Here is a 112436-nt window from a genome sequence, read left to right on the forward strand (position 1 = left end):
TCAACCGAGGCGCGCATTCTACAGCAGCCTCATTTGCTGTCAAGTGATTATTTTCAGAAGCTTTCGAAGATTTCTTCAACAACTTCAACCACTTGCGCTTCCGATCTCTCGTCAGCGGGAGGCGAATAATACAGCATTGAATTACATGGTCAACCCCCGCTCTGAAAAATCTTTTCCTTAGCAAAGAGCCCACACCGCGACGCAACGACGCCCTCCTTTAAAAGAAGCGCGTCGTTGCGTCTATATAGATAGAAGGTGTACTTGGCCAATAGGGGATGCGACTGCCAAGGATGACTCCGGTGTCCCCGTGAAGTCAGGCGACTCTTTAATACCGCAGGAGAGCCCGGTACGCATCGGGTCTTTGTTTTCACGCCCAGAACAGGGATCATCGCCCTCCCCCAACCCCAGAGGAACCGACACCATGGAATTGACGCTGGAAGCTGTTGCGCTCTTTGCACTCAAGCTCGTGCATGAGGAGGACGGCGGCAGCCCGGTGTTGAGGGACGACCTGGTGATGGATCGGTATGAGCGGGAGGTGTTCGGATTGCTGGTGCGACAGGGGGATCTGCCTGGAGTTCTGCTGAAGATAGACGAGTGTATGGCGCAGGCGCTGGTCGCTTTGGGTGGGGCCGATACGGTATTGGGACGTGAGCTGCAGCGGTTGTCTACCGACGTACAGCAAGCCTCCACGCTGGAGGAACTCAAGCCACTGCTCGCGACACTGAAGGACTACCTTAAAGCCATTCAATAACGGACTCACCACAAGGACCTTCACATGATCGACTTCAATAACAAAGGCTTCTTCAAACTCAAGCAAAACAACGAATACGCCGAACGCGTCGCGGCCCTGCTGCTGGACGGCGAAGAAGTCATCGACGCCTACAAAGCCATGCGCGACGGCGTGGTCTTCACCACCAAACGCATCATCGCAGTGAACGTACAAGGCATAACAGGCAGCAAGAAGGACTTCACCTCGCTGCCGTACAAAAACATCGTCGCGTACTCGGTGGAAACGTCCGGGACGTTTGACCTGGATTCGGAACTGGAGATTTACTTTTCGTCGTTGGGGAAAGTGAAATTTGAATTCACCGGCAAGACCTCGATTGTTGAAATCTCGCGCTTGATCTCCAAGCACTTGCTGAGCTGATCAGCAGGCATGCTTCAGAACATCACCGATGACGCCTATTGATCGTCACCCACGCTGTTGAACCGAGCCCGATCACCTAAAAGTAAACCGAGGCTGACGACACGCAACCTCATCAAATAAGTGGAGCCCCCAGTCAACAGCTGACGCTACCCACATTCACCAAGCCAGAACTCAGAAGCATGAGGCTACCGCCCCCCAATCTGCATTTCCTACACCGTCGCCCCTTATTTCACTAGCCCACGTTCACAAACCCTGTCGTTATTCCGTCCTGCTTGCTCCGGCCAGTACCCCACACGCTTTGCAAAAAAAGCCTGTCGGGCCTGGCGCCGCAGTTGATCAGGGAATGATTATGGCGAGTGACAGGGATGCGAAGCCGCACGGTGTCGAGCACGGCTGTGCGCCGAATGAAATTTGGCTGTTCTTGATCCATCACGACGCAATCATTCGTCAGCGCTGTCGACGGTTGCTGCGCCGCCCCCAGGATGCAGAGGACGCCTTGAGCGAGGTGCGCCTGCATTTGTTCAACCTGTTGAGCAAGGCCCCCGAACGCTTGAATAGCGTGGAGAATGTGCCCGCCTGGCTCAAGCGGGTGGCGCACAACTTTTGTATCGACCGCCTGCGCAAAACGCCGGTCACCTGCAGCCTTGAATGGCTTGATCACGATCTGTATGAAAGCGTCACCTGGCAACCTCCGCATGATGACCCGGAACGCAATGCGTGCGGACAAGAAGCCTTGCAGGCCCTTAACCTGGCCATCGGCCGGTTGCCGGCGACACTTTCGCAGGCGTTGGCGCTGCGTTGCATCGATGGCCTGGAATACGAAGGTATGGCAGGCACGTTGCTGATCAGTGAGTCCAACGCCCGAAAGCGTGTGCAACTGGCACGGCAGCAATTACGGGGTTTACTCGGTCCGATTTGCGGCACTTGATTCATTGGCAAGCCCCGCAAGAACAAGCCTGCCCCAAATCATTGGGGCAGGCTTTTCCATACTCAGAAAGCCGCGATCGGGAAGGCTGAACTCACCCACCAAACCAAGGCAGCACCAGGCGCAGGGGGAATACCGTTGAGATAGCCGCCAACCGTAAATGCCAGCCCTTGCTCATCAACACAATAAGGATTGGGAACGACAGCGATCACCGTCGGCGCGGAAGGCCCGAAGAAAATCTGGCTGTTTCCCCCACCCATCACCAGGCCAGAGCTCAAGTGCATGAAGGCATAGCGAATCGACGCGACAACCTGCTGTTGCGTGCAACTGTCGGGGAAGAACGTGGAAGGCCCTGCCTTGGCCACCCACGTCCCCGTCGCCACGTTAAACACTTCTACGTTGGCGTTTGCATAGCGGTAATCGTTAGGTTGATTAAGCCCGTAAGGCACCATGTATGTACGAGGACCGATGGTACGCGCGGCAACCGGGTCAAGCGCCAGCGGCCCCACCAGCGGATCATGGTTACCGGGCCGAGAGTGAAACCCCACCGCATTGCCAGCGGCGTTGATCTCGCCACAGAAGATATGCCGTTGGTTTATCTGCGGGTTGCTCCGGCTGTTAGGGATAGCCACGTTGCTGACCTGCACCGGTAGCGGGATCACCGCGGCTGAAGCCGCAGCGCAGTCCATCTGCGCAGCAGCCGACAGGCTCAGTAGTGCGCTGGCCACACCCATGGCAACGACGGTAAGTGCGTGCATGACAAGACTCCTTTCTGACAATCGGGACGGAATGCCCCTTCGTCAGGACGCAACGCGACTACCAGTTGTGAAGCGTACATGACCGCGTCTGCACGGCTTTCTTGCACAGCGAGGAAGAAGTTGAAACAGATCTTCACAAGCGGTGACGCGGTACGTCAGGAGGGATAAGCCAAGGCATGTTGCTCCGGCTTGAACAGGGAACAAGGAGAAGGACAATGACCACATTCAATGTGAACTTCGCTGTCGATGATATGGAAGGCAAGACCGTTCTGGTATTTCTCAAACCCCAACAGCCTCAGCGCGATTATCGGATTCACGCCTGGCAGATCCTGACCGGCTCTGCCGGTGCCACTGAGTCGTTCGACTACGAGGCCATCATCGAAACCGATGTCACCACCCTTGGTGAAAAAGACAGCAATACCATCATCTCGGGCCGTCGCACGCTTAACCCTGGCACCTTGCTTCAGGCGGTCAGCCCTAACGGATTGTCACCGTACCTTGAGCCGGCGGCGCTTTCACTGGCCAAGGAGAAACTCACACCGCAGCAGTGCGGCATCATCAACAAAACCAACCCGTACCTGCAGTTCGACAGCAACTGGTACGTCAACGGTCGGCCTGTAGTGACCATGCCGAAAGTGGACTCGAGCATGACCGTAAGCTTTGAATACGAGCCCAATTTTTACTTCATGGTGGCAACGCCTCCGATGGTCGGGCAAACCTATATCGTGCAGAACTTCTCGGACATGACCCAGTTCATCGCGCCCATCACCGCCACTGAGGTGAACGTGACGGTAAGCCGTGCCAGCGGCCTGTGGTCGTTCGATTTCGCGCCGATGTAACGTTGAAACACGCGGCGAGCAGATCGCCGCGTGCCTTACCTGCCCCCCCGTCCCCCTCGTAGCCTCACTCCCTAGCACAAGGAAGTGAGCCATCCATGTCAGAACGCTTTTATCCCCCCACCGAAGAAGAGTTACTCAAACAGCGAATCCTGACCCCACAGCCGTCGCGGGCGCCGTATTCGCCATCTGTTGATTTTTACGAGCCATCCCCGCGTTCGCAGATGCGCTTGCATATCGAGCAACGCGAGGACGGCACGCTCAAGGGGTATGGGTTTACACCGGCAATAATCCTGATTGGCAAATGATTGATGTGGTGCAGTTCCAAAGCCGTGGCGATCAGTTTGTGGCGGATTTGGGTGAGGGTGTCGAGCTGATCTGGACACCCGCCGTTGATCCAAGTGGCACGCTGGGTATTCCGACCCTGGAGGCTGCGCCACAAGCACCGGTGATCTGGATTTACCCGCCGACGGATAAAGCGGCGCAGATTCTGGTGAACCCGATTTATCCGCCGTCGTATCGGGATTTTATTCTGGTGTTCCCGGTGGAGTCGGGGATTCGACCGCTGTATGTGGTGGTTAGTGTCAAGGCGGGGGATCACAAGTACCACAAGGCTCCAAATACTGAACAAATAACTGGCTTTGGAAACCTGATAAAAGCAAAACCCATGGCTCCCAGACAGGGCGGTGCCGGGCTGAGAGAGCGTTGGATTGAGGAAAAAGGCAGGAAAGTTTATGAATGGGATTCCCAACATGGAGAGTTGGAAGTTTATCTTGCAAGTGATGGGTCGATAGACGAGGACGTCAATAACGGTATGTTTGAACTGCGGCGTGAATGGCTATCACTGATACAGACACACTTCTCTCATGAAATTGCTCTCTCAGAAAGCGACTACTTCATCGCGTTTGATTACGAAGGTGCAAACGAATAACACAGACTTAGAGAATTCATCTTCATGCGCAGACTGTCGTTCAGGCAGGCCTCCACGAAGTTGGCTTTCACTTCATCCACGAGGACGAAAAAGGAAACGTTTTCGAATCAGAGCATTGGTACTTCGGCGAAGTCAGCACAACCGATGAAGACCCTGGCGGAGAGCGCTGGAAGTATCAAACCTTCAGGTCCTTCCAAGCGCATCATCCGCATTTGTTCGGCCGTCCACCTAACCCTCTTTCGCCTCACTCCCCTCCCCCCCAATCAGAACCCGTTTCCCCGGATCCGTAATATCAAACACCTGCTGCGCACACGCCGAAGGTTTGAACTGGAACTCCACCAGATACACCTTGCCCTTTTCAGGCTGGAAGCTACTTAACAGAGGCCCGCAAATGGCGTAGATGCCAGGGCGTGAGTCGGTGGACGAACTGGCAACGATCAGCTTCTTGCCAGGTTCTGCCTGGATCTCCAACTGCGGGAAGCGCTTGAACCCAGCGCTGGCCACCGTCTGGTTGAGCTTTGCAATCCAGTTGAAGACGCGGCCTTCACCTGTATCCATCACCGTGCCCAGGGTTTCCATGCGTTCATCGGGGTCGCCTTCGCGGCGTATCGAGAACTCGACGGGAGCGGTGCCGCCGTAGGCTTTCATGATGACTTTGGCATGCTCAGCATCGACGGCCACGGCTTTCTGGCGCAGCTGGATGCCGTCCTTGAACAGGCTGGGCGATGAGTCGCGTTGGTTGGATTGGCAGGCACATAGCGCCAGGGCCAGGGAGAGCAGTGCGATTCGCTTCACGGGAGGATGTCCTTATCTTATCAAGGTGAACGATGATGACTGGACCTGCGATTAAACAGAATGTTCCGCCATGATCGCCTCAGGTCTCGTTAAACACCAACCGCGCACACAACCCGCCCTGCTCCCGGTTATGCAACGCCAACCGGCTGCCGATCTTGCCCACGATCATCTCCACAATCGCCAGCCCCAGCCCAGCGCCATTGGCATTGCCACGGCTGTAGAACCGCTCGAACAAACGCCCCATTTCCGCCTCATCAATGCCCGGCCCCTGGTCCTCCACGCTCAGGCAATGGGCGCCAATCACCACTTTCACTTCGCTGCCCGGCGGGGAGAAGTTGAGGGCGTTGGTCACCAGGTTTTGCAGGGCGATGGCCAGTGCCACCGGTTCGGTTTCGATCCAGCAGTCTTCATCCCCTTCCAGCACCAACTCCACGCCTTTCTCCATGGCCAGCGGTGTCAGTTCGGCGAGTTCTTCGCGCACCAGCTCGGTGAGTTGTACGCGGCTGCGCTTGGGATTGTTCAACTGCGGTTCGATACGCGCCATGGTCAGCAGTTGGCTGCCAATACGGGTGGCGCGATCGACGCCGTTGACCAGGAAGTCCAACGCTTCTCGCCGCTGGGCCTCGGTGCCGGCGCTTTGGGCGTTTTGCGCATGGATGCGCAGGATCGCCAGGGGTGTGCGCAGTTCGTGGGCGGCGTCGGCGATAAAACGGCGTTCGCGTTCCAATAGATCATCCACCTGGACCAACAGCCGGTTGAGCGCGGTTTGCATCGGCTCCAGGTCGGTAGGCAGCGGCTTGAGGTGCAGCGGTTGCAGGGTCTCGGCGGTTCGCCCGCGAATCTTGCGGGCCATGGCGCGCAAGGGCTTGAGGCCCCAGCCGATCACCAGCCAGATCAACACCGTGAGCAGCGGCACGCCGATCAAGGTGGGCCAGAGGGTGTGGCGCATGATGCGCTGGATCACGTCCTGACGAATGTCGTCGCGCTCGCCCACCCAGATCAGCAGGCCCTGTTGCGGATCGGCGAGGAGAAAGGCGCACCAGTCGTTGCCGTTGTCCATGATGTCGTGGGACCCGAGGGTAGCCGGCGGTGCGACCAACACCGGCGCTTCGGCGGAGCGTACGAGTAATTGGCCGTCGCTGCGCCACACCTGGAAGGTCAACCGGGTTTCATAAGGGTGAGCGACGCCGTCTTCGCCGACACGGCTCATGGCCTGGTCGAAGGCCTGGTACAGGCGGTCCCAATCAGCCTCGCCGGGGTCGCGTTGGCGTAGCACGCCTTGCAACAGGCGCGCGCTTTGGGCGAGTTGGGCGTCGTAGACTTCTTCGATTTCGTGGTGGCTGTCGCGCAGCACCAGCCAGCTGATCAGGGCGTCGCCCAACAGGATCAGCACCAGGACAGGGATGAGGATACGAGCACGCACGGAGGTCATGGTTTGAGCGCCAGTACATAGCCAACGCCGCGCACGGTGCGGATCAGCTCGGTGGATAACTTTTTACGCAGGTTGTGGATCAACACTTCCAAGGTGTTGCTCTCGACCCGGTCCTGCCAGCCATACAACGCGCGGGACAGGCGCTCGCGGGTCACCACTTTGCCGGGGCGCACCATCAGTTGGTGCAGCAGTTGGTACTCCATCGGCGTCACGATGATGTCCGCGTCCAGGTACCGCACCTGCTGGGTGGCCGGGTCGAGGCTGACGCCGGCATGTTCCAGCATCGGTTGCGCGCGCCCCTGGCTGCGGCGCAGCAGGGCACGCACGCGGGCCTTGAGTTCTTCCACATCGAACGGCTTGACCAGGTAATCATCGGCACCGGCATCCAGACCGGCGATGCGCTCGGCGGTGCCGTCGCGGGCGGTGAGGATCAGCACCGGCAGGTCGTGCTGCTCGGCACGCAGTTGCTGCAGCAGGTCCAGGCCATCAAGGCGCGGTAGACCTAAGTCGAGCAGCAACAGATCGAAGCTTTCCGTGCGCAGGGCATGCAGGGCCGCAACGCCATCCTGCAACCAATCCAGGGTGTAGCCCTCAACGCCCAATGCCACGCGAATCCCTTGGCCAAGGGCACGATCATCTTCGACAAGGAGTAGGCGCATAGCAAAGTCTCTGTAGGAATCGGCGGCATCATGCCGGGTTCTGGGCGGGGCTATTCCGGCAAAGATGTTACGGCGCGTTGCCAACTAAGGTTGCCCTAAGGTTGGTTTTGCACTGTTAAATCTCCCACATCTGCTGAGAGCTTTTCCATGCGCAAAATTCTCCTGCTGTCCCTGATTATCGCCAGCCCCCTGGCCGTTGCCGGTCCGCAATGCACCACCGCCGAACGCTCGCAATGGCAAGACGAAAAAGCCTTCCAGGACAAGCTCAAGGCCGAAGGCTACGAGATCAGCAAGTTCAAGGTCACCGATGGCAACTGCTACGAGATCTACGGCTTCGACAAGGACAAGCGCAAGGTGGAGATCTACCACGACCCGGTCACCGGCAAGGCCGTGAAGACTGAGATCAAAGGCTGATGCCAGGCGAATCCCTGCGCCTGTGGGACCCACTGGTGAGGCTGTTTCATCTGTCGATCGCCGGGGTATTCGTCGCCAATTACTTCTTTAACGAAGCGGGCGACGACTGGCATGTCTGGCTGGGCTACTACGCCATGGCCTGGCTGCTGGTACGAACGGTGTGGGGGTTCATCGGGCCGCGCAGTGCACGCTGGGCGGACTTCTGGCCGACCCCGAAACGCTTGAACACCCATCTGCGCTCGCTGCTCAACCGCCGCCCGCAACACCGCCTGGGCCATTCGCCCATCGGTGCGCTGGTGATGCTGTTGATGTTGCTCGCGTTGCTGGTCGTCGGCATCAGCGGCTTTTTGATGCAGGAAGTGGATGCCCTGTGGGGCGCCGATTGGCCCCTGCAAATCCATGAGACCGCCGCCAATGTGCTGTTGGGCCTGGTGTGCATCCATGTGCTGGCCGCGGTGTTTGAAAGTATCCAGGTGCGGGACAACCTGCCGTTATCCATGCTCACCGGTCGCAGGAAGCGCCTGCCGGATGAGCGTGCGCAGTAATCCTTTTCTCGACAGGTCCTCTATGCGCTCCGCCTTACTGATCTGCAGCCTGCTCGCCGTCTTCGTGGCCGCGTGGCTAAGCCATCCGCCCCATGTGCTGGCCCCCTTTGCCCAAGTGACGCCAAACACCTCGAAGGTGGCGGCGCCGCCGCAATACACCAGCCGTTTTGTGTCCTCGCAGCTCACTGACTTTGTCCACGCGTCCTCGGTCACCGCCCTGCCCGGTGGCGACTTGATAGCCGTGTGGTTTGCCGGTTCCCGTGAAGGCGCCGCCGATGTACAGGTGCGCACCGCACGCTTCGATGCGCGCAGCGGCGAATGGGGTGCCGAGCAGGTGCTGGCCACGCGGGAAAGCACCCGCGCCGGCACCCAGCGTTATATCCGCAAGCTCGGCAACCCGGTCATCGCCCTGGGGCCGGATAAACGCCTGTGGATGTTTTATGTGTCGGTGTCGGTCGGCGGCTGGGCCACCAGTGCGATCAACATGATGGTGTCCGACGACCTCGGCGCCAACTGGTCCGCGCCCCGACAGTTGGTGACCTCACCGTTTTTCAACATCAGTACCCTGGTACGCGCCGCGCCGGTGTTCCACGCCGACGGCTCCATCGGCCTGCCGGTGTACCACGAGTTCATGGGCAAGTTTGCCGAGTACCTGTACTTGAGTGCCGACGGCGCGGTGATCGACAAATTCCGCATCAGCCGCGGCAAGAATTCCCTGCAGCCCACTATCGTGCCGCTGGATGGCAAGCGTGCCGTGGCGATGTTGCGCTACGCCGGCGACACCCACCACCGCGTCCTGGCCAGCCGCACCGAAGATGCGGGGCAAACCTGGAGCGAGCCGTACCCACTGGAACCGGCAAATCCCAATTCATCGTTGGCGGCGGTGGGTACCGAGGATGACGGGCTGCTCGTGGCCCTCAACGACCTGCAGGACGGCCGCTTCAAGCTCAGTCTCTACGGCACCGACGCCCAGCTCAGCCAATGGCGCACCGTGGTGCAACTGGATGAGTCACCCGACCCGCTCGGCCAACCGTTCTCCCCCGAGGCCTATAAAGCAATCATCGGCGAAGGCTTCCGCGCCTCCAGCGGCGCCAAACGCCTGCCGCTGGAACAGCGCTTTCTCAGCAACCTCGACTACCGCGTGTGCAAACCCCAAGGCTGCGATTTCGAATACGAGTACCCGTACTTCAGCCGCAGCCCGGACGGCATGTACCACGTGGTGTACTCGTGGAATAACACCTTTATCAAACATGTCAGCTTCAACGAAGCCTGGCTGGCGGAGCGTCTGTGATGGTTTCTGTGTGGCAGGCCCATTTGAGTTTTGTGCTGCTGGGGTTTGTGCTGTTGAGCGCGCTCAGGTTTACCGCTCCCTGGCGGCCATGGCTGCTGCCGGTGCTGGTGGCGGTCAGTTTTATCCCGGTCAACGCGCTGCCGCTGGCGGCGTATGTGCGCAGTTTTACCGATGACCTGGCGATCAGCACATTGGTGCTGTTGGCGTGGGTCGTGCTCAGCCGCCTGGGCTTAGTGCAACCGCTCGCTCGTCGGCATCAAGTGCAGACGTTGCTGCTGTTTGGCCTGCTGAGCCTGGTGCTGTACCCGGCCACGTTGGGCCTGACCTACTTCGACCCGTACCGCTGGGGCTTCAACCCGCGGCCGATGATCGTCCTGGTGGCGGCAGCCGCACTGTTGATGCTGTGGCTGCGTAATACGCTGGCGGCGTGGATGCTGGCGGTGGGCACGTTGGCCTTTGCGCTACGGCTCAAGGCGTCGGAAAACTATTGGGATTATCTGGTCGATCCGTTGCTGACCGGTTACTGCCTGATCGCCGGCGCGGGGCTGCTGATCAGCGCCGCCTGGCGCCCTCTTTTGAAATGGCACCGGGGTCAATGATGAGTGCGTTGCAATCACGCCGCCTGCGCTACGGCCTGGGCGCGATCGGGTTGGTATTTGTGTTGCTGGCTGCGTTGCGGCTGGTGTTTGTGCTGGGTTTTTCCGGCCTGGACTTGAACACCCCGGCGCTGCTGGAAACCCTGGGAATCGGCCTGCGTTTCGACCTGCGCCTGGCGGTGTTGATCCTGCTGCCGCTGGCCGTGCTGGCGTGGCTGCCGCGCTGGAACCTCACCACCCTGCCGGCCCTGCGCTGGCTGGCGCGCGCTTACCTGGTCATCGCACTGGCCGTGGTGGGGCTGGTGTACATCATCGACTTCGGCCACTACGCCTACCTCGGCGTGCGTATCAATGCGACGGTGCTGCGCTACCTGCAGGATGCGCAGATTTCCCAGCAGATGGTGTGGGAAACCTACCCGGTACTGTGGATAACCGCCTGCTGGCTCGCGGCGGTGGCGCTTTGGGTCTGGGCGTTGGTCTGCCTGGAGCGGTTGACCCTGGATCGAGCGCCCGCCCTTATCGGCAAACCGGCACTGGCAGTGGTGAGTGTGATGGGCGTCGTCGCGGTGCTGCTGGCCCTGCTCGGCCGTGTCGCCCATCTCAACCTGGAAAACCCGGTGCCCCTGCGCTGGAGCGATGCCTTCTTCGCCGGCAACAGCCAACTGGCCGCCGTGGGCCTGAACCCGGTGCTGTTTTTGTATGACACGCTCAAGGTCGGCCAATCGCAGTTCGATGAGGCCCAGGTCCGCCAGTATTACCCGCAAGTTGCCCAATACCTGGGCGTGACCCAGCCCGATGCCCAGTCCCTGGACTTCATCCGCGAACAAGGCGTGCAGCCCTATCGACTGGCCGGCGAGCGCCCGCCCAACGTGATTTTCGTGATGCTCGAATCCCTCGGCACCAGCGCCGTGGGCGCCTATGGCAACCCGCTCAACCCCACGCCGAACCTGGACAAACTGGCGACGCAAAGCTGGTTCTTCAAACACTTCTACGTGCCTGTGACCGGCACCGCGAAAACCGTGTGGGCCAGCATCACCGGCGTGCCCGACGTCACCCGCCAGGAGACCGCCACGCGCAACCCGCTGATCACCCGGCAACACACATTGATCAATGCATTCGAGGGCTACCAGAAGTTCTACATGATCGGCGGCAACGCCGGCTGGGCGAATATCAATGCACTGATCCGCCAGAGCATCGATGATGTGCAACTGTTCGAGGAGAGCGACTGGCAGTCGCCACGGGTAGACGTGTGGGGGATTTCCGACCTGGACCTGTTCAAGGAAGCTGACGATCTGCTGAGCACGCTTCCCAAGGACCAACCGTTCTTTGCCTACCTGCAAACCTCCGGCAACCATCGCCCCTTCACCATCCCCAAACACAACGATGGCTTCCAGCTCAGCCACGTGACGCTGGAACAGGCCCAGGCCGCGGGGTCCCGCAGTGTCGAGCAGTACAACGCCGTGCGTCTGCTGGACTACAACATCGGCCGGCTGATGGACATCGCCAAGGCCGGTGGCTACTACGACAACAGCATCTTTGTGTTCTTCGGCGACCACAACACCCGCATCAGCCAGATCCCGCACATGGCGCCGGCCTTCGAGCAGCTGGGCCTGGAAAGTAACAACGTGCCGCTGCTGATCCACGCTCCCGGCCTTGCACCGCGTGTGATCGAAGAAGCGGTGGGGCTGGCCGACCTGCTGCCCACCGTGGCCGGCATGGCAGGCGTACCGTTCCGCAACGGTGCGATGGGCCGGGACATCCAGCAACCGGCGCCCGAGGGCGAGCGCGTGGTGCCGCTGGTATTGCGCGAAGGCACCTTCCCGATCATCGGCGGCGTGACCCGGCACTTTTTGCTGCAGATGCAGCACGACGGCAGCTCACCCACCTTGCATGACCTGGCATCACTCACCCCGCGTGACGATGTGGCCGCGCAGCACCCCGAGGAATTCCAGCGCCTGCAGGCACTGACCCGTGGGCTGCACGAAAGTGCGCGGTTGATGCTGTTCAGGAATGTGCGTGAGTGATTACTTGGGCTGGAACGTCTCAAGGTACGCCAGGATATTGTCGATTTTTTCCGGGTCGCTGATGCCCCAGAAAATCATGCGCGTACCACTCACCACCTTTTTGGGCGCTTCGATGTAGGCCGCGAGCTTGTCGCGGGTCCAGACCACACCGGAGTTTTTCATCGCGTCCGAATATTGATAGTCGGTGGTGGTACCGGCAGGTCGGCCGATGATGCCGTTGAGCTCCGGGCCAAAGCCACCGCGAGCGCCTTCGCCGACGCTGTGGCAGCCGCCGCAGGTCTTGGTGAAGAGTTTGCCGCCGGCCTCGGCATCGCCGGCGGCATTGGCGGCGCCGGTGTTGAGGATCAGCGCGAGGGTCAGCAGGACGTACTTCATGGGTGACTCCACATCGGTGTTGGCGGCGATTATGCCTGTTTGTCAGGAGCGCATGCCCATCCAGATCACCGCTTCGGTCCACGCCGTAACCACCGGCGTCAGCGCACGAAACCAGGGATCCTGCACATCGATCTGCGCAGCCGAGTGGTCGTGGTGGTGTTGCTCTTCTTCAACGATGGAAGCAATGGCCGCCACGGCCAGTGGGTCGATTTCGCGTAACGCATGAAGCTGATGAGCCAGGTGCTTGAGCACCACGCTTTCCACCGCGACGGTGGTGGCAACAATAGCCTTGCGCCCGCACACCCCGGTGAGCAGGCCCAGCACCAGCCCGCCAAGGCCGCACAGCCAGTAGCTGCGGCAGCGTCGGTAACCCCGTCGTTGCAACTCGGCCTGGAACACCGCGCGATGGCGACGTTCGTGGGACAGGAATTCCTCGAGTTCACCCACCATGCCGGGTACAAACAATCGCGCCATAAACAGCTGGCCGCTGTAGATACAGATCGCGCCATGCTCGCCGGCGTGATCGACTTTGATCATGCGATTGCCCAGGTCCGGGTCGATCAAGGGGGCTGCGGAAGCGTTCACGGTTGACGACCTTGTACGAGGGCCCACGGGATTCGGGCCGATCCTGATTGCAGAGCGCCGGTATCCTGCCGTACCTCCGCGCAAATGCGCAACCTAGACCCTCGAAACTGACCACCCATCGCCCCATACGCATCCAATCGAACCTAACCGGCCCCGTTCCACTCCACCTTACTGAACCCTGATGGTGGAGTAAGGATCATGGCTCAGCCATCGATTTTGGTATTGGAAGACGACGAGATCATTCGGTCGTTGATGGTGGATGTACTGGAGGATTTCGGCGCGGTTGTGACGTCTTTTCCTTCAGCCGATGAAGGAATGATTTACCTGGAACGCGGCGATGATCCGGTGGACTTGATTGTCAGCGATGTGCAGATGCCGGGGTTGCTCAACGGCTATGACTTGAGCCGGGTAGTGGCTCATCGCTGGCCGTCGGTGCCGGTACTGCTCACCTCCGGCAATGCCAAACTTGCACAGCAATTGGGCGGCTCCGTGCGGTTTCTGCCCAAGCCGTGGAGCACCGAACATTTGCTTGAGTGTGTGCAAACGGCGCTGACTCAGCAGGGCTCATCCATGCATTGATAGCTTCGCGATATCACTTTTGCCGAACTTCACAGCCTGCCTTGTGGTCACTTGCATCAGCAGGGAGCGACTTTTCTGATCCGCTGGTCAGCCTTTTCGTCTTGTGCATTCAGCTGATGCTCACCTGTTGTGTAGAATTGTCGCCTTTTACAACGCGTCATTCATGGCCGGAAGGCCCACAGTTCGAGCTCATTGCATGCATTCACAGGCCCATGATGGTGGTGCGCCCTCATTGCTGGACGCGTTGCGCGCAGGCACCGGCCTATTGCACCTAGCCTTGGAAGAACGCCTGCCGTTTTTTTCCGAGGAGCTGGATGCCGACTGGTATCGGCGCCTGATCCAGGCGTATTACGGGTTTTACCGGCCGATTGAAGCAGCGCTGTACAGCTGTGAGTTTATCCCTGAAGGCTTCGACCCTGCGTTGCGTATGAAAACGCCGACGCTGATCGACGATCTTCACGCCCTTGGCCTGGACGCCTGCGCGATCAACGCCTTGCCGCACTGTGGGCAATTGCCCGCTTTCGACACCCCCGCCGCCTGCCTCGGCGCCTTGTATGTGCTTGAAGGCGCAACCCTGGGCGGCCAGGTACTGCGTCGGGAAATGGCTCGACGCCTGGCGCTGGACGCCGACAACGGAGGGGCGTTCCTCGATGTGTACGGTGCCGAAACCGGTCGGCTCTGGAAAGATTTTCTCGACTACCTGGGCCGCCTGCCGCTGGACACGCCAGCCAAACAGCGCGCGGTGCACGCGGCCCGCTCGACATTCAGCTGCTTTGAGCAATGGCTCGACAGCCAGGAGGTACTGCTATGAAACCCGAAGACTTTGAAGAGCTGCTTGCCAACTGTGCCGACGAGCCCATCCGCTTTCCAGGGGCGATCCAACCCCACGGTGTGCTGCTGACGTTGTCGGAGCCCGACCTGAACATCATTCAAGTCAGCACTAACGTCGCCAGCCTGTTCAACCGCGCCCCCGAGTCGTTGCTGGGCCAGCCACTGCACACGCTGCTCGGTGCCGAGCACGCCCAGGCCGTGCAGGCCATGGCCGAACACAACAGCTTCCTTGATGCGCCGCCTTTGCACGTCACCCTCAACGGCGCCGAGTTCGAAGGCCTGTTGCACCGCCATCAGGACGTGCTGGTGCTGGAATTCGAACCGCGGCTCAAGGACTTCCGGCCGCGGGCCCTGAAAGGCCGCAGCAGTGACTTGGGCAAGATGCTGCAACGTTTGCAATCAGCGAAAACCCTGCAAGCGCTGTACGAAATCAGCGTGACTGAAATCCAGGCCATGACCGGTTACGACCGGGTGTTGATCTACCGCTTCGAAGAAGAAGGCCATGGCCAGGTGATCGCGGAAGCGTCGGCACCGTCCATGGAGCTGTTCAACGGGCTGTTCTTCCCCGCGTCCGATATCCCGGAACAGGCCCGCGAGCTGTATCGCACCAACTGGTTGCGCATCATCCCGAATGCGGCCTACGAGCCGGTGCCATTGCTGCCCAAGCTGCGCCCGGATACCGGCGAACCGCTGGATTTGAGCTTTGCCACCCTGCGCAGCGTGTCGCCGATTCACTGCCAGTACATGCAAAACATGGGCGTGCTGTCGTCCATGAGCATTTCGCTGATGAAGGGCGACAAGCTCTGGGGCCTGATCAGTTGCGGCAACCGCGAGCCGCTGCTGGTACCCAATGATTTGCGCATCACCTGCCAGACCATCGGCCAGGTGCTGTCATTGCAGATCAGCGCCATGGAAGCCCTGGACCTGAGCCGTCAGCGGGAAGAAAAAGTCGAGGCCCTGGCGTTGCTGGATAAAGCCATGAAGGCCTCCGAAGAAAACGTGTTCGACGGCCTGGCCCAGCGCGGCCAGGTGCTGATGGACCTGACCTTGTCCGGCGGCGTGGCGATCATCGAAGACAAGCAATTGCACCGCTACGGCAACTGCCCGGAACCGGCGCAGATCCGGGCCTTGCACAAGTGGCTGCAGGACAGCGGCGAGCCGGTGTTCTCCAGCCATAACCTGGTGTCGATCTACCCGCCAGGCGCCGAGTTCCAACAGGTGGCCAGCGGTGTCCTGGCCATGAGCCTGCCAAAGCCTGTGGATAACGGCGTGCTGTGGTTCCGCCCGGAAGTGAAAGAAAACATTAACTGGAGTGGTGACCCGAAAAAGCCGCTCGACCTGGAAAACTCCGACGCCGGCCTGCGCCTTCGCCCGCGTACCTCGTTTGAAATCTGGAAGGTGGAGATGGCCGGTATTTCCACCAAGTGGAGCCATGGCGACCTGTTCGCCGCCAACGACCTGCGCCGCTCGGCCCTGGAAAACGACCTGGCTCGCCAGGTGCTGCGCGAGCAACAGGCCGTGCGCGCCCGCGATGACCTGGTGGCGGTGGTGTCCCACGACCTGCGCAACCCGATGACGGTGATCTCCATGCTCTGCGGCATGATGCAAAAGGCCTTCAGCTCCGACGGCCCGCATACCTCGCGACGCATTTCCTCGGCCATCGACACCATGCAACAGGCCGCCGGACGCATGAACGTCTTGCTGGAAGACTTGCTCGACACCTCGAAAATCGAGGCCGGGCGCTACGTGGTCAAACCCGTGGCCCTGGACGTCAGCCAAATGTTCGAAGAGGCCTACTCCCTGCTCGCGCCGTTGGCGATGGAAAAAGGCATCGACCTGTCGTTCAACGCAGAGCCTGGCCTGCAGATCAACGGCGACCCGGAGCGGCTGTTCCAGGTGCTGTCGAACCTGATCGGCAATGCCATCAAGTTCACTCCGCGCCAGGGCAATATCGGCATCAGTGCGATGACCAATGGTGAAGAGATCGTGTTTTCGGTGCGTGACTCAGGCGAAGGGATTGCGCCTGATCAACTGCCCCACGTGTTTGATCGCTACTGGACCCAGTCGGAAAACAATCCCACCGGCACCGGCCTGGGGCTGTATATCACCCAGGGGATTGTCCAGGCCCATGGCGGCAAGATCATGGCTGAAAGTGAAGTGGGCCGTGGCAGTGAGTTCCGGTTTACGGTGCCGAAGGTGATTGAGGACTCCCATACCTGACCGCCCCTATGGCGAGCGCCGGTTACACCGGCAACACCACCACCGCCTCCAACCCACCACCCTGGCGCTCCGACAGGGTGAGTGTGCCACCGTGTTCCAGCACAATCGCACGGGCGGTAGACAGCCCAAGTCCGACGCCGCCAGTGCTTTTGTTGCGTGAATTTTCGAGGCGGTAGAACGGCAGGAACACCTGTTCGCGATACTGCGCCGCGATCCCCGGGCCGCGATCCAGCACGCGGATCACCACTTCGGCCGGCCCTTGTTGCAGTTCGATTTCCGGCGCCCGACCGTAGTGAATGGCATTGTCCATCAGGTTGGTCATCACCCGCTTGAGGCCCAAGGGCCGGCCAAAGTACACCAGGCGCGGCGGTCCGCTGAAAGCCAGTTCAATCGCCTGGTCACGGTAGTCGTCGATCAGGGTTTGCAGCAGTTCCGCCAGATCCAGCTGGGTGGCCTGCTCCAGGCGTGCGTCGTCGCGGAAGAACGCCAGGGCCGTGTTGATCATGGCCTGCATTTCATCGACATCATTGAACAGCCGGCGTTGCTGGTCGGCATCTTCGATGAATTCACCGCGCAGGCGCAGGCGGGTCAGGGGCGCACGCAGGTCGTGGGAAATGGCCGCGAGCATTTGCGTGCGGTCCTGGATAAAGTGCCGCAACTGCGCCTGCATGCCGTTGAACGCGAGGATCGCCTGGCGGATTTCGTGGGGCCCGACCGGTTCGATGGGCGGCGCGCGGAAGTCAGCGCCAAAGCGCCGCGCGCCCTGGGCGAAGTGTTGCAGGGGGCGAGCCAGGCGACGGGTCGCGACCAGGGTGACCAGCGCAGTCGAGATCAGCACCAGCAGCACTACGATCACGCTGCGCACGCCCTCGTCCAGCCCCCAACTGCGGGCACGGGCGCTGAACATCAGCCAGGACTGATCGGCCAGTTGCATCAGGAGCACATACTGCCCGTTGCCACCTGGCCAGTCGGACGGTTCGTAGGCTTCCATGGGCCGGGTCGGTCCCTGAAGCAGGTGCTTGAACGCTTGCTCCCCCGAATCAAAGTCCGGGTCGTTCAGCACGGGCAAATCAAAGGCCGCGCGCTGCGCTACCCACGTCACGCTGAAGGACTCATCGCCCATCACCTGAGCCAGGTGTGCTCGCTGGGCAGGCTGCGACGCCTCGACCGCGCGCACCACCACGGCGATCTTTTCCAGCAAGCCGATTTCGGTCAACGGTGGTCGTGCCCACACGCCCGCCAATTGTACGAACAGGGCGTTAAGCGCCAGCGCGGTAAACATCGCAACCAGGATGGTCAGGGCAATCCAGCGCGCTACGGTGTCACGTGGACGGCGGCTCATGAACGGCTCACACTGGCGGTGAACTGGTAACCGCCGTTGCGCACGGTGCGGATCATGGCCGGACGCTTGGTATCGAACTCCAGCTTGCGGCGCAGGCGGCTGACCTGCACGTCGATGCTGCGGTCGAACGCGTCATGGCTATGGCCCCGCGCCAGGTTCAGCAGTTGTTCGCGGGTCAGCACGCGCTGGGGGTGTTCGACGAAGACCAGCAGCAGGTCGAATTCGCCGGATGACAGCGGGATCATCACCTCGTCGGGGGAGCGCAGTTCACGGCGCGTAACGTCCAGTTGCCAGCCCGCAAAGCGAATCAAGGGACGGGCAGACCCGCCCAACACTGGCCGCCCCTCGCCTGCCCGACGCAATACCGCACGCACCCGCGCCAGCAGTTCACGGGCGTCGAAGGGTTTGCTCAGGTAATCGTCGGCGCCCATTTCCAGGCCTACCACGCGGTCGCTGAGTTCGCCCATGGCGGTGAGCATGATCACCGGTGTTGCGTACTGCTGGCGCAGGCGCTGGCACAGCAACAGGCCGTTCTCCCCCGGCAGCATCAGGTCAAGAATGATCAGGTCGGCAGGATGACGCTTCATGGCGGCCCACAGCTCGGTGCCACCGGCGACGGTCTCGACCGCATAGCCATGTTGCATAAAAAATTTCTTCAGCAGCGCGAGGACTTCAAGGTCATCGTCCACGATCAAAAGGTTGCTCACAGGCGGGCATCACTGGGTGTTGTCGATGCGCCATCTAAAACCATTCGACGCAGCCCGTCATATATTTCAATCGTGCAATAAAGCGTCAGCGCCGCAATAAACCAGACATCTTTGCGCAAGGGACGGCTGCCAGCATCGGCCTCCCTTTTGCGGAGACCGTGCTTATGCGCTCGCTGACCTATCCCCGGCACCTGGCTCACCAGGTCGTGCTGTTGTTGACCGTGTCTTACCTCACGGGCTGCGCCAGCCCGGCCCCCTCGGGCACCACCACCCGCTGCGCACAGGTGAATTACCCGGTGTACGACCCGGCCGAACCGCTCAATCGCGGGGTGTTTGCCTTCAACCGGACGGTGGATAACTACGCCCTGGCGCCGGTAGCACGTGGCTACCGCTACCTGCCGGATTTTTTCCAGCAGGGTGTGCATAACTTTGCGAGCAACTTCAGCGAGCCGAAGGTGTTTATCAATGACCTGTTGCAAGGCAACCCAAGGCGCTCGGTCAATACCCTTGGCCGTTTTGCGCTGAATACCACAGTGGGCGTGGTGGGGCTGATCGATGTATCAGACCGCGTGGGCATCCCGCGCCATAGCGCCGACTTCGGCCAGACATTCGGCGTGTGGGGCATCGGCAACGGGCCGATTGTCGAACTGCCACTGCTGGGCACCGGCAACAGCCGCGATGCGGCAGGCAAGGTCTTGAGTTTCCTGGTCTCGCCGTTGGGAGACAGTGACACCGTGCAGACCCTGGGCACCCTCAGCCTGGTAGGTGGCACCGTGGATACCCGGGCATCACTGTTGCCGCTCACCGACAGCCTGCAAAAATTGCCGGACTATTACAGCGCAATACGTAATGTCGTGGCACAAAACCGTGCGGCCTTTGTGCTGGATGGCAAGGACGGCGCGACCACTCCCGCGACCGGGGGTTGCGCGGACGGCGCCGCTGATGACTTCTGAGCCGAGTAGCCAAAGGTCGTCATATCTTGCAGCAGGACGTTTATAGCTCGCCAGCGCCCTGCTCTATAAGTTTGGCGGCACTTCGCTCCAAGGGGTGAAGTAACACTCGACTAATAGATAAAAGGACACTGCCATGCTCAGCTCTATCAACGCCACACCGCTCCCCCCTCCTCCCCCCACTACGCCGCAGGACGACACAGCCCTGCAACGCAAGAAACGCAGCATTGAAGACCCTCAGCCGCAACTGGAGCCTCAGGAGGCTGACGGTTCATCGCGCAACCGCCCCAGAAGTGGCGGCCTGGATAGCCTGGGCAAGGGGAACTTGCTCTGAACCGCAGGAAGAAGGGCAGCGTATTGCCCTTCTTCTTTTTTACAGACCGCCCCGCTTTAACAAAACACTGACATCCGTTGCGCTAACCTTGCCGGTTCAACCCTGGCCGGAGCCTGTTACCGCATGCCACATCCCGACACCTTGCCCGCCGTACTCGCCGGCCCTCTGCTGCGGCGCCTGGAACCCCGGCGCCTGGTGCTGTGGCTGGTGGGGAGCCGGGCATTGCCCCTGAGCCTGAAACTGCACTGTGCCGACCAGTGCCTGGACATGCCGCTGGGCCAGGACCGGTGCCAGGTCGTGCCGGTGGGGCGCCAGGCGTACATCCATCTGATTGATGTACGGTTGGACGAGGCGCTGCCCCAGGACATAGTCATCCACTATGACCTGCTGGTCGACGACGCCGGCATTGCCGAATGGGCACCGCACCTGCTGTACGCCGACACACACTGCCCAAGTTTCGTACTGCACAGCCACATCCATCAACTGGTACACGGCTCCTGCCGCAAACCTCACCACAGCGCCGACGAAGGCCTGCTCTGCGTCGATCGGCTGCTGGCGGATGCGCCTACCCCGGCCGACCGCCCAGCCTTGCTGATGATGAGTGGCGACCAGGTGTACGCCGACGATGTGGCCGGGCCGATGTTGCGGGCGATCCATGGGCTGATTGCGCGCCTGGGCCTGTTCGATGAGTACCTGGAAGGCGCGGTGGTAGACGACAGCGCCAGCCTCTACGGGCATCACGCCAGCTACTACCACCGCGCTGACCTGCTACCCGCGCTGGACAGCAATGAGACCCTGCGCGAACGTTTCTTTGGCGGCGTGAAAAAGCCGATTTTCACCAGCAGCACCGCCGACAATCACCTGGTGACGTTCGCCGAAGTCATGGCGATGTACCTGCTGGTGTGGTCGCCCACCCCCTGGTCCCTGATCACCGTACAGCCACCGCAACTGAACGCCGATGAAGCTGCGCGCTATGCCCGCGAACAGGTGCAGGTGGATAAATTTCGCGACGGCTTGCCGGGCGTGGCGCGGGTATTCGCCCATCTGCCCACCTTGATGATCTTTGACGATCACGACATCACCGACGACTGGAACCTCAGCGCGCAATGGGAAGAAACCGCCTACGGCCATCCGTTCTCCAGACGCATCATCGGTAACGCCCTGCTGGCGTACCTGCTGTGCCAGGGCTGGGGCAATAACCCGGACGCCTTTGATGAGCTGGTGGGCCACACCCAGGCACTGGCCACCCAGGCGCAGGACAATCACTTGGACGCCCAGGCACAGGATGCTTTGCTCGCGGCGCTGCTGAAGTTCCAGCAGTGGCACTACGTACTGCCCACCACCCCGGCCCTGGTGGTGCTCGACACCCGCACCCGGCGCTGGCGCAGCGAATTCACCCTCAAGCAACCGTCCGGCCTGCTGGACTGGGAAGCCTTGAGCGAACTGCAACAGGAACTGCTCGACCATCCCTCGGCCATCATCGTCTCCCCCGCGCCGATCTTCGGCGTCAAGCTGATCGAGACCGTGCAGAAAATCTTCAGTTGGTGCGGCCACCCGTTGCTGGTGGACGCAGAAAACTGGATGGCCCATCGCGGTGCGGCCCAGGTGATCCTCAACATCTTTCGCCACTCGCGCACACCGGGTAACTACGTGATCCTCTCGGGGGATGTGCACTACTCGTTCGTCTATGAAGTGCTGATCCGCCATCGCAACGCCGGCCCCAGAATCTGGCAGATCACCAGCAGCGGCATCAAGAACGAATTCCCGCCGCGCTTGCTGGAATGGTTCGACCGCCTCAACCGCTGGCTGTACTCGCCACGTTCCCCCCTCAACTGGTTCACTCGCCGCCGCACCATGCAGGTGGTGCCGCACATCCCGGAGCATGCCGAGGCCGGTGAACGGTTATGGAATTCGGCAGGCATCGGCCAAGTGTTTTTCAACGAGCGGGGGCAACCTGACACGATCTACCAGCACAACGCCGATGGGAAGGCGCGTACGAGGATGATCGCGCCGAAGCAATAGCCCATGGCCACCCTCCTGTAGCCGTCCATCCGCCCTATTCAAAGCGCACAAGCTCCGTTGTACAGTAGCTCCAGCCACGGAGTATCGGCATCAATATGACTGGCCTTGGACGCCAGCCCATGCAAGGAGCGCACAGATGGACGATACCTCCGACAACGGTAATTTCTCCCACCTCAATGCCGACATGCTGCATACCGTGCTGGAGCTGGTCAGCGACGGGATCTGGGACTGGAACGCCAATACCGGGTTCGTCTACCGCAACCCAGGCTGGTACGAAATGCTGGGCTACCCCCGCCACTCCCTGGAAAACAGCGTGTTCACCTGGGAGACCGTCATCCACCCGGAAGACTACCCCCACGTGATGACGCTGTTCGATGACTACATCCACCGTCGCGCTCCCCATTATCAAATCGAATACCGTTGCCGCAAAAAAGATGGCAGCTACCTGTGGATCGAAGACCGGGGCTACGTGATTGCCCGTAACCCCGATGGCTCGGTGGCGCGGATGGTCGGCGCCCATCGCGATATTCATATACGCAAGTGCTCCGTCGAACAGCTGGAGCGGCGCAACCAATCCCTTGAGGCGCTGGTGGCCGAGCGCACGCGCGAATTGTCACGGGTCAACCAGCAGTTGCAATTGCAGCTGGACGAAAACCGCTCCCTGGCCGAACGGGATGCCCTGACCCTCGTCGCCAACCGCTATCGCCTGGAAAAAGTCCTGCTGGAAGAGTGCGACCGCGCCCAGCGTTTTCGCCTGCCGCTGGCATTGATCGCGATGGATATCGATGATTTCAAGCCGATCAATGACCAGCATGGTCACGGCGTGGGCGACCAAACCCTTTTGCAGGTAGTGGAATGCCTGGAAAGCTGCCTGCGCCCAGGCGACCTGCTCGCGCGCTGGGGTGGCGATGAGTTCATCGCGGTCCTGCCCAAAAGCGCACTGGAAACCGCCAGGGAGCTGGCCGAGAAAATCTGCCAAAAGATGCGCAAGATCCCGATGCGCGGCGGCCTCCACGTTACCCTGAGCGTGGGCGTGGCCGAGCGCCGTATGGATGAATCCCCCAGCGCGCTTATGGCGCGTGCCGATCAGGCGCTGTATCGCGCCAAGGCGGCGGGCAAGGATGGGGTGTCGGCGTAGCATCGACGGGGCTACGGCGTTGCCAAAAACGAGCTTTTGGCAACAGCTCTTCCGATTTGGAATGACCCGGCGACTTTATTTCGTTTGCGGCAGGGCCTGGCCCACGGCTTAGATAAAAGCACGCCCGCCACTGCCGAGTCCGAGATTCATGAGCCGCGAAACCATCAGCCAGTCGATTTCCATCGTTCATCCCATCAGCCTCAGCCATGGCAGCAACGCCGAGGTCTGGGACACCACGGGCAAACGCTATATCGATTTTGTCGGCGGGATCGGCGTGCTCAACCTTGGCCATTGCCACCCGGGCGTGGTGGCGGCGATTCGGGAACAGGCGACGAAGTTGACCCACTATGCGTTCAACGCGGCACCGCACACGCCCTACATCGAACTGATGGATCGCCTGACCGGGTTTATCCCGGTGGACTACCCCGTCAGCGGCATGCTCACCAACAGCGGTGCGGAAGCGGCAGAAAACGCCTTGAAGATCGTGCGCGGCGCCACCGGCCGCACGGCGGTGATCGCCTTTGACGGTGCTTTCCACGGCCGCACCCTGGCCACCCTCAACCTCAATGGCAAGGTGGCGCCCTACAAACAAAAGGTCGGCGTCCTGCCCGGCCCGGTGTATCACCTGCCCTACCCCAGCGCCGATAACGGCGTGAGCTGCGCTGAAGCGCTGAAAGCCATGGACCGCTTGTTCAGCGTGGAAATCGACGTCGCTGACGTCGCCTGTTTCATCATCGAGCCGGTGCAGGGCGAAGGCGGTTTCCTGGCGCTGGATATCGAGTTTGCCCACGCCCTGCGGCGCTTTTGCGATGAACACAATATCCTGTTGATTGCCGATGAGATCCAATCGGGCTTCGGGCGCACCGGCCGGCGTTTCGCCTTCTCACGCCTGGGCATCGAACCGGATCTGATCCTGCTGGGCAAAAGCATCGCCGGCGGCGTGCCGCTGGGTGCGGTGGTCGGGCGCAAGGCCTTGATGGATAACCTGCCCAAAGGCGGCCTCGGTGGTACTTACTCGGGTAACCCCATCGCTTGCGCGGCAGCATTGGCTACCCTCGATGCGATGACGGACGAACACTTGCAGGCCTGGGGCTCGCAACAGGAAGCAGCGATCGTCGGCCGCTATGCCGCCTGGCGTTCGCAGCACCTGTCGCCGTACCTGGGCCGCCTGACCGGCGTCGGTGCCATGCGCGGCATCGAACTGGCCAACGCCGACGGCACGCCCGCGCCCCGGCAACTGACCCAATTGCTGAGCCTGGCGCGAGACGCCGGGCTGTTGTTGATGCCCAGCGGCAAGTCGCGGCACATCGTGCGCTTGCTGGCACCGCTGACCATCGAGCCTGCGGTGCTGGAAGAAGGACTGGATATTCTCCAGGCGTGCCTGAAGCAGTTGGTTTGACGCCCTGCATTCGCCGGTCGGCAGCCTTGACCTGATCCCCCTCCCCGCTGAAAATGCGCGACGCTTTTTTGTCTTCCGTTTACTGAAGTAGTGAAATTTCAATGTCCGATTCTTACACCGAACACTCCGCCGAAGAATCCGTAGTCGCCTTGCACGCCAAGGCTGAATACGAAAACGCCATCAATCTTTCACAGCATGTGCCAGCCGCCAAGATCATCAGCGAGATGGTGCTGGACGCCTTTCACACCTCCAAGGAAAGCGACCAGATCCGCGAACTGCGCGTGGCCATCCGCCAGGCCCACGACGCCTTCGACGACGACAAGGCCTACGACCTGATGGGCCAGCTCAAGCAGCTCAAGGACGCCGAAGCCGCTGACAACCTCGCCCTTGAAGACCTGAGCGGCAAGTTCTCCATCAGCCGCATCCTGTCGAGCTTCAAGGATGATCCTGAGTTTCAGGAGCTGGTCTACGGGCTGGCCCTCAAAGTGCTGAACCAGTCTCACCAGGCCATCAGCAACCCAAGCGCCGGCAAAGGCAAGGCCGCCCGCCCCAAGAAAGAAGCCGAAGTGTTTGTGATCAGCAAGGACGGCACCAGCGTCACCCTGCCGCTGCGCACGCCACGCTCGCGGTTGAACGTCGACCGTGAGGCGTTTGAGTTCCTGGGCTTCAGCTTTGTAGGCGAAGGCGACGAAGCCGAGCTGGAGGTTGAAAGCTTTGTGGATAACGCCGGCGTCGAGCAGCCCCTGAGCCGCAAGAGCGTGATTACTGCGCTGCAACAGCAGACGGCGTTTGAGGGCTACAGCATCGCGCAGCAGTGACACCTAATGTGGGAGGGAGAAAGCCCCCTCCCACATCGGCGCTAGACCGTCGCCGCAAACACCTCGCGAAACCGCTCCATCTCCCGCTTGTTCCCCACCGTCACGCGCACCCACTGCGGCCAGTTTTTCCACACCCGCCCGATGAACACGCCCTGTGCGGCAAGCTTGTCGATGACCTGCTCGGCCGGTTGCTTCACGTCGATCATGAAGCAGTTGGCCTGGGAGGCCGTGCAGGTGAAGCCACGGCCCTTGAGCCAGGTGATTGTTTCATCGCGCAGCTGGGCATTGAGTGCCTTGCGTTGTGGCAGCAACTTTACGTCTTCCAGGCTGGCGATGCCGCCGAGCAGGGAAGAACCCGCCGGGACATTGTCACCGCCGAATACCGCCAGCCGTTCCAGCAGCGCCGGGTGGCCGATCGCCAGGCCCAGGCGGGCGCCGGCCATGCCATAGATTTTCGAGAAGGTGCGCAACACCAACAGGTCGTCATGGTCCTTGACCCAGCTCACCACGCTTGGGGTGTCGGCGAAGTCGATGTAGGCCTCGTCCACCACCAATACGCTGCCTTTGGGCTTGTTCGCCAGCGCCTGGCGAATAGCCTCGGTAGAGGTGAGGGTGCCCGTCGGATTATTGGGATTGCAGACATAGAGCATCCCCGCCTGGGGATCGGCGGCGAGCATGGCGGGAACGTCGTGGGCGTGGTCGGCGTCAAGGTCCACTTCGCGCACCGGCGCCTTACGGGACTCGGCGGCCTGGCGCGGTACTTCGTAGGAAGGCGTGGCCATCACCAGGCCGCGGGTTTCGCTGGTGAACGCCAGCACCGCGTAGCGCAGCGCGGCCATGGAGCCGGCGAACACCGCCACCTGCTCTTCGGCAATCCCGTGCTGCTGGGCAAACAGGCCGGCCAAGGCGTACATATGTTTGTACGGATACCGGCCGGCTGTCGCGATGCCGCGCTGCATCGCTTCGCGGGCCGCCGTCGAAGGCCCGTAGGGGCTTTCGTTGTAGTTGAGCAGTACCTTGTCAGTCTTGGTCGGCGCGGGTGCGGCGAGCGCCCAATCCAGGCGTCCGAGCAAAGGCAGGGCGGCGCCAAGAGCGAGAAGGGATCGACGACTAACGCTGACCATGGTGACTACTCCTTGTAGACGGGTGAGGAATTCGCACAGCTCGTATAGAAGGGTATGACGAGACAAGGAACGAAGGATTTAACCGAGCCACCATGAAAAAGCCCCGTACAACGTGCGAAGACGGGGCTTTTTTCGAGCAGGGCGCTTCAGCGTTCCCAGTAGCCGGCGATGGGATATTTCGCACACAAGGCTTCGAGTTCTGTACGCAGTTGTTGCTGCAGAATCGGTTCGAGGCGGTACGCGTGCTCCCCCAGCGGGGTGACATTGTCCAATACCCGGCACACCAGATCGATGATGTGTCGACAGCCCTCGGCATCAACACCGCGTTGCGCCATGGAGCCCGTGCCGATACACAAGCCACTGGCAACGGCAGACGAACGCGTCTCACCCGGTATGCGGTTTTTATCCACCACGACACCGCAGCTTTCCAGCGCCGACTCGGCGATAGCGCCGGTAACGCCGCCGCGCAAGCGAATCAGCACGGTATGGTTTTCACTGCGCCCGCCGACCACTTCATAGTCATGGGCCTGAAACGCGCTGGCCACTTCATCGGCCAGGGCACGAATCCGCCCCATGCACGCGTCGAACTCCGGTGTCATCGCGTAGCCCAGCGCAGCGGCTTTGGCGGCGATCATATTGACCGCAGGCGCGCCCTGCATGCGTGGGAACACGGCTTGATCAAGTACACGGCTGAAGGTCGCCCTCAAGCCGGGCACCTTGGTATGGGCATCGCGGCCGGACAGGATCAAGCCTCCGCGCGGCCCACCCAGCTGCTTGTGGGTACAGGTGGTGGTGACATGCGCGGCGTTGATCGGACTCGGGTGCCGCCCCGTCACGACCAGCCCGGCAATATGAGAAATGTCGGCGAGCAGGATCGCACCCGCTTCATCGGCTATGGCGCGAAACCGCTCGAAATCCACAACCCGCGAATAAGCCGATGCACCGCAGATGATGATGCGAGGGCGATGGGCAAGCGCCAGACTACGCACCTGCGCGTAATCGATCAGTCCGTCGGCGGTGGTGCCGTAGCGAATGGCCTTGTAGTAGGCACCGGTAAATACGGCGGGGCTGCCATGGGTAAGGTGCCCACCGTGATCGTGGGCCATGCCCAGCAGGGTATCCCCCGGTTCAAGCAGGGCGGACAGCACTTGGGCGTTGGCGTTGGAAGCCGAGTGCGACTGCACGCCGGCGTAGTGGGCATCGAACAATTCACGCGCCCTGCGGATAGCCAGGGACTCGACCAGATCGACATTCTCGCAGCCCGCCCGATGGCGTCGGCCAGGCGCGCCCTCGGCGGTGATGTTCACCAATGCAGACGCGGAGGCCACCAGGGTGCGGGGTTCGACCGCACAGGAGGACGCGACCAGTGACAGTGTGCGGTGCTGGCGCGCCACTTCCGCGTCCAGCAGCATCGCCAACTCCATGTCCTCGGCGTGCAGATCCGCCATGCCTCGGCGCAACAGGTCAGCCTGATCCTGCAGGTGTACGGTATTGACTGCCATGGGGAGTGTCCCTTCCTTGGTTGCTGCGTAGCGGTTCGTCCTGAACCGTGGCGCCCAATTAAACAGGAAATTAAACATTTTCCAAATTAAATGTTCGCTTTTGTCCCCCTTTGCCGAGTAACTGGCCATTTGCCTTTCCGCCTGACAGGGTCGAGCATCTTGGGCTTTATTGTTAAGCCACGCGCGTGCAACACTTGCGCCCGCCGCAAAGCCTGAACGCCCTGGATGGGTACTTCAGTGCTGAAACAGCCTGCGTGGCGTCTTCAAGGATCAACGGTTTTTACTAAAGGGAAGTGGTGAGCACGTGATGCACAGACGAGAAAAAACCGAGCACTTGAAGAGCAACATCAAGTACTTGATCAAGAGCCGCGGCGAGACCCAACTGTCGTTGTGCAGCGCGGCCGGCCTGACCCGCACCACGATCTACAACATCCTCGAAGGCAAGGTCGTCAACGTTCAACAGTCGACCCTGCGCAAGATTTCCGATTTTTTCGGCGTGTCTTACGAAGAAATCGAGACCATCGATTTTGAAGCCAAGGAAATCATCGAGAGCAGTGTGTCGCCCCAGGGCAATATGAACCCGGCAGCCGTGCCTGTGCTCAAGCAAAGCCAGGTCATGCAACACCTGGACAAGCGCATTGGCGAACTGGCCACCCTCTTCCCGCTCACGTACTACTTCGGCGCGTCCCATAACCTGATCGGTGTACAGCTGGAGCATCCCATCGCGGGTGTGAACGAGCCAGGTGACCTGCTGATCATCCAGAAGGGCTCATCGAGCGATGCCAAGGAAAAGCTGGTGTTCGACAAGGTCACTCAGGCGCTGTTGATCAGCCGTGAGGCCTGCGCCAACTCAGAACGCCTGTGTGTACTGGGCGATATCATTGAGGAGCGCTTCAATGACCACGCATGAAAGCGAGATAGAAAACAGCAAGTACAAACTGCTTGGCTTCGAAAATGACAAGAGCCTGGCCGTGATCATGATCATCGCCACGGGCAAGATCATCCGGGTCAAGTTGAGCGAAGTCATCAACAGCGAAATCATGGACAACTTAAATAAAATGGAAGTTAAAAACCTGTACAAGAAGTTCTATTCCCAAGGCGGCTCGGTGACCGCGTACGACCTCAATGACCGTAATGAAAACTCATGGATGATCTACATCATCCTGAACCTGCTGCTCTTCACTTTTTATATTTTCACCAGCATCGCCGCGACCAAACCGATCTACATCGAGTCACTCGACATCATCGTCACACCCGGCACTTTCCTGTATCCGTTGACCTTTTTGATCGTGGACCTGCTCAACGAAAACTTCGGCCTGAGACTCGCCAGAAAGGCCATTCTGTTTGCCTTTGCCAGCAACGCGATGATCATCATCCTGCTCTACGGCTCGACCTTCCTGCCCGGCCTGCCAGGTTGGAAGCTCGACGGTCCTTACAACGACGTGATCGTCCAGGTATCGTCGGTATTGATCGCCTCTTCGGTGTCGTTCCTGGTGTCGGAAAATATCAACTCGTATTTACTGTGCAAGATCAAAGAACTGACCAATTCCAAATACCTGTACCTGCGCATTTTCCTCAGTACGTTCTTTGCGGTGATTATCGACAGCTTCCTGTTCTGCTTCATCGCGTTCTACGGCGCCATGCAGACCAGCGACATCCTGAGCATGATCTACGTACAGATCGCGATCAAAGTCGGCTTTGCGTTCTTCAATATCCTGCCGGCCTACGGTGCGCGCTCGTTGTTCAAGCGCTACCTGACCGCCGCCACTGCCTGATGCGTAGCAGCTGTCGAGCCTTGTCGAGGCTCGACAGCTGCGTGTTGGAGGTCAGTTCAGCTGCAATTTCTGCTTAAGGCTCTGCATGACCGCTGCCTTGTTCTGCAGGTAGTCATTCAAGCCACGTGCACGCAGGTTGCACGCATCGCACTCGCCGCAGCCGGTGCCGATAATGCCGTTGTAGCAGGTCAGGGTCTGCTCGCGGACCAGGTCCAGTTGCTGGTGGTAATCCGCCAATGCCCAGGTCTCGGCCTTGTTCAGCCACATCAACGGGGTTTCCAGGCGTACGTCGTACTCCATGCCCAGCTTGAGCGCCTGGTTCAAGGCTTTGACGAACTCATCGCGGCAATCGGGGTAGCCGGAGAAGTCGGTTTCACACACGCCGGTGATGACCGTCTCGGCCTTGACCTGATACGCGTAGATGGCCGCCAGGGTTAAAAACAGAATATTGCGGCCCGGCACAAAGGTGCTCGGCAGGCTTTCGCCGGAGCTGTTCACGGTAGGCACCGGGATGTTGTCGCGGGTCAGGCTGCTGATCGCCAGTTCGTTGAGCAGCGACACGTCCATCACTTTGTGAACGGTGGCCCCCAGTTGCTTGGCCAACTGCCGGGCGACTTCGATTTCCGCCACATGGCGCTGACCGTAATCGAAGGTGATGCAGTGCACTTCGTCATACAGCGGCAGCGCCTGGATCAGGCAGGTGGTCGAATCCTGACCGCCACTGAACACCATAACGGCTTTTTTACTCATCACTTTGCTTCCTGCAGGGGTAGGGTTTGGTCGTAGTTTAAAGGTCACTCAATAAAAAACCCCGCGCTTCTTTCGAAGGCGGGGCCTTTTTATTACTCAGACACTCAGTGGGCGTAGGTCAGCAACAGCTCTTTCGGCACTTGGAAATCCAGGGACATCATCACGCTGAGCGCGGTGATGGTGAAAATCGAGAACACGAACAGCTTGCGCGCCCAGACGGTGTCGTCCACCGCCTTGTAGCCGGTCCAGGCCATGTACAACCAGTACATGCCCATGGCGGCGGCGACGGCAAGGTAGCTCATGCCGGCGTAGCCACTGAAGGTCAACATCAAGGTCGCCACGAGGAAGGCCAGGATGTAGAGCAGGATGTGCTTCTTGGCGACCTGGATGCCACGCTTGACCGGCAGGACCGGAATCGAAGCAGCCAGGTAGTCGTTGAAGCGGAAGATCGCGATGGCGTAGGAATGCGGCATCTGCCACAGGCTGAACATCACCAGCAGCACCAGCGCAGCCATGTCGAAGCTATTGGTCACAGCCACATAACCAATCACCGGCGGCATCGCCCCCGACAGACTGCCCACCAGCGTGCCGTGCACCGACTTGCGCTTGAGGTACAGGCTGTAGAGACCGACGTAGATGACAAAACCGATCACGGCAAACAACGCCGCCAGCGGGTTGGCCACCTGGTACAACAGGGCCACACCGGCAACACCCAGGACGGTCGCGAAGATCAGCGCCAGTTTCAGGGAAATCAGGCCCTGGACCAGCACGCGATTCTTGGTGCGCTCCATCTTGATGTCGATGTCACGGTCGATGCAGTTGTTGAACACACAGCCGGAAGCCACCACCAGGGACGTACCGATCATCGCAGCCAGGAAGATGGCCAGATCGACATGTCCCTTGGAGGCCAGGAAGAAACCGCCCGCCACAGAAAGCACGTTACCGAAAATGATCCCCGGTTTGGTGATTTGGATAAAGTGCTTAAGCGACATCGGGTCTTACCTCACTTCGCCATCATGAACGTATGGATGCTGAACATGATCCATATCGACAGGCCAACCAGCAGCAGGATTACTAAGCCTGCGAACACGAACGCAATCACGTTATCGCGCTGCTCTTTAGAGCGATCCAGGTGCAGGAAGTACACCAGGTGAACCAGAACCTGAATCACCGCGAACGCCAGTACGATCATCAAAGTGATCGACTTCGGCAGGGTCGGGTACATCACCAGACCGAACGGGATGAGCGTCAGGATTACCGACAGGATGAAGCCGATGGCGTACGACTTAACGCTGCCGTGGCTCGCATCATGGCTGTCATGGTCATGGGAGTGTGCATTAGCCATTACAGAGTCCCCATCAGGTAAACAACGGTGAAGACGCAGATCCAGACCACGTCCAGGAAGTGCCAGAACAGGCTCAGGCAGCTCAGGCGAGTCTTGTTGGTGTTGGTCAGGCCGTGTTTATTGACCTGATACATCATCACCGCCATCCACAGCAGGCCGGCCGTCACGTGCAGACCGTGGGTACCAACCAGCGTGAAGAACGCCGACAGGAAGCCGGAACGGTGCGGGCCGTAGCCTTCGGAGATCAGCAGGTGGAACTCGTTGATCTCCATGCCGATGAAGCCCAGGCCGAACAGGAAGGTCAGTGCCAACCAGCTCAGGACGCCTTTCTTGTTGCCCTTGTAGAAGGCCAACATGGCGAAGCCGTAGGTGATCGAACTGAACAACAGCAAGGCGGTTTCGCCGAGCACGTAAGGCAGTTCGAAGATGTCGTGGCCCGACGGGCCACCCGCAACGTTGTTTACCAGTACCGCGTACACCGCGAAGATCGACGCAAACAAGATGCAGTCGGTCATCAGGTAGAGCCAGAAACCGAAAACGGTCATCGGCCCCGAGTCGTGGTGATGGTCATCGTGCCCATGGTCATCGACATGGGCGTGTCCAGCATTGGTCACTAAGTTCGACATGGTTTAAGCCTGTTCCAACGAGGTTTCTACACGGTTGGCCGGGATTTTCTTCTCGGCGACCAGGCGAGCGTGCTGCTCGGCTTCGATGCGCTCGATCGTTTCGACCGGCACCATGTAGCCTTGATCATCACGTGCTGCGTGGACAATGAAGTAGCCGATGGTGCCCACCAGGCTCACGATTGCCAGCCACCAGATGTGCCAGATCATCGCGAAACCGAACACGGTCAACAGCGCACCCATCACCACGCCAGTAGCGGTGTTGCTTGGCATGTGGATCGGTTCGTAGTGCTTAGGTTGCTGGTACGCAGTACCGTCTTCCTTGGCTTCGGTGAACGCATCGATGGTGTTCGCAGTCGGGATCACGGCGAAGTTGTAGAACGGAGGTGGCGACGAGGTCGACCATTCCAGGGTGTGGCCATTCCATGGGTCGCCGGATTCGCAAGCGTTCTGCTTACGGTCACGGATGCTCACGTACAGTTGGATCAACTGGCAGGCGATACCCACAGCGATCATGAGTGCACCAAACATGGCGACGTACAGGTACGGCACCCACTCAGGGTTGGTAGTGGCGTTCAGACGACGGGTCATGCCCATGAAGCCCAGTGCATAGAGCGGCATGAACGCAACGAAGAAGCCCGAGATCCAGAACCAGAACGCAGCCTTGCCCCAGCCTTCGTGCAGCTTGAAGCCGAACGCTTTCGGGAAGTAGAAGCTGAAACCAGCGATGTAGCCGAATACCGCACCACCGATGATCACGTTGTGGAAGTGCGCGATCACGAACAGGCTGTTGTGCAGCACGAAGTCAGCACCCGGGATGGCCAGCAGTACGCCGGTCATGCCGCCGATGGCGAAGGTCACCATGAAGCCCAGGGTCCACAGGACCTGGCTGGTGATGCGCAGACGGCCGTGGTAGATGGTGAACAGCCAGTTGAATAGCTTCACCCCCGTCGGGATGGAAATCAGCATCGTCGCCAGGCCGAAGAAGGCGTTGACGCTGGCCCCCGAACCCATGGTGAAGAAGTGGTGCAGCCACACCATGAAGCCCAGTACGGAGATTGCGCCCGATGCGTAGACCATCGAGTGGTGACCGAACAGGCGCTTGCCGGTAAAGGTCGAGATCACTTCGGAGAAGATACCGAACGCTGGCAGGATCAGGATGTACACCTCAGGGTGACCCCATGCCCAGAACAGGTTCACGTACATCATTGGATTGCCACCAAGTTCATTGGTGAAAATGTGGAAATCCAGGTAACGGTCAAGCGACAGCAGCGCCATGGTAGCGGCCAGGATCGGGAACGACGCCACGATCAGGACGTTGGCCCAGGTGCAGGTCCAGGTGAAGATCGGCATGTCCATCAGTTTCATGCCAGGGGCGCGCATTTTCAGGACGGTGGCCAGGAAGTTGACCCCCGTCAGCGTCGTCCCGAGTCCTGATAACTGTAGCGCCCAGATGTAGTAGTCCACACCCACGCCAGGGCTGTACTGGATGCCCGACAATGGCGGATACGCAACCCAACCGGTCTTGGCGAATTCGCCGACACCCAGGGACACGTTGATCAGCACCACGCCGGAAACCAGCAGCCAGAAGCTCAGGGAGTTCAGGAACGGGTAGGCAACGTCACGCGCACCGATCTGCAGCGGCACTGCAAGGTTCATCAGGCCGGTGAAGAAAGGCATCGCCATGAAGATGATCATGATCACACCGTGGGCGGTGAAGATCTGGTCATAGTGTTCAGGCGGCAGGTAGCCAGGCGAACCTTCGGTGGCCATGGCCAACTGGGTACGCATCATGATGGCGTCGGCAAAACCACGCAGCAGCATGACCATGGCAACGATGATGTACATCACGCCGATTTTCTTGTGGTCGACCGACGTCAGCCACTCGGTCCACAGGTAGGTCCACTTCTTGAAATAAGTGATTGCTGCAAACAGTGCCAGACCACCCAGCGCGATCATGGCGATGGTAATCATCACAATCGGCTCGTGGAACGGGACCGCATCCCAACTTAATTTACCAAACATCGTTTACTCCTCTGCCCCAGCAGTTGAATGCGAGCCCGTGTCAGAACCTTCAACCGCGGCCACTTCTTTCTTCTCGTGCTTGACCGGCTTGCCTGGCTTCATACCTTCGTACTTGTCGACGATTTTCTGAAACAGGTTCGGCTCATACGCGGAGTACAGGGCGACAGGGTTGTTCTGGCTTGGTTTGGTCAGGGCGTCGTATTCAGCTTGATCAAGCTGTTTAGGTGCGGCCTTGACTTCGGCTACCCAGGCGTTGAAATCTTCCTGGCTCGTCGAGATCGCTTTGAATTTCATGCCGGTGAAGCCAGCGCCGCTGTAGTTCGCGGAGATGCCTTCCATTTCAGCTTTTTCGTTGGCGATCAGGTGCAGTCGGGTCTGCATGCCTGCCATCGCGTAGATCTGACCGCCCAGGGCAGGGATGAAGAACGAGTTCATCACGGCGTCGGAGGTGATCCGGAAGTTAAGCGGGGTGTTCTCAGGGAAGCGAATCTGGTTAACCGTGGCGATACCCAGGTCCGGGTAGATGAACAGCCACTTCCAGTCCAGCGCGACCACTTCGATGTTGATCGGCTTGACGTCGGACTCCAGCGGACGGTACGGGTCCAGCTCGTGGGTCGACTTATAGGTGATGTAACCCAGGGCGATGATGATGAGGATCGGGACCAGCCACACCGCGATTTCGATCTTGGTGGAGTGCGACCACTTAGGCGCGTAGGTCGCGCTGGTGTTCGACGCGCGGTATTTCCAGGCGAAGGCAAAGGTCATGATGATCACAGGCACCACGACCAACAGCATCAGCAGGGTGGCAGTGATGATCAGGTTTCGTTGATCCAGACCGATCTGTCCTTTTGGGTCCATCAAGGTCCACTTGCAGCCTCCCAGCATTAACATCATGCCAAGCAGCGGCAAAAAGCCTAGTAATCGGGGGTACCTGTTTTTACTCATCTCACGACCTCTAAAGCAGCTTGCGCAATGCAGTTGGGTTTTGATCGCCAACACTTCACCCTGCCAAGGGTTGGCATTTCTCTTCGATTGAATAAGAGCCTGCCCGGCACGCCATATAACGGAGCGTTTCACGGACCTGCGGTGAGTTCTTATTCGATTTCGTGGTTAAAGGCCTTGTTACAGACCAATTCCCTTTGGTGCGGATAGTTGAAAGGCTGCCGGAACCTTGGGGTCGCACAGAGCCGTCCATCTGCCCCTCGACCGCTCCAGTGCTCAAAGATTGAGCAGCACCGGACATTCAGTGCGGGCGATTGTAGTTAGCTAGCGATGTATAAACCATGTCTTATAAAGAAATAATTTTTATCGATTACAGCAATAATCCTTCACCAATATTGCAATGGTTCGCGATCTTATCGCGTTCAATTCTCAACAAAAACCACAAAAATTGCCGTGTTATAGGGCAAACGGTCACAGCCCTTACCCCCCGTAAGGGCCTACGAAACCTATGCAACCCCCCATAAAACAAGGCATTCGGACATCACTCAAAGCCTTGTACGACGTGAGGTACGTGGCGGCGTCCAAACCACGAACTGACAGCACATCCTGGAGGCTTTTTGCAAATTTAAGCGCTGGTTTGGCGGGTCAGAAACGTCCTACGGCGGCTTCCGTGTGACAACATGTCGCACACTGCGCGCAGCCAAAATTGTCCGGCGTCACGCTCTGTTCACAAAAGCCTACATGCAAAAACGCCCCGGCCTTCCTTGAAGAAAGACCGGGGCGTTTCACTGATGGGTTCAGCCTTTGTGGCGGCGATTGCGATAGATGCCCAGGGGCACCAGGATGACCGTCAGCACGAACGCCACCAGCGCCCATTGCGCCAGGGACAGGCCCAGCACCGGCGGGTATGGGGTGCTGCAGAAGCCGTCGACCTGGAAGCCCAGCGGGAAGACCTTGGCCAGGGGCAGGTCGTCGACGATAGGTTGCAGTACATCGACGCCGCAGCTCACCTGCGGAAAGAACTGGGTGTACACATGGTGACCGGCCGCGGCCACCCCGCCGAGAGCGCTGAGTACCACCAGGCCTTCGAACAGCGTGAGGGCGCCCTTGGTGCGCATGGCGGCACCGATGAACGCGAAGATCGCAATCAACAGCAAGGCATAGCGTTGCAGGATGCACAACGGGCACGGCGCCTCGCCCAACACCACCTGCATGTACAACGCCCCACCGATCAGCGCCAGGCAGATGATGCCCAGCAACACCAGAAAGCGCCGCTCCCTGCCTAAACGCAATTCGTCACTCATCCCCGTATCCCTTTGTTTGGTTGTGCCAATGGCCGCAAGTTTACACACAGAGAGTGGTTTAAACAGAGAGGGGTTAACAGGGGATTAATCGAGAGGAACAGAGATCCAAATGTGGGAGAGGCGAGCCCCCGCCCACATTATTTTGAACAGTGTGAACCTTCAGGTCCTATTCCAAGGCAGCCGCCGGGCCGAAGAATTCGTAGCGGCTTTGTTTCTCGGGTACGCCCAGGGCCTTGAGGTGGCGCTTGATCGCCGCCATGAAGCCTTTAGGTCCCAGGAAGTACGCGTCCAGGTCACGCTGCTCCGGCAACCATGCGGCCAGTTGCTCCTGGCTCAACAGACCGACTTTATCCGCCGCCGGGCTCACGCCATCGTCCTCGGCATAGCAATAAAAGCGCTTGAGCTGCGGGTGCTTGGCTGCCAGGCCGTCGACCCAGTCACGGAACGCATGCACCCCGCCATTGCGCGCGCAGTGGATAAAGTGCACCGGACGCTGGGTGGCCAGTGCGGCCTCCAGCATCGGCAAGGTTGGGGTGATCCCTACCCCGCCGCTGATCAGCACCAGCGGCTTATCGCTGGCCGCCAGGGTGAACTCGCCCGACGGCGGAAACAGGTCAATCGTCGCACCGACCTGCAACTGGTCATGCAGGTGATTGGAAACCCGCCCGCCGGCCTCGCGCTTGACGCTGATGCGGTATTCACCCCCATCACTCAACGCCGACAGTGAGTAGTTGCGGCGCACTTCCTCACCGTCGAGCACCAGCCTCATGCCGATGTATTGGCCCGGCGCGGCCGCGAGGATCGCCCCGTTGTCCGCCGGCGCGAAATAGAAGGAAGTGATCTCGGCGCTCTCCTCTACGCGCTTGACCACAGTGAACGCCCGCGCACCGCGCCAGCCGCCGGGGGCCTGGGCTTTCTCTGCGTAAATAGCGGCTTCGGCACCGATCAGGATGTCCGCCAGTTGGCCGTACGCGGCGCCCCAGGCATTCATCACCTCAGGGGTGGCGATCTCACTGCCCAGCACCTCGGAAATCGCCCGCAGCAAGCAAGCGCCCACGATCGGGTAATGCTCCGGCAGGATCTGCAAGGCGACGTGCTTGTTGATGATCTTCGCCACCAGGTCGCCCAGTTGGTCGAGCTGGTCGATATGCCGCGCGTACATCAATACGCCATTGGCCAGGGCCCGGGGCTGGTCACCGCTGGCCTGGTGAGCCTGGTTGAACAGCGGGCGAACCTCAGGGTACTCGGAGAGCATCATGCGGTAGAAATGGGTGATCAGCGCTTCGCCGCCGCTTTCCAGCAGGGGCACGGTGGATTTGACGATGGCACGGTCTTGGGCACTAAGCATGGGAGCCTCCTGGGCTTCTTTACTGATTGCCCTTAGCTACTCAGTATTCATGCCAACTTATAAATCCTTTAATTTCAATAAGTTGAACATTATGTAGTCAGTATGACCTCCTACACCTTATAGTCTTATGGACTACAAGGAGTCATTATGACTGCACACTCGCTGCTCACCACCCTGCTGCCGCTGGTCGCCGACCTGTCGCGGGAACTGCCCGAAGGCGAACGCTATCGACGCCTGCTGCAAGCCATGCGCGCCCTGTTGCCGTGTGATGCGGCCGCCCTGCTGCGCCTGGACGGCGAGTCGCTGGTGCCGCTGGCGGTGGATGGCTTGAGCGCGGACACCCTGGGCCGCCGCTTCAAGGTCAGCGAACATCCGCGCTTCGCCGTGTTGCTCAGCAGCCCTGGGCCCACACGCTTTGACAGTGACAGCGAATTGCCCGATCCCTACGACGGCCTGGTCGATGGCGTGCACGGCCACCTGGAAGTCCACGACTGCATGGGCTGCCCGCTGTTTGTCGACGATCTGCCCTGGGGCCTGTTGACCCTGGACGCGCTGGACACCGAACGCTTCGAACGGGTGGAACTGGACGCCCTGCAAGCCTTCGCCAGCCTCGCCGCCGCCACGGTCAACGTGGCCGAACGTATCGAACGCCTGGCGTTGCGCGCCGAAGACGAACACCAGCGCGCCGAAATCTACCGCCAGGCCAGCGGCCAGCAGCACAAGGAAATGATCGGCCAGAGCAAAACCCACAAGCGCCTGGTGGAGGAAATCAAGCTGGTGGGTGGCAGCGACCTCACGGTGCTGATCACCGGCGAAACCGGGGTGGGCAAGGAACTGGTGGCCCAGGCCATTCACGCGGCGTCGTCCCGGGCGGACAAACCGCTGATCAGCCTCAACTGCGCGGCCCTGCCGGAAACCCTGGTGGAAAGCGAGTTGTTCGGCCATGTGCGTGGCGCCTTTACGGGCGCGCTGAATGAACGGCGCGGCAAGTTCGAGCTGGCCAATGGCGGCACGCTGTTTCTGGACGAAGTGGGCGAACTGTCCCTGAGCGTGCAGGCCAAGCTGCTTCGGGTGCTGCAAAGCGGCCAGTTGCAGCGCCTGGGCTCGGACAAGGAACACCAGGTGGACGTGCGCCTGATCGCCGCCACCAACCGCGACCTCGCCGATGAAGTGCGCAACGGCCGCTACCGCGCCGACTTCTACCATCGCCTGAGCGTGTACCCGCTGCAAGTGCCGGCCCTGCGCGAGCGCGGGCGTGATGTGTTGCTGCTGGCCGGCTTCTTCCTCGAGCAGAACCGCTCACGCATGGGCCTGGGCAGCCTGCGCCTGACCAGCGATGCCCAGGCGGCGCTGCTGGCCTATAACTGGCCGGGCAATGTGCGGGAGCTGGAACATTTGATCGGCCGCAGCGCGCTGAAAGCCCTGGGTAACTGTCGCGAACGCCCGAAGATTCTGAGCCTGAGTGCCCAGGACCTGGATTTGCCCGACGTCAGCACGCCAATGATCGAAGCACCGGCAGAAGCAGCCCTGGCCGTCACCGGTGACCTGCGCCAGGCCACCGAGGACTACCAGCGCCAAGTCATCAACGCCTGCTTGGAACGCCACCAGCACAACTGGGCCAGCGCCGCCCGCGAACTGGGCCTGGACCGCGCCAACCTCGGCCGGATGGCCAAGCGTTTAGGGCTCAAATAAACCAGACAACTCGGTCAAATGTGAGAAATGCAGGAAATGTGGGAGGGAGCTTGCCCCCTCCCACACTAGACCTGCTTTGCCTGAAGGATCGGATTCACCGGCTGAGCCACCTTGGGCTTACGAAACACCAACACATTCCCCAGCATCACCAGTACCAACCCCGCCAACGCCGGCGCGGTCCACTGGTAGCCTTCGGCAAACGCCGACACATTCAGCGCCACCACCGGGAACAGCACCGTGCAATACGCCGCACGCTCCGGCCCCATGCGCCCGACCAACGTCAGGTAAGCGGTAAAACCGATCACCGACCCCGGAATCACCAGGTACCACAACGCACCGATGTACCGTGCGCTCCAGTCCATCTCAAACGGAATACCGCGCACCACGCAGTAGGTCGCCAGCATCAACGAACCATACAACATGCCCCAGGCATTCGTGGTCAGCGGCCTCAGACCGGCCTTCTGCTGCAGGCTCGAGAGCATATTGCCCGCCGAGAAACACATCGTCCCCAGCAACGCCAACCCCAACCCCAGCAAGGTCTGCGGGCTGGCGGTATGCCCCACCAGTTCCGGCCAGAACAGCAGGCCCAAGCCGGCCAAGCCCAGGCTACCGCCCATCAACACATTGCGTGCCACCCGCTGGCCGAAAAACACCCGGGCGTTCAGCGCATTCCACAGCGTGGCCGTGGAAAACACCACCGCCACCAGGCCGCTGGGGATCCATTGGCTGGCCGTGAGAAAGCACATGAAGTTGACACAAAACAGGCACAACCCCTGGGCCAGGCAGATAAGGTGCCCGCGCCGGTTCATCACCTGCAACTTGCGACTGACCAGCAGCAACGCAAACAACATCAGGGCCGCCAGGCCGAAGCGGTAGACAATGGACACGGGAATCGCCACCACGCCAAGCTGCCATTTGAGGGCGATCCAGGTGGTGCCCCAGATCAGCACGGTAAGTAGATACAGGGAAAGGTTCATAGCGTGCTCCATCGATTGAGCCACAGTGTCGCCTTCAACCCGGGCGAGGCTCTTGCACAATCTTGCGCTTTTGTCGGGCGATGGGATCACAGCGCCAGCCTCGCGGAGTAGGATGCAAGGCGTCGGAGAACACACACCATGCCAGACCTGGAATCCCTGCAAGTCTTCCAAGCCCTTAACCGCTCGCCCAACGCACGCCTGGAAGCCTGCGCCGAGCTCGGTGACGGCTTGTCCGCGGCCTTGTGGAGCAACCATCACGATTCCCAGGACTACCAGGCGCCCAGCCATCACACCTTGTCCTGCTATGTCGGTGGCGGCACCGGCACGTTTCGGCGCGACCGGCCGGGCACCAAGGGCGGCCCCGACAAGCTGTGCATCCTGCCTGCCGAGCACCAATCGGCCTGGGTGATCAACGGTGAAATCCGCCTGGCCCACGTGTATTTCAGCCCGGAACAATTTGCCCTGGGCTGCGTTACCCTGCTTGATCGCGAACCGCGCGCGCTGGAACTGCGGGAAAGTACCTTCCTGGAAGACCAGCGCCTGGCCCGACGCTTCCACCAGTTGATCGCCCTCAACTGGGACGAACCCGCCGAACGCCTGCTCACCAGCAGCCTCGCCCATGAAATGCTCAGCCACACCCTGCTCAGCCAGGTGGGCGCCCGCGAAGGCCTGCGGTTGAAAGGCGGGCTGGCCGCCTACCAACGAAGGTTGCTGGTGGACTACATCGACCAGCACCTGGAAGACCCCATCAGCCTTGGGCAACTGGCTGGGTTGTGCGCGTTGTCGGAGTACCATTTCGCCCGGATGTTTCGCCAAAGCTTCGGCCTGCCGCCCCATCAGTACCTGCTGGCGCGCCGGCTGACCCGCGCGCAAAACCTGCTGCGTGGCGGCGCCCTGCCGTTGGGCGAGATTGCCTTGCTGTGCGGTTTTTCCAGCGCCAGCCACTTTACCCATCGCTTTCGCCAGGCCATGGGCGCGACGCCCGGCGAATACCGTCAGGCGTTCATCTAAACCATCAGGCCCAAGGTCTTGGCCTTGGCCACCGCCTGGGTGCGCCGCTCTACACCGAGCTTGCTGTGAATGCGCCGTGCGTGGGTCTTGACGGTGTGCAGGGAGATAAACAGGCGGTCGGCAATCTCCAGGTTGGAACTGCCGAGGGCGATCAGTTGCAGCACTTCCAGTTCGCGCTGGCTCAAGGGGTTTTCCACCGTGCCCGGGGTTGATGCCTGAGGTTCCAGGCCCAGCTCACTCAGCAGTCCCGGCGCGCGCAGACGCAATTCGCGAATCGCTTGCTGCACCTGGCAACGCGCCGCCAGCTCCAGGCCGGCTTGCAGCGAGCGGCGCGCCAGGGCCGGATCACCCAACTGCCAGGCGACTTCGCCCAGCACCAGGTGCAGTTCGATTTCCAGGCACAGCATGCCGCGCTGATGGGTGGCTTGCAGCAACGCGTGGAGCCGTTCCAGCGGTTGCTCGGCGCAGCCCAGCTTCACCTCCGCCAGCACCAACAGGTATTCAAGACGCGGGATCAGTTCCAGGGTGGCCGGCGGTGCTTGTTTGGCCTGGGGCCCACGGAAGTGACGCAGCACGCGGCGCACCGCTTCCACGGTCAATTCGGCGCGCCCCTGCTGCAACCAGAAGTGCCCGCTGACCAACAGCAGCACCGCGCGGTACACCGTGTCCGGCACCTGGCGTTGCTGCATCAGCCGCTCAGCCTCACGCAACTGGACAAAAGCCTGGGCGTAATCGCCGCGGTTGGCAGCCAACAGTGCCAGGCCGAGAAAGCCGTAGAGCACGCGCTTGTCCTGGCTGTGCAGGCACATCTTCAAGCCCGTGTCGAAACACTCGGCGGCCAGGCTGTCCTGGCCCTGGCGCAAGGCCAGGTGCCCGCGCCGCAAGGCGATACGCCCCACCAAGGGGCCGGCCTTGAGCCGCTGCTCAAGTAACATGGCCTGTACATTTTCCAGCAGGCTCTGGGCCCGGTACGGTGCCCCGCGCTGTTCCAGCAGTTGAGCGTGATCCAGTTCAAGCAGCGCCTCCAGCAGCAACGAACCCTGGGCGCGCGCCAGGCACAGCGCTTCGCGGTTCAGGCGTTGGGCCACGTCCAGTTCGCCGCGCAACAAGGCCTGCTGGGTCAGGCCCGACAGGCACATCAGCCGCGAGGTCCACGCGCTGTCGGGCAAGGCTTGCAGCGCCTCCAGAAAATGCAGGCGCGAGCCCTCGGCATCGCCGCTCAGATGCAGCAGCCAGCCCCATTGCGCCTGCCAGCGCGCCAACAAATACCGCTGCTGCGCCGCCGTCGGTTGCGGGGCAAACCGGGCCAGTTGATCGATGCACACCGCTGCCTGCTCGAAACGCCCGGCAAACAGCAACGCCGCCGTCACCAGCCCCACCAGTTGTGCCGAGCCGAGCATCAACTCATCGCCATGCTGCTCATGCAGGTGCAACAGCAAGACGGCGTTCTGCTGGCGGAACAGGTCCTCGAAACTGAAATGCTGCAACAGGCTCACTGCCATTTCATATTCTTCGGCCAGCAGCGCCTGTTCGAAGGCGGCCTGCCAGTCCTGTTCGGCGCAGAACCATTGGCAGGCGCGGCGATGCCAGGAGCGTTTGGCCGGCCAGGGCTCGTTTTGCATCAACTGCGCCAGGGGCGGAAAAACCTGCAGCCAGTCGGTGTCTTCCCACGGCTGGATAAAGGCGCCGAGCACCTGCAGATCCCTCAGGTACTGGTCACCGTCACCCGCGCCGAACAAGTGCTCGCACAGGCCGGCGTTGAAGCGCGGCAGATGGGCCAGCACGCGCCAGGCCTCCGCCAGCTCCGGCGGCAATGTGCTGAACAGTTCGTGTTGCAGGTAGTCGAGCAAGGTCTTGTCGGGGTGCCCATCCCCCAGCAGGGCGATGCGCACGCCCGCGCACCAACCGGCGCTGAACTGCTGCACGCTGTCGACCGAATGCCCGGGGGCATGGCTGAGCAGTTGCTGGATTTCCCCAGGGCTGAAGGCCAGTTCGGCGCCACATTCGAGCAACTCATCGTCGAGCAGCAGGCGCGGCCAGTTGCACGCCGGTCGCCGCCGTGCGCCCAGCCACCAGGTCAGGGCCGGGCTGCTGGCGGTGAGCAGGCGGTCGAGCAAGGCGTCGGTGTCGGGCGTGGGCAAGCGGCAAAAATCATCGAGGAACAGCCACGCCGAGGCCTGCCAGCGGCTGAGGTCGAGCAGCAAGGTGGTTTCATCGGTAAACGTCAGGCCCAGGTTTTGCGCCAGCCGCAGGCACAGATCGAGGGGGCTGAGCACCGCGCCATTGAGGGGCAACCAGTACACCTGGCAACCCGCAGGCGCCTGCAACGCACATTCGGCGAGCAGCGCGCTCTTGCCACTGCCGCCGGGGGCGCAGAGTAATTTGACCCTGGCCTGGTCCGTCAGCAACGGCTCGGCCAGGCGTGGGCGCAGCAAATGGTGAGCGGACAGCCGGGGCATGAATCCAGGACGGTCCAGGCAGCGTGTCATGGCAGTCATTGCTGCATCCTGCTTTTTTATTGTTATGCAACCTGATGCTTACCCTAGTCCTGTGGCGGGTGGTTGTTGAAGAAGTATTCAGCAGGGTGATTGAGGGCCATGCACAGAACCCCATGTGTACAAAGCCCCCTCCCACACTGGATTGCATTTCACATGGGGGATCAGCGCACGCCTTCAGCCCTCAACGCCGCCGGGGTGTAGTCCGCTGCCTTGGCCGCAAAGCCGAACACGAAGCTGCTCTTCTCCTCGTTCTTCATGCCCAGTGCGATGTAGCGTCCGGCAATGATGTCGTACAGAGTCTCGACGGTGTAGGCCGGCACCTGGTGGTCGTAGTAGAACTGCGCATGGCCTTCGGCGACGCGCCACAGTTGGCCACGACCGTCGTAGTGATCCACCAGCGCGACTTGCCAGCTGTCTTCGTCGATGTACATGTGGCGCTTGGCGTAGATGTGCCGCTCGCTCGGCTTGACCGTGCCGACCACTTCCCACACGCGGTGCAGTTCGTAACGGGTCAGGTCCTGGTTGATATGACCGGCCTTGATGATGTCGTCGTACTTGAGCGACGGCGAATCGAGCTTGTAGCTGTTGTAGGGGATGTACATCTCTTTCTTGCCCACCAGCTTCCAGTCATAGCGGTCGGGGGCGCCGGAGAACATGTCGAAGTTGTCGGTGGTGCGCAGGCCGTCGGACGCGGTGCCCGGGCCGTCATAGGACACTTGCGGCGCGCGGCGCACGCGGCGCTGGCCGGCGTTGTAGATCCAGGCCAGGCGTGGCTCCTTTACCTGGTCGAGGGTCTCGTGCACCAGCAGTACGTTGCCCGCCAGGCGTGCCGGGGCGGTCACCGACTGCTTGAAATAGCTCAGCACGTTGGCCGCCTTGGCCTGGTCGATATCGGGAATCGCCTGGGGCACCGCCACTTCCTCCTCGAAGCGGATCGGCGTGTAGCTGCCATTGGTCTGCGGGGTGGCCTGGGTGATGATGCGGCGCAGGTTGCCACCGTGGTAGCGGGTGATGTGGTTCCACAGCACTTCCACGCCATTCTTGGGAATCGGGAACGCGTAGTAACGGTTACCGGTGAAGTTTTCCAGGCCGTTGCCGTCGTTGATCGTCTTGACGTTCAGCGCGCTGCGCTTGATCGACTCGTAGATATCCGGTGGCAGGTTGACCGTACGGTGGCTCGGGTACACCGGGATCTTGTAGGTCTCGGGGTAGCGCTTGAACATCGCCACCTGGCCGTCGGAGAGTTTGTCCTTGTACTTGTCCACCGTGGCGGCGGTGATCACGAACAGCGGTTTTTCATTGGCGAACGGGTCGGCGAGGAAGCCTTTGCTGTCTACCGCGCCGGCGTTTTTCGGGATACCGCCGGTCCAAGCCGGGATCGAGCCATCGGCGTTGCCGGCTTTTTCGGCGCCGACCGGTGTCAGGGTGGTGCCCAGCTTGGCCGCCTCTTCCGGCGACACCGCCGCCATCACGTGGGAAGCCAACAGGCTGAGGGCCAATACTGCAATTGTCTTACGCATGGATTCTTGTCCTTCTTTTTTAAGCCAAATCAGAAGTTCACGCCGAAGCTGAGGGCGAGGAAGTCGCGGTCGGTCAGGGTGTTGTAGTCGCCGCCAAAGAAGTCGGTGTAGCTGAGGCTGGCGGTGTAGGTGCTGCGATAGTCCGCATCCACGCCGACGCTGATGGCCTTGGCGCCTTTATTGAAGATCCCGTTGGGCCCGTAGCCGGCCACGTCATGGGACCAGGACAGGTTGGGCTTGAGGTTCACCCCGGCAATCGCATTGTTGTAGTCGAGGATCGCCCGCGCGCGGTAGCCCCAGGAGGTGGAGGTGACGAAACCGTCGGTGTCACCCTGGAAACCATAGGCGCCGTACACCGAGTCGCGGCCGTAACGCAGCTTGGATTTATCCTCCAGGCCGGCCACATGCACCACGGCCGCTTCGCCCACCAGGGTCAAGCGTTCAGCGCCCAGCACCTGGTCGAAGAACTGAGTCATGGTGCTTTGGATCTGGGTGATTTCCTTGCGGCGGTAGCCCTTGTTGTCGGCACCGAAGGAGGAACGGATCGGCGATGCCGCATTGCCGGCAATCGGGTTGATCAGGGCCAGGGTCAAGTCAGTGGTGTTGAGCTGCACCGGTGCATTCGGGCGGTAGCTGATCTCGCCGGTCCACGCCGTGCCGGTGGGCAAGGTGGTGGAGAAACTGGCGCCGAACAGGCGGATGTCTTCCGGATAGTCGAGGTAGTACTGGCCACGGCCAAGCATGGTGCTCTGGGCCAGGGCCGAACCGAAGCCCGCCGGAGCGGCCGCCGCGATACCACCGATGGTCGCCAGATTGGTGTTGGCGGTAATCGTGCCCACAGTCGGCGTGCGGCTGTGGTAGTTCATGAAGTACAGGCCGTACTCCGTGTCATCGCCCAGCCAGCGCAAGGCTGCACCGAATTGGCCGGAGTCCCGTGCATCGCGATCACCGGCACGCTGCACCACCACACCTTCGCGGGTCACCACAAAGCCTTGGCCGCGAGCCGCTGCGATCGGTTGGAGCGGTGCAATCGCCGGACTACCCACCGTGTAGTTGCCGGTGCAGCCATCCGCCGCCACGTCATTGCCAAAGAAGGTGCCGCAGTTATCCAGCACCGTCTGGTCCCACTCCAGCTGGTAGAAGCCTTCCACGGTCAGTTGGTTGGTCAGGCTCTGGGACGCAAACAACATGTTGACCGGGATCAGCCCTTCCTTGATCTCGGCACCGGGCCGACGGAACGCCGACACGTCAATCGGGTTGATGCTGTTGATGGAGTTGCCGATGAAGGTACTTTCGCCCCAACTGACCACCTGCTTGCCGGCACGCACGGTGCCCGGCAGGTCGCCCAGGGAGTAGTTGTGGTAGACGAACGCATCGAGGATCTGCGCACCGCTGGACTTGGCGCCTTCCTTGCGGTTGTGGTCGCTGATCTGCTTGAACTCGCGGTCTTCGTCCTTGAGTTCGAAGTCGTACCAGTACTTGCCGCGCACGAACACACCGGTGTCGCCGTACTTCAGCTCCAGGTCATGCAGGCCTTTGAAGATCTTGGAGAAGGTCTCACCCTTCTTGAAGTTGAGACGCCCGTCATCCCCCGTGGAAGCCTGGCCCGTGCCACCATTGACGGTGCCCACGAGCTTTTTATCGGCATCGCGCATGCCCCAGCTCGAGCCGACCGACAGCGAGGAGTCGAATTGCCCTTCGATCTCGCCAATATTGAAGGAAACAGCCTGTGCCTGGGCACAGCAACCCAACGCAACCGCAGCGGCCAGCGCCTGTGGCGTGAAGATGGCGCGCATTGTTGTTTTTGTCATGCGTCTTCCCCGGTGAGTGACAGAAGGCCTCACCCTACTGCCGCGCATCAGGAGCGATAAGCGCACCAAGGAGGGATTCGCTCTATCGCTCGAAAGGATGACAAGCCGCTCTGGCCGGGGTGCGGGCAGCCCCATGGATTGGGTGGATGGCGGGCTATCAGGGGAATGGATGGCTTGCCCTGAAACTGTTGCGCTTTCAGTAACAGTCCTTGTCATGAATCGGGATTACTCATTTTGTAACAACCGACTATTCTTGCCTGGCTTTCAGGGCAAACAGCCCGCTTCCCCCTCGGGAAGAACAGCCAGACTTGAATGGATTGATGCCTGTTTTCAATCTGTTACCTGTGTTCACTGACGTTGATTTGTCGCTCCTTGATCCAACGTCTGACTTCAGCCGCTGCGTTTGCAGCGGCTTTTTTTTGCCTGAAATAAAACGGGGCGCCATCAGCGCCCCGTGGGATTCAAGCTTTTTCAAGCAACGATCACAGGCTGTACTTCTGCAAGTTCGCCATCATCTCCTTCAGCGCTTCGATGTTGTCGGTGGGGTGGGCTGCGCCTTCAAAGTCGCAGATCTGCGCCCAATGCGCCGCCACGTCATCGGGGGAGAACCCGGCTTCAGGGTCGAAGCCTACGCCCAGGCTGCGTTCCCAGCGGGTCTTGCCGATCCAGCCGCCACCCACCTCGAACAGCCCGGACGTTTCCTGGCACGCTTCGCTGCCCAGGTACACCACCAGCGGGCTGACCAGTTCCGGCTTGAGGCGCTCGAACACTTGCGGCGGGATCAGGCCTTCGGTCATGCGCGTACCGCCGGTAGGGGCGATCGCATTGACCAGGATGTTGTTCTTGCGCCCTTCCAGGGCCAGGGTGCGGGTCAGGCCGTACAGCCCGAGCTTGGCCATGCCGTAGTTGGACTGGCCGAAATTGCCGTAGATGCCCGAGGTGGACGCGGTGAAGATCACCCGGCCGTAGCCTTGCTCACGCAGGTGGGGCCAGGCGGCGCGGGTGACTTTGTAGGCGCCTTCGACATGCACGCGGTAAACCAGGTCCCAGTCGGCGTCGTCCATTTTGTGGAAGGTTTTGTCACGCAGGATGCCGGCGTTGTTGACCACTACGTCGACGCGACCGAAAACGTCGAGGGCGTTCTGGACGATTTTGTCACCGTCGGTGACAGAGTCATGGTTGGCCTCGGCGACACCGCCCGCAGCACGAATCTCGGCGACCACCCGATCGGCGGCGGAGGCATTGGCGCCCTCGCCCTGGGTAGAACCGCCGAGGTCGTTGACCAGGACCTTGGCCCCGTGCCTGGCGAACAGCAGCGCATGGGCCCGGCCCAATCCGCCGCCGGCACCGGTGACGATCACGACCTTATCCTGGAACTGCACTGACTCACTCATACCAAACTCCGCTGGCGACAATGGGAATGGTTCGAGTGTCCGGCAACGCGCCTGCGGTCACAATAAATACGGCGGAGGCTGAATGGTGCTCGATAAGGCTGGGGGATGATGACTCGTCTCTCTGTAGGAGCGAGCTTGCTCGCGAAAAATCCCAGAGCGCCGCGCGGTGTCAGGATTCCCACGTTATCGTTGACGATTTTCGCGAGCAAGCTCGCTCCTACAGAAAAGGATTCGGGATCAGGAATAGGCCACTTGCGAGGCCGGCTCCCCGAGCCGATCACGAAAGGCCTGGTAGTGCCTGAGCACCTGCACCGGCGCCTCGATCTGCGGGTAGTGGCCGATATTGGCCAGCAACACCGTGTCGGCGTCGGGCACCAGTTGCTGGTAACGCTCGACCATATGCGCGCCGGAGATCGGGTCCACTTCGCCGTCGATCACCCGCAACGGCACTTCGCCGCGCTGCATCGCGCCGACCCAGCGATCACGCAGGCGACGGCGCTGGGGGACGTAGGCGATCAGTTTGTGCAGGATGCGCGTGCCGCCGTTGGCATTGATCAGGCTCCAGAAATCATCCAGGGCACTTTCACTGGGGCGGGTGTCGGGGCCGAATATCTGGCCGAAGCTGTCAGACAGGGCACTTCGCCCGAAGGCGCGGCCGATCATCCAGCCCAGGGGGCTGAGCAAGAGTTTTTGCACCAGCGCCAGGCGATGGGTTTCGGGGAACAACCCGCCATTGAGGAACACACAGCTGGCCATCTCAAACCGGCCTTCGTAGTGCCGGGCCAGGAGTTCCTGGGCGACGCTATCACCGTAGTCGTGGGCCAACACATGCACCGGCTGCTCCACTCGCAAGTGTTCGAGCAGGGCCTGTTGCAAGTCCGCCTGCTCCAGCAGGCAATAATCGTGGTCCAGCGGCTTGGCCGAGTCACCGAAGCCGAGCATGTCGCAGGCGATCACCAGGTGCCGCTGGGCCAGGGGTTGCCATAGGTAATGCCAGTCCCAACTGGCCGTGGGGAAGCCATGGATCAGCAGCAGCGGTTCGCCCTGCCCGGCCACCCAATAGCGAAGGGTACGGCCGCGAAAGACGAAATCCTGGCCACGCTTGCGCCAGACTCTGAGCGGGATTTCGGCGAGTGGCATCAGCGGTTATACCCTGGGTCTTGCTGGTCCAATTTGCGCAGCAAGGCCGGCCAGGCCAACGCGCCGCCCATGCCTTGGGCGCTCTTTGTGACAGCCGCCACCATCGCCTTGGCACCGGCAAGAATCTGCGGCCCGATGGCGATCAATTCGGCGCCGCCGCTCTGCGCCAGCACCTGAATATCGCAGGCGCGCTGGAAGGTGAACATCATCAGAAAGGTGTCGGCAATGGTACTGCCGCAGGTCAGCAGGCCATGGTTGTGCAGCATCAGGAAATTGCTATCCCCGAGGTCGGCCTGCAGGCGGGCTTTTTCTTCGTGGTTCAAGGCCACGCCTTCGTAGGCGTGGTAGGCCAGGCTCGACAGCACGAAGAGCGATTGCTGGCTGATGGGCAACACGCCCTGCTTCTGCGCAGCGACGGCCACACCCGCGGCCGTGTGGGTGTGCAGCACGCACGTCACATCATGGCGAACTTCATGGATGGCACTGTGTATGGTGTAGCCCGCCGGATTGATGTCGTAGGGGCTGTCCATCAGTTTGTTGCCGGCCAGGTCGACCTTGACCAGGCTCGACGCGGTGATCTCGTGGAACATCAGCCCGTAGGGGTTGATCAGGAAATCATCGGTGCCCGGCACCTTGGCCGAGATATGGGTAAAGATCAGGTCATCCCAGCCATGCAGCGCCACCAGGCGATAGCAGGCCGCCAGGTCGACGCGGGTCTGCCATTCGGCAGCGCTGACCTGGTCTTTGACATTCTGCGGCGATAGAACGGGGGCTAGGCTCACGGCGATGACCTCCTTGGCGCACTGTCTTATTGTTGTTTTTTTGTGTGATGGGCCAGTCTAGTCAGACCTCATGGCCGCCGGAGTTGCCTTGGCAGCCAGCTTGATGACCGAGCGGGTCAGTTCAGAGAATAGTTGAAGTTTGTTTAAAGCGCGTCAGAGAAGCGCCGCCAGAAAAGGCACGGCAAACAGGTTGAGCAACCCCGTCAACACCATCACCAGGCCGGCGACCGAGCCCTCTTCGCCACCCACTTCATGGGCGCGGCTGACACCCGCACCGTGGGCGCCCACGCCAAACAATGCGCCACGTGCCAGGGGTGTCCGCAGCGGCAGCCATTTGAGCAAGACACCACCGAGCATGGCGCCGAACACACCGGTGAACATCACAAACACCGCCGTCAGCTCCGGCACGCCACCCAGGTCGGAAGACACCGGCATGGCGAACGGTGTGGTGATCGAGCGCGGCACCAGCGACATCGTCACGGCGCTGTCCAACGCCAGGGCTTTTGCCAGGCCGAACGAGGTCGCGATCGACGCCACGCTGCCCGCCATCATGCCCAGCAACAACGCTGGCCAGTGCCGCGCCAGCAAGCGGCGCTGCTGCCAGATCGGCACGGCAAACGCCACAGTCACCGGGCCCAGCACCAGCATCAGCCAGTGGGTGTCGGTGGCGTATTCGGCATAGGCGGTGTGCATCGGCAAGGCCACCGCCAGCAACAGTGCCGGCACCAGGATCAGCGGCGACAGCAGGTAGCGCCCGGTACGTCGGTAGAGCCAGCGGCTGAATACGTAGGCGCCCAGGGTCAAGGCGAGCCAGAACACCGGCATCAGCTCAAGCTTCATGGCGCAACCTCCAGCGGCACACCGCTTCTACCGTAAACGCCGTGACCAGCATCACCGCCAGCGTGCTCAAGCCGATCACCAACAGGATGCGCCAGCCATCGTTGCGCAGCAGGCCACCGTAATCGAGCAGGCTCATCAGGGCCGGGATGAAGAACAGCAGCATCTCGGCCATCAACACCCCGGCGCCCAATTGCAGTGCCGCCGGTTTGACCAGGCCGCTGGCGAACGTTGCCAGCAACAGTCCCAGGCCCACCACGCCACCGGGAATGGGCCAGGCCAGCCAGGTCGCCAACTGGGTGCCCAGCAGATAAATCGCGAGCAGCACGACCAGTTCAGTCAGCAAACGGCCAAGGTGTTTGATGGGAAAACGTTTCATGGGCTTTGGGTCCTCGCAGGCCCCCATTTTAGAGCGAGGCCTTTCATCCCCACAGCGAATTGTTAGACTGCAAGCCATTCCAAACTGGAATCAGGCCGATGGAATTCAAACAGCTGCGCAGCTTTGTCGAAGTGATCCACCGAGGGGGCTTTACCCAGGCAGGGAAAACCCTGCATATCAGCCAGTCCGCCGTCAGCAAACAGGTGGCGCAACTGGAGCAAAGCCTTGGCACGCCGCTGCTCGACCGCATCGGCTCGCAGATCCGCCTGACCGCCGCCGGCCAGGTCGTACTGCAACGCGCCGAAGCCATGTTGCGCCTGCAAGCCGAACTGCTGAGCGAGCTGGACGATATGCAGCAGCTCACCCGCGGCGAGTTGCGCCTGGGCCTGCCGCTGCTGGCGGGTGACACGCTGTTCGCCGGGTTGTTTGCCGAGTACCGCCGGCGCTACCCGAACGTCACCATCCAACTGCTGGAAGGCGGTAGCCGCAATATCGAACAGGCCATCCTGAGCGGTGAGCTGGAAGTGGGCGGCAGCTTGAAACCCAATGACCCGGCGTTTGCCTGGCAAGCCTTTTGCGATGAACCCCTGGACGCACTGCTGCCGATTGACCATCCCCTGGCGGACAACGCCCAGGTGCGCCTCGAGGAATTGGCGGACACACCGTTCCTGATGTACCAGCGCAGCTTTGTGCTTAACGACCGCCTGATGCAGGCGTGTCAGCAGTTGGGTTTTACCCCGAAGGAAATCGGCCGCAGCGGCCAGGCGGATTTCCTCGCCGCCTTGGTGGCCGCCGGCCAAGGCGTGGTGCTGCTGCCCAGCGTGGTCGCCCGTGGGCTGGTGCGACCTGGGGTGGTGCGCCTGACGTTGAAGGCGCCCGACTACCTGCGCTGGGACATTGCCTTTATCTGGCGTGAGGGCGCCTACCTGTCGAAAGCCGCCCAGGCCTGGCTGGCGTTGTTACGCGAGTTTCCGGTCAAGCGCGCAGTGCAGTGACCAGCTCGGCCAGCCATGGCTCGGCGTCGGCTTCCGGGGTGACGCTTTCGCTGGCGTCCAGGCGCAGCATCGGCAGCACTTCACGCACACCCAACTCGCCGAACAGCTCGCGCATTTGCTCGCCACCGCCACAGAAGGTATCGCCGTAGCTGGCATCGCCCAGGCCGATCACTGCGCCGGGCAGGCCGCGCCAAGCGGCGGGCAGTTGGTCGCGAATGGTTGAATACAGGGGTTGCAGGTTGTCGGGCAATTCGCCCATGCCGGTGGTGGAGGTCACCGCCAGAAAGGCTTGCGGACTGAAGGCTATTACATCCGCCAAGGTCGCACGGGGATTGTGCCAGGCCTCAAAGCCGGCCTTGTTGAGGAGGTCGGCGGCGTGGCGCGCGACTTCTTCAGCCGTGCCGTACACCGAGCCGGAAAGGATGGCGACTTTCATCAATCTGATCCTGTAGTTGAGCGAAAGCCTGGGATATTAGCAGCTGGCGCAAATATTTCGGCGCCCGCCGTGCAAGATTCAAGGCATGTCTTAAACTGCCCACTCCAACCACAAGCCATGGACCGCTCAATGATTAACGCCAAGCTGATGCAAATGGTGATCAACGCTTCCAACGACGGCATCGTCGTCGCTGAAAGAGAAGGCAAGGACAAGCCGCTGATCTACGTGAACCCTGCATTCGAACGGCTGACCGGCTACACCCTCGACGAAATCCTCTATCAGGATTGCCGCTTCCTGCAATCCGGCGACCGTGACCAGCCGGCCCTGATGGCCATCCGTGAAGCGCTGGAGAACGGCGGTGCCTGCCGGGAAACCCTGCGCAATTACCGCAAGGACGGCAGCCATTTCTGGAACGAACTGTCCCTTTCAACGGTTTACAACGCCGCGGACAAGCAGACGTATTTCGTCGGTGTACAAAAGGACGTCACGCTCCAGGTCAAGGCCCAGCAGCGTGTCGCGCAGCTGGAAAGTGAACTGGCCGAGGTCAAGGCCGAGCTGGCAGCGCTCAAAGCGACAAGCGGATTAAACAAAATTTAGAAACTGCGGCCATAACAGCGGATAATGGCACTTTAATACCTCTCCATTGAGCAAGCACGATGCAACGCAATGCGCTTCTGACCCAGGATGAGCTGGATTTCATTCAGAGCATGCAGCACAACCCGCAACTCAACCTGCGGGATGCTTCGTCGAGCCTGACCGTCAACGGCGGTGCACAGATTCGCGACTTGCTCACCCGCCTGGCCGCCCATGACCACCTCACCATCCAGGCGCAGTTCGACAACCAGCAACTGACCTTCCCCCTGCATCTGGTAGAGGATGAGTTCAATGCGGTGCATCTGCGTTTGGGCGTGCCGAGTATTTTCGAAGACGGGCCGATGATACGCCCGTGGCGCCTGGCGCTTGAAACGCCGGTGGCGCTGGAGAACATCCGCGGTGCTGCTGGCGCCCTGCGGGTGCATGAAGTGTCATTCAAGGGTGTGCTGGTGGAGATTCGCAGCCGGATCAAGCCGCCAAAAACCTTTTCCCTGTGGTTCAGCCCGTCGGGCTACGAACGCATCGCGCTGCGCGGCTCGTTCGAGCGGGAAACGGCGCGAGGTTTGTTTGCCTACCGCTTGAGCCAAAGCGACGTGGATGAAACCGAGCGCCTGCGTCAGTTCATCCTGCACCAGCACCGCCTGGTCCACCCGCACATGCATGCCTGAAATCAGGTATCCAGCGCGCCGCTGAGAAACTGTTGCAAGCGCCGCCGCATCAAGCGACCTTCATTGCCCAGGCAGCCGATGGACGTGCCGGCCAGGCCGTCCTCGGCAAGATCCGACGCCGCACCTGCAAGCAGCAGCGGGCAATCCAGGGTCAACGCCAAGCGGTTCAAACGCCCGGCAAGATCATGGTTATGCGAGTAATTGGAGAAGAGGATCAGCGCCTGTGGGTGAGTCTTCTCGCAGACCAGCGTCAACTCGTCAAACGGCTGTCCCATGCCCAGCACTTTCACGGCCAGGTCATCCCGGCTCATCAAGAGCGCCGCCACCAGCAACTCCAACTTACGGCACTCACCCGCCATGGCCGCCAGCAATACCCGCGGCACGGGTGAAGCACACGCCAGTTGCAGGCGCTCCAAGGCACGTACTCGCAGGAAGTTGTCGAAGAACAGCCACTCGCTGGCCTGGCCGAAACGCCCCTGATGACGCAACAGCTCATTCCACAGGGGCATCAGAATGTCCTGGAACACCACGTCAAGTGGGTAGGTAGCCAGGACCTGCCCATACACACGCTCCAGTTGACGGTCATCGAAGTCGCTGACGGCCTGCATCAGCCGCGCCTGCCACTGCGGCCATTCGCTTTCCTCGACCGCATTGCGCTGCGCACGAACGGCTTCGGCCTGCTGATCGTCGCGAGCGAGGATCTTGCCCACTTTGCTTACGGCGACGCCGCGTTCGATCCAATCGAGAATACGATGGACTGTCTGTATATCGGCCTTGGAATAGAGGCGATGCCCGCTTTCGGTGCGCGTGGGCTGTATCAGCCCATAACGGCGCTCCCAGGCACGCAGGGTGACCGGGTTGACGCCTGTCAATCTCGAGACTTCACGGATCGGAAACAGCTCATCGGAATCAGTGGAATCCAGATGCGAAACACTTTCAAGCGGAGCAGTAATCACGGGCATTTTTGACCAAAAAACCAACGTTAACTGGGCGCTCATTTAACGCCTTTACACCTGTCTTTTTCAAGTTTCCCGCTTTTCGGACCAATGTCGCTGGTGTATTCGGGTAAAACAGGAATAATCCTTGCCTGCTTTTTACGCGTCGCTGCAACACCCCGCAGCTTCGTCTGTGCGCCACCTACACGGTCCAGTGCACCCGTACATTTGGAGATACACAATGTCTACCTCTCCCGTCACCTTGATGGTTGCGCGCCGCGTGGCCAAAGGGCGCTATGAAGAACTGATGGCCTGGCTGCGCGAAGGCGAGCAATTGGCCACCGACTTCCCCGGTTACCTGGGCTCCGGCGTGCTGGCCCCACCGCCCAATGACGATGAATTCCAGATCATTTTCCGCTTCGCCGATGAGAAGACCCTGCACGCCTGGGAGTTTTCCGCTTCACGCAGTGCGTGGTTGAGCCGTGGCAGCGATTTGTTCGCCGACCCGTCCGAGCACCGTGTACGGGGCATCGATGGCTGGTTTGGCGCAGCGGGTGCCCGTCCGCCACGCTGGAAGCAGGCGGTGGCGATCTGGCTGGCGTTTTTCCCGGTGTCGCTGCTGTTCAACTTCGTCCTGGGGCCGCTGCTCAGTGAACTCGAGCTGGGGCCACGGGTGCTGGTCAGCACAATCGCACTCACGCCCTTGATGGTGTACTGGTTCATTCCGCTGTCGACCCACCTGCTGGCGAACTGGCTGCACCCAGCGCCAGCCCCGCGCAAGGCCTCCGAAGCGGCGGCGTGAGTACAGGGGCGGCCCGTCGCTGGTATGATTTGCGCCTGCCAGCGACGCGAGCCTCCCATGACTGCAACGAACGCCCCGATCCTGATCACCGGCGCCGGCCAGCGCGTCGGCCTGCATTGCGCCGAGCGCCTGCTGGACGAAGGCCAGCCGGTGATTTTCAGCTACCGCAGCGAACGCCCCGGCGTGCAGGCCCTGCGTGAGCGTGGCGCAGTCGGCGTGTTTGCCGACTTTTCCACCGAAGCCGGGATTCTCGCGTTTATCGCTGAACTGAACAGCCACACCCAAAGCCTGCGTGCGATCATCCACAACGCTTCGGCTTGGGTCGCGGAGGCGCCGGGCGACGAAAGCCGTGCCTTTACCGACATGTTCAGCGTGCACATGCTTGCGCCATACCTGATCAACCTGCATTGTTCACCCTTGCTGCAACGCTCGACACCTGCCGACATCGTGCATATCAGCGATGACGTGGTACGCAAGGGCAGCCGCCAGCACATCGCCTACTGCGCCACCAAGGCCGGGCTCGACAGCCTGACGCTGTCGTTCGCCGCGCAGTTTGCGCCGCTGATCAAGGTCAACGGCATCGCCCCGGCGATGGTGATGTTCAACGAAGGCGACGACGCGGCCTATCGCACCAAGGTGCTGGCCAAGTCGGCCCTGGGCATCGAGCCTGGCCCCGAGGTGATCTACCAGAGTGTGCGTTACCTGCTGGACAACCCCTATGTCACCGGTACCACCCTGACCGTCAACGGCGGGCGGCATATCAAGTAAGCCGTTTGTGAGGATGTTGTATGACCTTATCCCTGCCCCACCATTACCGCGAGATCCTCAAGGGCCTGGGCGAAGACCCGGAACGCGAAGGCTTGCTCGACACCCCCAAGCGCGCCGCCAAGGCCATGCAGTACCTGTGTCATGGCTATGAACAGAACCTCGAGGAAATCGTCAACGGCGCACTGTTCGCCTCCGACAACGACGAGATGGTGATCCTCAAGGACATCGAGCTGTATTCGCTGTGCGAGCATCACCTGCTGCCCTTTATCGGCAAGGCCCACGTGGCCTATATTCCGACCGGCAGGGTACTGGGCCTGTCGAAGCTGGCGCGCATCGTCGACATGTTCGCCCGGCGCCTGCAGATCCAGGAAAACCTCACCCGGCAAATCGCCGATGCCATCCAGGACGTGACCCAGGCCGCTGGCGTGGCCGTGGTGATCGAAGCCAAGCACATGTGCATGATGATGCGCGGCGTGGAAAAACAGAATTCAACCATGAACACCTCGGTGATGCTCGGCGCGTTCCGCGAGTCGAACACCACGCGCATGGAGTTCCTGCAACTGATTGGACGGAGCAAGTAGCAATGCCACAACTTCAACCAGGCATGGCGCGCATCCGGGTCAAGGACCTGTGCCTGCGCACCTTCATCGGTATCAATGAGGACGAAATCCTCAACAAGCAGGATGTGCTGATCAACCTGACCATCCTGTATGCCGCCCAGGAAGCCGTGCGCGACAACGACATCGACCACGCGCTGAACTACCGCACCATCACCAAGGCCATCATCGCCCACGTGGAAGGCAACCGCTTTGCCTTGCTGGAGCGCCTGACCCAGGAACTGCTGGACCTGGTGATGAGCAACGAATCGGTGCTGTACGCCGAAGTCGAAGTGGACAAGCCCCATGCGCTGCGCTTTGCCGAGTCGGTGTCGATTACCCTGGCGGCCAGCCGCTAACCCCTGAATTGTCAGTGAGCCCTATGAACGATCAACAACGCCTCGAACTCGAAGCCGCCGCCTTCCGCCGCCTGGTGGCGCACCTGGACAGCCGCAAGGATGTGCAGAACATCGACCTGATGAACCTCGCCGGTTTCTGCCGTAACTGCCTGTCCAAGTGGTACAAGGCCGAGGCCGACGAGCGCCAGATCGAGCTGAGCCTCGATGACGCCCGTGAAGTGGTGTACGGCATGCCGTACGCCGAGTGGAAAGCCCAATACCAGCAAGAAGCCAGCGCCGAACAACAGGCGGCGTTCGCCAAAGGAAAAACCCATGACTGATTTGAACACCCTGCGCGCCAGCCTCGACAGCGGCGCACACGTTTTTGCCGACACCCTGGCGTTTATCGCTGCCGGTTACGATTACCAGCCGCAGGCCTTCACCAACGGCGATGTGGAAAACGCTGCCGGGCAGAACGAAGGTTCGTGCAAGACCTTGGGCCTGGCGCTGCTGGAAGGCTTGAGCGACCAGGAAGCGCTGCTGGCGTTTGGCGAGCATTACCGCTCGGTGGTGGCCACGCCTGAGGGCAGTGACCATGGCAATATCCGCGCGTTGATTGCCCATGGGTTGGCAGGTGTGAAATTCGCCGCCCAGCCACTGACCCGCAAATCCTGAGTCAGATGCAGATCAAAATGTGGGAGAGGGCTTGTCCCTCCCAGATTTAAATTGCACCCATAAAAAAACCGGCCTCGTAGCCGGTTTTTTTATTTCAACAATTTAGAACGCAGCGTCCTTCAAACCGTCGAGGTAACGCTCGGCGTCCAGGGCCGCCATGCAACCGGCGCCGGCCGAGGTGATGGCCTGGCGGTAGACGTGGTCGGCCACGTCGCCGGCAGCGAAGATGCCTTCGATGTTGGTCGCGGTGGCGTTGCCTTCACGACCGCCTTGCACCACCAGGTAACCGTCTTTGGCTTCCAGCACGCCTTCGAACAACGACGTGTTCGGGGTGTGGCCGATGGCGATGAACACGCCGTCGACTTTCAGCTCGTCGAAGCTGCCGTCGTTGTTTTTCAGGCGAGCACCGGTCACACCCATGTTGTCGCCCAGGACTTCATCCAGAGTGGCGTTGAGCTTGAGGATGATCTTGCCTTCGGCGACACGGGCGTGCAGCTTGTCGATCAGGATCTTCTCGGCGCGGAACGTCTCGCGGCGGTGAACCAGGGTCACGGTGCTGGCGATGTTGGCCAGGTACAGCGCCTCTTCCACGGCCGTGTTGCCGCCACCGACCACGGCGACCGGCTTGTTGCGGTAGAAGAACCCGTCACAGGTGGCGCAAGCGGAAACACCCTTGCCCATGAACGCTTCTTCCGATGGCAGGCCCAGGTAGCGAGCGCTGGCACCGGTGGCGATGATCAGTGCATCGCAGGTGTAGACGCCGCTGTCGCCGGTCAGGCTGTAAGGCTTCTTGGAGAAGTCGACCTTGTTGATGTGATCAAACACGATCTCGGTTTCAAAGCGCTCGGCGTGCTCTTTCATACGCTCCATCAACACCGGGCCGGTCAGGCCGTGGACATCGCCCGGCCAGTTGTCGACTTCAGTGGTGGTGGTCAACTGACCGCCCGCCTGCATGCCGGTGATCAGCAGCGGCTTGAGGTTGGCCCGGGCAGCGTAGACGGCAGCGCTGTAACCGGCAGGGCCGGAACCGAGAATAATCACTCGCGAATGACGGGTATCAGACATGACTCACTCCTATCGACCGCCCGGACTACAAGACGGCTGGAATAAAAAAGGGACCACGAAGCACTTGGGGAAGGCTTTAACTCGCAGGCCCTGAAAAATAATGGGTGCAGCGTATCGAGGGGGGCAAGATTAAGGAAATACGGAATAACAATCCAGCTCATAGGCGGTCTCTATGCAGTCAGGCCGATTAATCGACGCCTTTGTTACCGTTGATGTCGTCACACCGACCACGCTTTCGCCTTGAAGGCAAAGCCGGTAAGGTCGGCGCGTTCGTCATCCTGCTCGGAGTTCTCCATGCCCGCCCCTGTTCTTTCCGGCCCGCAATACCTGCGTGAAGGCCTCAAACTGGTGCTGAGCCCCGGCCTGCGGCTGTTTGTGCTGCTGCCGCTGGCGATCAACCTGGTGCTGTTCGTCGGCTTGATCTACTTTGCCGGCCATCAGTTCAGCCTGTGGGTCGACCACTTGATGCCGACCCTGCCCGGCTGGCTGAGCTTTCTGAATTACCTGCTATGGCCGCTGTTTGTAGTGCTGGTGGTGCTGATGGTGTTTTTCACCTTCACCATGCTCGCCAATATCATCGCGGCACCGTTCAATGGCTTTCTTTCCGAGAAAGTCGAAGTGGTGGTACGGGGTACCGATGACTTCCCGGCCTTCAGCTGGGGCGAACTGATTGAAATGGTTCCGCGTACCCTGGCCCGGGAAATGCGCAAGCTGGGCTACTTCCTGCCACGGGCCATCGGCCTGTTTATCCTGTCTTTCATTCCGGTGGTCAACCTGATCGCCGCGCCACTGTGGCTGCTGTTCGGCGTGTGGATGATGGCGATCCAATACATCGACTACCCGGCCGATAACCACAAGCTGGGCTGGAACGAAATGCTCGCCTGGCTGCGCCAGAAGCGCTGGCAGAGCATGAGCTTCGGCGGCATCGTCTACCTGGTGCTGCTGGTGCCAGTGGTCAACCTGTTGATGATGCCGGCGGCAGTGGCCGGGGCGACGTTGTTCTGGGTGCGTGAACAGGGCGCCGAGGCCATGGCGACGCCGAAAGTGGCCAAGTCATAAATCCATCATCTGCATGACACAATGGCGACATGGCCCACGGCGACACTGTGGGTCATGACGACAGCTTCGCTCCACATCACTCTCATCACCGAAACCTTCCCGCCAGAGATCAACGGGGTGGCCAATACCCTTGGCCGCCTGTGCGAAGGTTTGCGCGCGCGCGGCCATCAAGTCGAACTGGTTCGCCCGCGCCAGGGCGCCGATGCAAGCCGGCCCAGCGATGATGGCTTGCTGCTCTGCCGTGGCTGGCCGCTGCCGGGTTACCCCGGCCTGCAATGGGGCCAGTCGTCGATGCACAAGTTGCTGCGCCGTTGGACACGCCAGCGCCCGGACGTGCTGTATATCGCCACTGAAGGGCCGCTGGGGCTGTCGGCGCTGCGGGCGGCACGGCGCCTGGGAATCAGTGTGGTCAGCGGTTTTCACACCAATTTCCAGCAGTACTCCAACCAGTACGGCCTGAGCCTGTTAAGCCGCATGGTCACGCACTACCTGCGCTGGTTTCATAACCGTTCGACCTTGACCCTGGTGCCCAGCGCCAGCCAACGCCTGGAACTGGAGCGTCGGCATTTCGAGCGCCTGGGGATGCTGGCGCGCGGGGTGGACAGCCAGTTATTCCACCCGGCCAAGCGTGACAACGCACTGCGGGAAAGCTGGGGCCTGGAAAACGACGATATTGCCGTGCTGCACGTGGGGCGCCTGGCCCAGGAGAAAAACCTCGGGCTGCTCAAGCGCTGCTTTGACGCGCTGCAGGCAACTTATCCACAGCGTCGGCTGAAGCTGATCATCGTCGGCGATGGCCCGCAACGCCCGATGCTCGAGCGCGACCTGCCCGACGCGGTGTTCTGTGGCACCCAGCGCGGCGAAGAACTGGCGCGGCATTACGCATCAGGGGATGTGTTCCTGTTCCCCAGCCTGACCGAAACCTTCGGCAATGTGGTGCTCGAGGCCATGGCCTCCGGCCTGGGTGTGGTGGCGTACGACCAGGCGGCGGCGACCCAGCATATCCGCCATGGTTACAACGGTGTGCTGGCCATGCCGGGTGATGAGGACGCGTTTTGCGATGCGGCCAGATGGTTGCTGGAAGACAGCGAACATTTGCGCAGGGCCCGCCTCAATGCACGCCAACATGCGAGCCGCCAGGGCTGGCCGGCGATTATCGAGCAGTTCGAGAACCAGTTACGCGATGTGTGCGCAGAACATTCGGCAGCTCCCACACTGCCTGACATTCGTTGAACGCTCTACGAATGACGTAGGCCAATTCCCCGCCCTGCCTGCCTACCCATTGAATACTGGTTTCAACGGTAGGAATCCCTCCCTGAGACTGCCTGAATCGGTACGCCACAACAGGATATTTCCGGAACGTCGAGCGAATTATCACCACTGATATGACACCTGCCGTAAGAGGGGGTGTGCCCCTGTGAAACACACTCGAACGAGGCAGGTCATTCATGCTGAAAAACTAATAGAGAGCACTATGTCGACACTGATAAATGGATCAATGGCGCTGAGATTCCAACCATTCAACCCCTCCGCATGGGCATCCCCATCAGGAAGCGGTCACAACCACCAGAACCACGCAAACACTGGCTGGAACCGCCCGCAACCTTCGCGCCCGCAAAACAACTGGCAAACGGCGCAGAATGACTGGCAACGCCCATCGCACACCCCTGACAACCGCCCGCAGTCCACACGCCCGCAAAACGCCTGGCGGCCGGCGCAGAACGACTGGCAACGCCCACCGCATAACCCTGACAACCGCCCGCAGTCCACACGCCCGCAAAACGCCTGGCGGCCGGCGCAGAACGACTGGCAACGCCCACTGCACAACCCTGACAACCGCCCACAGTCCACACGCCCGCAAAACGCCTGGCAGCCGGCGCAGAACGCCTGGCAACGCCCGCAGCCCACTGACGGCCTCCCACGACCTGGCGGTACGCGCCCAAACCAGGAGCAATGTTCCGTCAGGCCACCTCAATGGGCACGTTCCGACCAGACGGACAGCACTTCTAGCTTTAACCAATATGGACCAAGGACAAGGCAATAAGCATTGAGGCGAATGATGGTCTGAACACAAGCGGAAGGCCGGGTACTCAATACCCGGCCTTTCGCCTGAAACAGCTAAACCTTCACGCTCAGCCGTCGATAGTGACCGCAGGCCTGGGCTCCCCCCTACACCAGGGTCGTCAACGCCTCGCGACTGAACGGCAGAATGTCGCCTTCACGACCTTCACGCACCTTCACGGCCCAATCCGGATCTACCAGCAGCGCACGACCAACAGCGACCAGGTCGAACTCGTCGTTGTTCAAGCGCTCCAGCAGTTTTTCCAGACTGGCCGGTTGGGCGACCTTGTCGGTATTGACCATGAACTGCAGGAATTCGCCATCCAGGCCGACACTGCCCACGGTGATCGTCGGTTTACCCGTGAGTTGGCGGGTCCAGCCGGCGAGGTTGAGGTCGGAACCTTCGAACTCCGGCTCCCAGAAACGGCGGGTGGAGCAGTGGAAAATATCCACACCGGCATCAGACAACGGCTTGAGGAATTCACCCAACGCCTCGGGGGTTTGCACCAGGCGTGCGGTGTAGTCCTGCTGCTTCCATTGGGAGAAACGCAAGATGATCGGGAAGTCCGGGCCGACGGCGGCGCGGGTGGCCTGGATCAGTTCGATGGCAAAGCGCGACCGGTTGGCCAGGCTGCCGCCGTATTCGTCGGTGCGCTGGTTGCTGCCTTCCCAGAAGAACTGGTCGACCAGATAGCCATGGGCGCCATGGATTTCCACGCCGTCCATGCCGATGCGCTGGGCATCCTTGGCGGCCTGGGCAAACGCGGCAATCACCTCCTGGATGTCCTGGGCGGTCATGCCGTGGACGACCACGTTGCCATCCTTGAGTTTTTCCATCGGGCCGTAGGCCGGCACACTGGCGTCAGGCTCGGTACCGATGCGGCGCACACTGCCCACGTGCCAGAGTTGCGGGACAATCTTGCCACCTTCGGCGTGCACGGCATCGACGACCTTCTTCCAACCGGCCAGCGCCGCCTCGCCGTAGAAATGCGGGACATTCGGGTAGCCATTGGAGGCCGGGTGACCAACCACGGTGCCTTCGGTAATGATCAGGCCCACGCCGGCAGCGGCACGGCGGCGGTAGTACTCGATGACCTTGGAATCAGGCACGCCACCTGGGGAAAACGAACGGGTCATCGGCGCCATGACTACACGGGTCGACAGCTGCAGTGCACCGAGCTGGAACGGTTTGAACAGGGCTTGGACAGGCATGGGAGCACTCCGCGGAAAACGAGGTTTATGATGCGGATAATATGGGGAGTGCAGCGTGCCGAATAGCACTATTGATTTGGGTGATTAAGGGGTATGAAAGCAGCGGCTAGCTGCAGGTTTAAAGCTGCAAGAGCCGCGCATGTGCTTCTACTTGCAGCTTCAAGCTTACAACTTGAAGCTGCACCGGCAGGTGTTCAACTCAGGGCTTTTTCGATGGCCTGCACGACCGTCGGATCATCCGGTGCAGTGCGCGGCGAGAATCGCGCGAGGACCCGGCCATCCTTGCCCAGCAGGAATTTCTCGAAATTCCAGGTGATATCCCCTGGAAACTCTGCACCCTCGCCCGCCAGCAAACGGTACAGTTGGTGACGCTCAGGGCCGTTCACATCGAGTTTGCTGCCCAGGGGGAAGGTCACGCCGTAGTTCAGGCTGCAGAACTCGCGGATTTCTTCCTCGGTGCCCGGTTCCTGGCCAGCAAACTGGTTGCACGGCAGGCCAAGCACGGTAAAACCCTGGTCCTTGTACTGCTGATAGAGGTTTTCCAACGCAGCGTACTGCGGGGTCAAGCCACATTTGGAGGCTACGTTGACCACCAGCACAACGTGCCCCTTGAAGGGCGCCAGCGGCAGCTCTTGTCCGTCCAAAGCTTTGAGTTTCAGGTCGTGGAAAGCACTCATGACGAACTCCAGATTTCCCATGTTCTTAGCAAAGCAGCGCTTCGAGATTACAACCCGCAAGCCTGCAATCATAGACGCCGATTGCAAAACTCGCCTGCGGATTACTGAGCGGTCGGCCACGGCAGAATAGGAATCGCCGTCACCGCGTTCTGCGGGCTGCCTTCGATCAAGCGGTCACTGTAGACCAGGTACACCAGGGTATTGCGCTTCTTGTCGAGGAAACGCACCACCTGCATGGTCTTGAACACCAGCGAGGTGCGCTCCTTGAACACTTCGTCGCCGTCCTTGAGCTCGCCCTTGAAGCGAATCGGGCCGACCTGACGGCAGGCGATCGAGGCTTCGGCACGGTCTTCGGCCAGGCCCAGGCCGCCTTTCACGCCACCGGTCTTGGCGCGCGACAAATAGCAGGTCACGCCGTCGACCTTGGGGTCATCGAACGCTTCGACCACAATCCGGTCGTTGGGGCCGACGAACTTGAACACCGTCGACACCTGGCCAACTTCTTCGGCCGAAGCCAGCAGCGGCAGGGCCAGCAGCAGGCCGAGCAATCCCTTCATCACGCGCATCGTGTATTCCCTTTGTTTAGACCAGGATCAGGTTATCGCGGTGAACCAGTTCCGGCTCCGCCATGTAACCCAAGAGTCCGACAATCGCGTCAGACGATTGTCCGATGATTTTCTGCGCTTCCAGGGCGCTGTAGTTGGCCAGGCCCCGGGCGATCTCACGACCGTCGGGCGCCACGCACACCACCATCTCGCCACGGCGGAAGCTGCCCTGCACCAACTTGACGCCCACCGGCAGCAGGCTCTTGTTGCCCTGGGACAACGCCGACACCGCGCCATCGTCGAGCACCAGGGTGCCACGGGTTTGCAGGTGCCCGGCCAGCCATTGCTTGCGCGCCGCGAGCATGCCGCGTTCGGGCGACAGCAGCGTACCGATGCGCTCACCCGCCTTGAGGCGATCCAGCACACGCTCCAGGCGCCCACCGACGATGATGGTGTGGGCCCCGGAACGTGCTGCCAGGCGTGCTGCGCGCAACTTGGTCTGCATGCCGCCACGCCCCAGGGCGCCGCCGACGCTGCCGGCCACGGCGTCGAGCGCCGGATCATCGGCGCGCGCTTCGTAGATCAGTTGGGCATCGGGGTTATGGCGTGGGTCAGCGTCGAACATGCCGTCGCGGTCAGTGAGGATCACCAGCAGGTCGGCCTCCACCAGGTTGGCCACCAGCGCGGCCAGGGTGTCGTTGTCGCCGAAACGGATTTCGTCGGTGACCACGGTGTCATTCTCGTTGATCACCGGGATGACCTTGAGCTCCACCAGCGCACGCAAGGTGCTGCGGGCGTTGAGGTAGCGCTTGCGGTCGGACAGGTCGTCGTGGGTCAGCAGGATCTGCGCCGTGTGGCGGCCGTGCTCGGCAAAGCTGGATTCCCAGGCTTGCACCAGGCCCATCTGGCCGATGGCGGCGGCGGCTTGCAGCTCATGCATCGCGCTGGGTCGCGCGGTCCAGCCGAGGCGGCTCATCCCGGCGGCAACTGCCCCGGACGACACCAGCACCAACTCGACACCTGCTTCATGCAAGGCCACCATCTGCTCGACCCAGACGCTCATGGCTGCACGATCCAGGCCTTTGCCATCTGCCGTCAGCAGCGCACTTCCGATCTTTACGACCCAGCGCTGCGCACCTGTCACTTTGCTCCGCATCATCTTCAACCTTAGATTGAGGGCCGCGCGACCCAGCGCCGCCCATAACGTTATACCCGGATACCAAAACGCCGCTCCTGGGAGCGGCGTTCAAGTTTATCGCAACGGATCAGTCGCGCACGTAAATGATTTCCGGACCGTCTTCGTCATCCACGTCTTCTTCGTCCCAATCATCGTCGCCAATGTCATGGACCGACTTCACGCCGCTGCGGCGCAGGGCACGCTGGTCGTCCAGGGCTTGCAACTGGGCACGGGCCTCGTCTTCGATCTGCTGATCGAGTTCGGCGAGTTCGGCCTTGAATACCGGGTCGGCCGCCAGACGGTCGGCACGGTCTTCCAGGTAGCGCATGATGTCGCGGGTCAGGCGCTCGGTGCCTTCTTTGGCGATCGCCGAGATCACGTAGACCGGACCGGTCCATTCCAGGCGATCGACGATTTCCTTGACGCGCTCCTCGTGCTCTTCCTCGAGGATCTGGTCGCATTTGTTCAGCACCAACCAGCGATCACGCTCGGCCAGGGCCGGGCTGAACTTGGTCAGCTCGCTGACGATCACTTCGGCGGCGTCCGGTGCACTGGTGTCATCCAAGGGCGCCATGTCGACGAGGTGCAGCAGCAAACGGGTGCGGGACAAATGCTTGAGGAAGCGAATCCCCAGGCCTGCGCCGTCGGAAGCCCCTTCGATCAGGCCGGGAATGTCGGCGATCACAAAGCTTTTCCAGCGGTCGACGCTGACCACGCCCAGGTTTGGCACCAGGGTGGTGAACGGGTAGTCGGCGACTTTCGGCTTGGCGGCCGACACCGAGCGGATGAAGGTACTTTTGCCGGCGTTCGGCAGGCCCAGCAGGCCCACGTCAGCCAGTACTTTCATTTCCAGCTTCAGGTCACGCTGCTCGCCCGGCTTGCCCGGCGTGGTCTGGCGCGGTGCACGGTTGGTACTGGACTTGAATCGGGTGTTACCCAGACCGTGCCAACCGCCCTGTACAACCATCAGTTTCTGGCCGGCCTTGGTCAGGTCGCCAATCACTTCCTGGGTCGCGGAGTCGATGATCGTGGTGCCGACCGGTACGCGCAGTACCAGGTCTTCGCCTTTTTTACCGGTGCAGTCTGTGCTGCCGCCGTTGGAGCCACGCTCGGCATCGAAATGCCGGGTGTAACGGTAGTCCACCAGGGTGTTGAGGTTTTCGTCGGCCATCATGTAGATGGAACCGCCGTCACCGCCGTCACCGCCGTTGGGGCCACCGTTTTCGATGAATTTTTCGCGACGGAAACTCATGCAACCGTTACCGCCGTCGCCTGCTTTTACTCGGATGGAAACTTCATCAACGAACTTCATAACAAAACGCCTCTCGCCGCACGGACGAGCTTAAGAAACCAAGACATAAGACTCTTGCAAAAATGAGCGCAGCGACCTCAATCAACAGCCGCAAATCCAGCTGCTTGAGCCCATTACAAACAGCTTTGCAAGAGACTCACTCCACAAACGAAAAAGCCCCGTCGCAAGACAGGGCTTTTCCAGCGATCGCGCAATTAAGCGGCGACAACGCTCACGTAACGGCGGTTGAACGCGCCTTTTACTTCAAACTTGATCACGCCTTCGATTTTCGCGAAGAGGGTGTGATCTTTACCCATGCCAACACCGTAACCGGCGTGGAATTGGGTGCCGCGCTGACGCACGATGATGTTGCCCGGAATGATTTTCTGGCCGCCATACATCTTAACGCCAAGGCGTTTGGCTTCTGAGTCGCGACCGTTACGGGTACTACCACCAGCTTTTTTGTGTGCCATGAGTCAATTCTCCTAGTGAGGAATTAGGCTGAAATTAAGCCTGAATACCGGTGATTTTGATCTCGGTGTACCACTGGCGGTGGCCCATACGCTTCATGTGGTGCTTACGACGACGGAACTTGATGATGCGGACTTTATCGTGACGACCTTGGGAGATCACTTCAGCCACAACGGTAGCGCCAGCAACAACTGGAGCGCCGATGTTCACGTCATCGCCATTGGCGACCAACAGAACGCGATCAAAGGTAACGGATTCGCCGGTAGCGATTTCCAGTTTTTCGATCTTCAGGTATTCACCTGGGGCGACCTTGTATTGCTTGCCACCAGTAACAATTACTGCGTACGACATGGTATTTCTCCGATAATCCTGCTCACCCAGCGCTTTATAAGAAGAGGTATTGGCTGGCATGGCTGCATGGGATGGACGTCCCGAATGCAATTGCGTAAGGCAGGTGCTGCCCAGGAAGTTCAGGGTGCGCGATTGTACGCAAGGTAAATGGGTGTTGCAAGTGGCCGTCTATCGCGCCTTGACACCCGGGGGTCAGGGTCCTAGCATGCCGCGCAACCCTTCTGGAGCGACTGTCGCTGATGCAACCCCAAGCTTTCTACCGCGCGGTCGCGGACGATTTTAGCGCCGTCGACGGCATCATCAAGCAGCAGCTGACGTCTAAAGTGCCGCTGGTCTCCAAAATTGGCGACTACATTACGTCGGCGGGCGGTAAACGCCTGCGTCCTTTATTAGTGCTGCTGTGTGGCAAGGCCCTGGGCCGCGAAGGCGATGACCTGCGCCTGCTGGCCGCCACCATCGAATTCCTGCACACCGCGACCCTGCTGCATGACGACGTGGTCGACATGTCCGGCATGCGCCGTGGCCGCGAGACCGCCAATGCGATGTGGGGCAATGCCCCGAGCGTGCTGGTGGGCGACTTCCTGTACTCGCGCTCGTTCGAAATGATGGTCGAGCTGGGCTCGATGCCGGTGATGAAGATTCTTTCCCAGGCCACGCGCATCATCGCTGAAGGCGAAGTGCTGCAGCTGTCCAAGGTTCGCGACGCCAGCACCACCGAAGAAACCTATATGGAAGTGATTCGCGGCAAGACCGCGATGCTCTTCGAAGCCTCCACACACAGTGCCGCCGCGCTCTGTGGCGCGACCGCCGAGCAGGCCGAAGCCCTGCGGACCTTCGGTGATCACCTGGGCGTGGCATTCCAGCTGGTGGACGACCTGCTCGACTACCGTGGCGATGCAGAAACCCTGGGCAAGAACGTCGGCGACGACCTGGCCGAAGGCAAACCGACCTTGCCGCTGATCTACACCATGCGCGAAGGCACGCCGGAACAGGCGGCCCTGGTGCGCAAGGCGATCCAGAAAGGCGGGATCGAAGACCTGGAGGCCATCCGCGCTGCCGTGGAAGCGTCCGGTTCCCTGGAGTACACCGCGCAACTGGCGCGTGACTACGTGGCCCGTGCGATCCAGTGCCTGCAAGCCCTGCCGGCCAGCGAGTACCGGGATGCCCTGGTTGAGCTGAGTGAGTTTGCGGTCGCGCGTACTCACTAAAACATACCTGCAAGACCAATGTGTGAGGGGGCTTGCTCCCGATAGCGGTGGATCAGCCGGTCGATGTATCGACTGGAACACCGTCACCGGGGGCACGCCCCCTCCCACATTTGGATTTCATACAGCCTGCGACATCACAAAACCCTATATAATGTGCGACTTTTAGTCATCCCTGAATCTCAAGGAGCTTTAGTGAGCACGTTGCCACCCTGCCCGAAATGCAATTCCGAATACACCTATGAAGACGGCGCCCAGCTGATCTGCCCGGAATGCGCCCATGAGTGGTCCGCCAATGGCGAGGCCGAAGTGGCCGGCGATGAAACCGTGAAGAAAGACTCTGTGGGCAACGTCCTGCAGGACGGCGACACCATCACCGTGATCAAAGACCTCAAGGTCAAGGGTACGTCCCTGGTCGTGAAGGTCGGCACCAAGGTCAAGAACATCCGCCTGTGCGACGGCGACCACGATATCGATTGCAAGATCGACGGTATCGGCCCGATGAAACTCAAGTCCGAGTTCGTGCGCAAAGTCTGAACCTGCTGCATCCATCCCGCGCCCGCGCGGGATGGCGTTTTGCCCTCCCCGTTGACCCCTCGCAATATCCACACAGAAAAACCAGGAAACTGCCAATAGGCACTTGCTATTCTACGAATAAGAATTATTCTCATTGAAACCCATCAAGGAGATGTACCCATGACTTATTTGATAGATGCCTGGCTCGACCGCCCACACCCTTACCTGCGCATCCTTCATCGGGAAACCGGCGAAGTCTGTGCGGTGCTGGAAGAAGAAGCGCTGAATGAATTGCAGGATCAGGGTGACCTGGACGTCAACGGCCTGAGTTCGAGTGAACCAGGAGTGCTCAAGGAAGTGGTGCGTAATCTGTTTCTGTTCTGCTATGCCCGAGCGTTGCGCCCGGCGACGGAGCTCAATGGCAAGTTCCATCCATGAACACACCGGCAAAACACTGTGGGAACGAACGACCCCGTTCCCACAGGTAACCAGCAGGTCTTACAGAACGTCGAGCAGTTCGACGTCGAATACCAGCACGCTGTGCGGCGGAATGCTGCCAACGCCTTGAGCGCCGTAAGCCAACTCGCTCGGCACGTACAGGCGCCATTTGCTGCCGGCATTCATCAGTTGCAGGGCTTCGGTCCAGCCGGCGATCACGCCGCCTACCGGGAATTCTGCAGGCTGGCCACGCTCGTAGGAGCTGTCGAACACAGTGCCGTCGATCAAGGTGCCGTGGTAGTGAGTACGAACCTGGTCTTCACGGGTCGGCTTGGCGCCGTCACCAGCGGTCAGCACTTCAAATTGCAGGCCGGAAGCCAGGGTGGTGATGCCATCACGCTTGGCGTTTTCAGCCAGGAACGCCAGGCCAGCGCCGGCAGCGGCTTCAGCCTTGGCAGCGGCCTCGGCTTGCATGATTTCGCGGATGACCTTGAAGCTGGCGGCCATTTGCTCCTGGTCAACACGGCTTGGTTTGCCGGCGAATGCATCGGTCAGGCCAGCCAGGATCGCGTCCAGGCTCACACCCGGTGGTGGGTTGTCGCGCAGTTGGTCGCCCAACTGACGGCCGATACCGTAGCTGACGCGGGTTTCGTCGGTGGACAGATTAACTTCGGACATGAAGAGGCTCCGCTGTAGGGCAGCACTGGAAACAGTGATGTGCGCGCCGCCCTGAACTAAAAGGGCCAGCAGACTAGCACACAAGACCTGCCCGTGATGAGCCCTGCACGGTAGCGCGACACCGGGATCGCGACCCTTCGTCGCAGGCACGATAAAAGCGCTTCAGATTCAAACCCTTTCGCCGATACAGGCCTACACACCTTGGCTGGCTCAAACAACAACACCGTCCAGCAGACAAAAAATCACCTTCGCGGAGCATTCGATGAACAGCTGGTTCGGTAACATCAGCGTCAACCTCAAACTGGGCCTGGGCTTCGGCCTGGTACTGGTTCTCACCTCAATCCTGGCCTTCACCGGCTGGACCAGCCTGGGCAGCCTGATCGACCGTAGTAACTGGATGAGCGATATCACCCAGCTCAACGCGTCGCTGACCAAACTGCGCATCGTGCGCCTGCAATACATGTTGGCCAACGGTGATGAAGCCGTGGCGCAGAACGTGCAGACCAGCCTGGATGCCTTTGCTGCCCAGCAACAGAAACTCCTGGACAGCTTCAAGAGCCCGGAAAACGTCAAGCTGCTCAACGAGCAGAAAGCCATCATCACGGCTTATCAGCAATCCCTGAACAAAATGCGTGAGGCTTACCGTAACGGCAACGCTGCTCGCCAGGTCATGGGGGACAAGGCCGATATCGCCAACGCCCAGATCGATGCGCTGGACACCAGCGTGCAGCAGATACCCGACAGCCCGGAGCGCTTCACTCAGTTCCAGGCGGTGACCAACGCCAAGCAGGCGTTCCAGTTGGCCCGCTACGAAGTGCGTGGCTACACCAACAACGTCAACCCGGACACCGAAGCCCGCGCTGCGGCACAAATCGAGAAAGCCATCGGCGGCTTGAAAGGCCTCAGTGTCGCATTCGGCGCCAGCCAGCAAAGCGCGCTGAGCGCCCTGGAAACCGCCCTGGGCGCCTATCGCACAGCCGTTCAAAACTACAAGACGGCCAACGCCAATATCGTGGCTGCCCGTGCCGAAATGACCACCCAAGGCGCCGATATCGTCACCATCAGCGACAAGCTCTACGACATCCAGCTGGATCGTCGCGACGCCGAAAGTGCCCAGGCCCGTAGCCTGCAGTTGATCAGCACGCTGCTGGCACTGCTGGTCGGTATCATCGCGGCACTGGTGATCACCCGCCAGATCACCCGTCCACTGCAGGAAACCCTGGCTGTGGTTGAGCGCATCGCCTCCGGCGACCTGAGCCACAATATCCAGGTCACCCGTCGCGATGAACTGGGCGTACTGCAACAAGGCATCCAGCGCATGGGCACCACCTTGCGTGAACTGATCAGCGGGATTCGCGACGGCGTGACCCAGATCGCCAGTGCCGCCGAAGAGTTGTCGGCCGTCACCGAGCAGACCAGCGCCGGTGTGAACAGCCAGAAGATCGAGACCGATCAGGTCGCCACGGCAATGCACGAAATGACCGCCACCGTGCAGGAAGTCGCACGCAACGCCGAGCAAGCCTCTCTGGCTGCCGCAGACGCTGACGGCCAGGCCCGCGCAGGCGATAAAGTGGTAGCCGAGGCCATCGCCCAGATCGAACGCCTGGCCGCCGAAGTGGAACGTTCCACCGATGCCATGGCGCACCTGCAACAAGAGAGCAACAAGATCGGCAGCGTGATGGACGTGATCAAGGCAGTGGCCGAACAGACCAACTTGCTCGCCCTCAACGCAGCGATCGAAGCGGCGCGTGCCGGTGAAGCCGGTCGTGGCTTTGCCGTGGTCGCCGACGAAGTGCGTGGCCTGGCCCAGCGCACGCAGAAATCCACCGAGGAAATCGAAGGCCTGGTCGCCGGTTTGCAGAACGGCACCCAGCAAGTCGCCAACGTGATGAACAACAGCCGCAGCCTCACCGACAGCAGTGTCGAACTGACGCGCAAGGCCGGTGTGTCCCTGGAAAACATCACCCGCACGGTGTCGAACATCCAGTCCATGAACCAGCAGATCGCCGCTGCCGCCGAGGAACAAAGCGCCGTGGCCGAAGAGATCAGCCGCAGCATCGTGAATGTGCGTGATGTGTCCGAGCAGACCGCCACCGCGAGCAATGAAACGGCGAAATCGAGCGTGGAACTGGCGCGTTTGGGTAGCCAGTTGCAGCAGATGGTCAGTCACTTCCGGGTGTAAGAAATCAAAAAGCCGCCTCGGCATATACCGAGGCGGCTCCACCCCTCAGACGTTAGCAGTCATCGAAGCTGTCCCGCAGGAACTTCCATACGTGATAAGCACGTAGGCAGTTCACTAAGAGGTTCCATGTACGTCGTGCAAACCTAGACATACTCGGCCCTCCGTGAGTTGGGCCTTACCTCCAGCACACTTACCGGAACATGTGGGCCTTAGGATGCTGGTCATAGCTTCCGATGAGGCGGTCGGGCTTTGGTTCCTCCCGCATAAATCCGGCACGGATTACTAGCCCGTGGCGTTCGGTCCATAATTCCGCGCGCATACCCAGCCACCTACAAAACGACATACTTGGAACGGGGTGATACTAACCAACATCCTCATCGAAGGTGTGACGGGAGATGAGAAAACCCTCCGCGGAGGTCCGCTAATTTATTGCCAATTCTTGCCACCGTTTTTTATAACATTCAGTGAAATGCGTGAAAACCGTCGGCCTTGGCCAGTCCTTGCGGGGCGCGACAATCGGCAGTAGTATTCTTCTCGCTGGTCATAGCTTCCGCTGAATATGCAACCCCAGCTACTAACCGGGATTGCAATAAAAAACCGCCTACCAAGGCGGTTTTTTATTGCCTGCGATTTACCTCTCAGCCCTCACCTTCCTCAACAAACACCACCCGATTCCCAAACGGATCCTTGATGCTCATCTCCCGCGATCCCCAAGGCGTTTGCTCAACCCCAGGCTTGGCGTAACGGTAATCCTTGCCCGCCAACTGCTGCTGGTACGTGTCCACCCCTTGCGCCTGGATCCGCACCGCCGCGCCCGGCGAAGCATCGCCATGATGTTCGGACAGGTGCAGCACACAATCGCCCAGCGAAACCTGCAGATAGAGTGGATAGTTCGCCTCGAAACGATGCTGCCAATCGACCTTGAACCCCAGAAAGTCGACGTAGAACTCCAAGGCCTTGGCCTCATCGAAAATCCGCAGGATGGGGGTGACTTTTCCTAAGTGCATGACAATCGCTCAGTGTATGAAAGCGCCCACTATAGAGTCGAAAACCCACCACGCAAATCCCCACTGCGCGCCAGGAAGCGCCCCGGTCGCTGACCGTTCGCCTGGCCATCGCTGTAGCTCAATACGCCGTTGACCCACACGCCGTCAATGCCTTGCGCCGCCCGCTGTGGCTCATTGAAATCCGCCACATCCCGCACCCGCAACGGGTCGAACAACACCAGGTCGGCCCAGTGCCCTTCACGAATTTCACCACGCTCGGATAACCCAAAACGCGCTGCCGACAAGCCGGTCATCTTGTGCACGGCGGTGTGCAACGGGAACAACCCGACATCCCGGCTGAAATGTCCCAGCACCCGTGGAAACGCCCCCCACAAGCGTGGGTGTGGAAACGGATCTTCGGGCAACCCATCAGACCCCACCATCGACAATGGATGCGCAAGGATGCGTCGCACATCCGCTTCATCCATCCCGTAGTACACCGCCCCCGCAGGCTGTAGACGACGAGCGGCGTCCATCAACGAGACGTCCCATTCGCCGGCAATGTCCTGCAAGTCGCGCCCTCCCACTTCCGGGTGCGGCGTCGACCAGGTAATCGTGATGCGAAACGCGTCGGTCACCTGCTTGAGGTCCAGGGTCGAAGAACTGGCCGCGTAGGGATAACAATCACACCCCACCGGGTGGGTGTTCGCCGCTGATTCCAACGCTGCCAACAGCTGCGGACTACGCCCCCAGTTCCCCGCGCCCGCACATTTGAGGTGGGAAATAATCACCGGTACCTGTGCGTGCCGGCCGATCAGAAAAGCCTCGTCCATGGCCTCCAGCACCGGTTCGAATTCGCTGCGCAAATGGGTGGTGTAAACCGCACCGAAGGCCGTGAGTTCTTCACTCAGTTGCAGCACCTCATCGGTCTCGGCATTGAACGCGCTGGCGTAGGCCAGGCCGGTGGATAAACCGAGGGCGCCGGCCTCGAGACTCTCGTGCAACTGCACACGCATGGCGGCGATTTCATCCGGTGTGGCGGTGCGATGCAGGTCGTCCATGTGGTTACTGCGCAGCGCCGTGTGACCGATCAATGCCGCGACGTTGACCGCTGGATGAGCGCTTTCAACGGCGCTGCGATAGTCGCTGAACCGGGGATAAACAAACGCCGCAGCGCTGCCCAACAAGTTCATCGGGTCCGGCGGATCGCTGCGCAAACTCACCGGTGAGGCGCTGATGCCACAGTTGCCGACAATCACAGTGGTCACACCCTGGCTGAGCTTGGGCAGCATCTGCGGCTGGCGGATGACCACCGTGTCGTCGTGGGTGTGGACATCGATAAAGCCTGGCGCCAGTACACGGCCAGTCCCATCGATTTCATGCAAGGCCACCGCCGTCGACAAGTCACCGATCGTCTCGATGCGCCCGTCACGCAGCCCCACATCGGCGACAAACCCTTCGGTGTTGCTGCCATCGATGATCAGCGCCTGGCGAATCAGCGTGTCGTACGTCATGTCAATCTCCAAGCGGCAGGCGGTCAGGGCCGCCGCGATAATCGTCGAGGGCCAGCTTGATCCGGCGCAAGCGTTCCTGGTTGTCGTCGGGCAGGGCCAGCGCCAGTTCGGTGGCGAGCAGGTCGATGGCCAGCAGCATGCCGTAGCGCGCCGCCGTGGGTTTGTAGATAAAACTGGTTTCGGCCGGTTGCAGCGGCAGCAGCACATCCGCCAACTGCGCCAGGGGTGAGTCGGCCAGGGTGATGGCGACGATGCGCGCGTCGTAGTTGCGTGCCAGCGCCACCACATCGAGCAACTCAGGGGTGAGGCCCGTGAGCGAGCAGACAATCAGCGCGTGTTCCGGCCCCAGGGTTGCCGCCGTGACACGCATCATCACCGGGTCGTGGCTGGCGGCAATCGGGTAGCCCAGGCGAACCAGGCGCACCTGCAATTCATCGCTGCACAAACTCGACGGCCCGCCCATGCCGAACGCGTGGATCATCCGCGCCTTGCCCAGCAGGTTGACCGCATCGACAAAGCTGGCCTGGTTGAAACCCGACAAGTGCTGGCGCAACGTCGCTTCGATATCGCCGAGAATCTGCCGATGAAATGCCGACTGTTCAGGCAGCCCCGCCGGGTCCAGGAAGCGGCTGCCGACGCCGCTGGCCTGGGCCAGTTGCAGGCGCAGGTCGCGCAAATCCCGGCAACCGACACTGCGGGCAAACCGCGACAACGTCGCGGTACTGACCTCGGCCCGTTGGGACAGCTCTTCCAGGCTGGCCGAGGCGGCAAAGCCCACATCCTCCAGCATCAGCCTGGCGATACGCCCTTCGCCGGCGCTGAAGGAATCCTGACGGGCGCGGATCTGGTAGAGGATGTCCATGAAGGCTCCGGGTTACAAAATACAGGACAGACCGTAAGTCAGACCGAAGGCAACCACAGAGATCAGCGTCTCCAATACGGTCCAGGTCTTGAAGGTCTGGATCACCGTCATATTGAAGTATTCCTTGATCAGCCAGAAGCCGCCGTCGTTAACGTGGGAAAAGATCACCGAACCCGCGCCAGTCGCCAACACCAGCAATTCCGGGTGTGGATAACCCAGGCCCAGGGCGACCGGCGCAACCACGCCGGATGCGGTAGTCATGGCCACCGTGGCCGAACCTGTGGCGATGCGCATCAGGGCCGCAAACAGCCACCCCATCACCAGCGGCGACAACTGAAACGCGTGGGCCAGGCCGAGGATCTCATGAGTGACGCCTGCATCCACGAGGATCCGGTTCAGGCCACCGCCCGCGCCCACCAGCAAGGTGATGCTCGCGGTCGGCGCCAGGCATTCATTGGTGAACCTGAGGATCGACTCACGGTTGAAGCCCTGCGCCAGGCCCAGGGTCCAGAAACTCACCAGGGTTGCCACCAGCAGCGCAATCACCGAGTTGCCGATAAACAGCAGAAACTGATTGAAGCCGCTGCCCGGGGTGGAGATCACGTTGGCCCAACCGCCGATCATCATCAGCACCACCGGCAACAGGATGGTGCCCATGGTCAGCGTAAAGCTCGGCAAACGCTCACGAGGTTCACGCTCGATAAACTGGCGTTCCAGCGGGTTTTCCGCCGGCAGGTGAATACGCGGCACGATGAATTTGGCGTACACCGGGCCGGCGATGATCGCCGTGGGTATACCGATGAGGATCGCATAGAGCACGGTCTGCCCCACCGACGCGTTATACGCCAGCACGGCCATCATCGCCGCCGGGTGCGGCGGCACCAGCGCATGCACCACCGACAGGCCGGCAACCATCGGCAGGCCGACCATCAGGATCGACACCCCCACGCGCCGCGCCACGGTAAAGGCGATTGGCACCAGCAGCACAAAGCCCACTTCGAAAAACAGCGGCAGCCCCACCAGGAAGGCGATGCACACCATGGCCCAATGGGCATTACGTTCGCCGAAACGGTTGATCAGGGTGCGCGCCACCTGCTCGGCGCCACCGGACTCGGCCATCATCTTGCCGAGCATGGTGCCCAGCGCCACGACCAGGGCGATATGCCCCAATGTTTTGCCGACGCCCGCCTCGTAGGAGCCCATGATGGTGTCAGCCGGCATCCCGGCCATCAGCGCCAGGCCGATGGACACCAGGGTGATGACGATAAACGGGTTGAGCCGGTAACGTGCGATCAGCACGATCAAAGCAATGATGGCGATGGCAGCGTATGCCAACAGCCCGAAGCCCGGTGATGCGGCCATGCGGTACTCCTCGGAAAGGGTCACGTCGAATTGGTTGTGAAACTCATAAATCATTACCGAGGAGCATTTTCAAATTTTATGAAAGTAACTTTCGCCCACGGATAAGCGCTGTCGCGTTGGGGTATGCCCAAGGGCCGTGCATGAAAATCCGGGGGGTGTTCTTACATGAAGATCAGAGAAGGCTGGAAACTCAACGAATACCCTTGAGTCATAGAATGCACATCCACCGTTGCCAGGAAAATCGAGCATGATTCGTACGACACTCGCCGCCGGCGCCCTGCTTCTCGCCGTGTGCGGCACTGCCGCCGCCGCCGACAACCCGGCGCTGAAAAAATGCATGGACGGCGCCAACACCACTGCCGACATGGTCAGCTGCAACGTCAAGGAAACCAAGGTGCAGGACACGCGCCTGAACAAAGCCTACAAAACCGCCCTCGCCGCCCAGGAAGGCAACCGCAGGCAGCAACTGCAGGACCTGCAGCGCCTGTGGATCAAGTACCGTGACGCCAATTGTGCCTTCGCCGGCTCGGCTACCGGCGGCACCATCGACCAGGTCAACGGCACCGGCTGCGTGCTGGACATGACCCAGACCCGCGCCCAGGAACTGGAAGACCTGGTCGGGCCATAAAATCAGTCGTGATGCACCCTCGCACGCTTGAGCAGCTTCTTGCAGCGTTCAGACAAATGCAGCACGCGCAAATGCTTGCCGGCCTTGCTGTAGCGCTCGCGCAGGGTCATCAGCGCGGCAATCGCCGAGTAGTCGACAAAGCTCAGGTGACGACAATCCAGCGTCACCTGGGCGGGGTCGTTGGCCGGGTCGAACTGGTTCAGGAACGGCGTCGTCGAGGCAAAGAACAGCGTGCCGTGCAGGCGATAGAGCTTGCTGCCATCCGCTTCCAGATGCTCATCGGCGTACAGCTCACGGGCCTGTTGCCAGGCAAAGTTCAGTGCTGCGATCACGATGCCGCACAGCACGGCGGTGGCCAGGTCGGTGAACACCGTGATCACGGTCACTGCGATGATCACCAGCACATCATTGAGCGGCACCTTGTTGATCACCCGCAGGGACGCCCAGGCGAAGGTCTGCTGGGACACCACGAACATCACCCCCACCAGCGCCGCCAGCGGGATCCGCTCGATCAGCGGTGACAGAAACAAAATAAACAGCAGGATCATCACCCCGGCGAACACCCCGGAGAAACGTCCGCGCCCGCCGGAGCTGAGGTTGATCACGGTTTGCCCGATCATCGCGCAACCGCCCATGCCGCCGAACAGGCCCGAGAGCATATTCGCCGCGCCCAGGGCCACGCTCTCGCGGTCGGGGTAGCCACGGGTCTCGGTGATTTCGTCGGTGAGGTTCAGGGTCAGCAGGGTTTCCAGCAGGCCGACCATGGCCATCAGGAACGCATAAGGGGCGATGATGCCGAGGGTTTCCAGGGTCCAGGGGATCTGCGGCAGCGCGAAGGTCGGCAGGCCGCCGGCGATGTGGGCCATGTCGCCGAGGGTACGGGTCGGCAGGCCGAGCAGGTACACGGCCAGGCCCACGCCAAGGATCGCCACCAGGGCCGGCGGCACCGCACGGGTGATGCGCGGCAGCAGGTAGACGATGGCCATGGTCACCAGCACCAGGCCCGTCATCACGTACAACGGCGTACCGCTGAGCCAGCGTTCACCGTTCTTGAAATGTTCCAACTGGGCCAGGGCAATGATGATCGCCAGGCCGTTGACGAACCCCAGCATCACCGGGTGCGGCACCATGCGCACCAGCTTGCCCAGGCGCAACAGGCCGAACGCAACCATGATCAGCCCGCCCAGCAGCACCGTGGCCAGCAGGTATTCCACGCCGTGCTGCACCACCAGCGCGACGATCACCACCGCCATCGAGCCTGCCGCCCCGGACACCATGCCCGGCCGGCCGCCGAACAAGGCGGTGAGGGTGCAAATGATAAAGGCGCCGTAGAGCCCCATCAGCGGGTTGAGGTGGGCCACCAGGGCAAAGGCGATGCACTCGGGCAGCAGCGCGAAAGACGTGGTGAGGCCGGCCAGGGCATCGGCGCGCAGACGGGTGAGGTTCATGAGGTACCAGGGCATTGCGGGGGATAAGGCGGGGAATGGTACGGAATTGAGCGCGGTGGGGCCAGATTTTTAAGGCAAGCACACACCCTGTAGTGAGCGGGCTTGCCCCGCGTTGGGCTGCGAAGCAGCCCCAAAACCATTCACCGTATTTCTGTCTGAATGTATGCGATTACTGACAGGGGGCCGCTTCGCAGCCCGACGCGGGCAGGCCCGCTCGCCACAACTAAACGGCGGAAAACTTAGACCATCTCCTGACGAATCCACTCCACCACCGACGTACGCTTCGGCGCCCAGCCCAGCAACTCGCGGGCATGCCTGCCACGCACGCGGCTGTTGGAGCCCAGGCCATAGTTGGCCATTTCATAACCCCACTCGGCCTCAGCCTCGGCCAATGGCCAATCCTGCGGCCGGCCCAGGTTCAGGGCTTGGGCAATCGCCGTGGTCATGTCGATAAACGAGGCCTCGCCGCTTTCCACAAAGTAGAACGTGCCCGGCACGTTGCGGGTCAGTGCCAGCAGGTACAGCGCCACCACGTCTTCAATGTGCACGTTGGACCAGATGTTCTGCCCGGTGCCCACATGGCGCACCACGCCGCTCTTGCGTGCCTGCTTGAGCAAGCGCGGCAGTTGCACGCTGTCGCGCTTCACACCGAGGCTGTGGCCGTAGATCAGGGTGTTGCAGATCACTGCTGAGTTCACGCCGTCTTTTGCGGCCGCCAGGATCAGGTTGTCGATGGCCACGCGGGCAGCCTTGTCGACGGTCGGCTCCGGCAGGCTGTCTTCGAAATAGATGACATCGCTGGACTTACCGCCCGACGCATCCCCCACGATGCTCGAACCGCTGGTGTGCAGGAATGGCTTGTCCGAACCTTTCAGTGCGGCCAGCAGGGTTTCCACCGCGACACGATGGTCGCTGCTCGCGGCATTGATCACTGCATCGGCTTTGTGCGCTTGCTCGGTCAACACAGCAGCATCGTCGAGGGTACCGATCACCGGGTTGATGCCCAGGGCGGTCATTTCTGCCGCTTGCCCGGCGCCGCGTACCAGGCCGGTAACCGTGTGACCAGCCTTGACCAGGCCGGTGGCGATGGAACCGCCGATAAAACCGGCTGCGCCGGTAATGAATACGTTCATGGAGAGTGCTCCTGACGGGGTAAGTGATGGGTCCATTGTTACGAACTCATCCCTGACGAATAAGCCCGCACCGCCCAATTCACTCTTGCGTGAGGGTCACGAATCAGCAGGCATACCGCGCCAGCTTGGCCTGGATAAAGTCCAGGAAGCACTGGATGCGCAGCGCCAATTGCGAGTTGCGGTAGAACACCGCGTGGATCGGTTGGCGATACCCGCTGTTGAACGCCTCCAGCACCGGCACCAGGCGCCCGGTATTGATGTCTTCGACGGTCATGAAGTTCGACAGGCAACAAATGCCCTGCCCTTCCAACGCCAACTGGCGCAGGGTTTCACCACTGGACGCGGCCACGCTGGGCTCGATCAGCCAGCGGTCACCTTCCACATGGCGCAGCGGCCAGTGGTTGAGGGTTTCGGTCTGGGTAAAGCCCAGCAGGGTATGGTCAGCCAACTCGGCGACCGTCGTCGGCGTGCCGTACTGCTTGAGGTAGTCGGGGCTGGCGAGGATATGCAGCGGCGTACAGCCCAAGGATCGCGCATGCAGGGTGGAGTCGGCCAGGGCACCGATGCGAATCGCAATATCGGTGCTCTGTTCCAGCAGGTCGATGATCAGGTCATCGCTGTTCAACTCCAGCTGGATCTGCGGGTACAAACGGCGGAATTCGGCGATGTAGGGCACGATCCCATGCAGCATGAACGGCACGGCGGCATTGATGCGCAGGCGCCCGGCGGGGTTTTTCTGGCGTGACGACAGGCGCTCTTCCAGCTCGTCCATCTGCGCCAGGATCAGCTTGGCCTGCTCGAAGAAGTACTTGCCCTCCTCGGTCAGGTCCATGCGCCGCGTGGTGCGGTTGATCAGCGTGGTCTCAAGCTTGGCTTCCAGGCGCGACAGGGTGCGGCTGACCGCCGACGGCGTCTGCCCGACCTGCTCCGCGGCGGCGGAAATCGAGCCGCACTCAATCACGCTGACGAAGATCTGTAGCTCATCGGATCGGGCTTTCACGGGCGGTCCTCGTTATCGGTGTACCGCAGCTTACACCGAGAGGTTGAACACCCGCGCCAGATGCTGTTCGTAGCGCGCCACATCCACCTCGATGGCCGGGCGTTTCATCACGTCCACGCACAGGAAGGTCGGCAGGCCGGTCATGCCGAGGAACTCGTTGGCTTTGTGGAACGGGAAGTACACCGCATCCACGCCCTTGGCTTCGAAGAAGTCGGTCGGATCGTCGAAGGCTTGCTGCGGTGCATTCCAGGTCAGTGACAGCATGTAGTGCTTGCCCTGGACCAGGCCACCGCTGCCGTATTTCTGCGAGGCGTCGGAACGGGTGCGACCATCGCTGGCATACAGGCTGCCGTGGCCTTCGGTGAAGACTTCGTCGATGTACTTCTTGACGATCCAGGGCGCGCCCATCCACCACCCGGGCATCTGGTAGATGATCACATCGGCCCAGAGGAATTTGGCGACCTCTTCGGCCACGTCGTAGCCTTCGTCGATATGGGTGACCTTGACGTCGATACCGCCTCGGTCCAACACCGCCAAGGCGGTGTCATGCAGGGTGGCGTTATAGCGGCCGTCGGAGTGGGCGAATTTTTTACCGCCGTTGAGCAGGAGTACTTTTTTCATGGGAGGCATCCAGAAGGTTGAAAATGTCTGGACGCAGACTATCCACCTCGGCCCTTCGGAATAAGCGGCCACCGGGCAAAATACCTTTGACCACAAGGAACGAATGGATCGCTAATTGTTAACCGCCGATCAGCAAATGCCCGCCCAGCAGTGCCATGCCGATAAAAAATACCCGCTTGAACAGCACCGCACTGATGCGCTGACGCACCACCTGGCCCAGCCACATGCCCAGCAGCGCCGGCACCAAGGCCAGCAACGAGGCGTTGATTGCGCCAGCGCCCAAGGTGCCGCGCCAGGCCAGACCGGCGGCCAGGGCCAGGGTCGATACCGTGAACGACAACCCCAACGCCTGCACCAGTTGATCGCGGTTCAATCCCAGCGCCTGCAGGTATGGCACGGCAGGAATCACAAACACACCGGTGGCCGAGGTGATAAGGCCGGTGATCAGCCCGCACACCGGTCCCAGCCAACGCTCGGTCCGGGCCTTGACCTTGAACGTGGGCAGGAACAGTCCGCTCAGTGCATACACCAGCAACGCGGCGCCCAGTGCGCGCACCACCCATTGCCCGCCGTCCATCCCCAGCCACACCGTGCCCAGCCCGGTGCCGAGGAAAATCAGCAGCAACATCGGCCAAAGGCGCTTGAGCAAAGCACTCAGGTGCCCGCCAAATGCCAATTGCCACAGGTTGGTGACGATCGAAGGGATGATCAGCAATGCCGCAGCCTGCGCCGGTAACATAGCCAGGCCGAGCATGCCCATGGCGACAGTGGGCAGCCCCAAACCGATGATACCCTTGACCGTACCGGCCAGCAGGAAGGTGCCGATCACCAGCAAGGTAAGGGCGGGGCCGAGATTCTGGTAAAACGCGAGGAAGGTATTCATGGGCAGAGTGTGCGACTTTTCGATGCGCTCTAAAATTCGCCATATACTGAGGCAGCCTCTTGTTTTGCGTGACCCTGAGGCCAGTCCAGTCACCCGAGCCATCAGCCATGCACTTTGACCTGATCGACCTGCGCCTCTACCTGCACACCCTCGACACCGGCAACATCACCGCCGGCGCGGCCCGCAGCCATTTATCCCTGGCCGCCGCCAGTGCCCGCATCCGGGCGATGGAGGCGTCGTTGGGCATCGAGTTTCTCCAGCGTGGGCGTCGCGGCGTCACCCCCACACCGGCGGGCAAGGCCCTGGCCCGTCACGCCCGCCTGTTGTTGCAACAGGCCGAGCACCTGCAACAGGACCTGGCGGAATACGCCAACGGCGTCAAAGGCCAGGTGCGCCTGCTGTGCAACACCACTGCGCTCAGCGAATACCTGCCGGAACTGCTTGCGGACTTTCTGCGCGAACACCCCAACCTCGATATCGACCTGCAGGAATTGCCCAGCCTGCGCATCACCCAGGCCTTGCGCCAGGGCACGGCGGAGTTGGGGATCATCTCCGACGCCGTGGACACCCACGGCTTGCAGACCTTGCCCTTTCGCGACGACCCGCTGGCGCTGATCATGCCGCACGACCATCCCCTGGCGGGCGGCACGGTGAGCTTTGTCGACAGCCTGCAATACGACTACGTGGGTCTGGCCGCCGCCAGCGCCCTCGCGGTGTACCTGGAAGAACAGGCACTGCACGCGGGCTTTCGTGTGCAGACGCGTATCCGCGCCGACGGTTTTGACGGGCTGATTCGCATGGTGGCCCGCGGCGCCGGCCTGGGCATCGTGCCCCTGGCGGCGCTGGCGCGCTGGCCAGCGCCGCGCCGCTTCATCGCCCAACCGTTGCAGGAAGAGTGGGCTTGCCGAACGCTGCTGTTATGCGCGCGTTCGTTCGAACAATTGCCGGGTTACGCCAGGGCCTTGTTCGATGCCTTGGTCCTGCCCTTGCGGAAAAACCCGTAATACACCGCCGACAGGATCAGCAGGAACGGCACGCCAAACACCAGGGTCATCTTGAACGCTTCGGTGAAGTACGTGGTGATCATCACCGCGCCCATCAGCACCAACCCCAATAACGTGCTGTAGGGAAACAGGCGCAACTGGAACGACAGCTTCGCGCCGCCATGACGCTTGCGATAGCGCCGGAAGAACAGGTGCGTGAGGAAGATCATGAACCAGGTGAAGATCGCGCCAAACATGGAGATCGCCATCATCAGGGTGAACGAACTTTCCGGGTACACCAGGTTCAACAGCGTCGCCAGGGCGATGCCCGAGCTGGACAACAGCAAGGCATTCAGCGGAATGCCGCTCTTGCTCAAGGCCCCCATGGACCTGGGCGCAAAGCCGGCGCGGGACAGGCTGAACATCATGCGCGTGGTGATGTAGAGCTGGCTGTTCATCGCCGACAAGGCCGCGATCAGGATCACGAAATTCATCACCCCGGTGGCGCCGGGAATGCCGATGGTCTGCATCACCGTGACGAACGGGCTCTGGGCCTGGCCGGCCTGGTTCCACGGCACGATGGCGAGCATCAGCGCCAGGGTCAGCAGGTAAAACACCACCAGCCGCACGATGGTCGCGCGAAAGGCTTTCTTCACGGCCTGCTCCGGGTCCGCCGCTTCACCGGCGGCCACGGCGATCATCTCGACGCTCAAGTAGCTGAAGATCGACACGATCACGGCAATCCACATGCCGCTCACGCCATGGGGGAAAAACCCGTCGTGGGCCGTGTAGTTCTGCACCCCGTATTGTGGGTTGCCGGAGCCGAACACCACGTACACCGCGAGGATGATGAAGCCGACGATGGCGCTGATCTTGATCGTCGAAAACCAGTATTCGAAGTTGCCGAAAGTCTTGACGCTGATGGCGTTGAGCAGGATCAGCACGCTGGAAAACGACACGATCCACACCCATTCCGGCACGTGGGCGAACCAGTACTTCATGTACATCGCCACCGCCGTGACCTCGGCCCCCACCGCCAGCACAATCGCCGCCCAGTAGGCATAACGCACCAGAAACCCGGCCAGCGGGCTGATGTAGAACTCGGCATAGGCGCCGAAAGAGCCCGAGGTGGAATGGGCCACCGTCATCTCGGCCAGGCAGCCCATCAGCAGCAAGGTGATCAACGCGCCGATCGCGTAGCTCACCAGCACGCTGGGCCCGGCGTAGCCGATGGCATAGGCGCTGCCCATGAACAGCCCGGTGCCGATGGCGCCACCGATGGCGATCATGCTCATCTGGCCGGAAGTGAGCTGGCGCCTCAGGCCCAGTTCGCGGTGGGTGATCTCGGCAAAGCCGTGGTCGGGTGTGCTCACGTGGTGTGCCCCTTTATTATTGTGGTTGTACTGTCTAACCGTTGTCACAGATCCCCTGTGGGAGGGGGCTTGCCCCCGATAGCGGTGGATCAGCAAAAATTTAAGTAACTGACACACCGCCATCGGGGGCAAGCCCCCTCCCACATTTTCTCCGGCGTTTATTCAGGTAACGCTATGTCGGACCTTGAATTGCGGTTGGTCCCAGGTGCAGTTGTCGAGAATCTCACCGAGGATTTCCACCGCGTCCCACACCTCGCTGAAGCTGGTGTACAGCGGCGTAAACCCAAAACGCATGATGCGCGGCTCGCGGTAATCACCGATCACGCCACGTGCGATCAGGGCCTGGATCACCGCATAGCCTTCCGGGTGTTCGAAGCTCACATGGCTGCCACGCCGGGCGTGTTCACGCGGCGTGATCAGCACAAGGTTGTGGGCGGCGCAGCGGCTTTCGACCAACTCGATAAACAGGTCGGTCAGCGCCAGGGATTTGCTGCGCAGGCGGGCCATGTCGGTCTGTTCAAAAACTTCCAGGCCGCATTCCACCATCGCCAGCGACGTGATCGGCTGGGTGCCGCACAGGTAGCGGGCGATGCCAGCACTCGGCGCATAGCTGGATTCCATGGCGAACTGCCGGGTATGCCCGAACCAGCCCGACAGCGGCTGGTGCACCAGGTCCACCAACGCCGGGTTGACCCACACGAACGCCTGGGAACCGGGGCCGCCGTTGAGGTATTTGTAAGTGCAGCCAATCGCATAGTCAGCACCGGCCCCGTGCAGGTCGATGGGCACCGCGCCGGCCGAATGCGCCAGGTCCCAGATGCTCAGCGCGCCGCATTCATGGCTCAAGGCCGTGAGCGCCTGCATGTCGTACATATAGCCGGTCTTGTAGTTGACGTGGGTGAGCATCACCACCGCCACGTCGCCGTCGATGGCCCGGGGCAGTTCATCCGGGCTGTTGACCAGGCGCAGGGAATAGCCCTGTTGCAGCAACTCGGCGAGGCCCTGGGCGATGTACAAATCGGTGGGGAAGTTGCTCGCTTCGCTGACGATCACCTTGCGCGCCGGCTCACGTTGGCGCTGCACGCTCAAGGCGGCGCTGAGCACCTTGAACAGGTTGATCGAGGTGGTATCGGTGATCACCACCTCTGCGTCCCGCGCCCCGATCAGCGGCGCCAGGCGGTTGCCCAGGCGCTGGGACAAGTCGGCCCAGCCGGCGCTGTTCCAACTGCGGATCAAGCCATTGCCCCACTCTTGCGCGATGACCGCCTGCGCCCGCGCCAACGCCGCCACCGGACGCGCACCGAGGGAGTTGCCGTCCAGGTAGATAACGTCCTGCGGCAAGGCGAACTGCTGACGTAGCGGCGCCAGCGGGTCCTGGGTGTCGAGGGCTTGGCAATGGCTGCGAGGGGTCATGGGCTGTCCTGGTTTTTGTCAGTGAGGATGCAGCAAATAATGAACGAAGATTTAAAGAATTTTCGTGCAAAGTGGTGGGTAACAGGCTAATTAAGCTGTAGGAAATTCGAATTTAACCCCTAAATACGCGGATTTATTCTAACCATGATCCTTGACGCCACCGACCTGCGCCTCCTGCATTTCCTGCAACAGGATGGCCGTATCAGCAACCAGGAACTGGCGGAAAAAGTCGCGTTGTCGCCCTCTGCCTGCCTGCGTCGTCTACGCCTGCTGGAGAGCGAAGGGATTATCAGCGGCTACCGTGCGGTGTTGAATGCCGAGCAGTTGGGGATTGAACTGGAGGCCATCGTCCACCTGTCATTGCGCCAGGATGTGGAGGATTGGCATGAGACGTTTATCAAGAAGGTGCAAGGCTGGCCGGAAGTGGCCAGCGCCTACGTGATCACCGGCGCCAGCAACTATGTGCTGCGGGTGCAGGCACGCAACCTCAAGCACTTTTCGGACTTTATCGTGAACCACCTGAACCGCACGGCGGGGGTGATGGATATCCGCTCGGAGATTGTGCTGCAGAAGATCAAGGATCGGGATGAGGTGCTTGATCTGGTGGTACGCAAATAGGAGCAGCGCCATCGGTAAAATGTGGGGGGCAAGCCCCCTCCCACATTTTTGACCGCATTTAGTCTTCGAGGGCGCGAACCCGCTGCATGCGTTTTTGCTCTACCGGCGCTGCGGCGGTTTGCAACTCAAAGTCAAAATCAATCTGCGCAAACCGCCCTTCCACGCCAAACTCCCGCGCCAGTTGCTGATCGTCACTGAAGCGAATCTCGGCAATCAACTCATCCCGCGTCGCGTAGGCAAAATCATCGTGCAGGTACGGGTCATCCGACAGGTTGATCTGGGTGGTCAGGTGCCGATGCCCCGGCGCCGAGATAAAGAAGTGGATATGCGCCGGGCGCTGCCCGTGGCGCCCCAGTTGATCGAGCAACTGCTGGGTCGGCCCGGTCGGCGGGCAGCCGTAGCCCGACGGCACGATGCTGCGAAAGCGGTAGTTGCCCTGGGCGTCGGTCTCGATACGCCGACGCAGGTTGAATTCGGATTGCGTCGGGTCGAACCACGAATACGTACCGCCGGTATTGGCCTGCCACACATCGACAATCGCCCCGGCCAACGGCTTGCCGTCGGTGTCGCGCACCTGCCCGCGCATAAACAGCGGCACCGCGTCGTCCTTGCCATCGTCCAGCCGCGCCTCGTACTTCGACAGCGGCGCGCCGGCCACATACAGCGGGCCTTCGATGGTGCGCGGGGTACCACCGGACTTGCCGGCTTCCTCGTCGGCGGCGTCCATCAGCATATCCAGGTAATGCTCCAGGCCGAGCCCGGCGGCGAGCAGTCCGGCCTCCTGGTGCTTGCCCAGTTCGTTGAGGTAGTTGACCGCCTTCCAGAACTCTTCCGGGGTCACGTCCAGGTCTTCGATGATGTTTACCGTATCGCGCAGGATCCGGTAGATCAGCGCCTTGGCGCGCGGGTTGCCACCGTCAGTGAGGTTGCCGCTGGCTTCTTCGAGAAACCGTTGGGCGTGGGCAGTCTGGGACAGTCGGATGGACATGGTGCGTTCCTCATCTTGTAGTTATCAGAGTGAAAACCGGCCTAGCGGTCGTCTTCATGGATCGACGAAGGGTGCCGGCACAAGGCATTCACTTCGATGGCCATGTAGGGGTAAAGCGGCAGTTGCATCAGCAGGTCATGCAGTTCTTGCACGCTGTCGACGTCGAACACGCTGTAGTTGGCGTAGAGCCCGGCGATGCGCCATAAGTGGCGCCATTTGCCCTGGTGCTGCAGACGCTGGGCAAAGGCCTTTTCGTCGGCCTTGAGGCTGGCGGCGCGCTCGGGGTGCATGTCGACGGGCAGGTTCACGGTCATTTTTACGTGGAACAACATGGGCGGCGCCTCTTAGTGTTCGTCACGACGGAAGAACGCCAGGCGCTCCTCATCGATGGCCAGGCCCAGGCCCGGCAAGTGGGAGACATGCAGCTGGAAATCGCGGTACAGCGGCGGCTCGGCAAGAATGTCTTCGGTCAGCAACAGCGGGCCGAACAACTCGGTACCCCATGCCAGCCTGTTCAGCGTGAGGAAGGCATGCGCCGACGCCAGGGTGCCGATCCCCCCTTCCAGCATGGTGCCGCCGTACAGGCCGATACCGGCGGCCTCGGCAATCGCGGCGGTGCGCAATACCGCGCGGGGGCCGCCGTTCTTGGCGATCTTCAGGGCGAACACCGAGGCCGCGCCTTCACGGGCCAGGTTGAAGGCCTCTTCGACACACTCGATGGATTCGTCGGCCATGATCGGCGCCGGGCTCGACAGGTTGAGCCGGGCCATGCCGCCACGGTTGTTACGCGAGATCGGCTGTTCGATCAGGTCGATGCCGTGGTCGCCGAGCACCTTGCACGCCCGCAGGGCCACGGCTTCGTCCCAGGCCTGGTTGACGTCGACGCGCACGCTGGCACGTTCGCCCAGGGCCTGTTTGATCGCGATGACATGGGCCAGGTCCTCGCCCACTTCACCGGCACCGATCTTCAATTTGAAGATGCGGTGGCGGCGCAGGTCGAGCATCTTTTCGGCCTCGGCAATGTCCTGGGCGGTATTGCCGCTGGCGAGGGTCCAGGCCACCGGCAGTGCATCGCGCACACGCCCACCGAGCAGTTCGCTGACCGGCAGGTTCAGGCGCTTGCCGAGGGCGTCGAGCAAGGCGCTTTCGATACCGGATTTGGCAAAGGTGTTACCGCGAATGCTGCGCTCCAGGCGCAACATGGCCGCGTTGATATTGCTGGCGTCCTGGCCAATCAGCAGTGGGGCGAAGTGACGGTCGATGTTGACCTTGATGCTCTCGGGGCTCTCGTTGCCGTAGCTCAGGCCGCCGATGGTGGTGGATTCACCGATGCCTTCGATGCCGTCGGCGCAGCGCACGCGGATGATCACCAGGGTCTGGTTTTGCAGGGTGTGCATCGCCAGCTTGTGCGGGCGAAGGGTGGGAAGGTCGACGATAATGGTCTCGATCGACTCGATGGCGCAAATCGGCATGGCAATACCCGCTGGGTTCTTTATAGATTTACGTCGATTCTGTGCCGCATTCTTCCTGGCTTCCAATATAGAATTGGTCTCGATCAATACCCTCAAGGTATGAAAGGAGCCGTTATGGAACTGCGTCATCTGCGCTACTTCCAGGTGCTGGGGCAGACCCTCAACTTCACCCGTGCTGCCGAACACCTGCACATCGCCCAGCCGCCGTTGAGCCGGCAGATCCAGCAATTGGAAGAGGAATTGGGCGTGGTCCTGCTGGAGCGTGGCCGACCGCTGCGGCTGACCGAAGCCGGGCGGTTTTTCTATGAGCACGCCAATGTGTTGCTCGAACAATTGGCCACGGTCTGCGACAACACGCGCCGCATCGGCCAGGGCGAGAAGACCTGGCTGGGCATCGGCTTTGCGCCGTCGACCTTGTATGGCGTGCTGCCGGAATTGATCCGGCGGTTGCGCACCCATGAGGCGTTGGAACTGGAGTTGGGGTTGTCGGAGATGACCACCTTGCAGCAGGTCGAGGCGCTCAAGGCCGGACGTATCGACGTGGGCTTCGGGCGCATTCGCATCGACGACCCGGCCATCGTCCAGCGTGTGCTGGTGGAGGATCGGTTGGTCGCCGTGCTGCCCGCCGGCCACCCATTGCTCGATGCACCCGCGACCCTCGCCCAACTGGCCGCCGAGCCGTTTGTGCTCTACCCCGGCAACCCGCGCCCCAGCTATGCCGACCATGTGATCGCACTGTTCGACGCCCACGGCCTGAGCCTCAAGGTGGCGCAGTGGACCAACGAACTGCAGACCGCCATCGGCCTGGTCGGTGCGGGCATGGGCGTGACACTGGTGCCGGCGTCGGTGCAGGTGCTGCATCGCGCGGATATCGGCTACACGCCGGTTGTGGAAGCGACGGCGACCTCGCCGATCATTCTCAGCCGACGGGTGAATGATCAGTCGCCGGGGCTCAGTCATTGCCTGCAGTTGGTTGAAGAACTGATCTGAAATCGCCCAGGCACCGCCCCTCCCACTGGTTGATCTTCATCAGGTTCAAGTACTGCGCATACGCATGCGTTGCAGCGTCTGGCTGGGGGATTCATCGAACAGTTTCCGATACTCCGCCGAGAACCGCCCCAGGTGGGTAAAGCCCCAGCCGAAGGCGATCTCGGAGATGGTACGGATCGATCCATGCTCGAGGATTTCCTGGCGCACCGCACTCAGCCGGTGCTTCTTCAGGTAGGCCATGGGTGACAGGGCAAAGTACTTGCGAAACGCATCGAACAGCTTGAACCGCGACACCCCGGCAGCGGTTTCCAGGTCTTCCAGGTGCAGCGCCTCGCGGGCGTTGTCGTGAATGTACTGGCGCGCACGGATCAGGTAATGGGGCAGTTTCACCCCCAATACGTCGCGCAGTTCTTCCGAGTAGTTGTTCGGCTGGGCGAGGATCAGGCCCTTGATCAATGAGCTTTCCAGGTCACGGGTGAACGCCGCCTGTTCATACAATTCGCTACGGCGCTCCAGCTCCGCGATGAAGTAGCGCGCCATGCGCCACCACGACGCCGACGCCCCCTCCACCGCATCCATCACCGGTTCAAATTGCAGCGGCGCCTCGATCGGCCGTTGCAGCAAGCCCTCCAGCGACTCGCTCATCGCCGCCCGCGTGATCACCACTTGCAACTTGCGACAATCGCCGGAAATCGCCAGCACCTGGTGCTCGTTGGGCGCGATGATCACGCCCTGGTCGCGGTTGGAACTCAGGCGTTGGCCGTTCTTGCTCAGCTCCTGCTCACCCACCAACGGCAGTGTGAGGCTGTAGCTGCTGAAGTGCTCGGCGTCTTCGATATCGATGGTCACGTCGGTGCCGTACTCGATCACCCCCAGGGTGGTGGCCCGGGACTTGAACACGTTGGCACTGTGATGAAAGCGCAGGCGCTCGGGCGTGCTCGTCACCAGGCGGTGCGGTCCGCAAATGCCGGACATCCAGCTGCGGGCGCCTTCGAGGTCGAAGCGTTGGACATGGATATCGCGTGTAGGACTATTCATCAGTGTGCACCCACGGCGGTCAGGCGGTTGCGCGCTCTGGCGGCGCGTCGTTGTGGTTCCACAGCAAGTTCTACGCCACGCCGGCCCGATTGCAACCGGGTGGATAGCAACGGCCGACTATGTGGATAAACCACAGGTTTTGCCGCCCCTGGCCGCACCGGACAGTGGCGCGTTGCGTCACCGCCCCGCACCGCCGTGGGTATTTGCTGCCCAACTTTGCGGCCCACCTTCCCCCATTAAGCGGATAGCCCGCCACCTTGTCGCAGCCTCCTAATGGCTCACCTGTTCAGCCATTATCAAAAGGTGCCTCCCATGAGTGGTGCAAGAAGCGTCGAGCAATGGAAAAGCTTTATCGAGAGCTGCCTGGATTTTCGCCCGGCAGACGCCGTGTTCCGCATCGCCCGCGACATGTTCACCGAGCCGGAACTGTTCGATCTTGAGATGGAGCTGATCTTCGAGAAGAACTGGATCTACGCCTGCCATGAAAGCGAACTGGCCAATAACCACGACTTCGTGACGATGCGCGCCGGGCGCCAGCCGATGATCATTACCCGTGATGGCGAGGGCCGGCTCAATGCGCTGGTCAACGCCTGCCAGCATCGCGGCACCACCCTCACCCGGGTCGGCAAAGGCAACCAGTCCACCTTCACCTGTCCGTTCCACGCCTGGTGCTACAAGAGCGATGGCCGGCTGGTGAAGGTCAAGGCGCCGGGGGAATATCCGGAAAGTTTCGACAAGGCAACACGCGGCCTGAAAAAGGCCCGCATCGAGAGCTACAAGGGTTTTGTCTTCATCAGCCTGGACGTGAATGGCCGTGACAGCCTGGACGACTTCCTCGGCGATGCCAAAGTGTTCTTCGACATGATGGTCGCGCAGTCGGCCACCGGTGAGTTGGAGGTGCTGCCGGGCAAGTCGGCCTACACCTACGACGGCAACTGGAAACTGCAAAACGAAAACGGCCTGGACGGGTATCACGTCAGCACCGTGCACTACAACTACGTGGCCACGGTGCAGCATCGCCAGCAGGTGAATACCGAGAACGGCAGCGGGTCCGCCAGCACCCTGGACTACAGCAAGCTCGGCGCCGGCGACGCCAACACCGATGACGGCTGGTTCGCCTTCAACAATGGCCACAGCGTGCTGTTCAGCGACATGCCCAACCCCAGCGTGCGCTCCGGCTACGCCACCATCATGCCGCGCCTGGTGCAAGAGCACGGCCAGCAGAAGGCCGAGTGGATGATGCACCGCCTGCGCAACCTGAATATCTACCCGAGCCTGTTCTTCCTCGACCAGATCAGCTCGCAGCTGCGCATCATCCGCCCGGTGGCGTGGAACAAGACCGAGATCATCAGCCAGTGCCTGGGGGTGAAAGGCGAATCCGACGCCGACCGCGAAAACCGTATTCGCCAGTTCGAGGACTTCTTCAACGTCTCGGGCATGGGCACCCCGGACGACCTCGTGGAGTTCCGCGAAGCCCAGCGTGGTTTCCAGGGCCGCCTGGAACGCTGGAGCGATATTTCACGCGGCAGCCATCGCTGGGAAACCGGGCCGACGCCGAACAGCGAAGCCATCGGCATTCAACCGGCCATGACCGGCACCGAGTTCACCCATGAAGGCCTGTACGTCAACCAGCACCGCAACTGGCAGCAGTTCCTGCTCAAGGGCCTGGACCAACAAGCGGTGACACTGCGGGAGGTGAAGTGATGAATGCGCCATTGCAGTACCGGATCGAGCAGTTTTTCTACCGCAAGTCCGAGCTGTGCGACGCCCAGGACTGGGACGCCTATGTGCAGTTTTTCGACCCGCACAGCGAATTCCACCTGCCGCAATGGGACTCGGAGCACGTCTACACCCGCGACCCCAAGCGCGAGATGTCGCTGATCTACTACGCCAATCGTTCGGGCCTGGAAGACCGCGTGTTTCGCCTGCGCACCGGCAAGGCAGCATCCGCTACACCGATGCCGCGCACCTTGCACCTGATCAACAACGTACGCATTGCCGAGCAGGCGGACGGCACGCTGGAGGTCCGGTTGAACTGGCACACGCTGTTCTATCGGCTGGCCACATCGGAGCAGTTCTACGGGCATGCCACCTATCGCCTCAAGCCCCATGGCGACAGTTGGCTGATCACTCGCAAGCATGCGCTGCTGCTTAACGACACCATCAATTCGGTGCTGGATTTCTATCACCTTTGAAGCACATCACATCTTGTGGCGAGGGAGCTTGCTCCCTCACCACAGGTGATGTGCCAGCCCTACACGCGTGGAGTTTCCGTGAATGAATCACAAAGTGGCCTTCAGTTTTGCCGACGGCAAGACCCTGTTTTTCCCGGTGGGCGCAAATGAAATCCTGTTGGATGCGGCACTGCGCAATGGCATCAAGATCCCCCTGGACTGCCGCGAAGGCATATGCGGCACCTGCCAGGGCCGGTGTGAGTCAGGTGACTACACCCAGGACTATGTGGACGAGGAAGCCCTCTCCAGCCTCGACCTGCAACAGCGCAAGATGCTTAGTTGCCAGACCCGGGTGAAGTCCGACGCGGCGTTCTACTTCGACTTCGATTCGAGCCTGTGCAATGCGCCGGGGCCGGTGCAGGTGCGTGGCACGGTAAGCGAGGTGCAGCAGGTGTCGGCCAGTACGGCGATCTTGACGGTGCGGTTGGACACGGCGCTGGATTTCCTGCCGGGCCAATATGCGCGCCTCTCGGTGCCCGGCACCGACTGTTGGCGTGCCTACTCGTTCGCCAACCTGCCGGGCAACCGGCTGCAATTCCTGATCCGCCTGCTGCCGGATGGGGTGATGAGCAATTACCTGCGGGAACGTTGCCACGTCGGCGATGGGTTGCTGATGGAGGCGCCGCTGGGTGCGTTCTACCTGCGCCATGTCAGCAAACCGCTGGTGCTGGTGGCCGGCGGCACCGGACTGTCGGCGTTACTGGGCATGCTCGATGAACTGGCCGCCACGGGCTGCGAGCAGCCGGTGCACCTGTACTACGGCGTGCGCGGGGCCGAGGACTTATGTGAAGCGCAGCGTATCCATCAATACGCCTCGACAATCCGCGGTTTTCGCTACACCGAAGTGCTGAGCGCACCGGCGCCTGAATGGCCCGGCAAGCGCGGCTACCTCACCGAGCATTTCGACCTGGCCGAATTGCGCGACGGATTGGCGGATATGTACGTGTGCGGCCCTCCGCCAATGGTCGAATCCATCCAACAATGGCTGGCGGATCAGGCACTTGATGGCGTTCAGCTGTATTACGAAAAGTTTACCCAGAGTAATATCTGACTCCTCAGCACTTCTGAGGGGTTCTACCCCGAGAAAAACAAGTAGAAGGGAACGTTAATGGCGGATGACATGGTTAACCCGGCAGGCCTCAAGCGTGGCCTGAAGAACCGGCATATTCAGTTGATCGCCTTGGGCGGGGCGATAGGCACGGGGCTGTTCCTCGGTTCGGCCGGGGTACTCAAGTCGGCGGGGCCGTCGATGATCCTGGGCTACGCGATCGCCGGTTTCATCGCGTTCCTGATCATGCGCCAGCTCGGCGAGATGATCGTCGAAGAACCGGTGGCCGGCTCGTTCAGCCACTTCGCGCACAAATACTGGGGCGGTTACGCGGGCTTCCTGGCCGGCTGGAACTACTGGGTGCTCTACGTGCTGGTGGGCATGGCCGAGCTGACTGCGGTGGGCAAGTACATCCAGTTCTGGTGGCCGCAGATCCCGACCTGGGTCAGCGCCCTGGTGTTCTTTGTCGCGGTGAACCTGATCAACACTCTTAACGTGAAGTTCTTCGGTGAAGCCGAGTTCTGGTTTGCGATCATCAAGGTGGTGGCGATTGTCGGCATGATCGTGCTCGGCTGCTACCTGCTGTTCAGCGGCACCGGCGGCCCGCAAGCGTCGGTCAGCAACCTGTGGAGCCACGGCGGGTTCTTCCCGAATGGCGGCATGGGGCTGTTGATGTCCATGGCCTTCATCATGTTCTCGTTCGGCGGCCTGGAGCTGGTGGGTATCACCGCTGCCGAGGCCAGCGAGCCACGCAAGGTGATCCCCAAGGCGATCAACCAGGTGGTGTACCGGATCCTGATTTTCTACGTCGGCGCATTGACCGTGCTGCTGTCGCTGTACCCATGGGATCAACTGCTGCAAACCCTCGGCGCGTCGGGCGATGCCTACAGCGGCAGCCCGTTTGTGCAGATCTTCTCGCTGATCGGCAACGACACCGCCGCCCACATCCTCAACTTCGTGGTGCTGACCGCGGCGCTGTCGGTGTACAACAGCGGCGTGTACTGCAACAGCCGCATGCTGTTCGGCCTGGCCGAGCAAGGCGATGCGCCGAAAGCGCTGATGAAGCTCAACAAGCAAGGCGTACCGCTGCGGGCCCTGGCGATCTCGGCGCTGGTGACGATGCTGTGCGTGGTGGTCAACTACGTGGCACCGCAAAGTGCCCTGGAGCTGCTGTTCGCGCTGGTGGTTGCCTCGCTGATGATCAACTGGGCGCTGATCAGCATCACCCATATCAAGTTCCGCAAGGCCATGGGCGAGCAAGGCGTGACGCCGTCGTTCAAGACCTTCTGGTTCCCGTTCAGCAACTATCTGTGCCTGGCGTTCATGCTGATGATCATCAGCGTGATGCTGGCGATCCCGGGGATTCGCGAGTCGGTGTATGCGATGCCGGTTTGGGTGGGGGTTATCTATGTGGCCTACCGGTTGCGAGTGAGTAAGACGAAAGCGGTTGCCGCTGCGCAGTAATATCCATGTGGGAGGGGGCTTGCCCCCGATAGCAGTGTGTCAGTCACTTATGTGTCCACTGACCCTCCGCCATCGGGGGCAAGCCCCCTCCCACATTTGATTGCGTTTACAGCGTGGAGCGCACTCGCCACAGCTCGGGGAACAGCACGGTGTCGAGCATCTTGCGCAGGTAACCCACGCCCTCGGTGCCGCCGGTGCCGGGCTGGAAGCCGATAATCCGCTCTACTGTGGTCACATGCCGGAAGCGCCATTGGCGGAACGAATCCTCCAGGTCGATAAACTTCTCGGCCAACTGGTACAAGTCCCAATACCGGCTCGGATCGCGATACACCTCGCGCCACGCCGCCTCCACCGACTCATCGTGCACGGTCGCCGCCGTCGGGTCGCGCTCGGCACGCTTGGGGTCAATCGCCAGCCCCGCCTTGACCATCAGGTTGATCGCCTCGTCATACAGCGACGGCGTGGCAATCGCCACCTGCAACGCCTGCAACAACTCGGGCCGATGGGCATGGGGGCGCAACAGCGCCGGGCTCTTGTTGCCGAGGATAAATTCGATCTCGCGGTACTGGAACGACTGGAACCCGGAGGACTGCCCCAGGAACGGGCGAATCGCCTTGTATTCCGACGGCGTCATGGTCGCCAGCACAGCCCAGGCGTGCACCAGTTGATCGAAGATTCGCGACACCCGCGCCAGCATCTTGAATGCCGGCGGCAACTCGCCCAGGCGCACGTGTTCGCGGGCGGCCTTGAGTTCGTGGAGCATCAACTTCATCCACAGCTCGGAGGTCTGGTGCTGGATGATGAAGAGCATTTCGTTATGGTCCGGCGACAGCGGGTGCTGGGCGCTGAGCACTTTGCCCAGGTCCAGGTAGTCGCCGTAGCTCATGGACTCGGAAAAATTCAGTTCGGCGTTATGCCATTCTTCCGGTGGCTGGTAGTCGGCAGAGAAAGGACATTGGCTCATCGCGTGGGCTCCTTGAGCGGGCGGAGAATGGCACGGACCGGGCTGGCGTCCAGGTTGGCGAAACGCAGCGGCAGGGCGATCAGTTCGTAGTCGCCCTCCGGTACGTCGTCGAGCACGATGCCTTCGAGAATCGCCATGCCATGCCGCGCCACGGCGTTGTGGGCATCCATGGTCTTGGACTGTTGCGGGTCCAGGGAGGGCGTGTCGATCCCGATCAGGCGCACACCCAGGCTGGCCAGCAGTTCAATGGTCTGCGGGGCGATGGCGGTGAAGTTCGCATCCCATTCGGTCAGCGGTGCTTGTGGATAAGTACGCAACAGCACGCGCTCCGGCAGGTTATCCACACGCCCGTCCAACTGATGGGGCTGGACCAGCGCACCGCTGTCCAGGCAATGCAGTACCCGGCACGGGCCCATGTACACCTCCAGCGGCACCTCGCCAATCGGCGCTCCGTCGGCGCTGTAATGCAGCGGCGCATCCACATGGGCGCCGGTGTGCGGCGACAGGGTGATGCGCCCGACATTCACCGGGCACTCCGGGCCGAACTGCCACACACGCTCTTCCTGGAACGGCGTATCGCCCGGCCAGGTCGGGGTTGCCGTGCTCAAGGGCGGGCTGATATCCCACCACGTTTTTATTGAGGTCATTTGAAGGCTCTCGGCGGTTACTGGGGTGAATGATACGAGGGCCAGACGTGAATTTTCTTGCGAATTCGTGCGCCGCGAGTGACTTCTTTCGCACTTACTGCGAGGAAACGACGGATTCACGCTCAAAAGTGTCGGCTGACATGGCGCCATCGGGGGCAAGCCCCCTCCCACACTGATTCGCGATGCCCCGACAATCGTGTTCGCCTGCGCTTCTGGGCATCCCGATGTCGAGTTCAGACCACTGGCGCAACGTCCCAGGCCTTAGGGTGCATCTTTCCATTCCCTGCCTCGGAGTCATCATGTCCAAGCCCATCACCGTACTGCGCGACACCCACCCCCTGCCGGTCCTGGATGCCTGCAAATGGGAAAAGCTCGAAGGCGACCCGCACACCGTCAACCTCAACGCCTACACCAGCGAAGACGGCAGCAAGATCATGGGCACCTGGATCTGCACGCCGGGCAAGTGGTATGTCGAATACGTGAAATGGGAATACTGCCATTTCCAGGAAGGCTACTGCGTGATCACGCCTGAGGGGATGGAGCCGATTCACTTGCGGGCTGGGGATATCTTTGTGGTGGAGCCAGGGATGAAGGGGACGTGGGAAGTGGTCGAGACGGTACGTAAGTATTTTGTGTTTGCTTGAGCCACCTCTTCCAGTGAACTGCTTTTTTGTGGTGAGCGGGGCAAGCCCGCTCACCACCGTCAGTTTATTTGGGTTTGCGATAGCTGTTGATGATCGCCGAAAAGTCCTTGCCCCCTTCGCCGCGCTGACTCATCGATTGATACAACTGCTGGGCCACCGCACCGAGGATCACCGGTTGCTTGGCTTGGCGTGCCGCTTCCGTGGCCAGCCCCAGGTCCTTGAGCATCAAATCGGCGCCGAACCCGCCGGTATAGCCACGGGACGACGGCGCGGTTTCGATCACGCCCGGCCATGGGTTATAGGTGTCGGAACTCCAGCAGCGCCCGGTGGAGCTGTTGATGATCCCGGCCAGCACCTGGGTATCGATGCCCAGCGCGTCGCCCAAGGCCATGGCTTCGCTGACGCCGACCATGCTGATGCCGAGCAGCAGGTTGTTGCAGATCTTGGCGATTTGCCCGGTGCCCACATCGCCGCAGTGCACGATGTTGCGGCCCATCTGTGCCAGCACCGGTTGCAGGGTGGCGAACAGTTCCGGGGTGGCGCCGACCATGAAGGTCAGGGTCCCGGCCTGCGCCCCGCCGGTGCCGCCGGAGACCGGTGCGTCGGCCATCACCACGCCTTGCTTGGCGGCAGCAGCGGCGACGTCGCGCGCGGTCTGTGGGTCGATGGTGCTGCAATCCACCGCGGGCACGCCGTTGCCGATCCCCGCCAGTACACCGTCTTCATTCAGCCAGACACTGCGCACATGGGCGGCGGCGGGCAGCATGGTGATCACCAGCTCGGCGCCTTGGGCAGCGTCACGCGGCGAGTCGCTGATGCTGCCGCCCAATTCGGCGAGTTCCTTGAGCACCGTCTGGTTCAGGTCGAACAGGTTCAGCCCATGGCCGGCCTTGATCAGGTTGCGGGCCATCGGTGCGCCCATGTTACCCAAGCCGATAAATGCAATCTTCATGGTCGTCTCCCGAATCAGCGCAGGTTGATGGTGGTGTTGACGCCATCGTTGACCGTGTCGTCGTCGAACCAGCGGCTGGTGACGGTCTTGGTCTGGGTGTAGAACTGCACCACTTGCTTGCCGTACGGGCCGAGGTCGCCGAGCTTGGAGCCACGGGAACCGGTGAAGCTGAAGAACGGCACCGGCACCGGGATCGGGATGTTGATACCGACCTGGCCCACATCGATTTCGCTCTGGAATTTACGCGCCGCCGCCCCGCTCTGGGTGAACAGGCCGGTGCCGTTACCGAACGGGTTGGCGTTGACCAGCGCAATGGCCTGGTCGAGGGTGTCGACTTCCAGCACCACCAGCACCGGGCCGAAGATTTCCTGGGTGTAGATCTGCATATCGGTGGTCACGCCCGAGAACAGGGTCGGGCCGACGAAGTTACCGTGCTCGAAACCCGGCACCTTGATGTCGCGGCCGTCCAGCTCGAGCTTGGCGCCTTCTTTCACGCCGCTTTCAATCAGCTCCAGGATGCGGGCCTTGGCGCGCTTGGAGATCACCGGGCCGACATCCGTGCCCGCTTCGCTGCCGGCGTTGACCTTGAGCTTTTGCGCCAGCGCTTTCAGATCCGGCAGCCATTGCTTGGCCGCCCCCACCAGCACCACCACCGAGGTGGCCATGCAACGCTGGCCCGCCGCGCCGAAACCGGCACCGACCAGGGCATTGAGGGTGTGTTCACGGTTGGCATCCGGCAGTACCACGGCGTGGTTCTTGGCGCCCATCATCGATTGCACGCGCTTGCCGTGCTTGCCGGCCAGGTCGTAGACATGAGTGCCGACGGCAGTCGAACCGACGAAGGACACCGCCTTGATGTCTTTATGGGTGCACAGCGCATCCACCACATCCTTGCCGCCGTGCACCACGTTGAGCACACCCGCCGGTACGCCGGCTTCCAGCGCCAGCTCCACCAGCAGCAGGGTCGACAGTGGGTCCTGTTCGGACGGCTTGAGAACGAAGGTGTTACCGCAGGCGATGGCCATCGGGAACATCCACAGCGGAATCATCGCCGGGAAGTTGAACGGGGTAATGCCGGCACACACGCCGATGGGTTGGCGCAGGGTGTAGGTATCGACGCCACCGGCGACGTTCTCGGCGAACTCACCCATTTGCAGGGTGCCGATGGAACAGGCGTGCTCCACCACTTCCAGGCCACGGAAAATATCGCCCTCGGCATCGGCAATGGTCTTGCCCTGCTCGGCGCTGAGGACCACCGCGATACGCTTGGAGTGTTCGCGGATCAGGGCTTGCAGCTTGAGCATGATGCGCATGCGCGCGCCGATCGGCGTCAGCTTCCAGGTCTGGAAGGCTTGATGGGCGGCGTCGATGGCGGCATTGACTTCATCGGCCGTGGCGAACGGGACTTTGGCCAGCACTTGCTGGGTGGCCGGGTTGACGATGTCTTGCCAATGGGTGGTCCTGGACTCGACCCACTCACCGTTGATGAGCAACTTGACCTGTTGCACGGAAATATCGGCAGATGCGTTCATGTGGTCTCCAACTCTTATATTTATACAGAGACAAGGCGCTTGAATCGCCTTGAAGAATGAGGCGTTCGGACTGTTTTTGGAGTATAGATGTGCAAATCTCTAATAAGAACGCACATAAAAGCCGGTCCAATATGCAAAAAAACATCACATCACTGGGCTCCCTGAATTGGGACGACCTGAAGTTTTTCCTCGAAGTGGCCCGCACCCGCAAGGCCAGCGTCGCCGCCAAACGCCTGGCGGTGGACTACACCACCGTGTCGCGGCGCATCAGCTCATTGGAAGTGTCCCTCGGTACGCTGCTGTTCGAAAAATCCCGGACCAACGGCTTCGTCCTGACCCCCGAAGGCCAGCGTTTGCTGGGCTACGCCGAGTCCATCGAAAGCACCCTGCACATGGCCTGCGAACAGGTGTCCGGCTCCGGCGTGGCGCTGTCCGGCCATGTGCGCATGGGCTGCACCGAAGGCTTCGGCAGCTTCTTCGTCACCCCGCAGTTGAGCCACTTCGTCGACACCTACCCCGCCATCTCGGTCGACATCCTGCCCCTGCCCCACTTCATCAGCCTGTCCAAGCGCGAAGCCGACATCGTCATCGCCCTGGAACGCCCGGAACACGGGCCCTACGTGTGCTGCAAACTGTGCGACTACAAACTGCAGCTGTACGCGACCCAGGAATACCTCGACCAACACCCGCCTATCCACAAACCGGCAGATTTGGCCGAGCATCCGTTTATCAGCTATGTGGATGATCTGGCCTTCAGCTCGGAGCTGCTGTACCTGGCCAACGTCGTGCCCGGCGCCAGCGCCAGCCTGCGCAGTACCAGCGTGATTGCACAGTACGTGGCGGCGCAGCAAGGGCGGTCGATGGCGATCTTGCCGTGCTTTCTGGCGGCGCAGGATCCACGGTTGCTGCCGGTACTGGGGGAGCAGATTGCGATCACTCGCCAGTTTTGGATGTATTGCCGGGAGGATCTGAGGAAGTTGAAGCGGATTACGTTGTTGTGGGATTACATCCGCGAGGTGACGGAGCAGAATCAGGGGTTGTTGATGGGGGAGACAAGGGAGATGCGGTTTGCGGATTAAGGGCCAGCAACGACAATTCCCCTTAAATTGCAGGAGGCTCCCAGAGAATCTCCGGCCAACTAAGCGAACACCGTTCGAATGTGGGAGGTGGCAAGCCCTCTCCCACATTTTGATTGGATTTCAGATTGAAATCGGACTGCCGGCTCAGTCCGCGATCACCACAATCGACACCCGCCGATTCTCGGTACGCCCTGCCGCCGTGTCGTTGGCGGCCACCGGTTTACTGCTGCCCAGACCACGCAACTGAATGTTTTCCTCTTTCATGCCCACGCCCTGCAGCACCGTGGCCACACTTTTCGCGCGGCGCAGGGACAGTTGCTGGTTGTAGGTTTCCTTGCCCGAGCCGTCGGTGTGGCCATCGACGCGTACGCGCTCGATGCCTACACCCAGCAGGGCCTTGCCGATGCGCTGGACGATGTCGGTGCTGGGTTGGTTAAGGGTTTCGACGTCACTGCCAAACAGCACTTTGCCGGACAGGCCGAACGCCCAGCCGTCATCGGTAAGCTCGAAGCCCTGTTGCTTGAGGACGGCGACTTGCGCCGGGGTCAGGCCTTTGGAAGGCGCCGTCTGGCAACCGCCCAGGGCGAGCAGCGCCACCAGCAGGGTGATAAACATAAAACGCGCGGTCGAGAACAAGGAATCAACTCCTGTGTTGAACGTTGACGACGGGGCTCTCCGGCTCCGCCGTTTGCTGGCCCCCCGAGGACAAACGCTTGGCCTGGTACATCGCCGCATCAGCGGCATTGAGCAAGGTGCCGGGTGTGACGCCATGTTCGGGGTAGATGGCGATCCCGATACTGAGGGAGGTCAATACCTGGGTGCTGCCGGGCACGGCAATCGGCATGTCCATGCTGGCGATGATTTTTTCGGCGATGCGCTGGGCGTCTTCGACCTTGTGCAGCGGCGCCAGCAGGATGGCGAACTCGTCACCGCCCAGGCGCGCTACCAGGTCATCTTCACGCAATTGCGCACGCACCCGTTCGGCGACGGCCACCAGCACGGCATCACCGGCGGCATGGCCGAAGCTGTCATTGATCTCTTTGAACCGGTCACTGTCGAGGTACAGCACGGCCACCTGTTCCTTGGCCTTGGCGGCGCTGCGCAGCGCGCGAATCAGGCGGCCTTCGAAGTACGCGCGGTTGGGCAGACCGGTAAGGCTGTCGTGGTTGGCCTTGTGGGCGAGGGTTTCGTTTTCGCTTTGCAGATGGTTTTGCCAGGCTTCCATCTCGCCGAGCAGGGCATTGAAGTCGCTGCCCAGGCTATCGAGTTCGGCGATGCGGGCCGGCGGCACGCGGCGGTCGAAGTCACGCTCGCTGCGGGCGGCGTGGGCCACGGCGGCGAGGCTTTGCAGCGGCTCCGTAATGCCGCGCAACAGACGCCGCGCCAAGTGTAGGGCGACCCAGGCACTGAGGACGGTGCAGATCAGGATCCCCGCCAGGCCGCTGAGCAGGAAGCGCAGCAGGCTACCGCCGTGGCCGGTCAGGTGAATGCTGCCGATGGTGCGCCCCTGGTGGAGGATCGGTTGGCTGATGGGCTGTTCGAGCAGGGTATGCGCCAGCGCCAGTTCAACCCGGGAGAGCATGCCGGTTTCCGGGCGTTCCCAGTGCGCCAACAGCCGGCCACTGCTATCGAACACGTCAGCCTGGGCGACTTCTTCGGTGGAGGCAATCAGGCTGAGGGCTTCGGTGGCGGCGCTGCGGTCGTTGAACACCACGGCCGCTTCCACGGTGTAGTTGATGGAACGGGCGATCAGGTGCAGGTTGTGTTCGGCGTAGACCCGCAGCGCCAACACGCCGAGCAGGGTCAGGGAGACACTGGCCAGCGTCACCGCCACCAGCGCCAGGATCATGTGCCCCCGGCCGATGACGGAACGCAGGGTAGGTCGTACGTTCGCCGCTTTCATGTGGTGGGCGCCCGGCGCCGGGACAGTTGCAACACGCTGGGATGAATGCGCACGCCGCTGCGCGCCACCGAGTCGAGGTTGACCTCAAACGACACTTGCTCATCGCCCACCCGCAGGCAGAACAGGCTGCCCACGGTGCATTGGTCGCCGCCTTCACTGATGCTGAGCACCGGGTGGCCGATCAACGAGGCAAACAGGCGGCTGCGTTCGTCATTGCTGAGTTTGCCGATGTACACGGCGTCGCAGGCGTTGACGATATCGGGATGGTCGGCCAGCAGGCGCCGCACCACGACCGGACGGCCGGTGGCCTGGATGGTGCCTTTGATCAGGTCGTCGGTGTATTGGGTCGGGCCGACGATGCACAGGCGCAGTTGCGCAGGCTCTACTGGCCAACGGGCATAGCTGAGGATACCGAGTACCACCTGGGTGACCGCCTGGGCGCGCTGGTCAGCCGGGCCTGGGGCCTCGGCAAATACCCGGGGCGCCAGCAGGCATAGAATCGCCACCAGCAGCAAGCGTCTCCAGCTCGAACTAAGCTCTGTGGGCGAGACAGCCAGGTTCATGCAACGATTCTCTCAGGTGTTTTCGGGGTGATGCCGCAACGATAGCACAGCGTCAGATATTTCTGACTCCTGACCCAACTCCAGCATCAACCCACTCAAGCGTTTGACCTTGCGGCGCACGGCCTCTTCAAACACCCCGCCCCGGGGTTCGATCAGGCTGAACCAGCGCTTGGCGCGGGTGATGCCGGTGTAGATCAACTCTTTGGTGAGCACCGGGTTCAGCGCGTCCGGCAGGATCAATGCGGTGTGGGTGAACTCCGAGCCCTGGGATTTGTGCACGGTCATGGCGTACACGGTTTCCACATCATTGAGACGGCTGGGCAGGACAAAGCGCACGCCACCCTGGCCATCGTTACGTGGGAAAGCCACCCGCAGCACCTGGGGGCCGCCGTCGCTTTCAGGCAGTTTGAGGGCAATGCCGATATCGCCGTTCATCAAGCCCAGGCCGTAATCGTTGCGCGTCATCAACACCGGACGGCCTTCGTACCATTGCTCATCCCCCTCGATCAGCCGCACTTTGCGCAAGGCGGCCGTGATGCGCAGGTTCAGGCCTTCCACACCCCAAGGCCCCTTGCGCACGGCGCAGAGCAGTTGGAACGCATCGAAGGCTTGCAGCAGTTGCTGGGCCCAGTGGGTCCAGGCAAGGTCATCGCGCGGGGTGTCGACGGCGGGGCGTGCGCTGTGCAGCAGGTTGAGGTAATAGCGATAACCCTGGGCGCCGTCGCCCTGCCCGTCCAGCACCAGGCGCTCCAGGGCGTGGTCGTGCTCGCCTTTGAGGCTGACGCAGAACAGGTCGCTGTGGCTGCGCGCGGCCAGCAGCTTGCGCGCCTCGTCGGCGTTTTGCTGGTTGACCCAGCGCGCCAGTTGGCCGATGCCGCTGCCTTCGCCGAAACGCCGCGAGTAGCGCAGCATCACCACTTGCTGAGCCAAGGGATGGCTGCCATCGAGGTCTTCGTGCAGGCCACTGGCGCTGAGGTCTTCGCCGCTGACGGTTTGCAGCCATTGGCGGGTGTCGGGGCTGTACCAGCCGGCTTCGGCGTCGCGGCACAAATCACCGAGTACGGCGCCGGCCTCCACCGAGGCGAGTTGGTCCTTGTCACCCAGCAGCACCAGGCGCGCGTGGGGCGGCAACGCATCCAGCAGGTTAGCCATCATTTCCAGGTCGATCATCGAGGCTTCGTCCACCACCAGCACATCCAGGGGCAACGGATTGCCAAGGTGATGGCGGAAGTGCCGAGTCCCTGGGCGACTGCCCAGCAAGCGATGAACCGTGGTGACCTGGGTCGGGATCTTTTCCTTCACGCTTTGCGGCACTGTCAGCGACAGCACTTGCTGGCTGATGGATTCGGTCAAACGCGCGGCGGCCTTACCGGTCGGCGCGGCCAAGCGGATGCGCAGTGGGCTGCCGGACTCAACGGCAGGCGCCTGCAACAGCGCGAGCAGGCGTACCACGGTGGTGGTCTTGCCGGTGCCGGGGCCGCCGGTGACAATGCTGAATGCACCGCGGGTGGCCAGGGCGCAGGCGAGTTTCTGCCAGTCGATCACGCCATCGGGCGCCGGTTGGTCAAACAAGCCATTCAAGCGCTGGGGCAAATCGGCGGCGACACTTTCCTGGGTGGCAAGACGCAGGCGCAAGGCGCTGTCGATACGTCGTTCGTAAGTCCAGTAACGGCGCAGGTACAGGCGTTTGCCCGACAGTACCAAGGGACGACTGTGTGCCGATTCGCTGCCGTCCAGCGCCAGGGCGACCAACGGGCTGGCGGCCAGGGCGTGGCACCAGCGGGCGCCATCAAGGCCGTCGAGCAACTGCGACGGCAGCAGCATGGCGCCGCTTTGCAGGTCGCCTTCGGGCGGCAGGGACAGGGCAAAATCCGGCGCGTTGAGGGTTTCGAACAGGTCCAGGCACACATGGCCGTGGCCGAGTTGATGGCTGGTCAGCGCCGCCGCCAGTAGCACCAAGGGGTCGGCGTGTGGATCGAGCTCGTGCAGGAAACCTACGAACGCCTTGTCCAACGCCCGCAGCCACCCCCGGTCAACCCAACGCTCCAGCAGGCTCACCAGGTCGGCGGCGCGGCTCAAGGGCGCTAACGCCTCAAGCGGTAACGGCGACAGGCTCATAACAACACTCCTTGTTCCCAGGCAGGCTCAGCCTTGGGCGGGATGGGCTTGCCCTGGAACAGCAGGTCCAGGCCTTCGATCAGGTCCCGTGGCGGCCGGGTGAAAAACGCCCCTCGGCTGACAGCCTGGGTGCCGCGCAGGAACAGGTACAGCGCGCCGCCGACATGACGGTCGTAGTCATAGTCCGGCAGGCGCGCCTTGAGTTGGCGATGCAGGGCGAGCAGGTAAAGCACGTATTGCAGGTCGTACCGATGTTCGAGGATCGACTGTTCCATGGCGTCCTGGGTGTAGGCCGAATCGTCGGGACCGAGCCAGTTGGATTTGTAGTCGGCCACGTAGTAGCGGCCGTCATGTTCGAAGGTAAGGTCGATAAAACCCTTGAACATGCCGTTGAGCAGCACTGCTTCGGCGGCGACGCGGGACACACCGTTGTGGGTGTACTGGCACACCAGCTTGTCGAGGGCGAGCACGTCGACTTTATGGCTGGCGAACCAGAACTCCATTTCAATCTGGTAGTGCTGCAGGTTGCTCAGGGCGACCTGGTCGTTATCCACCGGCAGCGGCGTGTGCAGCAGATGGCCCAGCCAGTCGCTGAGGGTGACGATCCAGCCTTCCCAGTTGCGGCGATTGCAGCGCGCGCCTACGGCTTGTTCGATCGCTTGCGAGGTCACGTTGAAGCCTTCTTCCCCGGCCCACTCCAGCAGGCCGTGAAGGAAGGTGCCGGGGTTCGGACCGCGTGGGAAATGGTGAATGTCTGCGCCGGACGCTGCCACTTCACGCGGTGCGTCGGGATCGAGGCGTTCGTCATCGAACAGCTTTTGCGCCTGTGGGCTTTCGGGCGCTTCAAGGTGGGCGACGCTCATGCTGTCGCCAATGCGCAAGGCACTGTAGGACGCGATCCACCAGTTCTCGGCGGCCTTGCGCTTAGGTAACAAGGGCGCGAGCAAGTGGGCAGTGTTGCGCGGCGGGTGGAACAGGATGTCCTGGGCGTCGGGCACTGGGGCGTAGTGGATGGCCGGGCAGCCGTCCTGCAGATCCAACAGCCAACGCGCGAGGCCGGCGGATTCACTCAACGACGCACCGGCGCCGAGCAGGTAACCCAGCGCCGACAGGTGCAGTACCGAGCTGCTGCTGTTGCCACGCTTGAGGTCGGCAACGCCGAGCCAGCAGGCATGTTTGGCGCGGGTCAGGGCTACGTAGAACAAACGCAGGTCTTCGGCCAGGCGCTCATCGTCGGCCTGGGCGATCAACTCGGCGGTGGGGCGCAGGCTGACGTGGGATTTGCCGTGTTCATCGTGGTAATGCAGCGGCAGGCGACTGCCGTCGACCGGCTTGGCCGAGCAGATGAAAGGCAGGAAGACCAGGTCGTACTCCAGGCCCTTGGATTTGTGAATGGTCACCACCTTGACCAGTTGCTCGTCACTTTCCAGGCGCAGGATTTGCTCTTCGCCGGCCTGGCCGGACAACGCCAGGTGTTCGGCCAGGTGGCGGATCAACGCCTGTTCGCCGTCCAGTTCCGACGCGGCTTGCTGCAACAACTCGCTGAGGTGCAACAGGTTGGTCAGCACACGTTCGCCGTCGCTGCGGGCGATCAGGGTTTGCGGCAGTTTGAAGTCGTGCAGCAGGCGACGCAGCATCGGCAACACGCCTTGGGTGCGCCAGATCGTGCGGTAGCCTCGGAACTGCATCACGCGGCTTTCCCACGCCAGTTCGTCCTGGTTCAGACGCTCCAGTTCCGGCAGTGACAGGTTCAAGGTGACGCAAGCCAGGGCAGCCCGCAGCGGCCGCTCGACGTCCGGCTCGGCACAGGCCTTGAGCCAGGCGAGCAGGTCGTGGGCTTCCTGGGCGGCGAAGACAGAGTCCTTGTCGGACAGGTACACGCTACGCACGCCACGGGCGGCCAACTCGGCGCGCACGGCCTGGGCTTCCTTGCCGTCGCGCACGAGGATGGCGATGTCCGACGGCAGTACACCTTTGAAACTGTCATCCGTTTGCAGGAAACCGGCCGTGCCCTGCTGGCCGCCGTTGAGCAATTCGACAATCCGAGTGGCGCAGGCGCCGGCCAGTTGTTGGCGGTATACCGCGTTGGAAACCGGCTGGTCGGTGGGCAGGTGCCACAGGTTCAGCGCCGGCAACGTTTGGCCGTCGACCTGCAGTTTTTCCTTGCGGCCTTGGGACAACACCGGGTGGAACGGCACCGGGTTGTCGCCATTCGACTCCCGGAACAGGAACGCGCCGCGGCCGGTTTCCGCGCGCAGGAACACGTGGTTCACCGCGTCGACCATCGCATGGCTGGAACGGAAGTTGGTGCCCAGGGTGTGATGACGGCCGAGCGTGGATTTGCGCGCACGCAGGTAGGTGTAGATATCGGCGCCGCGGAAGGCGTAGATGGCTTGCTTGGGGTCGCCAATCAGGAACAGGCCGCTGTCGAGGTGGTTCTCTTCGATGCGGTAAATGCTGTCGAAGATGCTGTATTGCACCGGGTCGGTGTCCTGGAATTCGTCGATCAGGGCCACCGGGAACTGCTCGCGGATCACACTGGCCAGGCGCTCGCCGCCATCGGTTTGCAGGGCGGCGTTGAGGCGGATCAGCATGTCGTCGAAGCCCATTTCGGCACGCCGGCGTTTTTCTTCTTCAAAGCGCTTGCCCACCCAACCGGCAGCGTGTTGCAACACCGCGGCGTCGGGGGTTGGCAGCGCGTCGAGGGCGGCCTTGAGGCCGGCCATGGCGTCGATGCCGGGGTGTTGCGGCGGGTCGCCCTTCCAGGCTTCGGCCATGCCGTCGGGGGTGAGGCGGGTGAAGCCGGTGCCAATATCCAGCTGTTCCAGGGTTTCGTCAGCGGCCCAGGCGCTGATCTTTTCGAACCAGGGCTCGAAGTAACGCGCTTGCATCTTGCGGCCGTCGACGGCTTTGGCGGCTACGGCTTGCAGGCAGATTTCGCGCAACTCGACGGCCCATTGTTGCCAGGGAGCCTTGATGTTTATCAACGCTTCACGGCGTTCTTGCAGGCAAGCGTTGATCAACTCGGCGGGTTCGCGGGTTTCATCCGTCGGCCGTTCGCTGCCGAACAGTGCGCGTACCCGTGGCATCAACGCGGCCGGACCGCCCCAGTTGCTGCGTACCCAGTTGAGGGCGTCGTCGTGCATCGGGTAGCAGAACAGTCGCCAATAATCGCGAAGCACTTCGCCGAGCAGGTCACTGTGGTCGGTTTCCAGGGTCTGGGTGAACAGGCTGCCGCTGTCGAACGCGTGTTCGCGCAGCATGCGCTGGCACCAACTGTGAATCGTGGAAACCGCCGCCTCATCCATCCACTGGGCTGCGATGTCCAGGCGGTTGGCGCAGGCGGGCCATTGCTCGGGGAGGTATTGCGCACGCAGGTCGGCGATCAGCGCGTCGGGCTGTTCAATCTCTTCGCGGAAGAAACGTGCGGCCTCGGCCAAACGCATGCGGATGCGTTCGCGCAGCTCTTTGGTGGCGGCATCGGTAAAGGTCACCACGAGGATTTGCGGCGGCAGCAGTTCACGGCCAAAACCGGACTCACTGTCACCGTGGCCAAGGACCAGACGCAGGTACAAGGCGGAGATGGTGAAGGTTTTGCCGGTGCCGGCGCTGGCTTCAATCAGCTGGCTGCCATTCAACGGGAAGGCCAGGGCCAAGGGTTTGCTGCTCATGGGCCGGCCTCCTCGCCTGTGAGTGATCGCCATGGGGCGTTGATGAGCGGTCGATACAAGGTTTCGCACCAGCCTTCGAACTCTTCGCTGGCGACCAGGGCGGCGTAATCGGGGAACTGTCGGGTGAGCGCCGGGGTT

Annotated in this window: 110 protein-coding genes and 4 pseudogenes (1 of these 114 running past the window's edge); 50 read left to right on the plus strand and 64 right to left on the minus strand. The window is 61.3% G+C overall.

Translation table 11 applies throughout. From position 1 onward, the window contains the following. Positions 1 to 421: 421 nt before the first annotated feature. The 3 genes from J1N02_RS08160 (at position 422) to J1N02_RS08170 (ending at position 2075) form a co-directional block, all read left to right on the plus strand. On the plus strand, positions 422 to 751 hold the full coding sequence (locus tag J1N02_RS08160; RefSeq protein ID WP_027607589.1) for a hypothetical protein: 330 nt from the start codon (positions 422 to 424) through the stop codon (positions 749 to 751). A gap of 24 nt (positions 752 to 775) precedes the next feature. After that, positions 776 to 1147 carry a PH domain-containing protein gene (locus tag J1N02_RS08165; RefSeq protein WP_027607590.1) on the plus strand — a complete coding sequence of 124 codons (372 nt, stop codon included), beginning with the start codon at positions 776 to 778 and terminating at the stop codon, positions 1145 to 1147. 349 nt (positions 1148 to 1496) lie between these two features. Beyond that, on the plus strand, positions 1497 to 2075 hold the full coding sequence (locus tag J1N02_RS08170; RefSeq protein ID WP_065926019.1) for an RNA polymerase sigma factor: 579 nt from the start codon (positions 1497 to 1499) through the stop codon (positions 2073 to 2075). A gap of 62 nt (positions 2076 to 2137) precedes the next feature. Here the strand turns inward: J1N02_RS08170 and J1N02_RS08175 are convergent, their stop codons facing one another. Next, positions 2138 to 2830: an EndoU domain-containing protein gene (locus tag J1N02_RS08175; protein WP_027607592.1), complete on the minus strand. Its 693-nt coding sequence runs from the start codon at positions 2828 to 2830 to the stop codon at positions 2138 to 2140. Between the two features lie 215 nt (positions 2831 to 3045). Here J1N02_RS08175 and J1N02_RS08180 point away from each other — a divergent pair, with 215 nt between their 5' ends. From J1N02_RS08180 to J1N02_RS08190, 3 genes and pseudogenes are all read left to right on the plus strand, one after another. Further along, positions 3046 to 3669 carry a hypothetical protein gene (locus J1N02_RS08180; protein ID WP_027607593.1) on the plus strand — a complete coding sequence of 208 codons (624 nt, stop codon included), beginning with the start codon at positions 3046 to 3048 and terminating at the stop codon, positions 3667 to 3669. Positions 3670 to 3764: 95 nt separating this feature from the next. After that, positions 3765 to 4456 (plus strand): annotated as a pseudogene (locus tag J1N02_RS08185) (S-type pyocin domain-containing protein); the annotation flags it as partial. Between the two features lie 24 nt (positions 4457 to 4480). Then, positions 4481 to 4597 (plus strand): colicin E3-like toxin immunity protein, encoded by a 117-nt coding sequence (locus J1N02_RS08190; protein ID WP_175472335.1) that lies wholly within the window; start codon positions 4481 to 4483, stop codon positions 4595 to 4597. Positions 4598 to 4825: 228 nt separating this feature from the next. On the opposite strand, the gene J1N02_RS08195 is transcribed toward J1N02_RS08190, so the two are convergent. From J1N02_RS08195 to J1N02_RS08205, 3 genes are all read right to left on the minus strand, one after another. Next, complete coding sequence (locus tag J1N02_RS08195) at positions 4826 to 5392, minus strand: hypothetical protein (protein ID WP_098480106.1); 567 nt, start codon at positions 5390 to 5392, stop codon at positions 4826 to 4828. Positions 5393 to 5471: 79 nt separating this feature from the next. Continuing rightward, a complete protein-coding gene (locus J1N02_RS08200; RefSeq protein WP_027607595.1) occupies positions 5472 to 6824 on the minus strand; it encodes a sensor histidine kinase in 1353 nt (450 codons plus the stop codon). Further along, the gene (locus J1N02_RS08205) at positions 6821 to 7483 is read right to left on the minus strand and encodes a response regulator (protein WP_027607596.1); all 663 of its coding nucleotides are present in this window, start codon (positions 7481 to 7483) and stop codon (positions 6821 to 6823) included. The genes J1N02_RS08200 and J1N02_RS08205 overlap by 4 nt, the downstream gene beginning before the upstream one ends. 147 nt (positions 7484 to 7630) lie before the next feature. Here J1N02_RS08205 and J1N02_RS08210 point away from each other — a divergent pair, with 147 nt between their 5' ends. The 5 genes from J1N02_RS08210 to J1N02_RS08230 are packed head-to-tail and all read left to right on the plus strand — an operon-like array spanning position 7631 to position 12353. Further along, positions 7631 to 7897, plus strand: coding sequence for a PepSY domain-containing protein (locus tag J1N02_RS08210; RefSeq protein WP_048722823.1), 267 nt, complete (start codon positions 7631 to 7633; stop codon positions 7895 to 7897). Further along, entirely contained in the window at positions 7897 to 8442 is a 546-nt protein-coding gene (locus tag J1N02_RS08215) for a cytochrome b/b6 domain-containing protein (RefSeq protein ID WP_027607598.1), read from the plus strand. Before J1N02_RS08210 ends, J1N02_RS08215 begins: the two co-directional genes overlap by 1 nt. Before the next feature lie 22 nt (positions 8443 to 8464). Continuing rightward, complete coding sequence (locus J1N02_RS08220; protein ID WP_421147266.1) at positions 8465 to 9733, plus strand: sialidase family protein; 1269 nt, start codon at positions 8465 to 8467, stop codon at positions 9731 to 9733. Continuing rightward, the gene (locus tag J1N02_RS08225) at positions 9733 to 10332 is read left to right on the plus strand and encodes a hypothetical protein (RefSeq protein WP_027607600.1); all 600 of its coding nucleotides are present in this window, start codon (positions 9733 to 9735) and stop codon (positions 10330 to 10332) included. The genes J1N02_RS08220 and J1N02_RS08225 overlap by 1 nt, the downstream gene beginning before the upstream one ends. After that, positions 10332 to 12353, plus strand: coding sequence for an LTA synthase family protein (locus J1N02_RS08230; RefSeq protein ID WP_027607601.1), 2022 nt, complete (start codon positions 10332 to 10334; stop codon positions 12351 to 12353). The genes J1N02_RS08225 and J1N02_RS08230 overlap by 1 nt, the downstream gene beginning before the upstream one ends. Here J1N02_RS08230 and J1N02_RS08235 read toward each other — a convergent pair whose 3' ends face one another. Together J1N02_RS08235 and J1N02_RS08240 are read right to left on the minus strand one after the other, a co-directional pair. Beyond that, entirely contained in the window at positions 12354 to 12728 is a 375-nt protein-coding gene (locus J1N02_RS08235; protein ID WP_027607602.1) for a c-type cytochrome, read from the minus strand. 42 nt (positions 12729 to 12770) lie between these two features. Further along, entirely contained in the window at positions 12771 to 13313 is a 543-nt protein-coding gene (locus J1N02_RS08240) for a demethoxyubiquinone hydroxylase family protein (protein WP_223841625.1), read from the minus strand. Positions 13314 to 13511: 198 nt separating this feature from the next. Here J1N02_RS08240 and J1N02_RS08245 point away from each other — a divergent pair, with 198 nt between their 5' ends. From J1N02_RS08245 to J1N02_RS08255, 3 genes are all read left to right on the plus strand, one after another. Further along, a complete protein-coding gene (locus J1N02_RS08245; RefSeq protein ID WP_027607604.1) occupies positions 13512 to 13892 on the plus strand; it encodes a response regulator in 381 nt (126 codons plus the stop codon). Between the two features lie 196 nt (positions 13893 to 14088). After that, complete coding sequence (locus tag J1N02_RS08250) at positions 14089 to 14703, plus strand: biliverdin-producing heme oxygenase (protein WP_421147267.1); 615 nt, start codon at positions 14089 to 14091, stop codon at positions 14701 to 14703. Next, positions 14700 to 16943, plus strand: a complete 2244-nt coding sequence (locus tag J1N02_RS08255) for an ATP-binding protein (protein ID WP_098480103.1) — start codon at positions 14700 to 14702, stop codon at positions 16941 to 16943. Before J1N02_RS08250 ends, J1N02_RS08255 begins: the two co-directional genes overlap by 4 nt. Before the next feature lie 22 nt (positions 16944 to 16965). On the opposite strand, the gene J1N02_RS08260 is transcribed toward J1N02_RS08255, so the two are convergent. Both J1N02_RS08260 and J1N02_RS08265 read right to left on the minus strand, forming a co-directional pair. After that, a complete protein-coding gene (locus tag J1N02_RS08260; protein WP_027607607.1) occupies positions 16966 to 18285 on the minus strand; it encodes an ATP-binding protein in 1320 nt (439 codons plus the stop codon). Continuing rightward, positions 18282 to 18992 carry a response regulator gene (locus tag J1N02_RS08265; RefSeq protein WP_421147268.1) on the minus strand — a complete coding sequence of 237 codons (711 nt, stop codon included), beginning with the start codon at positions 18990 to 18992 and terminating at the stop codon, positions 18282 to 18284. The genes J1N02_RS08260 and J1N02_RS08265 overlap by 4 nt, the downstream gene beginning before the upstream one ends. Before the next feature lie 164 nt (positions 18993 to 19156). Between J1N02_RS08265 and J1N02_RS08270 the strand changes: the two genes are divergently transcribed. The 6 genes from J1N02_RS08270 to J1N02_RS08295 all read left to right on the plus strand — a co-directional run bounded on the left by J1N02_RS08270 (position 19157) and on the right by J1N02_RS08295 (position 25653). Continuing rightward, entirely contained in the window at positions 19157 to 19945 is a 789-nt protein-coding gene (locus J1N02_RS08270; RefSeq protein ID WP_051429400.1) for an MlaA family lipoprotein, read from the plus strand. Positions 19946 to 20078: 133 nt separating this feature from the next. Beyond that, positions 20079 to 20276, plus strand: a complete 198-nt coding sequence (locus J1N02_RS08275; protein ID WP_027607610.1) for a hypothetical protein — start codon at positions 20079 to 20081, stop codon at positions 20274 to 20276. A 123-nt stretch (positions 20277 to 20399) separates the two neighbouring features. After that, positions 20400 to 22298, plus strand: a complete 1899-nt coding sequence (locus tag J1N02_RS08280; RefSeq protein WP_421147269.1) for an alkaline phosphatase D family protein — start codon at positions 20400 to 20402, stop codon at positions 22296 to 22298. A 136-nt stretch (positions 22299 to 22434) separates the two neighbouring features. Beyond that, the gene (locus J1N02_RS08285) at positions 22435 to 23436 is read left to right on the plus strand and encodes a diguanylate cyclase domain-containing protein (RefSeq protein ID WP_027607612.1); all 1002 of its coding nucleotides are present in this window, start codon (positions 22435 to 22437) and stop codon (positions 23434 to 23436) included. Positions 23437 to 23584: 148 nt separating this feature from the next. Continuing rightward, positions 23585 to 24835, plus strand: a complete 1251-nt coding sequence (locus J1N02_RS08290; protein WP_092359282.1) for a 2-aminoadipate transaminase — start codon at positions 23585 to 23587, stop codon at positions 24833 to 24835. A 101-nt stretch (positions 24836 to 24936) separates the two neighbouring features. Continuing rightward, positions 24937 to 25653 (plus strand): hypothetical protein, encoded by a 717-nt coding sequence (locus J1N02_RS08295; protein ID WP_092359284.1) that lies wholly within the window; start codon positions 24937 to 24939, stop codon positions 25651 to 25653. A 41-nt stretch (positions 25654 to 25694) separates the two neighbouring features. On the opposite strand, the gene J1N02_RS08300 is transcribed toward J1N02_RS08295, so the two are convergent. Both J1N02_RS08300 and glyA read right to left on the minus strand, forming a co-directional pair. Continuing rightward, positions 25695 to 26777, minus strand: a complete 1083-nt coding sequence (locus J1N02_RS08300) for a pyridoxal phosphate-dependent aminotransferase (protein WP_421147270.1) — start codon at positions 26775 to 26777, stop codon at positions 25695 to 25697. 146 nt (positions 26778 to 26923) lie between these two features. Continuing rightward, on the minus strand, positions 26924 to 28279 hold the full coding sequence (glyA, locus tag J1N02_RS08305) for a serine hydroxymethyltransferase (protein ID WP_027607616.1): 1356 nt from the start codon (positions 28277 to 28279) through the stop codon (positions 26924 to 26926). Between the two features lie 304 nt (positions 28280 to 28583). Between glyA and J1N02_RS08310 the strand changes: the two genes are divergently transcribed. Continuing rightward, a complete protein-coding gene (locus tag J1N02_RS08310) occupies positions 28584 to 29189 on the plus strand; it encodes a helix-turn-helix transcriptional regulator (RefSeq protein ID WP_092359290.1) in 606 nt (201 codons plus the stop codon). Further along, entirely contained in the window at positions 29176 to 30054 is an 879-nt protein-coding gene (locus J1N02_RS08315; protein WP_027607618.1) for a queuosine precursor transporter, read from the plus strand. Before J1N02_RS08310 ends, J1N02_RS08315 begins: the two co-directional genes overlap by 14 nt. Before the next feature lie 51 nt (positions 30055 to 30105). Here the strand turns inward: J1N02_RS08315 and queC are convergent, their stop codons facing one another. The 8 genes from queC to hmpA all read right to left on the minus strand — a co-directional run bounded on the left by queC (position 30106) and on the right by hmpA (position 38391). Continuing rightward, the gene (gene queC / locus J1N02_RS08320) at positions 30106 to 30804 is read right to left on the minus strand and encodes a 7-cyano-7-deazaguanine synthase QueC (protein WP_027607619.1); all 699 of its coding nucleotides are present in this window, start codon (positions 30802 to 30804) and stop codon (positions 30106 to 30108) included. A 104-nt stretch (positions 30805 to 30908) separates the two neighbouring features. Next, entirely contained in the window at positions 30909 to 31796 is an 888-nt protein-coding gene (cyoE, locus tag J1N02_RS08325; protein ID WP_027607620.1) for a heme o synthase, read from the minus strand. Between the two features lie 11 nt (positions 31797 to 31807). Beyond that, positions 31808 to 32149 (minus strand): cytochrome o ubiquinol oxidase subunit IV, encoded by a 342-nt coding sequence (gene cyoD, locus J1N02_RS08330; protein WP_010206434.1) that lies wholly within the window; start codon positions 32147 to 32149, stop codon positions 31808 to 31810. Further along, on the minus strand, positions 32149 to 32775 hold the full coding sequence (locus J1N02_RS08335; protein WP_010206435.1) for a cytochrome o ubiquinol oxidase subunit III: 627 nt from the start codon (positions 32773 to 32775) through the stop codon (positions 32149 to 32151). The genes cyoD and J1N02_RS08335 overlap by 1 nt, the downstream gene beginning before the upstream one ends. Before the next feature lie 3 nt (positions 32776 to 32778). Then, on the minus strand, positions 32779 to 34797 hold the full coding sequence (gene cyoB, locus J1N02_RS08340) for a cytochrome o ubiquinol oxidase subunit I (RefSeq protein WP_027607621.1): 2019 nt from the start codon (positions 34795 to 34797) through the stop codon (positions 32779 to 32781). A 3-nt stretch (positions 34798 to 34800) separates the two neighbouring features. Then, a complete protein-coding gene (gene cyoA / locus J1N02_RS08345) occupies positions 34801 to 35742 on the minus strand; it encodes a ubiquinol oxidase subunit II (protein WP_027607622.1) in 942 nt (313 codons plus the stop codon). A gap of 794 nt (positions 35743 to 36536) precedes the next feature. Beyond that, positions 36537 to 37043: a disulfide bond formation protein B gene (locus J1N02_RS08350; RefSeq protein ID WP_027607623.1), complete on the minus strand. Its 507-nt coding sequence runs from the start codon at positions 37041 to 37043 to the stop codon at positions 36537 to 36539. A 166-nt stretch (positions 37044 to 37209) separates the two neighbouring features. Next, positions 37210 to 38391 (minus strand): NO-inducible flavohemoprotein, encoded by a 1182-nt coding sequence (gene hmpA, locus J1N02_RS08355; RefSeq protein WP_027607624.1) that lies wholly within the window; start codon positions 38389 to 38391, stop codon positions 37210 to 37212. Positions 38392 to 38538: 147 nt separating this feature from the next. Here hmpA and norR point away from each other — a divergent pair, with 147 nt between their 5' ends. Further along, positions 38539 to 40083 (plus strand): nitric oxide reductase transcriptional regulator NorR, encoded by a 1545-nt coding sequence (gene norR / locus J1N02_RS08360; protein ID WP_027607625.1) that lies wholly within the window; start codon positions 38539 to 38541, stop codon positions 40081 to 40083. A 65-nt stretch (positions 40084 to 40148) separates the two neighbouring features. On the opposite strand, the gene J1N02_RS08365 is transcribed toward norR, so the two are convergent. After that, on the minus strand, positions 40149 to 41060 hold the full coding sequence (locus J1N02_RS08365; protein ID WP_421147271.1) for a DMT family transporter: 912 nt from the start codon (positions 41058 to 41060) through the stop codon (positions 40149 to 40151). A gap of 138 nt (positions 41061 to 41198) precedes the next feature. On the opposite strand from J1N02_RS08365, the gene J1N02_RS08370 reads away from it, so the two are divergent. After that, entirely contained in the window at positions 41199 to 42071 is an 873-nt protein-coding gene (locus J1N02_RS08370; RefSeq protein ID WP_027607627.1) for a helix-turn-helix domain-containing protein, read from the plus strand. On the opposite strand, the gene J1N02_RS08375 is transcribed toward J1N02_RS08370, so the two are convergent. From J1N02_RS08375 to J1N02_RS08415, 9 genes and pseudogenes are all read right to left on the minus strand, one after another. Further along, on the minus strand, positions 42068 to 44569 hold the full coding sequence (locus J1N02_RS08375; RefSeq protein WP_098480095.1) for a LuxR C-terminal-related transcriptional regulator: 2502 nt from the start codon (positions 44567 to 44569) through the stop codon (positions 42068 to 42070). The two genes, J1N02_RS08370 and J1N02_RS08375, sit on opposite strands and share 4 nt — an antisense overlap. A 161-nt stretch (positions 44570 to 44730) precedes the next feature. Continuing rightward, a complete protein-coding gene (locus J1N02_RS08380) occupies positions 44731 to 46089 on the minus strand; it encodes a DUF1329 domain-containing protein (RefSeq protein ID WP_027607629.1) in 1359 nt (452 codons plus the stop codon). Between the two features lie 29 nt (positions 46090 to 46118). Further along, positions 46119 to 47900, minus strand: a complete 1782-nt coding sequence (locus J1N02_RS08385) for a DUF1302 domain-containing protein (RefSeq protein WP_081744486.1) — start codon at positions 47898 to 47900, stop codon at positions 46119 to 46121. Positions 47901 to 48382: 482 nt separating this feature from the next. Then, positions 48383 to 49294 (minus strand): SDR family oxidoreductase, encoded by a 912-nt coding sequence (locus J1N02_RS08390; RefSeq protein ID WP_027607631.1) that lies wholly within the window; start codon positions 49292 to 49294, stop codon positions 48383 to 48385. 95 nt (positions 49295 to 49389) lie between these two features. After that, positions 49390 to 49503 (minus strand): annotated as a pseudogene (locus tag J1N02_RS08395) (outer membrane lipoprotein carrier protein LolA); the annotation flags it as partial. Between the two features lie 28 nt (positions 49504 to 49531). Further along, the gene (locus J1N02_RS08400; RefSeq protein WP_368963189.1) at positions 49532 to 50434 is read right to left on the minus strand and encodes an alpha/beta fold hydrolase; all 903 of its coding nucleotides are present in this window, start codon (positions 50432 to 50434) and stop codon (positions 49532 to 49534) included. Continuing rightward, positions 50434 to 51216 carry a class II aldolase/adducin family protein gene (locus tag J1N02_RS08405; protein ID WP_098480093.1) on the minus strand — a complete coding sequence of 261 codons (783 nt, stop codon included), beginning with the start codon at positions 51214 to 51216 and terminating at the stop codon, positions 50434 to 50436. The genes J1N02_RS08400 and J1N02_RS08405 overlap by 1 nt, the downstream gene beginning before the upstream one ends. Before the next feature lie 153 nt (positions 51217 to 51369). Further along, positions 51370 to 52056 (minus strand): LrgB family protein, encoded by a 687-nt coding sequence (locus J1N02_RS08410; protein WP_027607634.1) that lies wholly within the window; start codon positions 52054 to 52056, stop codon positions 51370 to 51372. Then, positions 52046 to 52432 (minus strand): CidA/LrgA family protein, encoded by a 387-nt coding sequence (locus J1N02_RS08415; protein WP_368963192.1) that lies wholly within the window; start codon positions 52430 to 52432, stop codon positions 52046 to 52048. Before J1N02_RS08415 ends, J1N02_RS08410 begins: the two co-directional genes overlap by 11 nt. A gap of 98 nt (positions 52433 to 52530) precedes the next feature. On the opposite strand from J1N02_RS08415, the gene J1N02_RS08420 reads away from it, so the two are divergent. Beyond that, on the plus strand, positions 52531 to 53427 hold the full coding sequence (locus J1N02_RS08420) for a LysR family transcriptional regulator (protein ID WP_368963194.1): 897 nt from the start codon (positions 52531 to 52533) through the stop codon (positions 53425 to 53427). Here J1N02_RS08420 and J1N02_RS08425 read toward each other — a convergent pair. Continuing rightward, positions 53408 to 53863 (minus strand): flavodoxin, encoded by a 456-nt coding sequence (locus tag J1N02_RS08425; protein ID WP_065925982.1) that lies wholly within the window; start codon positions 53861 to 53863, stop codon positions 53408 to 53410. The genes J1N02_RS08420 and J1N02_RS08425 overlap by 20 nt on opposite strands. A gap of 129 nt (positions 53864 to 53992) precedes the next feature. Between J1N02_RS08425 and J1N02_RS08430 the strand changes: the two genes are divergently transcribed. Together J1N02_RS08430 and J1N02_RS08435 are read left to right on the plus strand one after the other, a co-directional pair. Further along, positions 53993 to 54460, plus strand: coding sequence for a PAS domain-containing protein (locus J1N02_RS08430; protein ID WP_027607638.1), 468 nt, complete (start codon positions 53993 to 53995; stop codon positions 54458 to 54460). 59 nt (positions 54461 to 54519) lie between these two features. Beyond that, a complete protein-coding gene (locus tag J1N02_RS08435) occupies positions 54520 to 55125 on the plus strand; it encodes a hypothetical protein (protein WP_027607639.1) in 606 nt (201 codons plus the stop codon). Positions 55126 to 55127: 2 nt separating this feature from the next. Here J1N02_RS08435 and J1N02_RS08440 read toward each other — a convergent pair whose 3' ends face one another. After that, entirely contained in the window at positions 55128 to 56087 is a 960-nt protein-coding gene (locus tag J1N02_RS08440) for a MerR family transcriptional regulator (protein ID WP_368963197.1), read from the minus strand. A 214-nt stretch (positions 56088 to 56301) separates the two neighbouring features. Between J1N02_RS08440 and J1N02_RS08445 the strand changes: the two genes are divergently transcribed. From J1N02_RS08445 to J1N02_RS08470, 6 genes are read left to right on the plus strand one after another with little or no spacing between them, the layout of a single operon-like run. Beyond that, positions 56302 to 56862 carry an antibiotic biosynthesis monooxygenase gene (locus J1N02_RS08445; protein WP_027607641.1) on the plus strand — a complete coding sequence of 187 codons (561 nt, stop codon included), beginning with the start codon at positions 56302 to 56304 and terminating at the stop codon, positions 56860 to 56862. 57 nt (positions 56863 to 56919) lie between these two features. Beyond that, on the plus strand, positions 56920 to 57630 hold the full coding sequence (gene folM, locus J1N02_RS08450; protein ID WP_027607642.1) for a dihydromonapterin reductase: 711 nt from the start codon (positions 56920 to 56922) through the stop codon (positions 57628 to 57630). A gap of 20 nt (positions 57631 to 57650) precedes the next feature. Then, a complete protein-coding gene (gene folE, locus J1N02_RS08455) occupies positions 57651 to 58211 on the plus strand; it encodes a GTP cyclohydrolase I FolE (RefSeq protein ID WP_027607643.1) in 561 nt (186 codons plus the stop codon). A 2-nt stretch (positions 58212 to 58213) separates the two neighbouring features. Next, a complete protein-coding gene (gene folX / locus J1N02_RS08460; RefSeq protein ID WP_003194073.1) occupies positions 58214 to 58585 on the plus strand; it encodes a dihydroneopterin triphosphate 2'-epimerase in 372 nt (123 codons plus the stop codon). Positions 58586 to 58608: 23 nt separating this feature from the next. Continuing rightward, entirely contained in the window at positions 58609 to 58905 is a 297-nt protein-coding gene (locus tag J1N02_RS08465) for a DUF1244 domain-containing protein (protein ID WP_027607644.1), read from the plus strand. Beyond that, the gene (locus J1N02_RS08470) at positions 58898 to 59239 is read left to right on the plus strand and encodes a HopJ type III effector protein (protein WP_027607645.1); all 342 of its coding nucleotides are present in this window, start codon (positions 58898 to 58900) and stop codon (positions 59237 to 59239) included. Before J1N02_RS08465 ends, J1N02_RS08470 begins: the two co-directional genes overlap by 8 nt. A gap of 102 nt (positions 59240 to 59341) precedes the next feature. Here J1N02_RS08470 and trxB read toward each other — a convergent pair whose 3' ends face one another. Then, a complete protein-coding gene (trxB, locus tag J1N02_RS08475; protein ID WP_025858049.1) occupies positions 59342 to 60304 on the minus strand; it encodes a thioredoxin-disulfide reductase in 963 nt (320 codons plus the stop codon). Between the two features lie 294 nt (positions 60305 to 60598). On the opposite strand from trxB, the gene cysZ reads away from it, so the two are divergent. Together cysZ and J1N02_RS08485 are read left to right on the plus strand one after the other, a co-directional pair. Next, the gene (gene cysZ / locus J1N02_RS08480; protein WP_027607646.1) at positions 60599 to 61363 is read left to right on the plus strand and encodes a sulfate transporter CysZ; all 765 of its coding nucleotides are present in this window, start codon (positions 60599 to 60601) and stop codon (positions 61361 to 61363) included. A gap of 54 nt (positions 61364 to 61417) precedes the next feature. Next, positions 61418 to 62596, plus strand: a complete 1179-nt coding sequence (locus J1N02_RS08485) for a glycosyltransferase family 4 protein (protein WP_027607647.1) — start codon at positions 61418 to 61420, stop codon at positions 62594 to 62596. 936 nt (positions 62597 to 63532) lie between these two features. Here the strand turns inward: J1N02_RS08485 and J1N02_RS08490 are convergent. From J1N02_RS08490 to rplU, 7 genes are all read right to left on the minus strand, one after another. Continuing rightward, positions 63533 to 64636, minus strand: a complete 1104-nt coding sequence (locus tag J1N02_RS08490; RefSeq protein ID WP_092359315.1) for an NADH:flavin oxidoreductase — start codon at positions 64634 to 64636, stop codon at positions 63533 to 63535. A gap of 194 nt (positions 64637 to 64830) precedes the next feature. Then, a complete protein-coding gene (locus J1N02_RS08495; protein WP_027607649.1) occupies positions 64831 to 65313 on the minus strand; it encodes a glutathione peroxidase in 483 nt (160 codons plus the stop codon). A 101-nt stretch (positions 65314 to 65414) separates the two neighbouring features. Then, complete coding sequence (locus J1N02_RS08500) at positions 65415 to 65879, minus strand: CreA family protein (RefSeq protein ID WP_027607650.1); 465 nt, start codon at positions 65877 to 65879, stop codon at positions 65415 to 65417. Positions 65880 to 65895: 16 nt separating this feature from the next. Then, positions 65896 to 67014, minus strand: a complete 1119-nt coding sequence (gene proB, locus J1N02_RS08505; protein ID WP_065939004.1) for a glutamate 5-kinase — start codon at positions 67012 to 67014, stop codon at positions 65896 to 65898. A 109-nt stretch (positions 67015 to 67123) separates the two neighbouring features. Next, on the minus strand, positions 67124 to 68347 hold the full coding sequence (gene cgtA / locus J1N02_RS08510) for an Obg family GTPase CgtA (RefSeq protein ID WP_015885843.1): 1224 nt from the start codon (positions 68345 to 68347) through the stop codon (positions 67124 to 67126). Between the two features lie 194 nt (positions 68348 to 68541). Next, a complete protein-coding gene (gene rpmA, locus J1N02_RS08515; protein WP_003176049.1) occupies positions 68542 to 68799 on the minus strand; it encodes a 50S ribosomal protein L27 in 258 nt (85 codons plus the stop codon). Positions 68800 to 68833: 34 nt separating this feature from the next. Beyond that, positions 68834 to 69148: a 50S ribosomal protein L21 gene (gene rplU / locus J1N02_RS08520; protein WP_003176051.1), complete on the minus strand. Its 315-nt coding sequence runs from the start codon at positions 69146 to 69148 to the stop codon at positions 68834 to 68836. A 239-nt stretch (positions 69149 to 69387) separates the two neighbouring features. Between rplU and J1N02_RS08525 the strand changes: the two genes are divergently transcribed. The 3 genes from J1N02_RS08525 (at position 69388) to J1N02_RS08535 (ending at position 71307) form a co-directional block, all read left to right on the plus strand. Further along, a complete protein-coding gene (locus J1N02_RS08525) occupies positions 69388 to 70356 on the plus strand; it encodes a polyprenyl synthetase family protein (protein ID WP_027607652.1) in 969 nt (322 codons plus the stop codon). Between the two features lie 192 nt (positions 70357 to 70548). Beyond that, complete coding sequence (locus J1N02_RS08530; RefSeq protein ID WP_003230858.1) at positions 70549 to 70890, plus strand: zinc ribbon domain-containing protein YjdM; 342 nt, start codon at positions 70549 to 70551, stop codon at positions 70888 to 70890. Positions 70891 to 71049: 159 nt separating this feature from the next. After that, the gene (locus tag J1N02_RS08535; RefSeq protein ID WP_003194088.1) at positions 71050 to 71307 is read left to right on the plus strand and encodes a hypothetical protein; all 258 of its coding nucleotides are present in this window, start codon (positions 71050 to 71052) and stop codon (positions 71305 to 71307) included. Positions 71308 to 71367: 60 nt separating this feature from the next. On the opposite strand, the gene J1N02_RS08540 is transcribed toward J1N02_RS08535, so the two are convergent. Further along, positions 71368 to 71985, minus strand: a complete 618-nt coding sequence (locus tag J1N02_RS08540) for an FKBP-type peptidyl-prolyl cis-trans isomerase (RefSeq protein WP_003176055.1) — start codon at positions 71983 to 71985, stop codon at positions 71368 to 71370. 262 nt (positions 71986 to 72247) lie between these two features. On the opposite strand from J1N02_RS08540, the pseudogene J1N02_RS08545 reads away from it, so the two are divergent. Continuing rightward, positions 72248 to 73264, plus strand: a pseudogene (locus tag J1N02_RS08545) (methyl-accepting chemotaxis protein); the annotation flags it as partial. Between the two features lie 309 nt (positions 73265 to 73573). Next, a pseudogene (locus tag J1N02_RS08550) lies at positions 73574 to 74167 on the plus strand (methyl-accepting chemotaxis protein); the annotation flags it as partial. 638 nt (positions 74168 to 74805) lie between these two features. Here the strand turns inward: J1N02_RS08550 and J1N02_RS08555 are convergent. Genes J1N02_RS08555 through J1N02_RS08570 form a run of 4 tightly spaced genes read right to left on the minus strand, consistent with a single transcriptional unit; the run spans position 74806 to position 78891 of the window. Then, positions 74806 to 75174 carry a glyoxalase superfamily protein gene (locus J1N02_RS08555; protein WP_065939002.1) on the minus strand — a complete coding sequence of 123 codons (369 nt, stop codon included), beginning with the start codon at positions 75172 to 75174 and terminating at the stop codon, positions 74806 to 74808. A 29-nt stretch (positions 75175 to 75203) separates the two neighbouring features. Continuing rightward, entirely contained in the window at positions 75204 to 76667 is a 1464-nt protein-coding gene (locus J1N02_RS08560; RefSeq protein WP_092359317.1) for an N-acyl-D-amino-acid deacylase family protein, read from the minus strand. 1 nt (position 76668) lies between these two features. Beyond that, positions 76669 to 77529, minus strand: a complete 861-nt coding sequence (locus tag J1N02_RS08565; protein ID WP_027607656.1) for a MurR/RpiR family transcriptional regulator — start codon at positions 77527 to 77529, stop codon at positions 76669 to 76671. 12 nt (positions 77530 to 77541) lie between these two features. Continuing rightward, positions 77542 to 78891: a gluconate:H+ symporter gene (locus J1N02_RS08570; protein ID WP_223841626.1), complete on the minus strand. Its 1350-nt coding sequence runs from the start codon at positions 78889 to 78891 to the stop codon at positions 77542 to 77544. A 247-nt stretch (positions 78892 to 79138) separates the two neighbouring features. Here J1N02_RS08570 and J1N02_RS08575 point away from each other — a divergent pair, with 247 nt between their 5' ends. Beyond that, positions 79139 to 79519 carry a lysozyme inhibitor LprI family protein gene (locus J1N02_RS08575; RefSeq protein ID WP_065938998.1) on the plus strand — a complete coding sequence of 127 codons (381 nt, stop codon included), beginning with the start codon at positions 79139 to 79141 and terminating at the stop codon, positions 79517 to 79519. Between the two features lie 2 nt (positions 79520 to 79521). Here the strand turns inward: J1N02_RS08575 and J1N02_RS08580 are convergent, their stop codons facing one another. The 5 genes from J1N02_RS08580 to J1N02_RS08600 all read right to left on the minus strand — a co-directional run bounded on the left by J1N02_RS08580 (position 79522) and on the right by J1N02_RS08600 (position 84604). Then, positions 79522 to 80967 (minus strand): SulP family inorganic anion transporter, encoded by a 1446-nt coding sequence (locus J1N02_RS08580; RefSeq protein WP_146478289.1) that lies wholly within the window; start codon positions 80965 to 80967, stop codon positions 79522 to 79524. A 239-nt stretch (positions 80968 to 81206) separates the two neighbouring features. Further along, positions 81207 to 82100 carry an NAD-dependent epimerase/dehydratase family protein gene (locus J1N02_RS08585; RefSeq protein ID WP_421147272.1) on the minus strand — a complete coding sequence of 298 codons (894 nt, stop codon included), beginning with the start codon at positions 82098 to 82100 and terminating at the stop codon, positions 81207 to 81209. Positions 82101 to 82203: 103 nt separating this feature from the next. After that, positions 82204 to 83100 carry a LysR family transcriptional regulator gene (locus tag J1N02_RS08590; protein WP_146478287.1) on the minus strand — a complete coding sequence of 299 codons (897 nt, stop codon included), beginning with the start codon at positions 83098 to 83100 and terminating at the stop codon, positions 82204 to 82206. A gap of 30 nt (positions 83101 to 83130) precedes the next feature. Next, positions 83131 to 83721, minus strand: a complete 591-nt coding sequence (locus tag J1N02_RS08595) for an NAD(P)H-dependent oxidoreductase (RefSeq protein ID WP_027607662.1) — start codon at positions 83719 to 83721, stop codon at positions 83131 to 83133. 118 nt (positions 83722 to 83839) lie between these two features. Further along, positions 83840 to 84604, minus strand: coding sequence for a sulfite exporter TauE/SafE family protein (locus tag J1N02_RS08600; RefSeq protein WP_098480086.1), 765 nt, complete (start codon positions 84602 to 84604; stop codon positions 83840 to 83842). A gap of 107 nt (positions 84605 to 84711) precedes the next feature. Between J1N02_RS08600 and J1N02_RS08605 the strand changes: the two genes are divergently transcribed. Then, a complete protein-coding gene (locus J1N02_RS08605; RefSeq protein ID WP_421147273.1) occupies positions 84712 to 85608 on the plus strand; it encodes a LysR substrate-binding domain-containing protein in 897 nt (298 codons plus the stop codon). On the opposite strand, the gene J1N02_RS08610 is transcribed toward J1N02_RS08605, so the two are convergent. Together J1N02_RS08610 and kynU are read right to left on the minus strand one after the other, a co-directional pair. Further along, positions 85554 to 86960, minus strand: a complete 1407-nt coding sequence (locus J1N02_RS08610; protein WP_027607665.1) for an amino acid permease — start codon at positions 86958 to 86960, stop codon at positions 85554 to 85556. The genes J1N02_RS08605 and J1N02_RS08610 overlap by 55 nt on opposite strands. 162 nt (positions 86961 to 87122) lie before the next feature. Further along, the gene (gene kynU, locus J1N02_RS08615) at positions 87123 to 88373 is read right to left on the minus strand and encodes a kynureninase (protein WP_169899924.1); all 1251 of its coding nucleotides are present in this window, start codon (positions 88371 to 88373) and stop codon (positions 87123 to 87125) included. Positions 88374 to 88517: 144 nt separating this feature from the next. Between kynU and J1N02_RS08620 the strand changes: the two genes are divergently transcribed. Next, positions 88518 to 88991, plus strand: a complete 474-nt coding sequence (locus tag J1N02_RS08620; RefSeq protein WP_003176072.1) for an Lrp/AsnC family transcriptional regulator — start codon at positions 88518 to 88520, stop codon at positions 88989 to 88991. A gap of 58 nt (positions 88992 to 89049) precedes the next feature. Here J1N02_RS08620 and catA read toward each other — a convergent pair whose 3' ends face one another. The 3 genes from catA to J1N02_RS08635 are packed head-to-tail and all read right to left on the minus strand — an operon-like array spanning position 89050 to position 91451. Further along, on the minus strand, positions 89050 to 89979 hold the full coding sequence (catA, locus tag J1N02_RS08625) for a catechol 1,2-dioxygenase (RefSeq protein WP_027607667.1): 930 nt from the start codon (positions 89977 to 89979) through the stop codon (positions 89050 to 89052). Between the two features lie 41 nt (positions 89980 to 90020). Further along, positions 90021 to 90311 carry a muconolactone Delta-isomerase gene (catC, locus tag J1N02_RS08630; protein ID WP_027607668.1) on the minus strand — a complete coding sequence of 97 codons (291 nt, stop codon included), beginning with the start codon at positions 90309 to 90311 and terminating at the stop codon, positions 90021 to 90023. A gap of 12 nt (positions 90312 to 90323) precedes the next feature. After that, positions 90324 to 91451: a muconate cycloisomerase family protein gene (locus J1N02_RS08635; RefSeq protein WP_027607669.1), complete on the minus strand. Its 1128-nt coding sequence runs from the start codon at positions 91449 to 91451 to the stop codon at positions 90324 to 90326. Positions 91452 to 91565: 114 nt separating this feature from the next. Here J1N02_RS08635 and J1N02_RS08640 point away from each other — a divergent pair, with 114 nt between their 5' ends. Next, a complete protein-coding gene (locus J1N02_RS08640; RefSeq protein WP_421147274.1) occupies positions 91566 to 92441 on the plus strand; it encodes a LysR family transcriptional regulator in 876 nt (291 codons plus the stop codon). Between the two features lie 45 nt (positions 92442 to 92486). Here J1N02_RS08640 and J1N02_RS08645 read toward each other — a convergent pair whose 3' ends face one another. Then, positions 92487 to 93479 (minus strand): AraC family transcriptional regulator, encoded by a 993-nt coding sequence (locus tag J1N02_RS08645; RefSeq protein WP_027607671.1) that lies wholly within the window; start codon positions 93477 to 93479, stop codon positions 92487 to 92489. Positions 93480 to 93791: 312 nt separating this feature from the next. On the opposite strand from J1N02_RS08645, the gene antA reads away from it, so the two are divergent. The 4 genes from antA to J1N02_RS08665 all read left to right on the plus strand — a co-directional run bounded on the left by antA (position 93792) and on the right by J1N02_RS08665 (position 98225). Next, positions 93792 to 95183: an anthranilate 1,2-dioxygenase large subunit gene (gene antA, locus J1N02_RS08650; RefSeq protein ID WP_421147275.1), complete on the plus strand. Its 1392-nt coding sequence runs from the start codon at positions 93792 to 93794 to the stop codon at positions 95181 to 95183. Beyond that, complete coding sequence (gene antB, locus J1N02_RS08655) at positions 95183 to 95674, plus strand: anthranilate 1,2-dioxygenase small subunit (RefSeq protein ID WP_421147276.1); 492 nt, start codon at positions 95183 to 95185, stop codon at positions 95672 to 95674. Before antA ends, antB begins: the two co-directional genes overlap by 1 nt. 82 nt (positions 95675 to 95756) lie before the next feature. Continuing rightward, positions 95757 to 96764 carry an anthranilate 1,2-dioxygenase electron transfer component AntC gene (gene antC, locus J1N02_RS08660; RefSeq protein WP_421147277.1) on the plus strand — a complete coding sequence of 336 codons (1008 nt, stop codon included), beginning with the start codon at positions 95757 to 95759 and terminating at the stop codon, positions 96762 to 96764. 57 nt (positions 96765 to 96821) lie between these two features. After that, positions 96822 to 98225: an amino acid permease gene (locus J1N02_RS08665; protein ID WP_027607675.1), complete on the plus strand. Its 1404-nt coding sequence runs from the start codon at positions 96822 to 96824 to the stop codon at positions 98223 to 98225. Positions 98226 to 98331: 106 nt separating this feature from the next. On the opposite strand, the gene kynA is transcribed toward J1N02_RS08665, so the two are convergent. Next, the gene (kynA, locus tag J1N02_RS08670) at positions 98332 to 99189 is read right to left on the minus strand and encodes a tryptophan 2,3-dioxygenase (RefSeq protein WP_027607676.1); all 858 of its coding nucleotides are present in this window, start codon (positions 99187 to 99189) and stop codon (positions 98332 to 98334) included. Beyond that, a complete protein-coding gene (kynB, locus tag J1N02_RS08675) occupies positions 99186 to 99836 on the minus strand; it encodes an arylformamidase (RefSeq protein ID WP_092359343.1) in 651 nt (216 codons plus the stop codon). Before kynB ends, kynA begins: the two co-directional genes overlap by 4 nt. Before the next feature lie 299 nt (positions 99837 to 100135). Between kynB and J1N02_RS08680 the strand changes: the two genes are divergently transcribed. Next, entirely contained in the window at positions 100136 to 100480 is a 345-nt protein-coding gene (locus J1N02_RS08680) for a cupin domain-containing protein (protein ID WP_003230905.1), read from the plus strand. Positions 100481 to 100544: 64 nt separating this feature from the next. Here J1N02_RS08680 and mmsB read toward each other — a convergent pair whose 3' ends face one another. After that, positions 100545 to 101432 carry a 3-hydroxyisobutyrate dehydrogenase gene (gene mmsB, locus J1N02_RS08685; protein WP_146478283.1) on the minus strand — a complete coding sequence of 296 codons (888 nt, stop codon included), beginning with the start codon at positions 101430 to 101432 and terminating at the stop codon, positions 100545 to 100547. Positions 101433 to 101446: 14 nt separating this feature from the next. Further along, a complete protein-coding gene (locus J1N02_RS08690; RefSeq protein WP_027607679.1) occupies positions 101447 to 102964 on the minus strand; it encodes a CoA-acylating methylmalonate-semialdehyde dehydrogenase in 1518 nt (505 codons plus the stop codon). Between the two features lie 131 nt (positions 102965 to 103095). Here J1N02_RS08690 and J1N02_RS08695 point away from each other — a divergent pair, with 131 nt between their 5' ends. Continuing rightward, positions 103096 to 104043 carry a LysR family transcriptional regulator gene (locus tag J1N02_RS08695; protein WP_065925944.1) on the plus strand — a complete coding sequence of 316 codons (948 nt, stop codon included), beginning with the start codon at positions 103096 to 103098 and terminating at the stop codon, positions 104041 to 104043. Between the two features lie 144 nt (positions 104044 to 104187). Here J1N02_RS08695 and J1N02_RS08700 read toward each other — a convergent pair whose 3' ends face one another. The 6 genes in view from J1N02_RS08700 to recC are tightly spaced (at most 12 nt apart) and all read right to left on the minus strand, a layout consistent with a single transcriptional unit that may run on beyond the window. Then, entirely contained in the window at positions 104188 to 104679 is a 492-nt protein-coding gene (locus tag J1N02_RS08700) for an OmpA family protein (protein ID WP_027607681.1), read from the minus strand. Positions 104680 to 104683: 4 nt separating this feature from the next. Next, positions 104684 to 105946 carry a diguanylate cyclase domain-containing protein gene (locus tag J1N02_RS08705; RefSeq protein WP_092359350.1) on the minus strand — a complete coding sequence of 421 codons (1263 nt, stop codon included), beginning with the start codon at positions 105944 to 105946 and terminating at the stop codon, positions 104684 to 104686. Then, positions 105943 to 106509 (minus strand): YfiR family protein, encoded by a 567-nt coding sequence (locus J1N02_RS08710; RefSeq protein ID WP_027607683.1) that lies wholly within the window; start codon positions 106507 to 106509, stop codon positions 105943 to 105945. Before J1N02_RS08710 ends, J1N02_RS08705 begins: the two co-directional genes overlap by 4 nt. 12 nt (positions 106510 to 106521) lie before the next feature. Beyond that, entirely contained in the window at positions 106522 to 108627 is a 2106-nt protein-coding gene (gene recD / locus J1N02_RS08715) for an exodeoxyribonuclease V subunit alpha (RefSeq protein ID WP_027607684.1), read from the minus strand. After that, positions 108624 to 112298, minus strand: a complete 3675-nt coding sequence (recB, locus tag J1N02_RS08720) for an exodeoxyribonuclease V subunit beta (RefSeq protein ID WP_421147278.1) — start codon at positions 112296 to 112298, stop codon at positions 108624 to 108626. Before recB ends, recD begins: the two co-directional genes overlap by 4 nt. After that, positions 112295 to 112436, minus strand: partial view of an exodeoxyribonuclease V subunit gamma gene (recC, locus tag J1N02_RS08725; protein ID WP_027607686.1) — the 3' portion only. 3308 nt of this gene lie beyond the right edge of the window; only the last 142 of its 3450 coding nucleotides appear in the window; its start codon lies beyond the right edge, outside the window — the gene reads right to left on this strand; it ends in the stop codon at positions 112295 to 112297. The genes recB and recC overlap by 4 nt, the downstream gene beginning before the upstream one ends.

Source organism: Pseudomonas sp. NFX5 (assembly GCF_049132125.1).
Lineage (GTDB): Bacteria > Pseudomonadota > Gammaproteobacteria > Pseudomonadales > Pseudomonadaceae > Aquipseudomonas > Aquipseudomonas marginalis.

Excerpts from the sequence above, each read along its gene's own strand:
- J1N02_RS08160 (WP_027607589.1), top strand. The coding sequence starts at position 422 with ATGGAATTGACGCTGGAAGCTGTTGCGCTCTTTGCACTCAAGCTCGTG.
- J1N02_RS08165 (WP_027607590.1), top strand. The coding sequence starts at position 776 with ATGATCGACTTCAATAACAAAGGCTTCTTCAAACTCAAGCAAAACAAC.
- J1N02_RS08170 (WP_065926019.1), top strand. The coding sequence starts at position 1,497 with ATGGCGAGTGACAGGGATGCGAAGCCGCACGGTGTCGAGCACGGCTGT.
- J1N02_RS08175 (WP_027607592.1), bottom strand. The coding sequence starts at position 2,830 with ATGCACGCACTTACCGTCGTTGCCATGGGTGTGGCCAGCGCACTACTG.
- J1N02_RS08180 (WP_027607593.1), top strand. The coding sequence starts at position 3,046 with ATGACCACATTCAATGTGAACTTCGCTGTCGATGATATGGAAGGCAAG.
- J1N02_RS08190 (WP_175472335.1), top strand. The coding sequence starts at position 4,481 with ATGTTTGAACTGCGGCGTGAATGGCTATCACTGATACAGACACACTTC.
- J1N02_RS08200 (WP_027607595.1), bottom strand. The coding sequence starts at position 6,824 with ATGACCTCCGTGCGTGCTCGTATCCTCATCCCTGTCCTGGTGCTGATC.
- J1N02_RS08205 (WP_027607596.1), bottom strand. The coding sequence starts at position 7,483 with ATGCGCCTACTCCTTGTCGAAGATGATCGTGCCCTTGGCCAAGGGATT.
- J1N02_RS08210 (WP_048722823.1), top strand. The coding sequence starts at position 7,631 with ATGCGCAAAATTCTCCTGCTGTCCCTGATTATCGCCAGCCCCCTGGCC.
- J1N02_RS08215 (WP_027607598.1), top strand. The coding sequence starts at position 7,897 with ATGCCAGGCGAATCCCTGCGCCTGTGGGACCCACTGGTGAGGCTGTTT.
- J1N02_RS08220 (WP_421147266.1), top strand. The coding sequence starts at position 8,465 with ATGCGCTCCGCCTTACTGATCTGCAGCCTGCTCGCCGTCTTCGTGGCC.
- J1N02_RS08225 (WP_027607600.1), top strand. The coding sequence starts at position 9,733 with ATGGTTTCTGTGTGGCAGGCCCATTTGAGTTTTGTGCTGCTGGGGTTT.
- J1N02_RS08230 (WP_027607601.1), top strand. The coding sequence starts at position 10,332 with ATGAGTGCGTTGCAATCACGCCGCCTGCGCTACGGCCTGGGCGCGATC.
- J1N02_RS08235 (WP_027607602.1), bottom strand. The coding sequence starts at position 12,728 with ATGAAGTACGTCCTGCTGACCCTCGCGCTGATCCTCAACACCGGCGCC.
- J1N02_RS08245 (WP_027607604.1), top strand. The coding sequence starts at position 13,512 with ATGGCTCAGCCATCGATTTTGGTATTGGAAGACGACGAGATCATTCGG.
- J1N02_RS08250 (WP_421147267.1), top strand. The coding sequence starts at position 14,089 with ATGCATTCACAGGCCCATGATGGTGGTGCGCCCTCATTGCTGGACGCG.
- J1N02_RS08255 (WP_098480103.1), top strand. The coding sequence starts at position 14,700 with ATGAAACCCGAAGACTTTGAAGAGCTGCTTGCCAACTGTGCCGACGAG.
- J1N02_RS08260 (WP_027607607.1), bottom strand. The coding sequence starts at position 18,285 with ATGAGCCGCCGTCCACGTGACACCGTAGCGCGCTGGATTGCCCTGACC.
- J1N02_RS08270 (WP_051429400.1), top strand. The coding sequence starts at position 19,157 with ATGCGCTCGCTGACCTATCCCCGGCACCTGGCTCACCAGGTCGTGCTG.
- J1N02_RS08275 (WP_027607610.1), top strand. The coding sequence starts at position 20,079 with ATGCTCAGCTCTATCAACGCCACACCGCTCCCCCCTCCTCCCCCCACT.
- J1N02_RS08280 (WP_421147269.1), top strand. The coding sequence starts at position 20,400 with ATGCCACATCCCGACACCTTGCCCGCCGTACTCGCCGGCCCTCTGCTG.
- J1N02_RS08285 (WP_027607612.1), top strand. The coding sequence starts at position 22,435 with ATGGACGATACCTCCGACAACGGTAATTTCTCCCACCTCAATGCCGAC.
- J1N02_RS08290 (WP_092359282.1), top strand. The coding sequence starts at position 23,585 with ATGAGCCGCGAAACCATCAGCCAGTCGATTTCCATCGTTCATCCCATC.
- J1N02_RS08295 (WP_092359284.1), top strand. The coding sequence starts at position 24,937 with ATGTCCGATTCTTACACCGAACACTCCGCCGAAGAATCCGTAGTCGCC.
- J1N02_RS08300 (WP_421147270.1), bottom strand. The coding sequence starts at position 26,777 with ATGGTCAGCGTTAGTCGTCGATCCCTTCTCGCTCTTGGCGCCGCCCTG.
- glyA (WP_027607616.1), bottom strand. The coding sequence starts at position 28,279 with ATGGCAGTCAATACCGTACACCTGCAGGATCAGGCTGACCTGTTGCGC.
- J1N02_RS08315 (WP_027607618.1), top strand. The coding sequence starts at position 29,176 with ATGACCACGCATGAAAGCGAGATAGAAAACAGCAAGTACAAACTGCTT.
- queC (WP_027607619.1), bottom strand. The coding sequence starts at position 30,804 with ATGAGTAAAAAAGCCGTTATGGTGTTCAGTGGCGGTCAGGATTCGACC.
- cyoE (WP_027607620.1), bottom strand. The coding sequence starts at position 31,796 with ATGTCGCTTAAGCACTTTATCCAAATCACCAAACCGGGGATCATTTTC.
- cyoD (WP_010206434.1), bottom strand. The coding sequence starts at position 32,149 with ATGGCTAATGCACACTCCCATGACCATGACAGCCATGATGCGAGCCAC.
- J1N02_RS08335 (WP_010206435.1), bottom strand. The coding sequence starts at position 32,775 with ATGTCGAACTTAGTGACCAATGCTGGACACGCCCATGTCGATGACCAT.
- cyoB (WP_027607621.1), bottom strand. The coding sequence starts at position 34,797 with ATGTTTGGTAAATTAAGTTGGGATGCGGTCCCGTTCCACGAGCCGATT.
- cyoA (WP_027607622.1), bottom strand. The coding sequence starts at position 35,742 with ATGAGTAAAAACAGGTACCCCCGATTACTAGGCTTTTTGCCGCTGCTT.
- J1N02_RS08350 (WP_027607623.1), bottom strand. The coding sequence starts at position 37,043 with ATGAGTGACGAATTGCGTTTAGGCAGGGAGCGGCGCTTTCTGGTGTTG.
- hmpA (WP_027607624.1), bottom strand. The coding sequence starts at position 38,391 with ATGCTTAGTGCCCAAGACCGTGCCATCGTCAAATCCACCGTGCCCCTG.
- norR (WP_027607625.1), top strand. The coding sequence starts at position 38,539 with ATGACTGCACACTCGCTGCTCACCACCCTGCTGCCGCTGGTCGCCGAC.
- J1N02_RS08365 (WP_421147271.1), bottom strand. The coding sequence starts at position 41,060 with ATGAACCTTTCCCTGTATCTACTTACCGTGCTGATCTGGGGCACCACC.
- J1N02_RS08370 (WP_027607627.1), top strand. The coding sequence starts at position 41,199 with ATGCCAGACCTGGAATCCCTGCAAGTCTTCCAAGCCCTTAACCGCTCG.
- J1N02_RS08375 (WP_098480095.1), bottom strand. The coding sequence starts at position 44,569 with ATGACTGCCATGACACGCTGCCTGGACCGTCCTGGATTCATGCCCCGG.
- J1N02_RS08380 (WP_027607629.1), bottom strand. The coding sequence starts at position 46,089 with ATGCGTAAGACAATTGCAGTATTGGCCCTCAGCCTGTTGGCTTCCCAC.
- J1N02_RS08385 (WP_081744486.1), bottom strand. The coding sequence starts at position 47,900 with ATGACAAAAACAACAATGCGCGCCATCTTCACGCCACAGGCGCTGGCC.
- J1N02_RS08390 (WP_027607631.1), bottom strand. The coding sequence starts at position 49,294 with ATGAGTGAGTCAGTGCAGTTCCAGGATAAGGTCGTGATCGTCACCGGT.
- J1N02_RS08400 (WP_368963189.1), bottom strand. The coding sequence starts at position 50,434 with ATGCCACTCGCCGAAATCCCGCTCAGAGTCTGGCGCAAGCGTGGCCAG.
- J1N02_RS08410 (WP_027607634.1), bottom strand. The coding sequence starts at position 52,056 with ATGAAGCTTGAGCTGATGCCGGTGTTCTGGCTCGCCTTGACCCTGGGC.
- J1N02_RS08415 (WP_368963192.1), bottom strand. The coding sequence starts at position 52,432 with ATGAAACGTTTTCCCATCAAACACCTTGGCCGTTTGCTGACTGAACTG.
- J1N02_RS08420 (WP_368963194.1), top strand. The coding sequence starts at position 52,531 with ATGGAATTCAAACAGCTGCGCAGCTTTGTCGAAGTGATCCACCGAGGG.
- J1N02_RS08425 (WP_065925982.1), bottom strand. The coding sequence starts at position 53,863 with ATGAAAGTCGCCATCCTTTCCGGCTCGGTGTACGGCACGGCTGAAGAA.
- J1N02_RS08430 (WP_027607638.1), top strand. The coding sequence starts at position 53,993 with ATGATTAACGCCAAGCTGATGCAAATGGTGATCAACGCTTCCAACGAC.
- J1N02_RS08435 (WP_027607639.1), top strand. The coding sequence starts at position 54,520 with ATGCAACGCAATGCGCTTCTGACCCAGGATGAGCTGGATTTCATTCAG.
- J1N02_RS08440 (WP_368963197.1), bottom strand. The coding sequence starts at position 56,087 with ATGCCCGTGATTACTGCTCCGCTTGAAAGTGTTTCGCATCTGGATTCC.
- J1N02_RS08445 (WP_027607641.1), top strand. The coding sequence starts at position 56,302 with ATGTCTACCTCTCCCGTCACCTTGATGGTTGCGCGCCGCGTGGCCAAA.
- folM (WP_027607642.1), top strand. The coding sequence starts at position 56,920 with ATGACTGCAACGAACGCCCCGATCCTGATCACCGGCGCCGGCCAGCGC.
- folE (WP_027607643.1), top strand. The coding sequence starts at position 57,651 with ATGACCTTATCCCTGCCCCACCATTACCGCGAGATCCTCAAGGGCCTG.
- folX (WP_003194073.1), top strand. The coding sequence starts at position 58,214 with ATGCCACAACTTCAACCAGGCATGGCGCGCATCCGGGTCAAGGACCTG.
- J1N02_RS08465 (WP_027607644.1), top strand. The coding sequence starts at position 58,609 with ATGAACGATCAACAACGCCTCGAACTCGAAGCCGCCGCCTTCCGCCGC.
- J1N02_RS08470 (WP_027607645.1), top strand. The coding sequence starts at position 58,898 with ATGACTGATTTGAACACCCTGCGCGCCAGCCTCGACAGCGGCGCACAC.
- trxB (WP_025858049.1), bottom strand. The coding sequence starts at position 60,304 with ATGTCTGATACCCGTCATTCGCGAGTGATTATTCTCGGTTCCGGCCCT.
- cysZ (WP_027607646.1), top strand. The coding sequence starts at position 60,599 with ATGCCCGCCCCTGTTCTTTCCGGCCCGCAATACCTGCGTGAAGGCCTC.
- J1N02_RS08485 (WP_027607647.1), top strand. The coding sequence starts at position 61,418 with ATGACGACAGCTTCGCTCCACATCACTCTCATCACCGAAACCTTCCCG.
- J1N02_RS08490 (WP_092359315.1), bottom strand. The coding sequence starts at position 64,636 with ATGCCTGTCCAAGCCCTGTTCAAACCGTTCCAGCTCGGTGCACTGCAG.
- J1N02_RS08495 (WP_027607649.1), bottom strand. The coding sequence starts at position 65,313 with ATGAGTGCTTTCCACGACCTGAAACTCAAAGCTTTGGACGGACAAGAG.
- J1N02_RS08500 (WP_027607650.1), bottom strand. The coding sequence starts at position 65,879 with ATGCGCGTGATGAAGGGATTGCTCGGCCTGCTGCTGGCCCTGCCGCTG.
- proB (WP_065939004.1), bottom strand. The coding sequence starts at position 67,014 with ATGCGGAGCAAAGTGACAGGTGCGCAGCGCTGGGTCGTAAAGATCGGA.
- cgtA (WP_015885843.1), bottom strand. The coding sequence starts at position 68,347 with ATGAAGTTCGTTGATGAAGTTTCCATCCGAGTAAAAGCAGGCGACGGC.
- rpmA (WP_003176049.1), bottom strand. The coding sequence starts at position 68,799 with ATGGCACACAAAAAAGCTGGTGGTAGTACCCGTAACGGTCGCGACTCA.
- rplU (WP_003176051.1), bottom strand. The coding sequence starts at position 69,148 with ATGTCGTACGCAGTAATTGTTACTGGTGGCAAGCAATACAAGGTCGCC.
- J1N02_RS08525 (WP_027607652.1), top strand. The coding sequence starts at position 69,388 with ATGCAACCCCAAGCTTTCTACCGCGCGGTCGCGGACGATTTTAGCGCC.
- J1N02_RS08535 (WP_003194088.1), top strand. The coding sequence starts at position 71,050 with ATGACTTATTTGATAGATGCCTGGCTCGACCGCCCACACCCTTACCTG.
- J1N02_RS08540 (WP_003176055.1), bottom strand. The coding sequence starts at position 71,985 with ATGTCCGAAGTTAATCTGTCCACCGACGAAACCCGCGTCAGCTACGGT.
- J1N02_RS08555 (WP_065939002.1), bottom strand. The coding sequence starts at position 75,174 with ATGCACTTAGGAAAAGTCACCCCCATCCTGCGGATTTTCGATGAGGCC.
- J1N02_RS08560 (WP_092359317.1), bottom strand. The coding sequence starts at position 76,667 with ATGACGTACGACACGCTGATTCGCCAGGCGCTGATCATCGATGGCAGC.
- J1N02_RS08565 (WP_027607656.1), bottom strand. The coding sequence starts at position 77,529 with ATGGACATCCTCTACCAGATCCGCGCCCGTCAGGATTCCTTCAGCGCC.
- J1N02_RS08570 (WP_223841626.1), bottom strand. The coding sequence starts at position 78,891 with ATGGCCGCATCACCGGGCTTCGGGCTGTTGGCATACGCTGCCATCGCC.
- J1N02_RS08575 (WP_065938998.1), top strand. The coding sequence starts at position 79,139 with ATGATTCGTACGACACTCGCCGCCGGCGCCCTGCTTCTCGCCGTGTGC.
- J1N02_RS08580 (WP_146478289.1), bottom strand. The coding sequence starts at position 80,967 with ATGAACCTCACCCGTCTGCGCGCCGATGCCCTGGCCGGCCTCACCACG.
- J1N02_RS08585 (WP_421147272.1), bottom strand. The coding sequence starts at position 82,100 with ATGAACGTATTCATTACCGGCGCAGCCGGTTTTATCGGCGGTTCCATC.
- J1N02_RS08595 (WP_027607662.1), bottom strand. The coding sequence starts at position 83,721 with ATGAAAAAAGTACTCCTGCTCAACGGCGGTAAAAAATTCGCCCACTCC.
- J1N02_RS08600 (WP_098480086.1), bottom strand. The coding sequence starts at position 84,604 with ATGAATACCTTCCTCGCGTTTTACCAGAATCTCGGCCCCGCCCTTACC.
- J1N02_RS08605 (WP_421147273.1), top strand. The coding sequence starts at position 84,712 with ATGCACTTTGACCTGATCGACCTGCGCCTCTACCTGCACACCCTCGAC.
- kynU (WP_169899924.1), bottom strand. The coding sequence starts at position 88,373 with ATGACCCCTCGCAGCCATTGCCAAGCCCTCGACACCCAGGACCCGCTG.
- J1N02_RS08620 (WP_003176072.1), top strand. The coding sequence starts at position 88,518 with ATGATCCTTGACGCCACCGACCTGCGCCTCCTGCATTTCCTGCAACAG.
- catA (WP_027607667.1), bottom strand. The coding sequence starts at position 89,979 with ATGTCCATCCGACTGTCCCAGACTGCCCACGCCCAACGGTTTCTCGAA.
- catC (WP_027607668.1), bottom strand. The coding sequence starts at position 90,311 with ATGTTGTTCCACGTAAAAATGACCGTGAACCTGCCCGTCGACATGCAC.
- J1N02_RS08635 (WP_027607669.1), bottom strand. The coding sequence starts at position 91,451 with ATGCCGATTTGCGCCATCGAGTCGATCGAGACCATTATCGTCGACCTT.
- J1N02_RS08640 (WP_421147274.1), top strand. The coding sequence starts at position 91,566 with ATGGAACTGCGTCATCTGCGCTACTTCCAGGTGCTGGGGCAGACCCTC.
- J1N02_RS08645 (WP_027607671.1), bottom strand. The coding sequence starts at position 93,479 with ATGAATAGTCCTACACGCGATATCCATGTCCAACGCTTCGACCTCGAA.
- antA (WP_421147275.1), top strand. The coding sequence starts at position 93,792 with ATGAGTGGTGCAAGAAGCGTCGAGCAATGGAAAAGCTTTATCGAGAGC.
- antB (WP_421147276.1), top strand. The coding sequence starts at position 95,183 with ATGAATGCGCCATTGCAGTACCGGATCGAGCAGTTTTTCTACCGCAAG.
- antC (WP_421147277.1), top strand. The coding sequence starts at position 95,757 with ATGAATCACAAAGTGGCCTTCAGTTTTGCCGACGGCAAGACCCTGTTT.
- J1N02_RS08665 (WP_027607675.1), top strand. The coding sequence starts at position 96,822 with ATGGCGGATGACATGGTTAACCCGGCAGGCCTCAAGCGTGGCCTGAAG.
- kynA (WP_027607676.1), bottom strand. The coding sequence starts at position 99,189 with ATGAGCCAATGTCCTTTCTCTGCCGACTACCAGCCACCGGAAGAATGG.
- kynB (WP_092359343.1), bottom strand. The coding sequence starts at position 99,836 with ATGACCTCAATAAAAACGTGGTGGGATATCAGCCCGCCCTTGAGCACG.
- J1N02_RS08680 (WP_003230905.1), top strand. The coding sequence starts at position 100,136 with ATGTCCAAGCCCATCACCGTACTGCGCGACACCCACCCCCTGCCGGTC.
- mmsB (WP_146478283.1), bottom strand. The coding sequence starts at position 101,432 with ATGAAGATTGCATTTATCGGCTTGGGTAACATGGGCGCACCGATGGCC.
- J1N02_RS08690 (WP_027607679.1), bottom strand. The coding sequence starts at position 102,964 with ATGAACGCATCTGCCGATATTTCCGTGCAACAGGTCAAGTTGCTCATC.
- J1N02_RS08695 (WP_065925944.1), top strand. The coding sequence starts at position 103,096 with ATGCAAAAAAACATCACATCACTGGGCTCCCTGAATTGGGACGACCTG.
- J1N02_RS08705 (WP_092359350.1), bottom strand. The coding sequence starts at position 105,946 with ATGAAAGCGGCGAACGTACGACCTACCCTGCGTTCCGTCATCGGCCGG.
- J1N02_RS08710 (WP_027607683.1), bottom strand. The coding sequence starts at position 106,509 with ATGAACCTGGCTGTCTCGCCCACAGAGCTTAGTTCGAGCTGGAGACGC.
- recD (WP_027607684.1), bottom strand. The coding sequence starts at position 108,627 with ATGAGCCTGTCGCCGTTACCGCTTGAGGCGTTAGCGCCCTTGAGCCGC.
- recB (WP_421147278.1), bottom strand. The coding sequence starts at position 112,298 with ATGAGCAGCAAACCCTTGGCCCTGGCCTTCCCGTTGAATGGCAGCCAG.